The sequence below is a fragment of the Limnovirga soli genome (genome assembly GCF_013106755.1).
In the GTDB taxonomy this organism is placed as follows: Bacteria; Bacteroidota; Bacteroidia; order Chitinophagales; family Chitinophagaceae; genus Limnovirga; species Limnovirga soli.
The window spans coordinates 230,687-346,029 of record NZ_WHPF01000007.1 but is presented as its reverse complement, the minus strand read 5'-3'; the positions used below and the strand labels follow the sequence as shown (position 1 = coordinate 346,029).

The 115,343-nt window shown below is 39.2% G+C and carries 91 protein-coding genes and 1 tRNA gene (2 of these 92 running past the window's edge); 27 read left to right on the top strand and 65 right to left on the bottom strand.

From position 1 onward, the window contains the following. The 5 genes from ricT to GD597_RS12045 form a co-directional block, all read right to left on the bottom strand. Positions 1-1,360: the 5' portion of a PSP1 domain-containing protein gene (ricT, locus tag GD597_RS12065; protein ID WP_171608108.1), read on the bottom strand. It extends 83 nt beyond the left edge of the window; only the first 1,360 of its 1,443 coding nucleotides appear in the window; it begins with the start codon at positions 1,358-1,360; the stop codon falls past the left edge of the window. Between the two features lie 375 nt (positions 1,361-1,735). Then, positions 1,736-2,956 carry a DNA polymerase III subunit gene (locus tag GD597_RS12060; protein ID WP_171608107.1) on the bottom strand — a complete coding sequence of 407 codons (1,221 nt, stop codon included), beginning with the start codon at positions 2,954-2,956 and terminating at the stop codon, positions 1,736-1,738. Positions 2,957-3,064: 108 nt separating this feature from the next. Continuing rightward, entirely contained in the window at positions 3,065-3,631 is a 567-nt protein-coding gene (locus tag GD597_RS12055; RefSeq protein WP_171608106.1) for a glutathione peroxidase, read from the bottom strand. A 70-nt stretch (positions 3,632-3,701) separates the two neighbouring features. Beyond that, a complete protein-coding gene (locus tag GD597_RS12050) occupies positions 3,702-5,090 on the bottom strand; it encodes a choice-of-anchor Q domain-containing protein (protein ID WP_171608105.1) in 1,389 nt (462 codons plus the stop codon). A 4-nt stretch (positions 5,091-5,094) separates the two neighbouring features. Next, positions 5,095-5,376: a hypothetical protein gene (locus GD597_RS12045; RefSeq protein WP_171608104.1), complete on the bottom strand. Its 282-nt coding sequence runs from the start codon at positions 5,374-5,376 to the stop codon at positions 5,095-5,097. Positions 5,377-5,510: 134 nt separating this feature from the next. On the opposite strand from GD597_RS12045, the gene lysS reads away from it, so the two are divergent. The 5 genes from lysS (at position 5,511) to GD597_RS12020 (ending at position 9,986) form a co-directional block, all read left to right on the top strand. Next, the gene (gene lysS / locus GD597_RS12040; RefSeq protein WP_171608103.1) at positions 5,511-7,043 is read left to right on the top strand and encodes a lysine--tRNA ligase; all 1,533 of its coding nucleotides are present in this window, start codon (positions 5,511-5,513) and stop codon (positions 7,041-7,043) included. Between the two features lie 86 nt (positions 7,044-7,129). Beyond that, a complete protein-coding gene (locus tag GD597_RS12035; RefSeq protein ID WP_171608102.1) occupies positions 7,130-8,005 on the top strand; it encodes a glycosyltransferase family protein in 876 nt (291 codons plus the stop codon). Between the two features lie 204 nt (positions 8,006-8,209). Next, the gene (locus GD597_RS12030) at positions 8,210-8,398 is read left to right on the top strand and encodes a hypothetical protein (protein WP_171608101.1); all 189 of its coding nucleotides are present in this window, start codon (positions 8,210-8,212) and stop codon (positions 8,396-8,398) included. Beyond that, positions 8,395-8,778, top strand: a complete 384-nt coding sequence (locus GD597_RS12025; protein ID WP_171608100.1) for a type II toxin-antitoxin system death-on-curing family toxin — start codon at positions 8,395-8,397, stop codon at positions 8,776-8,778. The genes GD597_RS12030 and GD597_RS12025 overlap by 4 nt, the downstream gene beginning before the upstream one ends. 251 nt (positions 8,779-9,029) lie before the next feature. Next, positions 9,030-9,986 (top strand): hypothetical protein, encoded by a 957-nt coding sequence (locus GD597_RS12020; protein ID WP_171608099.1) that lies wholly within the window; start codon positions 9,030-9,032, stop codon positions 9,984-9,986. A gap of 470 nt (positions 9,987-10,456) precedes the next feature. Here GD597_RS12020 and bglX read toward each other — a convergent pair whose 3' ends face one another. The 18 genes from bglX to GD597_RS11930 all read right to left on the bottom strand — a co-directional run bounded on the left by bglX (position 10,457) and on the right by GD597_RS11930 (position 38,249). Continuing rightward, on the bottom strand, positions 10,457-12,727 hold the full coding sequence (bglX, locus tag GD597_RS12015; RefSeq protein WP_171608098.1) for a beta-glucosidase BglX: 2,271 nt from the start codon (positions 12,725-12,727) through the stop codon (positions 10,457-10,459). Between the two features lie 230 nt (positions 12,728-12,957). Further along, positions 12,958-13,629 (bottom strand): SGNH/GDSL hydrolase family protein, encoded by a 672-nt coding sequence (locus GD597_RS12010; RefSeq protein WP_171608097.1) that lies wholly within the window; start codon positions 13,627-13,629, stop codon positions 12,958-12,960. A 13-nt stretch (positions 13,630-13,642) separates the two neighbouring features. Further along, entirely contained in the window at positions 13,643-14,806 is a 1,164-nt protein-coding gene (locus GD597_RS12005; protein ID WP_171608096.1) for a Gfo/Idh/MocA family protein, read from the bottom strand. 111 nt (positions 14,807-14,917) lie between these two features. Beyond that, positions 14,918-16,279, bottom strand: a complete 1,362-nt coding sequence (locus GD597_RS12000; RefSeq protein WP_235954275.1) for a glucoamylase family protein — start codon at positions 16,277-16,279, stop codon at positions 14,918-14,920. A 23-nt stretch (positions 16,280-16,302) separates the two neighbouring features. After that, positions 16,303-17,976, bottom strand: coding sequence for a glucoamylase family protein (locus GD597_RS11995; protein ID WP_171608095.1), 1,674 nt, complete (start codon positions 17,974-17,976; stop codon positions 16,303-16,305). Positions 17,977-18,275: 299 nt separating this feature from the next. After that, the gene (locus GD597_RS11990) at positions 18,276-19,124 is read right to left on the bottom strand and encodes a LamG domain-containing protein (RefSeq protein WP_171608094.1); all 849 of its coding nucleotides are present in this window, start codon (positions 19,122-19,124) and stop codon (positions 18,276-18,278) included. A gap of 25 nt (positions 19,125-19,149) precedes the next feature. Continuing rightward, a complete protein-coding gene (locus GD597_RS11985; protein WP_171608093.1) occupies positions 19,150-20,646 on the bottom strand; it encodes a RagB/SusD family nutrient uptake outer membrane protein in 1,497 nt (498 codons plus the stop codon). A gap of 18 nt (positions 20,647-20,664) precedes the next feature. Further along, positions 20,665-23,988: a TonB-dependent receptor gene (locus GD597_RS11980; RefSeq protein ID WP_171608092.1), complete on the bottom strand. Its 3,324-nt coding sequence runs from the start codon at positions 23,986-23,988 to the stop codon at positions 20,665-20,667. A gap of 374 nt (positions 23,989-24,362) precedes the next feature. Further along, positions 24,363-25,481: a FecR family protein gene (locus GD597_RS11975; RefSeq protein WP_171608091.1), complete on the bottom strand. Its 1,119-nt coding sequence runs from the start codon at positions 25,479-25,481 to the stop codon at positions 24,363-24,365. A gap of 56 nt (positions 25,482-25,537) precedes the next feature. After that, entirely contained in the window at positions 25,538-26,125 is a 588-nt protein-coding gene (locus GD597_RS11970) for an RNA polymerase sigma factor (RefSeq protein ID WP_171608090.1), read from the bottom strand. A 422-nt stretch (positions 26,126-26,547) separates the two neighbouring features. Next, entirely contained in the window at positions 26,548-28,788 is a 2,241-nt protein-coding gene (locus tag GD597_RS11965; protein ID WP_171608089.1) for a TonB-dependent receptor family protein, read from the bottom strand. Between the two features lie 241 nt (positions 28,789-29,029). Next, positions 29,030-29,941, bottom strand: a complete 912-nt coding sequence (locus GD597_RS11960) for an IS3 family transposase (protein ID WP_317170308.1) — start codon at positions 29,939-29,941, stop codon at positions 29,030-29,032. A 2-nt stretch (positions 29,942-29,943) separates the two neighbouring features. Beyond that, positions 29,944-30,384 carry a transposase gene (locus GD597_RS11955; RefSeq protein ID WP_171608087.1) on the bottom strand — a complete coding sequence of 147 codons (441 nt, stop codon included), beginning with the start codon at positions 30,382-30,384 and terminating at the stop codon, positions 29,944-29,946. A gap of 193 nt (positions 30,385-30,577) precedes the next feature. Next, on the bottom strand, positions 30,578-32,572 hold the full coding sequence (locus tag GD597_RS11950; RefSeq protein ID WP_171608086.1) for a hypothetical protein: 1,995 nt from the start codon (positions 32,570-32,572) through the stop codon (positions 30,578-30,580). A 9-nt stretch (positions 32,573-32,581) separates the two neighbouring features. After that, positions 32,582-33,643: a S8 family peptidase gene (locus tag GD597_RS11945; protein ID WP_171608085.1), complete on the bottom strand. Its 1,062-nt coding sequence runs from the start codon at positions 33,641-33,643 to the stop codon at positions 32,582-32,584. 11 nt (positions 33,644-33,654) lie between these two features. Continuing rightward, positions 33,655-34,536, bottom strand: a complete 882-nt coding sequence (locus GD597_RS11940) for a glycoside hydrolase family 25 protein (protein WP_171608084.1) — start codon at positions 34,534-34,536, stop codon at positions 33,655-33,657. Between the two features lie 9 nt (positions 34,537-34,545). Next, positions 34,546-36,099, bottom strand: coding sequence for a hypothetical protein (locus GD597_RS11935; RefSeq protein ID WP_171608083.1), 1,554 nt, complete (start codon positions 36,097-36,099; stop codon positions 34,546-34,548). A 512-nt stretch (positions 36,100-36,611) separates the two neighbouring features. Next, complete coding sequence (locus tag GD597_RS11930; protein WP_171608082.1) at positions 36,612-38,249, bottom strand: amidohydrolase; 1,638 nt, start codon at positions 38,247-38,249, stop codon at positions 36,612-36,614. 356 nt (positions 38,250-38,605) lie between these two features. Here GD597_RS11930 and hemN point away from each other — a divergent pair, with 356 nt between their 5' ends. Then, positions 38,606-39,973: an oxygen-independent coproporphyrinogen III oxidase gene (gene hemN, locus GD597_RS11925; RefSeq protein ID WP_171608081.1), complete on the top strand. Its 1,368-nt coding sequence runs from the start codon at positions 38,606-38,608 to the stop codon at positions 39,971-39,973. Here the strand turns inward: hemN and GD597_RS11920 are convergent. From GD597_RS11920 to dxs, 3 genes are all read right to left on the bottom strand, one after another. Then, positions 39,970-40,530, bottom strand: coding sequence for a CopD family protein (locus GD597_RS11920; RefSeq protein WP_171608080.1), 561 nt, complete (start codon positions 40,528-40,530; stop codon positions 39,970-39,972). The genes hemN and GD597_RS11920 overlap by 4 nt on opposite strands. Before the next feature lie 38 nt (positions 40,531-40,568). Further along, entirely contained in the window at positions 40,569-41,615 is a 1,047-nt protein-coding gene (gene hemH, locus GD597_RS11915; RefSeq protein WP_235954272.1) for a ferrochelatase, read from the bottom strand. Positions 41,616-42,003: 388 nt separating this feature from the next. Further along, entirely contained in the window at positions 42,004-43,938 is a 1,935-nt protein-coding gene (gene dxs, locus GD597_RS11910; protein WP_171608079.1) for a 1-deoxy-D-xylulose-5-phosphate synthase, read from the bottom strand. A gap of 246 nt (positions 43,939-44,184) precedes the next feature. Between dxs and GD597_RS11905 the strand changes: the two genes are divergently transcribed. The 4 genes from GD597_RS11905 (at position 44,185) to GD597_RS11890 (ending at position 49,032) form a co-directional block, all read left to right on the top strand. Next, on the top strand, positions 44,185-45,234 hold the full coding sequence (locus GD597_RS11905; RefSeq protein ID WP_171608078.1) for a sensor histidine kinase: 1,050 nt from the start codon (positions 44,185-44,187) through the stop codon (positions 45,232-45,234). A gap of 23 nt (positions 45,235-45,257) precedes the next feature. Continuing rightward, positions 45,258-45,992 (top strand): LytR/AlgR family response regulator transcription factor, encoded by a 735-nt coding sequence (locus tag GD597_RS11900; RefSeq protein ID WP_216368575.1) that lies wholly within the window; start codon positions 45,258-45,260, stop codon positions 45,990-45,992. 339 nt (positions 45,993-46,331) lie between these two features. Beyond that, positions 46,332-47,522, top strand: a complete 1,191-nt coding sequence (gene fabV / locus GD597_RS11895) for an enoyl-ACP reductase FabV (protein WP_171608077.1) — start codon at positions 46,332-46,334, stop codon at positions 47,520-47,522. Between the two features lie 205 nt (positions 47,523-47,727). Next, entirely contained in the window at positions 47,728-49,032 is a 1,305-nt protein-coding gene (locus GD597_RS11890) for a M28 family metallopeptidase (protein WP_171608076.1), read from the top strand. 72 nt (positions 49,033-49,104) lie between these two features. Here GD597_RS11890 and GD597_RS11885 read toward each other — a convergent pair whose 3' ends face one another. The 5 genes from GD597_RS11885 to GD597_RS11865 form a co-directional block, all read right to left on the bottom strand. Beyond that, on the bottom strand, positions 49,105-49,752 hold the full coding sequence (locus tag GD597_RS11885) for a response regulator transcription factor (protein ID WP_171608075.1): 648 nt from the start codon (positions 49,750-49,752) through the stop codon (positions 49,105-49,107). Positions 49,753-49,756: 4 nt separating this feature from the next. Continuing rightward, positions 49,757-50,542: a sensor histidine kinase gene (locus GD597_RS11880; protein WP_171608074.1), complete on the bottom strand. Its 786-nt coding sequence runs from the start codon at positions 50,540-50,542 to the stop codon at positions 49,757-49,759. A gap of 310 nt (positions 50,543-50,852) precedes the next feature. After that, complete coding sequence (locus GD597_RS11875; RefSeq protein WP_171608073.1) at positions 50,853-51,536, bottom strand: hypothetical protein; 684 nt, start codon at positions 51,534-51,536, stop codon at positions 50,853-50,855. Between the two features lie 43 nt (positions 51,537-51,579). Continuing rightward, a complete protein-coding gene (locus tag GD597_RS11870; RefSeq protein ID WP_171608072.1) occupies positions 51,580-52,269 on the bottom strand; it encodes a hypothetical protein in 690 nt (229 codons plus the stop codon). Between the two features lie 2 nt (positions 52,270-52,271). Further along, a complete protein-coding gene (locus tag GD597_RS11865) occupies positions 52,272-52,637 on the bottom strand; it encodes a hypothetical protein (protein WP_171608071.1) in 366 nt (121 codons plus the stop codon). 189 nt (positions 52,638-52,826) lie between these two features. Between GD597_RS11865 and GD597_RS11860 the strand changes: the two genes are divergently transcribed. Continuing rightward, positions 52,827-54,083, top strand: coding sequence for a pyridoxal phosphate-dependent aminotransferase (locus GD597_RS11860; RefSeq protein WP_171608070.1), 1,257 nt, complete (start codon positions 52,827-52,829; stop codon positions 54,081-54,083). A gap of 230 nt (positions 54,084-54,313) precedes the next feature. On the opposite strand, the gene GD597_RS11855 is transcribed toward GD597_RS11860, so the two are convergent. From GD597_RS11855 to GD597_RS11835, 5 genes are all read right to left on the bottom strand, one after another. Further along, the gene (locus GD597_RS11855) at positions 54,314-54,841 is read right to left on the bottom strand and encodes a hypothetical protein (RefSeq protein ID WP_171608069.1); all 528 of its coding nucleotides are present in this window, start codon (positions 54,839-54,841) and stop codon (positions 54,314-54,316) included. A gap of 115 nt (positions 54,842-54,956) precedes the next feature. Then, positions 54,957-55,688 (bottom strand): intradiol ring-cleavage dioxygenase, encoded by a 732-nt coding sequence (locus tag GD597_RS11850; protein WP_171608068.1) that lies wholly within the window; start codon positions 55,686-55,688, stop codon positions 54,957-54,959. A 26-nt stretch (positions 55,689-55,714) separates the two neighbouring features. After that, the gene (locus tag GD597_RS11845; protein ID WP_171608067.1) at positions 55,715-56,068 is read right to left on the bottom strand and encodes a hypothetical protein; all 354 of its coding nucleotides are present in this window, start codon (positions 56,066-56,068) and stop codon (positions 55,715-55,717) included. A gap of 110 nt (positions 56,069-56,178) precedes the next feature. Next, positions 56,179-56,871 carry a LytR/AlgR family response regulator transcription factor gene (locus GD597_RS11840; RefSeq protein WP_171608066.1) on the bottom strand — a complete coding sequence of 231 codons (693 nt, stop codon included), beginning with the start codon at positions 56,869-56,871 and terminating at the stop codon, positions 56,179-56,181. Then, a complete protein-coding gene (locus GD597_RS11835) occupies positions 56,868-57,974 on the bottom strand; it encodes a sensor histidine kinase (RefSeq protein ID WP_171608065.1) in 1,107 nt (368 codons plus the stop codon). The genes GD597_RS11840 and GD597_RS11835 overlap by 4 nt, the downstream gene beginning before the upstream one ends. 360 nt (positions 57,975-58,334) lie before the next feature. Here GD597_RS11835 and GD597_RS11830 point away from each other — a divergent pair, with 360 nt between their 5' ends. The 4 genes from GD597_RS11830 to GD597_RS11815 all read left to right on the top strand — a co-directional run bounded on the left by GD597_RS11830 (position 58,335) and on the right by GD597_RS11815 (position 61,903). Then, the gene (locus tag GD597_RS11830; RefSeq protein WP_171608064.1) at positions 58,335-59,327 is read left to right on the top strand and encodes a sugar phosphate nucleotidyltransferase; all 993 of its coding nucleotides are present in this window, start codon (positions 58,335-58,337) and stop codon (positions 59,325-59,327) included. Positions 59,328-59,500: 173 nt separating this feature from the next. After that, positions 59,501-60,451: an NAD(P)H-dependent flavin oxidoreductase gene (locus GD597_RS11825; RefSeq protein WP_235954270.1), complete on the top strand. Its 951-nt coding sequence runs from the start codon at positions 59,501-59,503 to the stop codon at positions 60,449-60,451. A gap of 82 nt (positions 60,452-60,533) precedes the next feature. Beyond that, complete coding sequence (locus GD597_RS11820; RefSeq protein ID WP_216368574.1) at positions 60,534-61,310, top strand: NUDIX hydrolase; 777 nt, start codon at positions 60,534-60,536, stop codon at positions 61,308-61,310. Continuing rightward, positions 61,304-61,903 (top strand): methyltransferase family protein, encoded by a 600-nt coding sequence (locus tag GD597_RS11815; RefSeq protein WP_171608063.1) that lies wholly within the window; start codon positions 61,304-61,306, stop codon positions 61,901-61,903. Before GD597_RS11820 ends, GD597_RS11815 begins: the two co-directional genes overlap by 7 nt. 115 nt (positions 61,904-62,018) lie before the next feature. Here the strand turns inward: GD597_RS11815 and GD597_RS11810 are convergent, their stop codons facing one another. Continuing rightward, positions 62,019-62,507 carry a GNAT family N-acetyltransferase gene (locus GD597_RS11810; protein ID WP_171608062.1) on the bottom strand — a complete coding sequence of 163 codons (489 nt, stop codon included), beginning with the start codon at positions 62,505-62,507 and terminating at the stop codon, positions 62,019-62,021. A gap of 110 nt (positions 62,508-62,617) precedes the next feature. After that, positions 62,618-64,645: a glycoside hydrolase family 65 protein gene (locus tag GD597_RS11805; RefSeq protein WP_171608061.1), complete on the bottom strand. Its 2,028-nt coding sequence runs from the start codon at positions 64,643-64,645 to the stop codon at positions 62,618-62,620. 287 nt (positions 64,646-64,932) lie between these two features. On the opposite strand from GD597_RS11805, the gene GD597_RS11800 reads away from it, so the two are divergent. Then, a tRNA-Gln gene (locus GD597_RS11800) sits at positions 64,933-65,003 on the top strand. A gap of 129 nt (positions 65,004-65,132) precedes the next feature. On the opposite strand, the gene GD597_RS11795 is transcribed toward GD597_RS11800, so the two are convergent. The 6 genes from GD597_RS11795 to GD597_RS11770 all read right to left on the bottom strand — a co-directional run bounded on the left by GD597_RS11795 (position 65,133) and on the right by GD597_RS11770 (position 74,527). Beyond that, positions 65,133-67,814 (bottom strand): alpha-L-rhamnosidase, encoded by a 2,682-nt coding sequence (locus GD597_RS11795; protein ID WP_171608060.1) that lies wholly within the window; start codon positions 67,812-67,814, stop codon positions 65,133-65,135. Between the two features lie 144 nt (positions 67,815-67,958). Then, positions 67,959-69,263: a UDP-N-acetylglucosamine 1-carboxyvinyltransferase gene (murA, locus tag GD597_RS11790; protein WP_171608059.1), complete on the bottom strand. Its 1,305-nt coding sequence runs from the start codon at positions 69,261-69,263 to the stop codon at positions 67,959-67,961. Positions 69,264-69,753: 490 nt separating this feature from the next. After that, positions 69,754-71,556, bottom strand: coding sequence for an excinuclease ABC subunit UvrC (uvrC, locus tag GD597_RS11785; RefSeq protein WP_171608058.1), 1,803 nt, complete (start codon positions 71,554-71,556; stop codon positions 69,754-69,756). 14 nt (positions 71,557-71,570) lie between these two features. After that, entirely contained in the window at positions 71,571-72,146 is a 576-nt protein-coding gene (locus GD597_RS11780) for a hypothetical protein (RefSeq protein WP_171608057.1), read from the bottom strand. A 200-nt stretch (positions 72,147-72,346) separates the two neighbouring features. Beyond that, positions 72,347-73,906, bottom strand: a complete 1,560-nt coding sequence (locus tag GD597_RS11775) for an outer membrane beta-barrel protein (RefSeq protein WP_171608056.1) — start codon at positions 73,904-73,906, stop codon at positions 72,347-72,349. A gap of 39 nt (positions 73,907-73,945) precedes the next feature. After that, positions 73,946-74,527, bottom strand: a complete 582-nt coding sequence (locus GD597_RS11770) for an RNA polymerase sigma factor (RefSeq protein WP_171608055.1) — start codon at positions 74,525-74,527, stop codon at positions 73,946-73,948. 114 nt (positions 74,528-74,641) lie between these two features. Here GD597_RS11770 and GD597_RS22080 point away from each other — a divergent pair, with 114 nt between their 5' ends. The 5 genes from GD597_RS22080 (at position 74,642) to GD597_RS11750 (ending at position 79,867) form a co-directional block, all read left to right on the top strand. Next, positions 74,642-74,776: a hypothetical protein gene (locus GD597_RS22080; protein ID WP_262888855.1), complete on the top strand. Its 135-nt coding sequence runs from the start codon at positions 74,642-74,644 to the stop codon at positions 74,774-74,776. A gap of 12 nt (positions 74,777-74,788) precedes the next feature. Further along, entirely contained in the window at positions 74,789-77,227 is a 2,439-nt protein-coding gene (locus GD597_RS11765; RefSeq protein ID WP_171608054.1) for a TonB-dependent receptor, read from the top strand. Positions 77,228-77,416: 189 nt separating this feature from the next. Continuing rightward, positions 77,417-77,860 (top strand): DUF2721 domain-containing protein, encoded by a 444-nt coding sequence (locus GD597_RS11760; protein ID WP_171608053.1) that lies wholly within the window; start codon positions 77,417-77,419, stop codon positions 77,858-77,860. A 248-nt stretch (positions 77,861-78,108) separates the two neighbouring features. After that, positions 78,109-79,074 (top strand): lysylphosphatidylglycerol synthase domain-containing protein, encoded by a 966-nt coding sequence (locus GD597_RS11755; protein WP_171608052.1) that lies wholly within the window; start codon positions 78,109-78,111, stop codon positions 79,072-79,074. Position 79,075: 1 nt separating this feature from the next. Then, complete coding sequence (locus tag GD597_RS11750) at positions 79,076-79,867, top strand: DUF3108 domain-containing protein (RefSeq protein WP_317170307.1); 792 nt, start codon at positions 79,076-79,078, stop codon at positions 79,865-79,867. 202 nt (positions 79,868-80,069) lie between these two features. Here GD597_RS11750 and GD597_RS11745 read toward each other — a convergent pair whose 3' ends face one another. From GD597_RS11745 to GD597_RS11725, 5 genes are all read right to left on the bottom strand, one after another. Then, positions 80,070-80,939: an MBL fold metallo-hydrolase gene (locus tag GD597_RS11745; protein ID WP_171608051.1), complete on the bottom strand. Its 870-nt coding sequence runs from the start codon at positions 80,937-80,939 to the stop codon at positions 80,070-80,072. A gap of 26 nt (positions 80,940-80,965) precedes the next feature. Beyond that, entirely contained in the window at positions 80,966-82,270 is a 1,305-nt protein-coding gene (locus GD597_RS11740) for an MFS transporter (protein WP_171608050.1), read from the bottom strand. A gap of 90 nt (positions 82,271-82,360) precedes the next feature. Then, a complete protein-coding gene (locus GD597_RS11735) occupies positions 82,361-83,158 on the bottom strand; it encodes an undecaprenyl-diphosphate phosphatase (RefSeq protein WP_171608049.1) in 798 nt (265 codons plus the stop codon). 60 nt (positions 83,159-83,218) lie between these two features. Continuing rightward, on the bottom strand, positions 83,219-83,470 hold the full coding sequence (locus GD597_RS11730; protein WP_171608048.1) for a DUF3098 domain-containing protein: 252 nt from the start codon (positions 83,468-83,470) through the stop codon (positions 83,219-83,221). 148 nt (positions 83,471-83,618) lie between these two features. Then, positions 83,619-84,494, bottom strand: a complete 876-nt coding sequence (locus GD597_RS11725) for a cell division protein FtsX (RefSeq protein WP_171608047.1) — start codon at positions 84,492-84,494, stop codon at positions 83,619-83,621. A gap of 297 nt (positions 84,495-84,791) precedes the next feature. On the opposite strand from GD597_RS11725, the gene leuS reads away from it, so the two are divergent. Beyond that, the gene (gene leuS / locus GD597_RS11720; protein WP_171608046.1) at positions 84,792-87,551 is read left to right on the top strand and encodes a leucine--tRNA ligase; all 2,760 of its coding nucleotides are present in this window, start codon (positions 84,792-84,794) and stop codon (positions 87,549-87,551) included. Between the two features lie 179 nt (positions 87,552-87,730). On the opposite strand, the gene GD597_RS11715 is transcribed toward leuS, so the two are convergent. From GD597_RS11715 to GD597_RS11690, 6 genes are all read right to left on the bottom strand, one after another. Then, positions 87,731-88,705 (bottom strand): deoxyhypusine synthase family protein, encoded by a 975-nt coding sequence (locus tag GD597_RS11715; RefSeq protein WP_171608045.1) that lies wholly within the window; start codon positions 88,703-88,705, stop codon positions 87,731-87,733. Positions 88,706-89,051: 346 nt separating this feature from the next. Then, positions 89,052-90,167, bottom strand: a complete 1,116-nt coding sequence (porN, locus tag GD597_RS11710; protein ID WP_171608044.1) for a type IX secretion system ring subunit PorN/GldN — start codon at positions 90,165-90,167, stop codon at positions 89,052-89,054. Between the two features lie 12 nt (positions 90,168-90,179). Then, the gene (gene porM / locus GD597_RS11705) at positions 90,180-91,709 is read right to left on the bottom strand and encodes a type IX secretion system motor protein PorM/GldM (protein WP_235954269.1); all 1,530 of its coding nucleotides are present in this window, start codon (positions 91,707-91,709) and stop codon (positions 90,180-90,182) included. Positions 91,710-91,775: 66 nt separating this feature from the next. Then, positions 91,776-92,540, bottom strand: a complete 765-nt coding sequence (porL, locus tag GD597_RS11700; protein ID WP_171608043.1) for a type IX secretion system motor protein PorL/GldL — start codon at positions 92,538-92,540, stop codon at positions 91,776-91,778. Positions 92,541-92,603: 63 nt separating this feature from the next. Further along, positions 92,604-93,887: a T9SS ring complex lipoprotein PorK/GldK gene (gene porK, locus GD597_RS11695; RefSeq protein WP_171608042.1), complete on the bottom strand. Its 1,284-nt coding sequence runs from the start codon at positions 93,885-93,887 to the stop codon at positions 92,604-92,606. A gap of 147 nt (positions 93,888-94,034) precedes the next feature. Next, positions 94,035-96,095: a thioredoxin domain-containing protein gene (locus GD597_RS11690; protein WP_171608041.1), complete on the bottom strand. Its 2,061-nt coding sequence runs from the start codon at positions 96,093-96,095 to the stop codon at positions 94,035-94,037. A 371-nt stretch (positions 96,096-96,466) separates the two neighbouring features. Here GD597_RS11690 and GD597_RS11685 point away from each other — a divergent pair, with 371 nt between their 5' ends. The 5 genes from GD597_RS11685 to GD597_RS11665 all read left to right on the top strand — a co-directional run bounded on the left by GD597_RS11685 (position 96,467) and on the right by GD597_RS11665 (position 101,525). Then, positions 96,467-97,264 (top strand): FkbM family methyltransferase, encoded by a 798-nt coding sequence (locus GD597_RS11685; protein ID WP_171608040.1) that lies wholly within the window; start codon positions 96,467-96,469, stop codon positions 97,262-97,264. Positions 97,265-97,484: 220 nt separating this feature from the next. Then, positions 97,485-98,264 (top strand): alpha/beta fold hydrolase, encoded by a 780-nt coding sequence (locus tag GD597_RS11680; RefSeq protein WP_171608039.1) that lies wholly within the window; start codon positions 97,485-97,487, stop codon positions 98,262-98,264. A 33-nt stretch (positions 98,265-98,297) separates the two neighbouring features. Further along, positions 98,298-98,957: a CBS domain-containing protein gene (locus tag GD597_RS11675; RefSeq protein WP_171608038.1), complete on the top strand. Its 660-nt coding sequence runs from the start codon at positions 98,298-98,300 to the stop codon at positions 98,955-98,957. A gap of 123 nt (positions 98,958-99,080) precedes the next feature. After that, a complete protein-coding gene (locus GD597_RS11670; protein ID WP_171608037.1) occupies positions 99,081-100,541 on the top strand; it encodes a POTRA domain-containing protein in 1,461 nt (486 codons plus the stop codon). Positions 100,542-100,640: 99 nt separating this feature from the next. Beyond that, positions 100,641-101,525 (top strand): NAD kinase, encoded by an 885-nt coding sequence (locus GD597_RS11665; protein WP_171608036.1) that lies wholly within the window; start codon positions 100,641-100,643, stop codon positions 101,523-101,525. 134 nt (positions 101,526-101,659) lie between these two features. Here GD597_RS11665 and GD597_RS11660 read toward each other — a convergent pair whose 3' ends face one another. The 10 genes from GD597_RS11660 to GD597_RS11615 all read right to left on the bottom strand — a co-directional run. Continuing rightward, positions 101,660-103,924 carry a RelA/SpoT family protein gene (locus GD597_RS11660; RefSeq protein WP_171608035.1) on the bottom strand — a complete coding sequence of 755 codons (2,265 nt, stop codon included), beginning with the start codon at positions 103,922-103,924 and terminating at the stop codon, positions 101,660-101,662. Positions 103,925-104,373: 449 nt separating this feature from the next. After that, complete coding sequence (locus tag GD597_RS11655; protein ID WP_171608034.1) at positions 104,374-105,027, bottom strand: DNA-3-methyladenine glycosylase family protein; 654 nt, start codon at positions 105,025-105,027, stop codon at positions 104,374-104,376. Positions 105,028-105,042: 15 nt separating this feature from the next. Beyond that, on the bottom strand, positions 105,043-105,819 hold the full coding sequence (locus GD597_RS11650) for an enoyl-CoA hydratase/isomerase family protein (RefSeq protein ID WP_171608033.1): 777 nt from the start codon (positions 105,817-105,819) through the stop codon (positions 105,043-105,045). A 110-nt stretch (positions 105,820-105,929) separates the two neighbouring features. Then, positions 105,930-108,335 carry a hypothetical protein gene (locus GD597_RS11645; protein ID WP_171608032.1) on the bottom strand — a complete coding sequence of 802 codons (2,406 nt, stop codon included), beginning with the start codon at positions 108,333-108,335 and terminating at the stop codon, positions 105,930-105,932. Between the two features lie 287 nt (positions 108,336-108,622). Beyond that, the gene (locus GD597_RS11640) at positions 108,623-109,774 is read right to left on the bottom strand and encodes a DUF4249 domain-containing protein (protein WP_171608031.1); all 1,152 of its coding nucleotides are present in this window, start codon (positions 109,772-109,774) and stop codon (positions 108,623-108,625) included. Positions 109,775-109,785: 11 nt separating this feature from the next. Beyond that, positions 109,786-112,563, bottom strand: a complete 2,778-nt coding sequence (locus tag GD597_RS11635; protein ID WP_171608030.1) for a TonB-dependent receptor — start codon at positions 112,561-112,563, stop codon at positions 109,786-109,788. Between the two features lie 31 nt (positions 112,564-112,594). Further along, complete coding sequence (locus GD597_RS11630; protein ID WP_171608029.1) at positions 112,595-113,344, bottom strand: hypothetical protein; 750 nt, start codon at positions 113,342-113,344, stop codon at positions 112,595-112,597. Between the two features lie 474 nt (positions 113,345-113,818). Further along, positions 113,819-114,514, bottom strand: coding sequence for a CPBP family intramembrane glutamic endopeptidase (locus GD597_RS11625; RefSeq protein ID WP_171608028.1), 696 nt, complete (start codon positions 114,512-114,514; stop codon positions 113,819-113,821). 195 nt (positions 114,515-114,709) lie between these two features. Further along, positions 114,710-115,117, bottom strand: a complete 408-nt coding sequence (locus GD597_RS11620) for a DUF1801 domain-containing protein (protein ID WP_171608027.1) — start codon at positions 115,115-115,117, stop codon at positions 114,710-114,712. Positions 115,118-115,277: 160 nt separating this feature from the next. Beyond that, on the bottom strand, positions 115,278-115,343 hold the 3' end of the coding sequence (locus tag GD597_RS11615) for a hypothetical protein (RefSeq protein WP_171608026.1). Its footprint extends 204 nt past the window's final position; the window shows 66 of its 270 coding nt (coding positions 205-270); the start codon falls outside the window, past its right edge; its stop codon occupies positions 115,278-115,280.

Genomic DNA, 115,343 nt, shown 5'->3' with positions numbered 1-115,343 from the left:
TATTCACCGGCGGACGGTTATCTCTTCTATCAGGCGGGCGGTTATTATCCCTGCGCTGTTCCGGTCCTCGGTTATCACGGTTATCTCTTCTTTCCGGTGGACGATTATCACGTCTTTGTTCCGGCCCCTGCTGGTTATTATCTCTTTTTTCCGGAGGGCGGTTGGTATTTGGTTTTCTTTGATCCTGTTGTTGCGGCGCACCTCCTCTATCATTAGCCCTGCGTTCGTTTTGGGGGCGGCCACGGTTTTCTTTTTCACGGCTGCGCTTACTTGTTTTCTCTAACGATTTTAAGCTTATTTGCCCTACAAGCTCCACAAAACCTTTTTCTGATTCGGCCAGTTTTGCACTTGCCAGGTCTACCGGTTGCAGTTCTTCTACCCTTTCTCCGCGGGCATTTAACCTTTGAATTTCTTTTACCCTTTGTATGGTAAGCGGATACTGTTTATTGGTATCGGGCAACACATACCACATCAGGTTTTTAAAAATATCTTTCTTTATCAGGTTGGCAGTACCTTTTAGTGTTTGCAGGTTATCTGCATTATCCGGGAATTGCTGTAAAGCATCCAGGTAAGTATCCAACTCGTAGTTAAGGCAACATTTTAAACGGCCGCACTGCCCGCTTAATTTGGTTTGATTAATAGACAGGTTCTGGTAACGGGCTGCTGTTGTAGTAACACTTTTAAAATCTGTTAACCAGGTACTGCAGCAAAGTTCTCTGCCGCAACTGCCAATACCGCCCACTTTTGCAGCTTCCTGGCGTATACCAATCTGGCGCATTTCTACTTTTACCTTAAACTCACCTGCCAAAATTCGTATCAGCTCTCTAAAATCTACACGGTCTTCGGCGGTGTAAAAGAAAGTAGCTTTTTTACCATCGCTTTGAATTTCTACTTCTATCAGTTTCATTTGCAGGTTAAGCTGTCGCATAATGGCGCGGCTGCGGGCCAAACCTTCTTTTTCGCGGCCTTTATTGTGCAAATGTTGTTCTATATCTTTTTCGGTGCTGCGGCGCAACACTTTTTTCATGTCGGGGTTAAACTCTTCCGCACCTTTTTTCTTCATTTGTATGCGTACCAGTTCTCCGGTAAGGCTTACTTCCCCAACATCAAAACCACCCACCCCTTCTACGGTAATATATTCGCCCTTTTCAAAATATTGCAGGGTATTATTTCTAAAAAATTCTTTGCGGCTACCCTGGTTAAAAGTTACTTCAATTATTTTACAATTGCTTTCGGGGTCGCTAAATGGTAGGTTTAATAGCCAATCGTGTACATTCATTCTATTGCAACCGCCGGTACTACAGCCGCCGTTGCTTTTACAACCGTTTGGCTTTCCGGTTCCACAAGATCCACATCCCATATCTAAACGATTTACGTATGATTAATTTTTGTTTACAACTGTTGATATAAACCCAACAGCTGCCTAATACGGATGAGGAACTGGCAAATTATGTAGCCGGCAGTGGTAGTGGTATGATGCTTTCTTGCGTCGCACTCTTCAACGCTTTGATACTATATGGGGCAATACTAAACCTATTTGTTGGTGTGTACAAGATGCTGCCAAAGCATAACCCATGCCTAACTGCATATATTTTTGATGTACAACTGTATATAAAACCTGCCCTTTTTACGCATGGCGGCTGTTAAAAGCCGGGGAATGCGGTACTGTACAAGTGTGCGACGCAACGATGATACCATGAAAAACCTTAGCCCGGCCCACAAAAAATCAATACCCTCACTCTGTCAAAAATAGGGTTTTCTCCTGAATGATATGGCACAATTTGATGGTAAGGGCATGGAAGAGCATTTTGGCGTTGGCATTACGTTCTATATAATAGATGGCTTTATCCAGCTCTTCTATAATTACCTGCTGCTGACTTACCGAGGCAATTTTGTTTAGGCGCTGCGCAAAATCTCTTTCTTTTTCGGGCATGGCCAGTTGGTTGCCCATTATTTTAAGGCGTATACTTTGCTCGAGCAGGTGATTAAAATACAGCAACATTTGCTTTTGCTTTTCGCGGCCCATGTCGTTTATTTCTGCCACAAATTTTACCTGCTCGGCAAACATATTGCGTATGGTAAATTTTAGCCAGTCGCTTAACAGGCTAATCCAATCTTCCTCGTTATGCTGCAATAATTGCAATGCTTCGTGGTAGTTACCTTCGGCGATGGCCGCAATTTGCATAGCGGCATCGGCAGTTATGCCGGCGCGTTCTACCAGTGCCTGCGTAATATCTTCTGTGAGCGGCAGTGGTATTTTAACCAGCTGGCAGCGACTTAAAATAGTAGGTAGTATTTGTTCTTCGCTTTCGGCTACCAGTATAAACAATGTATCGGGCGGCGGCTCTTCTATTAATTTTAATAATTTATTGCCTTCTTTACCCAGGTATTCGGGCATCCACATTACCAGCGTTTTAAACCCGCTCTCAAAACTTTTAAGGTTAAGCTTATGAATAATATCGCCACATTCTTCTGAAGTAATATTGCCTTGCTTGTTTTCGGCGCCAATAAACTGCAGCCAATCAAATACATTACCATAGGGCGAAAGCTTAATAAACTCCCGCCATTCGGTAATATAATCGGTGCTTTTGGGTTTATCCCCAGATTTGCGAGGTATTACAGGAAAAGAGAAATGAATATCGGGGTGTACAAATGCCGCAGCTTTTGAGTAGGCCGGCTGCTGTTGCATCCAGCTATCTATTTCATCGATGGTGCCCGGCATTGGCAATTGCGGGGCAGGGGTATCTACCTCTCCAAATAAAGATGGGCCAGCAGGAGCTGCATTTTTTTTAGCCGGAATAAGGCTGATATATTGGGCAAAAGCCAATGCGAGTGGCAATGCACCACTCCCCTCTTTACCTAAAAATAAAAGCGCATGGCTAAGCCGGCTTTGCTGCACCATTTCTACCAGGTGCTGCTTAACCTGCTGCTGACCAATGATATTGCTAAACTGCATGTAGCGAAGATAGAATTCTGGTGATATATTTTATGCGTAATCGTCAGCCGTGTATAAAAAAAGGCCGGCAAAATTGCCGGCCTATCATTATGAATGAATACAATAATACTATTTAAGATATTTGGCAATTTCAGGGCTATCAGGCGTTACTTTACTGTCAAAATAAGCCAGTAGTTTACCATTTTCATCAATAAGGAACTTATTAAAATTCCAGGTGATGGTAGCGTCTAAAACCCCGTTTTCGCTTTTATTACAAAGGTATTTGTATATGGCGGTTGCGTTATCGCCCTTTACGTCTACACGGGTGGTTAAAGGGAAGGTTACGCCAAACTTAGCATCACAAAAGGTTTTTATTTCGTCATCTTTCTGGAATTCCTGACCACCAAAATTATCAGAAGGGAAACCAATGATAACCAGTTTATCCTTATTGTCTTCGTATAATTTTTCCAAACCCTTATACTGTGGGGTAAAACCACATTTAGAAGCGGTGTTTACTATCAGAATTTTCTTACCCTTGTATTGAGAGAAATCTATCATACCACCCGTAAGTGACTTTATAGAAAAATCGTAAATAGTTTTAGCGGGTGCTTCGGCTACAGTGGTATCCATATTGTTGGTTAGGGCTACAGTAGCGGATAATGCTACAAAAGCCAGTGATGCGATAAATAGTTTCATAAAGTAATTTTTGTGTTATTAATACAATTCAAATGTAAAATTGTTTATGGTAAGTTTTGGTAATGTTTTGTTATTCCAGTTCATAACAGCCTATATCCGGGTTGGCATCCCGGGCTTTACCGGTAATATCAGTTAAAACTGTGGCAGTAAGTCCGGCGTTAACCGCCGGCGATGTTGGCTGTAACCTAAAGCTGTAGATATTATTTGCATAATCAATAGCCATAAACTGTGGATCGGTATTAAAAATGCAATTGGTAAAACTACCTTGTGCAGGCTGTATGGTTTTACATAACCCATTTTCAAAGATTACAGAAAATGCCAGGTTTCCGTTTTGTGTTATACTAATCTCATCGTTTACAAAGCCATCATCGCCATAAACAATACAATTGATAAAACGGGCATCCAGTGTAAAAGGTTGCGTGTTGCCATCGATATTATCAACCATTAGGGCGGGATTTTCGTGGGCAATATAAGGCGTGTTAAATGCCGCCAATGTACAATGAATAAAATTGTAATTACCCCCCGCATGTATTTGCACAACGCTGCCGCAATTATTAATCAGACAATTAGTAGCATTAATACTGGTATTTACAGCCCTTATGCCCGCTTCAGCTGCATTGCTGATTACGCAGCCCAGCATATCCAGCTTGGTTTGCGCATTATCAGCGGGCAAGTTTATATCTATTGCAGTGGTTGCATTGGTAACCGTGGTATAATTCAACTTGTTATTGGTGCTGCTTTCGGCAAAATATATACCCGGCCAGCTACCCGGAAGGTCTTTATAATAATCGTCTAACCGGTCTCCGGTAAAAACTATTCGGTTAATCTCTTCAGCTTCTCCCAATGCCTGTAAACTACCCTCTACAGTAATACGGGCATCGGAGTGGCAATAAATTTTCGTACCCCTTTCAATAGTTAGCAAACTGTTTTTGTTAATAGTGAGTGTGCCATTAATAACAATGGGTAAATCGTTGGTAAAAATGCTATCCTGGGTAATATGGGCATTGTTTAAAAAACGGGCATTCAACCCCACCGCATCTAATTGAATTAGGGCTTTGTTGGTGTTGTAGTTAACAATAATACTATCCCTTACCAATATAGGTTCTGCAGTATTACCTGTTGTAATATTTGCTTTCGCAAATACATAAATACTGTCTTTGGCTGCAATTTCAATATTAGTAAAGCTGGTGCCAGCTGCACCATTTACATTTATGCTAAAAACAGAGGTGGCGCCCCCGGCCAAATTAATGGAGGCAATTACTAATTTTTGATTATTTGGATTGTAAATTTTAAACAACTGCGTAGCAGAACCTGTACCGTTAAATAAAGTACCAAAATGCAGCGAATCTGCCGAGGTAAATACAATGGCATCTGCACCCGTAATGATAGTATCTTTTGTACAGGCAAAAAAACCAAGAATGGATATACAAAGTACCTCAAAAAAACATCTGCGCTTCATGTGTTCAAATGTAGGTGGATTTATGAAGCATTGATGCTATAGGTATTATTTCTGCATCAAATATTTTTTTTGCCTGGCTATTGATATATAATGCAGCTTTACTTGCGTCGCACTCTTGTGCTGTAGCAATAAATGCGGCATAAAACCATTTGACTGTGTAATTTCCTTCATTGAGCACCATAGATTCTACAATAGGGCCCAAATCACCCTCCACGCTCAATTCACTCCACCTATTGCCCAATAATGTACCTAAACGTTCAAGTGTGCGACGCAAGTAAAGCTTCATAGCAGCTCTCAGGCCGGGCCCAAAAACAGCATTTTTATGGCCTGCATTTATTATACCTTTTGGCGGGCATGTGTTTAAGCTGCTACCATAAATGCGAAAGCGCTTATCTTTGCTGCCATTTTTAAAAATAGTATATGAGTCAACATTTATCAGAACAGGAATTAATAAGACGTGAAAAATTAACCGAGCTGCAGGCATTGGGTATTGACCCTTTTCCGGCTGCCCTTTACCCTGTAACGCATTTTTCTGCTGATATTAAGGAACAGTTTAGCGAGGAAACCAAGGAACAATTTGCCAGTGTTTGCGTGGCCGGCCGTATTATGAGCCTGAATGATAAAGGCAAGGTGTTTTTTATTAAGATTCAGGACAGCAAAGGCATTATACAGCTATATGTACGCAAAGATGATGTTTGCCCCGGCGAGGATAAAACCCTGTTTGAAAAATTAATTAAACACCTGATAGACCTGGGCGATATTATTGGCGTAACCGGCTATGTATTTATTACCAAAACCGGAGAAACATCTGTACATGCTCAAAGTTTTGTGCTGCTGGCAAAATCGCTAAAACCATTACCTGTTGTAAAACGTGATGAGGAAGGCAATGTTTTTGATGCCGTAACCGACCCCGAGTTTCGTTATCGCCAGCGCTATGCCGATTTAATTATTAATCCGGCTGTAAAAGATGCTTTTGTAAAAAGAACCATATTGGTAAATACCATTCGCCAGTTTTTAAACGAACGTGGTGCACTGGAAGTAGATACCCCTGTTTTGCAACCCATACCGGGCGGTGCCGCTGCACGGCCATTTATTACGCACCACAATGCATTGGATATGCCCCTGTACCTGCGTATAGCCAACGAGCTTTATTTAAAAAGACTTATTGTTGGTGGCTTTGATTGGGTATATGAGTTTAGCCGTAATTTCCGTAACGAGGGTATGGATAGAACCCATAACCCCGAATTTACCGTACTGGAATGGTATACTGCCTACAAGGACTATTTCTGGATGATGGAAATTACTGAACAGTTGTTTGAAAAAATTGCACTGGCATTACATGGTACCACCGAATTACAGGTAGGTGATAAAATAATTAGTTTTAAAACACCTTATAAACGCATTTCTATTCACGATGCCATTAAAGAGAATACCGGTATTGATGTAAGTGATATGGACGAAGAAGCCCTGCGTGGCGTTTGTAAGCAATTGCACATTGCGGTGGAGCCCAATATTGGCAAAGGCAAACTGATAGATGAAATTTTTGGTAACACGGCAGAGCATACCTATATACAACCCACTTTTATTATAGATTACCCGGTAGAAATGAGCCCGCTTACCAAAAAACACCGCAGCAAAGCCGGTCTGGTAGAACGTTTTGAACTTATGGTAAATGGCAAGGAACTTGCCAATGCCTATAGCGAATTAAACGATCCTATTGACCAACGGGAACGTTTTGAAGAACAGGTACGCTTAATGGAAAGAGGTGATGATGAAGCCATGTTTATCGATTATGATTTTTTACGTGCTTTGGAATATGGTATGCCTCCTACCAGTGGTATTGGTATTGGCATAGACAGGTTGTGTATGTTAATGACCAATCAGCCTTCTATACAGGATGTATTATTATTCCCGCAAATGAGACCCGAAAAAAGGGAAGAAACCACCGCATAACCACTTTACTTGTTTTATAGCAAACACAAAGCAGGCCCGCAGGCCTGCTTTGTTATGTATACAAATTCTTGCGTAATATTGTCCTTATGAAAGTTACCGGTTTTAGCTTTATACGTAATGCAGTGCAATATCAGTATCCCATAAAAGAAGCACTGCTGTCTATTGCGCCCCTGTGCAATAATATGGTGGTGGCTGTAGGTAATTCTACTGATGAAACCCGCAACGAAGTTATAGCTACCGGCATACCCCAATTACAAATATTAGATACCATTTGGAACGAAGACCTGAAAGAAGGTGGCCGTGTACTGGCAGATGAAACCGACAAAGCATTCCAGGCCATAACAGCCGATGCAGACTGGTGTTTTTATATACAGGGCGATGAAGTATTACACGAAGACGGCTACCAAAATATTCTTAAAGCCATGCAGCAATATCAGCATGATGATGGAGTAGATGGGTTGCTGTTTAAATACCGACATTTTTATGGCTCGTTCGATTATTTAGGTTCTTCCTCCCGCTGGTACCGTAACGAAATAAGGGTGATTAAAAACAACAAAAACATTTATTCTTACCGCGATGCGCAGGGTTTTAGAAAAGGCGATAATCAAAAACTGCGGGTAAAAGCGGTAGATGCTACCATACACCACTATGGCTGGGTACGTGAGCCCAAAGCCATGCAGGCCAAATACAAAAACTCGGGCCGTTACTGGGTAAACGAAGCCTGGAGCCAAACAGCTGCCAAAGAATACGATGGAGCATTCGATTATTCGCAGGTAGATGCGCTGGAACGCTTTACGGGCACCCACCCGCAAATTATGCAAAGCCGAATACAAAACATGAACTGGCAGTTTACACACGATCTTTCATATAACAACCTAAAGCTAAAAGACCGTTTTAAAAATGTGCTGGAAAAGCTAACTGGCAAGCGCCCCTTCGATTATAAGAATTACCAATTGGTGTAATACAAACTATGCACCCGGCAGTGGAAGGTACCTGCCACTTTACTTGCGTCGCACACTTGTACGGTTAGATACTTTGGGCAGCAGAAATTTTTGCGTGTTGCCGAAAGGCAGGTTAGGCATTAATTAAGCATCATTGGTCAGGTTTCAATAAGGAAAATATTGAGTAGTAAAAAAATAGTATTTTTACTACTCAAGTTATTCCAAATGTCTAAAGAAGAAATTAAATACGAAATCAGTAAAGTGCTCGACCATTTTTCAGATAAGGCGTTAACAGAACTTTTGTCATTTTTAAAAGAATTAGATGCCAAAAAGGAAGATGAATTTTCCATAAATACATCATTAAATAGAATACTTACCGAAGACAAGGAATTATTAGCTAAACTGGCCCAATGATCTCTTTAAAAGAAGTTGAAGAAATACATCAAATCCTTATAGCTGAATTTGGCGGGGCAAATGGCATTAGAGACAAAGCACTATTGTTATCAGCCTTAGCAAGACCATTACAAACCTTTGATGGTAAATATCTTTATCCAACCGCAGTAGAAAAAGCCGCTTCACTCATTGAAAGCATTCTAATAAATCACCCATTTGTTGATGGCAATAAAAGAACCGGATATGTTTTAATGCGGCTTGTTTTATTAAGCAATAACTACGATATAAAAGCAAGCCAAGCAGAAAAATACACTTTTGTAATAGATATCGCTTCCGGCAAATTAAAGTTTGATGCAATTGTTAAATGGTTGAATACACAATTAGTTAAAGCTAAAGACTAGGCAATTGTTGCCATCATGGTTGAATAAATTGCATTTTTAATTTAAAGCAAGAATCCTGGCATTTATGCTAGTTAAAAGAATACGCTTTTACTCATGAAGTACTTTTTAAAACATCCATGATACCACTGCAAGTACTATCTATTAAAAAAAGACACTTTGAAAGTCGTTAATAGCAATGCCCTATTTTTTTGGCAAGGCTAATTGGTTCGGCTATTTTTGAGTTGTGTGCATTTTAAAATATCAATATTAAATTGGCAATAGACAATCTAATAACTATAAAAGGTGGCGCCTATAACGACATTAAAAAAGCGTTGCGACAATGGATTGAACTCTATTCAAATGACTTACAGGAAGATTTAACTTTTCAACTTTTTAAGAATGGTCGCGGAAATCATATCATTCAGGCCGACAAAAGACTTGACAACGAAAGATTTTTTTATCTTATAAACTATTTAAATTTTCCTGAAGGAATTGAATACGAAATTGACATTGAAGGTTTCACCATTGGAAAAGACAAAAACCAACTTAAAAACAAAAGTCTATTGGTTTACATCTCCAGAACTGACAAGGATTACGATAATGTTTTTGTAACGACTTCTGAAAATGAAAACTTCAAAGTTGATTTTGGCGGTAATATCACTGAAATAAAAGATCAAAGGTTTTTCAATCATCCAACAGACATAATCCTAGATTACCCGGAAACAATAAAGATTAATCGGATTCCAGTTTTAAAGAAAGAAGAAAAAATAAATGAAAATAGTATTGACAAGAGATTTAAAATTATATCAATAATTACTCTTAGTTTAACACTAATCGGTATAATCATAAATCAATATGATTCTCAAATCTTTCTAAAATTTGTATTTCTCTTTGGAATGGGAATAAGCACTTGGTTTTATGCTGACTATAAAATGCTTCAATCAGACAGACACTTCCTTTACAGTTTCGGGATAGCAACAGGGTATTTGCTTGTCGTTTTACTTAATAAAGGAGAATTGAACAAAAGTGTTTTAGATTATGGGGCATTATATCCAATAACGTTGTTGCTTATACAAAAACCCTTAAGACTAATATTCAAAGCAACTATGAATAGAGAGCCAGTAGTTGACAGACCAGCACCAACATTTTTGGACGGCGTTTATATGATTATTCTTTTTTTGGGTTTCACAATTTTGCCATTTTTCATTTTGGGCAGCTTATCAAAATGAAATGAAAAAGGTCAAATGTAACTGAATTTACTTCATACGGTATGTCAATCAAACTACACTTTTCGCTGCGGTTAGTATTACGCCAATATTAATGGAGAGAGTAACAAAAAAACCGATTATATCTATACCAATCAACACAAGTGCTTGTTCTTTTTTCCTAGTGCAACCAAAAAACACTCGAAAACTAAACTGCCATTTTTCGTGAGGGAATTGGAATTAAGCTGTTGTACTACTATAGTGAAGTACCGCAGGTCAATTTTCTGCAAACAGCCAATTGCATTTAGCTGACAGCTCATAGCTAACAGCTTTCCCCTGTGGATCAAGCTGCATAGCATTACCAACCGTACAAGAGTGCGACGCAAGCGGTGATGATTTTTGTACTTTCGCCGGGTAAATTATGGCTGTTGTATACAAATAAAAAAGCGGCGAACTTTGTATTGTTCGCCGCTTTTACTGATAGAAAGCTGTATTTATTTTTTCCAGTTAATGGAGGCAGATTTTACATCGCTGCTATTGGTACCAATATGTACAATAAACTCGCCTGGCTCCCAAACATAAGCCAGTGCTGTATTGTAGAACTTCAATTCCTCAGGAGTTATGATAAAAGTTACAGCTTTGCTTTCGCCGGGCTGCAAACTTATTTTTTGAAACCCTTTTAATTCTTTTACTGAGCGGGTAACCGTGGCCACAGGATCAGAGATATACAATTGCACTGCTTCTTCGCCGGCATATTTACCGGTATTGGTAACATTTACAGTAGCCTGTAAGGTTTCGTTACCCTGCAGGTTTGTTTTGCTTAAGCTAATATTACTATAGCTAAAACTGGTATAACTTAAACCGTAACCAAAGGGGTATAATGGATCGTTGGGCATATCCAAATAATTGGATTTAAACTTAGCAAACTCCTCATTATGATAAGGGCGGCCGGTATTTTTATAATTGTAGTAAATAGGTATTTGTCCAACAGAACGGGGAAAGGTAGCAGTAATTTTACCTGAAGGGTTATAGGCGCCAAACAATACATCGGCAATTGCATTACCGGCTTCGGTACCACCAAACCATACATCCAGTATGGCGTTAACATGGTCGTTCTCCCAGCCCAACGTCATAGGGCGGCCGTTGAATAAAACCAGCACTACGGGTTTGCCGGTTTTTACCAGGGCTTTTAACAGGTTTTCCTGGCTTTCCTGCAGGGCAATATTGGCCATACTGGATGCTTCACCGGTCATATCTGCTGCTTCGCCGAGTACAGCAACAATTACATCAGCTTTATTGGCAACATCTAATGCCTCGCTTAACAATTGTTCTGATGAACGTGCTTCGGGTTCAATCTCGGGGCCAAAAGCATTTACCCTTTTGGCAAAAGCTGCATCATCGCTTATATTAGCGCCTTTGGCATATAATACATTTACATTGTTACCGGCTACATTTTTCATGCCTTCCAATACACTAACGCTTTTGTATGGGTCGCCACCCACACTCCAGGTACCCAGCATATTTCTTTTGCTTTCGGCCAATGGGCCAATTAATGCAATAGTGCCGTTTTTTTGAAGTGGCAATACCTGGTTTTGATTTTTAAGCAATACAAATGAATGTGCTGCAATTTCCCTGGCTGCTTTTCTGTTACCGGCTGATAGAATTTCTGTAGTTGCCCTTTGCTCGTTGCAATAGCGGTAAGGATCGGCAAATAAACCCAGCTTATATTTTGCTTCCAGAATTCTGCGGCAGGCATCATCAATTTGTTTGGCGGTTACTTTACCTTCCTGCAATGATTTTTTTAGGGTGGTTAAAAAACCTTCACCCACCATATCCATATCAACACTAGCATTTAGAGACATGGCCGATACGGTTTGCAAATCGCCCACACCATGGTTAACCATTTCGTTAATAGCCGTATAATCTGTAACCAACAGACCGTTAAAGCCCCATTGTTTGCGCAATACATCATTCATTAAAAATTTACTACCTGTGGCAGGTACGGCATCCACTTCGTTAAATGAAGTCATTACACTACCCACGCCTGCATCAATAGCTGCTTTATAAGGCGGCAGGTAATACTGGTACATTTTTATGCGGCTCATATCGGTAGTGTTATAATCACGGCCGGCTTCTGCAGCGCCATATAAAGCATAGTGTTTAACGCAGGCTATCAGTGTATTATCTTTTGAAAGATCGCTACCCTGATAACCTTTTACCATGGCTTTGGCAATTTGAGAACCTAGATAGGGATCTTCGCCACCGCCTTCGGCAATGCGGCCCCAGCGTGGGTCACGGGCAATATCTACCATAGGCGAAAAGGCCCAGTTTAACCCATCAGCCGTTGCTTCGGTAGCGGCTATACGGGCACTGCGTTCTATCAGTGGCATATCCCAGCTGCACGATAATGCCAGCGGAATAGGAAAGGTAGTTTGATGACCATGAATTACATCCAATCCAAAAATTAGCGGAATATGCAGCCTGGAATTATTTACTGCAATTTCCTGTATAGAACGAATTTTTGCAGGGCCGGTAATACCAAATAAACCACCCACCGCGCCTTTGCGAATTTTACTGTCTACATCGCTGCTAACTACAGAACCTGTAACTGCACCACCGGGTGTTACCAGGTTTAGCTGACCAATTTTTTCGTCAACCGTCATTTTGGCCATTAACTTGGTTACAAATGCATTCATGGCTGCATCCTGCGCCTGTGTAGCGTTAAAAGCCAGTATTAGTAACAGGCCAAGCACTATCTTTTTCATATGCTAAGTTTTATACGTATTTAAAAAATATAATTCAGGTTATTATTTTAATTGTTATTGGCCCGGCTATGCAGTGCTATTTAGCCCGGTTGCGTCGCACTCTTGTACGTTCGGGTTATTTAGCGGCTTTAAATACATTATCCACTGCTGCCACAAGGCCAGAACGGTGCAGTGTGCGACGCAAGTAAAGCTGCATTTAGCTATGCTGTCAGGCCCATACATCAAACTAATTACTTTAAAAAAGGTTCAATAATTTTTTGCCATATCGCATAGCCTTTGGCATTCATATGCAGGTTATCCTCTATAAACAAATCCGGCATAGGTTTACCATCGGCACCCAGCATGGGGTAAAACACATCTGCGTAGGCGGTTTTGCGCTGTGTTTTTAAAAATGCTTGTATTAATGTATTGGCTTCTACTTCTTTATCAAATAGTTTAATACGGCTGGGACTGGGTTTTATAGACACAAATACTACCGGCACTTTACCCAGCTTACTGCGAATAATATTAAAGAGGGTGGTAAACCTTTGCAATACCATGGCAGCCGTAACGGTATCGCTTTGTGCAAGGTCGTTCTCGCCACAATAAATAACCACTTGTTTGGGGTGATATGGGATAATAATATCGTTGGCATAACGTATTACATCGGGCAAGGTAGAGCCACCAAAGCCACGGTTTATAATGGTATGCGCAGGAAAATCGGCCTGTACTGCTTTCCAAAACCTAAAGGAAGAACTACCCACAAATAAAATGGGATGTTTGGGTGGGGCTTGCAGGCTATCGGCTTTTTTAAAGTCTTGTATTTCGTTATAAAATGGGGGCTGCTGATTTTGTGCTGCCAAAAAATTATTACAGCAGGTGATGAGCAGAATAAAAAAAACAGATTGTAAGTAATATTTCATTGTATGCTATTAACTATACCATGGGCCATTTAAATGTAGATTGCAATGTAACTCTTTTACCATTTGCAGAAGATGATCTGGCAGCTTCAATAATTTCCAATACATGCAAAGCATGCTCGGTGGCAATACGAGGTTCAATACCTTTAATTAATGATTCGCCCACTTTAGTAGCTCCTTCCTGCCATTCGTAGCCTTCAGCATCGGGTAAATATAGTTTGGCAGGCTCTGTCCACGAGGTATCGAGATATACACCCTTGGGCTCCCAATCGTAGCCAATCAGGCGCATATTGCCATAATCGCCATAAATCTGAATGGAGTGTAAGGTTTGCCCCTTTGCATCATGGCCATGGGGATCGAAATAATTAAAGCCACACATTACATGGCTAATCACATTATTGGCATGTTCTAATAAGATTTGTGCATTATCCTCGGCCTGCACTTTTATTTTGCCTTTATCATCAACTGTTCTTTCGGGGTTTACAATGCTTGTCATGGCCATAACACTTTTTGCAGGGCCCAACAAGCCCGTTAAAGTAGCCATATTGTATACGCCAAGATCGGGCATACTTCCACCGCCCTGCTCATAAAAAAAAGCACTCCAGGTGGGGCCAGTATGGCCATATTGACCATGCGCAGCAGCTACCCTGCCCAATTTGCCTTCCTGTATAGCTTTGCTCATAAAAGCAAACTGAGGACTGTTTACCACTGCGGGTGCGCCCCAAATTCTTAATCCTTTGTTTTTAGCAAGTTCAAACAAAGCCTTTCCTTCAGCGTAGGTATTGGCCATGGGTTTTTCGCTCCATACATGTTTGCCGGCCAGCAAAGCTTTTTTGTTTAGCTCACCATGTGCCTGCATATCGGTAATGGTAACCATCATGTCAAATGAAAGTGCTTCCAGCATTTTATCAATATGCGGATAAGTATTGGCAATATTAAAAGCTTTGGCTTGCGCTAAGGCCCTGTCGTACTTAATATCGCAAAGGCCAACTACTTCAATTAAAGCAGAAGAAGTTAATTGTGGCAGGTAGCGGTTGCTTACACTTCCGCATCCAATAATAGCTACCCGCAATTTTTTAGAAGGGGTATTTTTTGCCAGGCTTTCCAGAGAGCTAACCAGCAATGCCGCACTGGCCATCGCTGTTTGTTTTAAAAAACTGCTACGTGAAAAAGTATTCATAGCTGCAATCGTGAACTTATTAAAAAATTAGGTTGTATAAAAACGTTACAAGCAAGTCTTAATTAGGTTCTAAGGTAGTAAAGTATCAGGCAATATTTACTATGATAAAAATCATTTTAACCAGGGACTTGTAAAACCCAATTTATGTAAGCCATTTTGTATTTCAGGAACACTCATAAACAGTTTCCATAACAGTCCGGTACGGTAATTTTCAATCATCACAATCTCCGGACCCTGGTCTATGGCCAAATGAGAAGTGGCATACCAGTTTTTTGATTCATTAAAACCATCTGTAAACCCATATTCACTCCATATTCTATCGCCCAGATCGTAGTAAAAATGTTTTAGTGCTTTCATGGAATATTCAGGTGTATAAGGAAAGGCAGAAAGAGCTGCCGTTGGTGCAATGGTACCGCCATCATTATCGGGCGAATAGGCATTATAACCATCGTATGTATCGCCAGCAGTTAAACCCCAGCAATTATCCCCATAACCCTTAAACTGCTTAGGATTTAACACGCAATAATTATAATTGATAAGGGTATGATTATAATTCTGTTGCCAGTAATTGGCATAATCATCCTGCAGATTATGTGGGTCTAAACCCAAAAATGAATAATGGGAAAAAAACAATGGCCCCCCATAATCAAAACCCAAAGGCAGGGTTACTCCATAAAATTCTTTACCATTTTTAAAATGGCTGCTTTCCGCCCAGCACTTGCGGTAAACCTGGGCGCTTACCGGGTATCTTGGGGCAGAGGCGGCCAGAATATAAGTAATTAAGGTTTCGTTCCAGCCGCGCAGCTCAAAATTCATATCCCAGCTATAATTGGGGCTCCAATGCCAGTATAACAAATCCATATTATCACGTGTGTGCCAGTTCCAGTTGGTTTCTTCCCACATCCAGGTAATTTTCTGGCGCAATTCATTTTCGGTGCGGGTATCGGCCGTAAAATATTGCCTTACACATAATAAACCCTGCATCAGGTAGGCTGTTTCTACCAAATCGGCACCATCATCCCTGCGGCTAAAGGGAATGGTTTTTCCTGTTGCACCATTTAGCCAATGCGGAAAAACGCCATGATATGCATCCGCCTTTAGTAAAAAATTTACCATCTTTAATAAACGGGCTGACACAGAATCCCTTGGCTGCCATTTGCGTTCGGCAGCTACAATCATGGCCATAACACCAAAGCCGGTACCACCGGTAGTTACTACTTCGTTGCCATAATTATAAGCTTCATTACTTCGCTCCCTGGCCATACCCGAAACCGGGTGACCAAAATCCCAGAAATAACGAAAGGTTTGTTTTTGTACCAGTTCCAACAAAGCAGTATCTGATAAATTTTTGGGGCGGTTGGCTGCATTAAACGCAATTGGCGCAACAACAACTTTACTCTTTTGTGCGTAATCCGGCAAAACAACTAAACAAGCGAGTACTAAAAAATAAACAGGGAGCATGAACCGTTTCATAATATATTTTTTCTAAGGCAAGATTAAAAATAAGGACTTTGAAAACCCAATGTAAGCATTCCGGATTTTATTTCGGGGCAGCTCATAAAAAGTTGCCATAATAAACCGGTGCGGTAATTTTCTATCATTACAATTTCGGGGCCCTGATCTATGGCAAGATATGAATTGGCAAACCAGATATTGGTTAAATTATAGGCATCTTTAAACCCAAATTCACCCCATAATTTATCACCCATTGTATAGTAAAAAAACCGAATGGCATTCATTGATTCAACAGGCGTATATGGCAATGAAGCAATGGCAGCAGTAGGTGAAATTACCCCGTTATCATTATCTGGTGCATGGGCACTATATCCGGTAATATTATCATCACTGGCGGTTAAACCCCAGCTGGAAGTACTATACCCATTAAAGCTTTTGGGGTTATTAACGCAATACAAATAGTTAATACGTGCATGCGATGAATCCTGTACCCAGTAATCGGCATAAGTATCTTTTAACCCATGTGGATTTATACCCAGAAAAGAATATTGCGCAAAGAACAAAGGGCCGCCAAAAGCAGGGCCTACAGGCAATGTAACGCCAAAATAGGCGTTGCCATTTTTCATGGCGCCATTTTTAGCCCAGCCATTATCATATACCGTTTTGGGTATGGCCGATGTGGGAGAAGAAGCAGCCAATGCATATACAATCAAGGCTTCATTCCAGCCGGAAACAGCCATATTCATATCCCAATTGTATTTGGGGCTCCAATGCCAGTATAATACCTGTTCATTATTTTTACGAAACCAATTCCATTCTACGCCATTCCATAAGGCATTTATATCATTGCGCAATTGCTGTTCTGTTGCATCGGCACTATTAAAGTATTGACGTGCACATAAAAGGCCCTGCATTAAATAGGATGTTTCTACCAAATCTGCTCCGTCATCTTTTTCGCTAAAGGGAATAGTGGCACCAGTGCTGCCATTTATCCAGTGGGCAAAAGCGCCATGATAGCTGGTGCAATTGTGTTGTAAAAAACTTACAATTTTTTGTATGCGTGTTACTGCATCTGTACGGTTTATAAAATTTCTGTTGGTGGCGGCTATCATGGCCATAATACCAAATCCGGTACCACCGGTGGTAACAATATCGCCTGAGGAATTTCTTTCGCGGGCCATACCAGAAACCGGGTGACCAAAATTCCAGAAATAAGCAAATGTTTGTAGTTGCACCAAATCCAGCAATGCGCTGTCTGATATGACTGGAAATTTATTGGTTGAATCCAGTTGCGTAGTAAGTTGTATACTCACTGCTGTGCGCAATGCACCCTTTACCTGTGATTTAAGGGCAGTAGATACCGTAACCACATATTGTGTAATAAAATCCAACGAATCAGCTGGTATAATTACAATAGTGCTGTCGCTATTCTCGTAGGTAGTATTGTAAGCTACAGTAGCACCAGCGTTATCTTTAAACAACACACTGTTACTTACACTGGCATGATCTATTTTAGTTGAAAAAGAAAATTTTATTACCGGTTTTGTGTTGCTATTATAGTACGTAAAGCCATTATACACGCCATTTACCTTTAACGTATTTAATGCAAAAGAAGGTGGAATATCTGGAGGTGGTGGATTGCTATCGCCGCCTTTGCTACAGGCAAAAAAGGCAAACAAAATTATAGGCAGCGTACATTTTTTTATATGTGTCATAGCTAAAAATTATAGGCTAAGGCAAAAAATAGTTCCCGTTTTAAACTGCCCAATAGCATTACCGTTGCACAAGAGTGCGACGCAAGTAAAGCATCACTCATATGCATAAGCCGGGTTAATAAATGCATTTTTAAAAAACCATTTTTGTGCGCAGGCTGTAATAACTAGTGGCATCGCCGCTTGCCACGCTCGGTTCGGGGTTCCACTTTTATGGGATCAAATATTACAGCAAAAAAAAGGGCTGCCGGGTTATTCATTTGCCGGCAACCCTACACTAACTGCTTATAAAATATTGAATACTATTTGCCGCGGCCTTCCAGTTTTACCAATGCATTTACATCAGCATCAATAAGCGCGGTATTGTAAATACGCACTTCGTCAAGGCCACCTTTTAAATAACTGGCCCAGGGCTCTGCACCATGGCTGCTGGTAAGGCTTGGCTCCGTCATAAACTGCACCGTACCAAAAACAAGCTGACCACTATTGGTAAAATTCAATGTACCAAAGCCATTATCAACTTCAGTTGCCACTACCGAACCATTTATGTAAAATTTAAATGTATGCGTATCTCCATCAAAGCTAACGGCAAAATGTACCCAGTTGCCAAAAATACCAGGTATACCATCTTTGGCCAGCCAATGCTCTGGTGAGCTACCATTATTCACAATGTGCACCCTGAATTTAGCCGCATCAGCAGTACTTCCATTTTCAAAAAACATATCGATATTGCCCCAGAAATTACTGTTATTGGCAAGGTTTACAGTGCCTGCAATACCACTGCCATTTACTGGTGCATTTACCCAATAGGCAATGGTAAAACTCTTCATACTGGTAATGGCTGTACCCGGGTTAAAAAGCACATAGCCTTTGTCGCCGGTAAGCAACGCTTTACCCTTTACGCCGTTTTGAAAAGTAGTACCTGCATTGGTACCGGCAGTATTGGTAACGCTATCCAAAAAATTATCATCAAAAGCCCAATATCCCACCAGGCTGGATGGTGCAATTTCTGCCGAGCTGGTATATCCCCCAATTGATAATGCAGGTGCATAAGTTGCAGGATCGAATTTTTTGTAACATGATGTACAGCAAATACTGATGATAAGCACCACAGTAAGAACTGGCATCATTTTATTGATTATATTTTTCATATTAAATGCGTTTAATCTGTTTAAATTAATAACCCGGGTTTTGTACCAAGGTTCCGGCGCTAATGTCTATCTCGTTTTGAGGAATTGGCCATACTTCGTTTTTACCCGCCACAAATCCTTTTGAAGCAAGTACTGTAGCGGCCTGTCCCTGACGAACCAAATCGAAAAAGCGATCAAACTCCATTCCCATTTCTACCCTTCTTTCGTGCCAGATAGCGGTACGCAGGGCAGACTGATCAGTAGTAGTTACATTGGGTAAAATAGCATTATTGCCACCTCTTGCCCGGGCTCGTACGGCATTTAAAGAGCTTAATGCCTGTGCATTGTTGCCCAATTCGTTTGCTGCTTCGGCATTCATCAACAATACTTCGGCATAGCGTATAACACGTACATTTTGCTCAGATCCTTCATTGCACTCTACATAAGTACTAAATGGCACGTAGGATTTTTGGTTATACATTGGGTTATCACCAACAGCGGGTATTGCATCACCTTCGGGTGTACTTTCACCCCTGAAAATAATGGTAGCATCTCTGCGTGGGTCGCCGGCTTCATAAGCATCTGCCAGGTTTTGTGTAGGCACATTAAAACCCCAGCCACCACCCTGAGAGCCTCTGGTACCCTGTACCTGAGAATACTGCGAATTAGATGCATCGCAATTACCGGGAATATATTTGCACTGTATCTCAAACACCGATTCAGAACAATTTTCATTGGCCACCCGGAATAATTGCTCGTAACTAGGGAATAATGCATAAACTCCTGAGCTCATTACCTGGTTGGTTAAATCAAATACATCCTGCCACTTTTGTTGGTACATGGCCACTTTTGCATGTAAGGCCATCGCTGCACCTTTTGTAGCACGGCCCAAATCTGCTGCGCCATAGGTGGCGGGCAAAACAGCTGCTGCATCGGTAAGGTCTTGTTCAATAGCAGCATATACTTCTGCTTTGGGTGTTCTGGGAATATTATAGCTGCTGGCATCTGCTGGTAAATGCAAACGCAAAGGCACATCACCAAATGCCCTAACCAACCTGAAATAAGCATAGGCACGAACAAATTTTGCTTCGGCCAGATAACGGGCTTTTAGCGTTTCATCCATGGTTATGGCTGGAATATTATCAAGCACCTGATTGCAGAAATTAATTTCCTGGTATTGACCAGTCCAGAAATCCAGAATCTGGCCTTCAGTAGAACTGGCAGAGAAATTATCAAAGTTGTTCATAAAAGTAGCATCACTGGGGCTGCTGCCTTTTTCAGCATCATCAGATGCCACACTTTCAATAGCAATGGGTGCAAATGCTACCTGCTTCCATTCGTGCAGGTTTGCATACATGGCATTCACTGCCTTGGTAGCATCCGCTTCAGATTGCCAGAATTGCTGACCTGGTTGCTGACCCTGTGGTGGTACATCTAAAAATTTTTTATTGCATCCCGCAATAATGAACAGTATAAAAATGGCTGCCAGCACCGTTGCGCCAAGCACTTTTTGTATACTATATGTTTTATTATTAAGTTTCATTGGAATAATATTTTTTTGTTAGAAAGTAACATTCACACCAAAATTGTAGGTAGCATACAGGGGATACACATTGGTATCGATACCTGCATTGGTAGGCGATCCGCCAATTTCTGGTGAAAAACCTTTATAGGTGAAAAAGTTGAAAGCATTTTGTGCATTTACATATACACGCAATTTTTTCATATTCCACTTTTGGGTAATTGCAGGCGATAAGGTATAACCCAACTGCATATTTCTTACCCTGAAATAACTACCACTTTCTACAAAGAAAGAATTGGGTAAATAATTGGTACCCCCACCAATATTGGCAGAAGGATATGTATTGGATGTACCCGCACCATGCCAGCGGTTATCATAAAAATCTTTGGTAAAATTCTCATTACCATAACGGATACCCAGGTTGGCATTATAAATATCCACACCTGCCACCCCTTGGAAATCGAGTGTAAGATCAAATTGTTTGTATGCCCAGTTGGTATTAATACCATAACTGTATTTAGGGTTTGGATTACCTGTTGGTACACGATCCAATCCATCAATTTTACCATCTGGTTTACCTGCCGAACCACTTATGTCCAAATACTTAAAATCTCCAGCTTTGGCATTAGGTTGTGCAGAAGCAGCTGCTTCTTCATTGGTTTGAAATACGCCTACTACCTGATAGCCAAAGAACTGACCAATTGGTTGCCCTACCACAGTACGTGTAGATAATGCACCACCTGTGGCAGCAGCGCCACCTGCATATATAGGATTACTACCTGTTGTTACAGCTAATACCTTATTATCATTGATGCCAATATTCGCACTTACAGAATAACTCAGGCCTTCATTGATATTATCCTTCCAGGTAGCAGAAAATTCAAATCCACGATTTTGAAAATCTGCCTGGTTGGCAATAATAGTTCCCGAACCTGTACCAACAGAAGCCGGAATAGGTACATCAAAAATGGCTTTCTCTGTTTTTTTATCATAATAATCAGCTTCAATGGTTAGTCTGTTATGCATCAAGGTTGCTTCTACACCTATATCCGTTCCCACACCTCTTTCCCAATAGGTAGTAGGTGGCACTACAGAATTAATACTGGCCCCTGTATAAATATTGCCACCAAAAATCGCTGTTAAGTAAGGGTCTTGAGCTACCCTTAACACAGAAATATTTGAAGGCACTGAAGCATTACCAATTTTACCCCAACTGCCACGTAATTTTAGTGAATTGAAGAGTTTTTGGTTTTTCATGAAATTCTCATTCGAAATAACCCAACCTGCACCTATTGAAGGGAAATAACCCCAACGCTGGTCGCCAAAGAATTTAGAAGAACCATCTCCGCGTATGGAAGCAGATAATAAATATTTATTTTGATAGGCATAATTGGCCCGTGCAAAATAGGAGGCAATGGTAGATAAATCACCTGCATCACTTACATTTCTGCCGGCAGTATTACCTAAACGCAAATACAAATCTCCATCACTGGTATTGGGCACGTTGGGTGCTGATGCAGAGAAGGAATAAGCCTGATAACGTTGTGCAGACTGGCCTGCCAATATTTTGATACTATGATCTCCAAATTTGTTATCGTAGGTTAGTGTATTTTCTAAAATCCAGTTACGTGTTTCGGCACGTGACATGGCCAATTGGCTGGTAGTATTTCTTTGCTTTAAGGTAGCTGTATATACAGGTACATATCCCCTTACTTCACTTTGACCAAATTCGCCACCAATACTGGTGTGAAAAGTAAAATGTTGTGCAAATTTTAAATCGGCATACGTATTACCGGTTAAGCGATAGTTTTTAGATTTTTGGTCAAATACATCTATAGTAACCTGTGGATTAAAGTTAGCGCCATCGCCCAAATTATAATCACTGGGGTCTCCATAAGAACCATCAGCATAATATACCGGCACAACAGGAGATGCAGCAAACAGCTGATGAAAAATGCCCCCGTTAATGTCATTAGAATTACTGGCCGAACTGGTTACTGTATATCCAATTTTCAAAGATTTAAACACCTGAAAATCGTTTTGCAAACGGGCTGTAACCCTTGTAAAATCATTGGTCTCTACAATACCATCCTGCTTTAAATAACCTATTGAAAAATTATAAGTTGATTTTTCTGTACCACCACTTAAAGACAGCTGGTGATTGGTTATTAATGCATTTCTTAATACCTGATGGTACCAATCGGTACCCTTGCCATAATCAGATGGATTAAGTATGGGGTTAGCACCATTGGCTGTAGCCAATTCATTTATAAGGGTAGCAAATTCATTTGCATTGGCCATTTCTACCGGGTTGGTAACATGTTGCATACCTACAAACCCATTATAATTAATAACGGCCTGGCCCGATCTTCCCTTTTTTGTGGTAATTAATACAACACCATTGGCAGCACGAATACCATAAATAGCTTCGCTGGAAGCATCTTTTAAAATGCTGATATTTTCAATATCGGCCGGGTTAAGAAAACTAATATCATCAAACCAAACACCATCTACTACATACAGTGGATTTGGATTGCCATATACTGTACCCAAACCCCTGATCCTGATCTCAGGTGAGGCACCAGGCGCACCTGAATTGGTAATTTGAACACCTGCTACTTTACCCTGTAAGGCACTAATTGGATTGATAGAGGATTGCTTGGAAATTTCCTCGCCCTTTACCTGTGCTACAGAGCCGGTTACATCTATTTTTCTTTGCGAGCCATAACCCACTACTATTACCTGGTCTAATTGTTTTGTAGATAATACCAATGCAACATTTATGGTGGTTTTACCGGCTACAGCTACCTCTTGCTGTTCGTAACCAATATACGATACAACCAATACATCATCATTGCCGGCGGTAATGGTAAATACACCTTCACTATTGGTAAAAGTGCCGCGGTTAGAACCCTTTACCTGTACCGATACTCCCGGCAAAGGGGCATTATTTTCACCTGTAATTTTACCTGTAATTACATCGGGTACTTTATAGGCCACTTCGTCTTCAGCAGTTTTAATAACCACCAGGTTATTCTGCTTTAACTCGTACGATAATTCAGTTTTTACAAAAATGGCATCCAGCACTTCTTTTAGTTCTGCATCCTGTACACTTAAGTCTACTTTTTGCTTCATGGCTGCCAGGTCGTTATTATACAAAAAACGGTAGCTGGTTTGCTTTTCAATAGAAGCCAGGATGTTTGCAATCTCAGTTTTTTTAAATTTCAAACTAATTTTTTGCTGGCCAAAACCATCTGCAGCTGCGTGCAGAGAAAAGACCATTACTAATACAACCGTGAGTTTCATAATCAGCAATAGTTTGGTGAGAAACGGTATTTTCTCACCCGTTAGAAAAGATTTCATACTTTAGATATTATGGGTTAAACAATCCAGCCCGCCAAGGCTGGTTTTACACACACGTTAAACCTGTTTTTCTGCGGGGAATGCGCCAACATTCTCCGCTTCTTTTTTTATTTATTTGGGGTGCAGGTAATTCTGGTAGTCAAGCATATATTTCATATTCATCGTTTGTAGTTTAAGCCATTTTTGTAGCCCGTCTTTTGTACTTCATTAGGGCTGCACTTGCGTCGCACTCTTGTGCGACAACAATACTATGCAGCTAAAAAAATACAGTATGTTCTCGTTTGGCTGTTAAAGCCCAATAGCAATACCCAATGTACAAGTGTGCGACGCAAGTATTGCTGCTATTTGAGCCAATTGCCAGGCCCAAAAAAATTCTATTGTCGCTTTATTTTACCGGCATTGCCCACATGAATTTCATGATCGGTAATGCTATAATTAAAATTGCTGGCAGCCTTTAATGCCTCAAAAGCCTGTTGAATGGTTTCTGTTTCGAAAGAGCCATAAAAATTTAGCTTTTGTACAGCCTCATCATCAAATACAATAGTTACATTATACCAACGCTCTAATTTTTTTGACAGCTCGTAAAAACTATCGCCTTTAAATTCAAGGCGGTTGTATACCCAGGCCGTTTCTATTTTTTCTTCTGCTGTTTGCGCCGTATCCAGTTGTTGAATGGTGTAAAGGCCCAAACTATTTGCTGCACTGGCTTTGGCGCCATCCGGCTTCAACGTTGCGGCATTGCCGGCATCCGGTGCTTTATGTACAATTAGTTTTTCATTGGGGTGTAAAAAAATGGGCGTTTGCCCCGGTATACTGCGGCTGGTAACCTGTACCAACCCCCTTAATAAAGTAGTTTCTATGGTAGTATCTGTATGATAGGATTTTACATTAAATGCGGTGCCCAGCACTTTAATATCATACCCGGAAACGTGCACTATAAATGGCCGGTTGGGTTGTTTTACCACATCAAAATAGGCTTCGCCTTCCAGGGTTACCTCGCGGGTGGCACCCGTAAAATTTTTATGAAAACTAATATGAGAACCTGCATTTAACCACACATTCGATCCATCGGGCAAAATAGTTCTTGTTCTGCTGCCATTTTGAGCTTCTAATTGCTCTGTATCAATAACTGCAGCCGTTTGCCGGCTATTGATATACCAGCCCCCTACACACAAAATAATAACGGCAGCAACAGCCGCTACCCGCCATGCATTGCGGTATTTAGATGGCATATAAACTACCGGAGCTGCTGTTTGGGCTTTGGCCTTTTTAAGTATATGCGAAATATCTTCGGTTGATTCTTTATCCGATAAAGCTGTTACCGGCTGTTCTTCTTTATGCCACATGCGTTTTAGCAAATCGTACTGTTGCTGCATTACCGCATCCTGCAATAGCATTTGCTGTAATGTTTCTTCCTCCTCAATGGTAGCTTCTCCACTAAGTGAACGGGACATTAGAAACCAGATTTTATTATTTGCTGAATTTTCCTGCATGCGTGTAACAGTTTAAGACAGCCAATATAAAATGTTCTACTAAGGATTTTAAAAAATTATTTTTTACCAATCAGGGGCCAGGTAAATGTTTTTTGAGGTTTTTGAATATTGAGGGCCGTACATATTTTTTTAATGGCAATGGCCATTTGCACATCGATGGTATTAACGCTGATATTTAAAATTTCAGCCACTTCCTTGTATTTTAAGCCATCTTCTCTTATTAGCTTAAAAACCATTTTACACCTTGGGGGTAATGCTTCAATGGCTTTTTGCATTTTTTGTCTCATTTCCTCAGTAATCATCAGGTCTTCGGGTGTGTTGGCAACATCTTCCAGTTCTATATCCAATTCATCAAAAGACTGGCTGATTAATGCAGCTGCTTTTTGCGAAAGTGCATTCAGCGATTGATTTTTTACTGCTTTATACAGGTACACCGTGATATTCTCAATATCCACAACCTTTTCTCTACGGCTCCAAAGTTTTACAAAAACATCATCTACCACTTCCTCAGATATTTGCTGGGAACGGGTAATTAGTTTTGAAAAATGCAGTAATTTTTTATGGAATTGTTTATATAGCTCCGCCAGCATCAGTTCATCTCCCTTGGAAATGCCAAACTGTATATGCCAGAAGTTGTTGAGCATAGTAACAAGCAGCAACGCTAAATTTTACCTAAGTTGAATGTTTTTCGCAGTTGCTTATAAGCATATGGTTTGTATTGGGGCAATACAAACGGGCATCTCATAAACAAACTTGTACAAAGCTAATCTCTTAAAGTGTAATGGCAGATATTTTGTTATAACCTGTGTATAAAAATTGGTGCTACCCTAGTAAAAAGCCCGGTTATGTGTAACCGGGCTTTGTTGCTATGATGGAATAATAGTTTTAACTGGCTGTTAAATGCTGCCTTATTTGCTGCAGTACAAGTGTGCGACGCAAGTTAAGCTGCCATAAAAATTGGTTGCCGGGCCTATAAAAATTACTGAAATATTTGGGCGTTGCAAATGATTGATGCCATCATAATACCAACAGCTATTTTTTTGCTTTTAAAAATAGCATGGCCTGTTTAAATTTTAATACCCAGCGTTACAAAATAATTTCTGGCATCAGATGGCATTAAACCGGGGCCGGGATAACCGCCTGCCCGGCGGGTAAAATACATTTTATTGGTAAAATTATTAATGCCTGCTTTTATAGTATAATTCTCCCTGAATTTATAGGCGCAGGAAATATCTGCTACCGTATACGCCGGAATTAAACCTACTGTAGCGGCCGCATTTGGGGTTTGGGTATTATTAGCATCGCTAAATGTGCTGCTTACATAACTTAGCTGAGTAGTTAACGAAAAAGTTTTGTAGAAATAGGTTAAGCCGCTACGCAATAAATGTTGGGGTGCATTTTCTACCCGGTTATTTTTTAAATTGGTTTCAACAAGTGTGTTGTTGCTGGCTTTGGTTATTACTTTTACATCATCGTACCGGGCATTGGTATAGGCATAAGAAACAAAAACACTTATTTCGCCATATTTTTTGCCCAGCCAGCCGGCCTGAAAAGGATTTAACTCCACCAATGCCTCTATACCGCGGCTGCTGCTTTTACCAATATTGGTGCGATAATTATAAGTAGAACTATCTAACCTTTGCTGGGTAATAGTGCCTATACGATTATCGTATTTCAGGTAAAAGAAATTTGCATCAAAAAACAGAAAATTGCCCAGCTTGCCACGATAGCCAAGATCGGCGCTTAGTCCTTTGCCGTCTTTTAAATTGGGGTCAACAATTTCGGTGGTGGGGTTAACTGCCAAATCAGCAAATTGAATGGGGCGGTAAGATTGTGTTGTATTGGCATATAATTCTGTATTACCAATATGGTATTCTGCCGCAAGCCCCATAAGCAAAAAGTTACGTGTTTTGCGGGTAGGCGAAAGTTTATTTTCATCCCCGGCGCTGTTATAATTTAAACGCCCCACAACTGTACCGGAAAGGCTTTCCCAACGGGCACCGGGAATGATAATCAGGTTTTTATTTACCCTAAAAATATTTTCTACCGCGAAAGCAATATTTTCTGCATCAAAATTAAGATGGGTTGGAAAGGTGCTATTGAGGTTTTCTTTGTTAAAATCGCTACCAGTATCGCCCAAACCTGCCCTGTAGCGGGTAGTATTACCCTTATAATACCTGGCAGAAGCTGTTAAGGAGTTTATTTGTTTGCCCATTTTGTAATGCAGCAAATGCCTCAATTCTGCCCCCATGTTGCGGTAAGTATCAATATCAATAGTACGGTTGGCATATTGATGCGTAACAGGATTGATAGAGTCTTTTACAGTAATGGGTTGTACATAGCCAATACTGTTTCTATCGCCTTTTAGTCCATATACTTTAAGGTTAAAATGGCTATTGGTATTAGGGCTAAAATCAATATTCGCAGCGGCGGTGGTCCAGTTAATATTCAACCAATTTCGGCTTCTAAAGGATTGTTGTGCATCTGTCTTAAACAAGGCATCGGTTAATCCGCCCGGCTGCTGGCCCAGCATTTCGTAATGTAATAATTCAATACCGGCTTTCCATTTATCGCTAAAACGGTAAGTATAAGTTCCAAATCCGGTATTTGTTTTATACTGGCTGTTATTGCGCCATCCATCGCCATTTCTATGATCAAAAAAAGCATAGAAATGCGATTTTTTGCCCGTGCCGCCAATGGCGTTATAAGTATTTAACATACCAAAACTTCCCACAGTATTCTGTGTTTCGGCCATCAATGGTTTTTTAATATCGCTGCCATCCTGTAAAACATAGTTTACCATGCCGCCCAATTGCGGACCAAACTGTAATGCACCTGCTCCCTTAATAATTTGTATTCTTTGTACTGCCTGCATAGGCGGGTTATAATAGGCTTCTGGGTAACCAAACGGATCTGCTGAAATATCATAGCCATTCTGCCTGATATTAAAATCCCAGCTACGGTTAGGGCTTAGTCCGCGGGTGGCAATGCCAATTTGCACACCACTGCCATCGCTTTCCCAAATATGTATGCCGGGCACTTTAGCCAATATTTGCCGCATGGTATTATTTACCACGTTACCATTTACATTATTAACTACCACCAGCGCATTTTTTTTACCTGCGAAAATATGGGTACCCACTATTTCTGGCATTTGCACCATATCGTGCCGGGTATCTTTACCTACTACGGTTACATCTGGTAAAAATTCTTTAGGGCTTAGTGTATCCTGTTGTGCCAGATTAGTGTCTTGTGCTAAGGTTGCAGTTGCAAAAAAAATAAACGCACCTGTTATCCAATTTCTCATTGCCTGTTTTTTATTTACTGCAAAATTGCCGGCATAAAAACTGTGTTGTTTATACAATCAGGAAATGCACTTACGCAAAGAGGAAATAGATCAATAAATACCCACTATTGACCCGGCAATGGGTTAGATAGCGGCTTTACTTGCGTCGCACACTTGTGCGGTTAGATATGTCTTGTCCTGAAATAGGTTTACAGTAAAAATTTATAATATGTAAATTACTACATTTGGTATAGGGAAAAAATCAAGGGGAAATAATAGTCTCATTTATGAGGTTGTTGTTTCCTTTTGAATTTATTTTTATCTCCTTTTGTTGTTTATTTTTCTTCCACAGGTTCCTGGTTTTTATTGCTGTCTGGTGAACATATTGCGGTGTTAGTAAACCGATGCTCATGTGCAGCCTTTCCGTGTTGTAGTACACAACTGATTTTGCCACTGCCTTTTTTGCTGTCTGATTATCCTGGTATTGCTTTAGCAGGTACTCTCCTTTAAGTATTCCATTGATTCTTTCTGCCAGTGCATTTTCGTAAGGGTCTCCATTTTCTGTCATGCTTATTTTTATGTTTTTATTCTTTAATATTTTGACATAGTCTGCTGAACAATACTGAGCACCCCGGTCTGAATGGTGAATAAGGCCTTCGATATTTTTATTAGCTGCCAGTGCCATTTTTAAAGCAGCAACAGTGCCCTGTGCCGAATAATCCTCTGAAAGGTACCAGCCTACTATTGTATGCGAAAAAGCATCTGTTATTACAGACAGATACATGAACCTCCCATTTACTTCTATGTAGGTCATGTCGCTTACCCAGAGTTGGTTGGGCGCAGATGGCTGCAATTCTTTAATTAGGTTGGGATACTTGTAAAACCTGTGAAAAGAATTGGTGCTGTAATGGTTGCGCCGCAAGGGTTTTACCAGTATTCCAAACTCCCTTAACAGATCAAACAAAGCATCCCTGCCCAGCTTGATCTGATGTTCTTTCACAAATGGCTCCAGCATTTTATGCAGCTTCCTTGTGCCCACCCTGGGATGCCTGCTGCGTATCTTGTGCACTTGCTGCAATATCAGTTCCGCTTCTATAAACAACTGTTGCGTTACGTGGCTTTTTTGATAAAAAGCCTGTCTGCTGTAGCCAAGCAACCGGCAAGTTCTTTCCACCACTACTGGTTTTTTTTGGTCTTGCCCGTATTCATGGATCGCCTGGCTCCATACTTTTTTTCTATTGGTATCCCTAAATCACGCTCTGCGATCTCTATCATTTTCTTGTACAGTCCGGCACGCAAACGTTCATCTTCCAGATCCCGCTTTAAACAACGGATCTCTTCGAGCAGCTGAGCTGTTGTTTGTTCTTTTGACATACCCGTAAACTTACTGATCTTCTTTGACTGAACAACTGTCCTCCCCTTTTTAATTATCCTTACCCAGCGGCTCATCACCCCGGGATGTATTTTGTATTGTTTTGACAGCATCTCAAAACTTACATCTCCCTGAAGATACCTTTCAATAATTCTTGATTTAAGTTTTAAATCATAAGGCTGCGTCTTTTTACGAACCCCTTTAACCTTGCCTTTTACAAATACTGCTTTGATTAATTTGTCCATTGACTTAAGTTTTTGGTTAAAAACTGTCAACTTTTTTTAGGACGAGGCAATTATTTATTGAGCTTTTACCGAGGCAAAGTATAAAAAGCAATCATTGAAAAATAGGGTTTTAAAATTGCAGAGCCCCTGGCATACGGGAAGGTATGGGAGGGGCTCTGCAAGGAATATTGAACAGATTTAAATAATAGAAATATTATTTTGATTTCGTGTAAAAATTAAAAAAAGGTATATCAACAACTAAGTTCATCCCAAAACGCACATAAAGGTTTTTATTTATGTTAATATCTGTCGCAGTTACTTCTCTTAGTTGAGGGCCTAACTGTGCGCCAAAGCCAAGCGAAATTGGGCATTTGCCGAAACCCAAATAATAATATAATCCGGGCGAAATAATGTTACTTAATTTAACTTCTGACAAAACTTTACTACTGTCATCACCGGCTCTAAAAGATACCAAGGAACCGACATCAATTAAGGAAATGAAAATAGTAGAACTTTTGCCTCCTACCTCTTTACCATTACTTCTTACCCCAGTTGGGTGATTTTTATTAAACTTACCACCATTACCCCAACTGAAGGCAAGGCCAACCGGTGCTGTAATTCCATAAGAAAATGCCCATTGATTTTCTTTTAGTGTAGGTAAATATTCGCTACCTGCAAAAGGACCTATAAAAGCGTTTAAAGAAATATTCATGTTAGTTTCTCTTTTTATAGAAGAACTGCCTACTGGTAATACTGCAGCTTCTATAGCGGCTTTTACTTCGTCAGAGTTCTTTGCCTCAACGATACTTGCCATAAACGTTCCATATTTTACATATCCATCTTTTACGTCTGTGGGTATGTTTGGAATTTCAGCAAGTATCAAAGATGTGTGCAATATCAAAGCACCATAGTTTTGAGATTTTATATCGTAGCAAGCATCTGTAGCAGCATCAATAATAGAAACGAACTTTTGGATGTCGGCAGTTATATTTGATAGAGATGGATCAATTTTGTTATTTCGAGGAAGTAACTGTAGAGCAAGCTTTAAAAAATTTGATATAGAGGAAGCATAGTTTGCATATGTAAGAATTGAAGATGGTTCACTGTCTTTTTTAACTGCTATTATGTTTTTTGCATTATCTGAAACCTCACTTGCCGATATAGCCAGATTATTAAATGTCTCTTTAAATTGCGCACCGTTGGTATTCCAGGTGTTGCTTAAATCTGTCAAAATTGTTTTTAGATCAATTGAATTACCGCTAGTAAAAGTAAATGATATATGATGAGGATTTTTTTGATCACTTGCATATAGCAAACCAAGATAAAGTTTTAAAGTTGTTTCATTAGTAACTAAATCTGCCACTTGTTGTTTTGTGATCCAAACTCTCCCCTCATCATTACTTCTTAGAGATTGTGATATCAGATCAACAAATTGAATTGAATTTGAAAAAACATCATCTTGGCTACAAATTCTATCCGTTGCAAGTTTTGCAATAACCTCGGCAGCATTATTTCCTTTGATAATTTCGTTGGTAGTAATAATTGCGCCACTTATTGACCTGCCTGCCAATTTATTATTTAAAAAATCGCATATTGAATCGGCGCGTGCTTTGATTGTAGCATCCGAGCTATAGCCTTCATAATTTATAGCTTCCCTAAGATTTAAAAGGGAGGAGCTAATTATAATTAAATCCTTTTGAAACGATGCCCTTAATGCCGGTAACATGGCTGCATAATTATAAGCTGCTATATTATTTATTATGCTTACTGTACTTGGAAAAAGAATTTTTGTTTCAGGATATTTTTTTAGAAACTCTTGCAATTTTCTGAAAAAAGCAATATTTAATTCTTCTTTACTACGCTCCACTAAGAATTTAGCTAAGCCATCAGCAAAATTTGTAACATTTAAATCGCTTGCTTTTTTTATCAAAGATGTAAGATCAAAAGAGGGGGGAATCGCTTGCGCTCCAGGCCCTCGAAAATAGTCTTTCAAAAAAGGGGTATTTCCTACTGCAGCAGTGATTTGCAAATCAGTTAACTCGCCATAGTATTTTACCAATATTTGTCTAGTTTCTGCAGATAGTTTGAATCTACCACCATTTTGATCAGATATTTCTTTTAGTGCTTTAGCATCATAATATGTAAGCGTTTGAGAATTAGCAGAAACGCAAATTATTAGAAATAAAAAAGGGAAAAATGTTTTTTTCATAATGTGTTCTTAAAAATTATTTAGTAAAAGGTTTCCATTTAAAACGGGTAATTTTTTTCCGTTGAAATCAGTTTCAATAGAAGACTTAATAAGCATTGTTTTTACTTTATCAAAATCATATCTGAAGTTGTTTTTTGAAATGAATAGTGCAACTATACCAGCTATAATTGCATTGGATTGGCTGGAACCGCTTAAAACTAATGGTTGTTGTGTAGAGCTATAAGATTTTATTTCATTTCCAAATGTTATTGTTGTTAGTGAATCATTAATAAAAGAATAAAGGCGGGGAGGAATAGGTATTACCCCTATTGAAATTGTATTTTTAAGTGCGGCTGGGTATACTGGTCCAGGATCGTTAAACTGAGAGGCATCCCCAATAGAACAAATGATTATCTTATTTTTTCTAGCTGCATCATTTATTGCATCTTGTATTCTTTTTAATGTAGCACCATTATTTATAATAGACCCCCAACTAATTGATATAATATGTATAAAATCATGTTCATTACACCATTCGATTGCTTCAGCATATCTTATCGTATCATTTTCTGAGATAAAATCATCTTCAGATATTTTGCAAATTGTCAAATGTGATTCAGGAGCAACTCCAAAAATTTCATTACTATTATGATCTGCACCAATAATTCCTGCACAATGAGTACCGTGTCCAAATGAATCAAGTACAGAAGTTTTATTATAAGAGTAAAAGATGTCAGTATTATATTTTAAATTAGAAATAGAAGGGTTTATTCCAGTATCAATGACGGCTACGCCAACCCCTTTACCTTTTGAATGCATCCATAACTGTGGTATGCATAATTCAAGCATCCAAGATGGATAAAGTATTTGTTTTAAAGATTTTTTTATAATCGTCGGATTCAGTCCTTCTCCCCAAACCCAATGATTATTTGCATCCTGGTACCATGTTCCTAACTTGTTGATCTTTTCATCTACACTTTCAAAAGGTGCATTTTTAAAGAGTTTAGCAATAACATTACCTTTATCAATAAAGTTTTCTACTGGTGCAGTGCGAACATTTAATATTGATGCTTTTACATTAAAAGATGCCATAATAGTTGATTTTAAAACAGGCTTGAATCTTTCATTATATTAAGATCTAGATGTCCGCTAGTTCCTATAATCCCTGTGTCTTTGTATTGCCAGATGCTCCAGTCATCCCAACCTATGGGGCTTGGAACATTATTCGCATCTGGATGTGTTGGATATCTCGATATCCATAACTTAATATTTTTACCAAGTCCATGGCCTGTGGGTAGTCTCCGGTTAAGAAATTCTGTACGGCTGTAAATCATTATTCCTTTTTGATTAAAGGGAGGCTTTATTGCCGCAATAAAGAATTCTACCCAGTCTTTATATTGATTGGATGTAAGCGGCGTGTTATCATCTTCAAGATCTAACACAAGTGGCAAATCCGCAGGTGGCAAATTATTCATCCGGGTCATGTAATCATTTGCTTCCGCTTCAGCATCTTTTTGAATAGTTCCACCGCTTTTCATATCTGCATGACAAAAATGATAATATCCAATCTTAAAGTTATTCCGTAACGCATTTTGTGCATTTATTAAAGCTTTAATGTCAGGTGTGTTAACACCATCTGACGTCTTTATATACACAAATTCGCAACCTGCATTTTTAATGGCCTGCCAATCTAATTTGTCGTTGTGATGAGAAATATCAATACCAAATTTAAAATTGGATGGAAGGTTTACCGGTAGATCTCTAAAATTTGAAATTACTTTTCCTGCAAGTATGATTAAACCGCCTCCCCAATAAAATGAACCAGCGGAATCTTTATACCATTTCCCTAAAGCAGAATTTGTTACGGATACTTCTTCTCCTTCAAATCTAAATCCTTGTTGAACAGTTCCTATAATATTTGTTTTATCAGACAAGTTTGCAGGAACGCCACTACGCCTGTTAAGTTTTTTTACTGATACTTGCAATAACATATCTTATCCTACAGCCTCCTCAGTCTGGTTTGAATTGATTATAATTGGTGCAGGTATATTGGAATTGCCGGAAGAGGTAGACGTACCCCCGGAATTATCATTCGTTGATGAACTTATTTTAGTACCTGCACCACGAAGACTTATTAATTTATTCAGCAGGTCAAACCAAAAAGGAGCTCCGAGACAAAGAGCAAATGCTGTAATTAACCATCCGAAAAATGTCTCACAATTACCATTCTGATTTGGCGCGTAAACAAACCACCTATCACCTATATACGCCTGAATGTAAGCACATCTTTCATTTGTAAAAACTAACCTATTATATTCTTCTTTTAAGGAAGCAGAATTCGTATTCGCGATTCTTATTTTTAATGCACTTATGTTTGCCGTATCATTATCAATTCTTATGGAATCAATAGGTTTTTTCTTTCGCAATAGACCAATTGTGTCTCTTTTATTGTTCGTTAACATTAGAGCCAATTCTGAAGTGATTTTATCAATACTATCGATTGAGCATTTTAAATTTTTAATTTTTAAATTCCGGTTAATTGAATCCTTACACATTTTTAAACTATCGCTCCATGGTCTTCCCAAGCCTAAAATAGTATTGGCAGCGTTTGCATCATTCGACAGTAGCTCGTAAGCTTGTTTGTATGAAGAGTCTGCAGCTTTTAATGCATTTGTCTGAATCGTATCTTTAGTCGTATTTTTTTGATTATCGAAATTCTTAATTATTTCTCCATATTGTTGCTGCTTGCTTATAGCCATTTGAACAAGCTGATCTCTTGCACCATCATCTTTTGAAAGTATCCGATTAATTGCTATCGTGTCAACATTAAAAGCAACTGCAATAACAAATCCAACAATGAACAAAACCAGCCGGGTATATCTTTTATACCAACCGGAACACCGTTCCATAGTATCATTAAACCAATCTTCAAGCTTAGACCTGAATTTTTCAAGATCAGCACCGGATTCAAGCCAAAGCGACCTTAGAAACAAGGCTGTATCTGTATTAATCTGAACTGTATCCAAAGCATTTATTAATCCAGCATTACCTTGTTGGATAATCGCCTTTACCGCCGGGTTACCGATATCGCTTGAAATATTTATAGGAATTTTAAAGATAGTTCCATTGTTAATTGAGTTATTTATCGTTTGTACATCATTTGTATTTACTTGACCAAAACCCTTTAACAAATCAACAACTACCTTAGAGAAATTTTGTGCTGATATGTAAGCCGGCTTGCTATAAAAATTATCTTCCCCCAAATACTTTATTAATGGATGAACATAAAACCATGGAGTAATTGATTTATCCTTTAATAGATTGGGCTTTCCAAAAAGGTTTGCAAAAGATTTAAATCTTCCCCACAAACCCATTTTTGATGTCGACATCCCATCTTCAAGCATTCTAAGAATAGCTTTTTCTAAAATTTTTGATCGGAAAGCCAATTTTGTAGCAATCATTTCCTGAATAATAGTAGCAAGAAGACTATATAACAGGTAAATAAAAACCAAGCCAATAAAAACATCCAAAGCAATATTGCCAGACATGATGATGATTATTTTCGCCTACTCTTTTATCCCCTTTTCGGCATACGGGTTATTGAAATAGATTAAATTTTTAGTGACACTAAATTATACACTCACAAACCGGTATACACCCGTAAAAACCCCCATTTTTAGTACCGTTAAAACACGGTAGTTCCATGTGAATTTTCACTTACAAAAAAATTAAAAGAAAATATTATGTGCTGACGAGAGAAAGATTATTACAAAGGAGTCGGATTAATTACATTACAATAAAACTAAATATTATTATTAATATCTACAAATAAAAGAGCTATATAATTTACCGGATTTTCATTTTTTAATACACAGCAGAAAATAACTTACAATATCTTAATGCAAATGGCATATAGCTATCCTTACCATTGCTGCATTAAAACAACAAAGTATAAACGCATTATTTGTTTTCAGAGAAATGCTGCATTTACTATCAGAACGCTCAAGAGTGCGACGCAAGTACTGCCCAATAGTTTTATTTAGCCTGGCTAATAACGGTATTAATTGCCAAATACTTTTTTACCGCCACTATAGGTTGCCAGCACTTTTGTATCAAGCACTTTAACGGCATTTACTTTCATCAGGTCGGTATCTAACATAATAAAATCGGCTTTTTTGCCGGGCTCCAAACTGCCTACTTCTTTTTCAAGAAACCCTGCTTTGGCTGCCCATATGGTCATACCCCGTATGGTTTGTTCGCGGGTAAGCGCATTCTCCATTTGAAAACCACCTGCAGGATATTGTTTGGCATCCTGCCTGAAAACCGCTGCCAGAAAGGTTTTGAAAGGGCTTATATCTTCTACCGGAAAATCGGTACCCAATGGCAACCAGCCATTTTGTTGTAATAATTGCTGGTAGGCATATCCGCCCTTTAAACGTTGTGCGCCCAATCTGTCGCCGGCCCAATACATATCACTGGTACCATGTGTGGGTTGTACCGATGGAATTACCGAAGCACTGCCAAACAAATTAAAATCGTTTTCATTTACAATTTGTGCATGCTCTATACGCCAGCGTTTATCATTTTTCCCTTTTAGGTATTTATTGTACACGTTTAATATTTCTCGGTTGGCACTATCGCCAATGGCATGCGTACACATTTGAAATGGCGTATTTACCAACAGGGCCGCAACAGAATCGTAATGCGATTTTGGCTCCAGTAAAAAACCAAACCACCCCGGCTTGTCGCTGTAAGGTTGCAGCAGGCAGGCGCCGCGGCTGCCCAATGCACCATCGGCATATACCTTAAATCCGTTTACAAAAAGCCGATCGGTTTTATAGGGCCCTTTGGGTAAATAATGGTCGTAGTTTTCTTTGCTATCGGTTAGCATTACATACAAACGCATTTGTAGTTTATCTTCTTTTTGCAGCGAGTCTATTTTATCTACTGCTTTATAACTAATACCACATTCTGCAATGGTGGTTAAGCCCTGCTCAAAGCATTTGGCCTGTGCAGCCAGCAGCCAACGTTCAAACTGATCTTTTGAGGGATAAGGAATTACACTTTGCACCAGGTTAACTGCATTATCAATTAAAATACCGGTGAGCACGCCGTTTACAGTTTCTATAGCACCTCCGTTTAATTGTTGATTGGGCTGTATGCCTGCCAATGCCAATGCTTTGGCGTTGGCAATAACCGCATGGCCATCTACCCTTTCCAATACTACCGGTGTTTTGGGGAACAATTCATTTAACTGTGCATTGGTGGGGTATTGTTTACCTGGAAATTTATTTTGATCCCAGCCGCGGCCACGTATCCATGGCTCGTTTGGGTGCTTGGCAACAAACTGTTGTACCCTGGCCACCACTTCGGCAAAACTGCCGCTGCCGGTAAGGTCTACCTGAAACAACGATTCGCCATACGAAACAAAATGCGCATGCGCATCAATAAAACCTGGGTAAATTGTTTTACCATCGGCATTTACAATTTCGGGGGCTACATAGGCATTCATAATATTGGCATCGGTGCCCAGTTCCAGTATTTTACCATCCTTAATCGCCATGGCCTGCGCAGTTGAAAAAGCACTATCTACCGTATAAATAACGGCATTACGCACAATCAAATCTGCATCATGCTTTCCTTTACAGGCGGCCATCAAACCTGCTATACATAAGGCCAGTACATATTCTTTTTTCATATTATACATGCTATAGCGCAAATGTATACAATAGAAATATGATAAAACTATGACAGTATTAAAAAGCTTGCTGACCAAAATCATCCAACCATGGTTTTAGGGCAGATAGCTTTGCCAAATTACAAAAGGCAGCAGGTGTTGTACCCGGCTAAAGCATAAGCAGCAACATCCTTGCGTCGCACTCTTGTGCTGATATAACTATATGCAGCAGTAAAGAAAGCAAAACAATAAAAAGGTTACTATTAATGCAGCAGTTAAAACCGCCACCTGCAGCTGCCATAATAACTGGAATTTGAAACGAGCGTGGCAAGTAAAGCTTCATAGAATATAAACTGCCGGCTACATAAAAAATAATTATGCACCCATCTTTGGATTTGTTAGAAAAATACAATGTTCCCGTACCCCGGTATACCAGTTACCCTACTGTTCCTTTTTGGGATGAGCATATAGCTGTTAACGAATGGCAACAGGTTTTGCAACAACAATTTACAGCCTGCAATAGTACCACCGGCATAAGTTTATACCTGCACTTACCCTTTTGCGAAAAGCTTTGCACTTATTGCGGTTGCAATAAAAAAATTACCAATAACCATAGTGTTGAAGAAGAATATATGCAGGCCATTTTAAAAGAATGGCAATTGTACCTGCAGGTTTTTAAACACAAACCTGTAATAAGGGAATTACATATTGGCGGCGGTACCCCTACATTTTTTTCGCCCGAAAACCTGGGCCGTTTATTGGATGGCATTTTTGCACAAGCCACCATACATCCACTACACGAATTCAGCTTTGAAGGTCATCCCAACAACACCACACTTCAACACCTGCAAACCTTATACAACAAGGGTTTTAGAAGGGTAAGCTTTGGCGTGCAGGATCATGATGCCAGGGTGCAACAGGTTATTAACCGCATACAACCTTTTGAAAATGTAGCCAGGGCAACAGCTATGGCAAGAGCAGTGGGCTATACATCAGTAAACTTTGATCTTATTTACGGGCTGCCATTGCAAACCACAGAAAGTATGGCCACCACCATTGCACAAACACTCACCTTACAGCCCGACAGAATTGCTTTTTATAGTTATGCCCATGTACCCTGGACCAGCCGCGGACAAAGGCTATTTGATGAGCATGATCTGCCCAGCACCTCTGTAAAAATGCAACTATACCAAATGGGAAAAACATTGTTTACAGCACATGGCTATAACGATATTGGCATGGACCATTTTGCGCTACCCGGCGATGATCTTTTTATTGCACGCAACCAGGGAAGACTGCATAGAAATTTTATGGGCTATACCACGCAGCATACCGGCTTATTACTTGGCTTAGGTGTATCCAGCATAAGCGATGCAGGTATTGCATTTGCCCAAAACGAAAAAAAATTACAGGATTATTATACAGCAATAGACCATAACCGCCTGCCCGTGGTGAAAGGTTATTTTTTAACCGAAGAAGATGTTGTTTTTAGAAAACAGATATTAGATATTAGCTGTAACAGTACCACAATTTTGCCACATGATTATTTGGGCCTGCTTAGAGATTGGGTTATTCCCGCATTATTGCCCTTAGAAAAAGATGGCCTGATTGTTTTAGCAGATGATGCCCTTACAGTAACAAAAATGGGAGAGAATTTTATACGCAATATTTGCAGTGCTTTTGATTTGCACCTGCAACGCAAAACAGGTGTTACCAATACCAACCAATATAGTAAAGCTATTTAAGCAGATTTTTTTTGACGCAGCATTTTGTATATTCTGATGGCGGCCAGCAGCACAAAAATAAATGCTGCAAAACCAATAATGGCCCATACAAAACTGAGGCTTTCTTTAACCACAACCAATGTTACAATACCTACCAGAAATATGGTGGCTACCTCGTTCCAAATGCGCATTTGCATAGAACTGTATTTAAAAATACCCTTTTGCTGTTGCTTATACAATACGTGCAGCGATAAATGATATGCATATAAACCTATTACAAATAGTAGTTTTATCAACAACCAGGTACCCCCCGGTTCAAACACTATGCGGTACCATTGATAATCGGGACTAAACAATAACGACAATCCAAAAATCAAAGTAATAATTGCGGATGGCCAGGTAATACCCAACCATAAGCGCTTGATCATTATACCAAACTGCAGCCTTAAAACAGCTGTTGCTGCGGGCTCTTTTTCGCCGGCTTCAATATTGTAAATAAATAGCCTGGGCATATAAAATAAGCCGGCAAACCAGGTTACTACAAATATGATATGAAGATCCTTAAGATAGAGATACATGGCCCTTATTAAGTAAGTTAATCTATTTAAACAGCTGTTTACAATAACATGGTGGTGCTACCATTTGCATAATCATTCATCCAGGCAGTAAGTGCATTTACCCATAATGGATTGGTATTTAAACAAGGTATCACGGTATAGCTTTCACCGCCTGCATGTAAAAATTCCTCTTTGCCTTCCATGGCTATTTCTTCCAGAGTTTCCAGGCAATCGCTTACAAAAGCAGGGCATAATATAATTAGCTTTTTAACCCCTTCGCCGGGCAATTCTTCCAGGCGTTTGGCAGTATAAGGTTTTAACCATTCTTCACGGCCCAGGCGAGACTGGAACGAGAAGCCCACTTTCTCTTTTGGTATTTGCAATGCACCCGCAATTAATTGTGTGGTTGTCCAGCATTGATGCCTGTAGCAGGTAGCATGCGCCGGAGAAGCCACTTCGCAACAATTATCTACTTTAAGGCAATGGCAGCCTGTTGGGTCGGCCTTTTTCATATGCCTTTGCGGTAAGCCATGATAGCTGAATAAAATTTGATCGTACTCTTGTTGCAAATGCGGTTGTATACTTTCTGCCAGTGCATGGATATAATTTGGCTCACTATAAAAAGGCTTTACAAAATCTAGTTTAAAAGTATACTTGTTTTTGGCATGCACGGCTTTGGCATGTTCCACTGCTGTTTCGTAACTACTCATGGCATAATGCGGGTAAAGTGGAATTGCAATTACTTCCTCTAAATCCGGCACTTTGGCCAGTAAATTATCATAAGCCTGCTGCATAGAAGGGTTGCCATAACGCATGGCAATTTCAACCGGTGCGGCTACAAAAGGTTGTAAGGCCTGCTGCAGTTGTTTGGTAAGTACTACCAGCGGAGAACCCTCTTTTGTCCAAACTTTTTTATAGGCTTCTGCAGATTTTGGTGCCCGCAAAGGGGCAATAATACCGCCCACCAATAACAAACGGGCCAGGTAAGGATAATCAATTACACGCCCATCCATTAAAAATTCCAGCAAATATTTTCTAACATCCTTCACTTCTGTAGAATCGGGCGAACCCAGGTTCATTAATATAATTCCGCGTGTAGCCATCATCAGTTAATTATTATGTGCAAATGTATAGGAACAAGACAGTTAATAAAAAGATCGGTGGTATTGTGATTTTTTTGTGACAATTCTTTTAACAGCCATTATGATACCGGCTGTACAACATATGGCATCGCCGCTTGCCACGCTCGGTTCAGGGTTCCCGCTTTGTGGCGGCAAAAAACACCCATAAACCACAACAAACAACAACACTATCTACTTAATTAGAAAATAGTAGAACTGTTTTATAGATATTGATTTGGCTGTTTACAGTTGCCAAAAAATACCACAGTACAAGTGTGCGACGCAAGAGCAGCTGCATTTCAATCCCTCAGTTTGGCTCAAAAAAAATACCGGCATTGTGGCACCGGTATTACTGGTAATCATAATATAAATTTTAGCCTGCTATACTTTTAGCTACCATTACTTTTTCTTTTAGCATTTCACGAACAGCATTGGCTATGGCTGGCGCATCGTAACCACATTCTTTATGCAGTTCTTTTAATGTGCCATGTTCTACCAACCTATCGGGAATGCCCAGCATTTTTATTTCGGCAGTATAGTTATGCTGGTTCATAAATTCTAAAATAGCAGTACCACATCCGCCAACAATGGTACCATCTTCTACGGTTACTATTTTATTGAATTTACCAAATACTTCGTGCAGCATTGCTTCATCCAAAGGTTTTACAAAGCGCATATCATAATGGGCTGGATTAATACCTTCTGTTCTTAATTCACGTATGGCTGTGGTGGCAAAATTGCCGGGATGGCCAAGACTAAGAATGGCAATATCTACTCCGTCTTTTATTTTACGGCCTTTGCCAATGGTAATGGCTTCCATTGGCTTTTTCCAATCGGGCATTACGCCTTCGCCTCTTGGGTAACGTATTACAAAAGGCAATTCATTAGCATCCAGTTGGGCCGTGTACATCAAATTACGCAACTCCTGTTCATTCATTGGAGCACTGATAATCATATTTGGAATACAGCGGAAATAAGCAATATCGTATGCACCATGGTGCGTTGGACCATCTTCTCCTACCAAACCTGCCCTATCCAGGCAGAATATTACCGGTAGTTTTTGAATAGCCACATCATGCACTACCTGATCAAAAGCCCTTTGCATAAAGGAGGAGTAAATATTGCAAAACACTTTCATGCCCTGTGTGGCCAGTCCGGCACTTAGCGTTACGGCATGTTGCTCACAAATACCCACATCTAAGGCCCGGGCAGGCATTTTCTCCATCATTGGCTTCAGCGATGAGCCACTTGGCATTGCGGGGGTAATGCCCATTATTTTCTCATTCTTTTCGGCAAGTTCCACAATTGTATGCCCAAAAACATCCTGATATTTAGGAGGTTGGGGCATATCGTAATGCTTTTTAAATATTTCGCCGGTTACCTTATCAAATAAACCAGGAGCATGCCATTTGGTTTGGTCTTTCTCGGCTAATTCAAATCCTTTACCCTTAACAGTAACTATATGCAGGATTTTAGGACCAGGCATTGTGCGCAGGTCTTTCAAAGTATCAACCAGTTTGGTAATATTATGCCCGTCTATTGGGCCAAAGTAACGGATGTTTAAGGATTCAAATAAATTACTGCTTTTACTTACCATGCCTTTTACACCGGCTTCCAGTTTACTGGCCATATCCCTGGTAAAGTGTTTGCCAACGGGTAATTTGCCCAGCATTTTCCAAACATCATCTCTAAGTTTGTTGTAGGTATGTGAGGTGGTAATATCGGTAAGGTATTCTTTTAAAGCGCCCACATTGGGGTCGATGCTCATGCAATTGTCATTTAATACAATCAGCATATCCGCATCGGCAACTCCGGCATGGTTCATAGCCTCAAATGCCATACCGGCCGTCATGGCGCCATCTCCAATTACGGCTACAGATTTTCTATCTTCTCCTTTTAATTTTGCAGCAATGGCCATTCCCAAAGCAGCAGAAATAGAGGTAGATGAATGCCCCACACCAAAAGTATCATATTCACTTTCGCTACGTTTGGGGAAGCCGCTAAGGCCCTGGTATTTACGGTTGGTGCTAAAATTATCCCTGCGGCCGGTTAGAATTTTATGGCCATACGCCTGGTGACCAACATCCCAAACCAATTGATCGTAAGGGGTATTGTACACATAATGCAAGGCTACGCTTAACTCTACAACGCCTAAACTGGCGGCAAAATGGCCACCATGTACACTTACCACATCAATTATGTATTGGCGCAATTCATCACAAACCTGGTGCAGTTGTTCCCGACTTAACAGTTTAAGATCGTCTGGTTTATTAATGCCTTGCAAAAGGGTACCCGGTGTAATTTCCATTCAGGAGTTAATTTAAGTTGTAAAAGTACTATTTTACTCGAATTGTGTAAATGCTAAACTGTTAAACGGGAATGTGCAGGTTGTGGTTCGCTATTTTTAAAATAATTTATTACCTAATACCCACCCTATTTGCCTTTAATATAAACAAGCACTTAATAAGTAGCTTGTGTTATTATCTTTGAGAATTGCTCAAAAAACTTACAATTGCATAATAAAAAAGTGTCATATAATAAATACTAATCAAATATGATGAGAAGAATTTCAGCATATTGGTTGTGTCAGTTAGGCGGATGGAGTGGATACATTCTGGTAAATACTTTTTTCTATTTAACTATACGCACTAAACCCAGCCCCTATTTTTTCCAGTCACTTTTTCTTGATGTGCTGGTAGGGCTCACCCTTACGCACCTGATGCGCAATTTCATCATCAAAACCAAATTGATGGATTATGATATCAGGCGCCAAATTGTTTTCATGTTTCTTACCACCATTATGTTTGCCCTTGTGTATGCATCGGTAATTACACTGGCCGACCAGACAGTAGGTTGGGAATCGGAAATGATGAAAGAATATACCTACTGGAATAAACTACTAAGAACTTCATTTGGTTTCTCGCTTTTCTTACTTATTTGGAACTTTATTTATTTTACCTATCACTATGTGGAAAAAGCCCGCCGTGAACAGCTGGATAAAATAAGACTGGAAAGCCTGGTAAAAGAACTGGAATTAAAAACCATAAAATCGCATATTAACCCGCATTTTATATTTAACGCATTAAACAGCATAAGGGCATTGGTGGATGAAAACCCCGAAAGAGCCCGTACCGCCATTACAGAGCTTAGTAATATTCTGCGCAGTAGTATGCAGGCGGAAAAACTGGAAACCACCACACTGGAGAAAGAATTGAATATTGTTAAGGATTATCTGGGACTGGAGCATATCCGTTTTGAGGACCGACTTACCATTGAATTTGATATTGATGAGGATACCCTTGACCAACAGGTACCACCCATGATGCTGCAAACGCTGGTAGAAAATGCTATAAAACATGGCATTAGCAAACAGGTAAATGGCGGATTGGTAAAAATCATTTCCGATTTTAGGGGCGATCATCACGAACTGATAGTACAAAATACCGGCAGTTTGGGAAATACGCAAAGCAGTGAAGGATTTGGTATTGTAAGTACGCAAAACAGATTATCACTGTTATATGGAGGCAAAGCCAATTTTGCAATTATTAATGTAAATGGCAATATGGTAGAAGCAAAAGTTACCCTGCCCGTTTTATATATGTAAATTAACCATTCAAACTATAGATTATGCCAATTAAAGCAATAATTATTGATGATGAACGACTTGCCAGAACAGAATTAAAAAAATTGCTGCAGGAGTTTGCCGATGTGCTTGTAATTGAAGAAGCCGCCAATGTAAATGAGGGTATTGAAAAAATAGATTTACTTAATCCAGATCTTATTTTCCTGGATATACAAATGCCTGGAAAAACAGGTTTTGATTTATTGGCAGAACTGGATAAAACCCCACATGTTATATTTACAACTGCATATGATGAATATGCCTTAAAAGCATTTGAGGTTAATGCGCTGGATTATTTGTTAAAGCCCATTGAGCCCAAACGATTAAGCGATGCCATTCATAAAGTACAATACGAAATGAGTAAGGAAAGTGGTGAAGAACATGGTATTGTAAACCGTGGACCACTTACCGAAAACGACCAGGTATTTGTGAAAGATGGTGAACGTTGCTGGTTTGTAAAACTAAACGAAATACGCTTGTTTGAAAGTGTGGGCAACTACGCCAAAGTGTTTTTTGCCAGCAATAAACCATTAATATTAAAATCGTTAAATGCACTGGAAGAAAGGCTTGATGAAAAAGTATTTTTTAGGGCCAACCGTAAACATATTATTAACCTGCGCTGGATAGAAAAAATAGAGCCCTATTTTAATGGTGGCTTATTGGTAGAATTAAAAGGTGGTGAAAAAATTGAAGTAAGCCGCAGACAAACAGTTAAGTTCAAAGAAATGATGAGCTTCTAAATAGAAAATGTAATGATGTTACCGGCGGTTTATTCAACAGGCAGCTGCTCTTGCCACGCTCGGTTCAGGGTTCCACTTTCATGGCATCAATAAAAGGGAGAGCAATGATGCACTTGTACTTAAAATAGAATACTGTATTTATAAAAGCCTAATAAATTACCAACTGCTTTTTTAAAAAACAAACCCCGGTATAAAAATGCCGGGGTTTGTTGTAATACAACTATAAACTGCGAAATTTGCAAAAAAACAGATTAATAGCCGGCAAAACCTTTACAAGCAAAAGAGTTTTGTATATTTAGCGCTAACAGCACAAATAAACAAAGAACAACAAAACCGCATATGATAATAGAACCAAAAATGAGAGGATTTATCTGTTTAACAGCGCATCCAAAAGGCTGTGAACAAAACGTAATAAATCAAATTAGCTATGTGCAATCCAAAGGAACTATTGAAGGCCCTAAAAAAGTATTGGTAATAGGTGCATCAACTGGTTTTGGTTTGGCCTCAAGAATTACCAGTGCATTTAGTTCAGGTGCTGCCACTATTGGTGTTTTTTTTGAAAAACCACCTCAGGAAGGCAAACCCGCTTCGCCAGGCTGGTACAATACGGTTGCCTTTCAGCAACAGGCTGCCAATGCTGGTATATATGCAAAAAGTATTAATGGAGATGCTTTTTCAAACGAAGTAAAACAAAAAACCATCGATCTTATTAAAGCCGATTTGGGTAAAATTGATTTGATAATCTATAGCCTTGCCTCACCTGTTAGAACCAATCCGGCAACTGGCATTACGCACCGTTCGGTGCTTAAACCAATTGGTAATACCTACAGCAATAAAACGGTAGACTTTCATACAGGTATTGTTTCTAATATTTCTATTGAACCTTGTACTGATGAAGAAATAAATAATACCGTTGCCGTTATGGGCGGTGAGGATTGGGAAATGTGGATGGATGCACTAACAGCTGCAGATGCCTTAGAAGAAAACGCCACCACTATTGCCTACTCGTACATTGGCCCATCACTTACTGAGGCGGTTTATCGTAAAGGCACAATAGGTAAAGCCAAAGATCATTTGGAAGCTACTGCATTCACCATTACAGATAAGTTGAAACCTATAAACGGTAAAGCTTACGTATCGGTAAATAAAGCATTGGTTACACAAGCAAGCTCGGCTATACCGGTTATACCTTTATACATTTCCTTATTATACAAAACAATGAAGGAAAAAGGTATACATGAAGGTTGTATTGAACAAATACAACGCTTGTTTCAAGACAGGTTATTTACTGGAAATGCAATACCTACAGATGAGCAGGGCAGAATAAGAATTGATGACTGGGAAATGCGTGAAGATGTACAAAATGATATTACTGCTTTATGGCCAAAAGCCAGTACTGAAACACTTGGAGAAATTGGGGATTTAAATGGCTATAAATCAGATTTCTTAAACTTATTTGGTTTTGCTGTTGAAGGTGTTGATTATGCAGCCGATGTAAATGAAAACATCACCATCCCTCAATTACAATAATATCTTATTGCTAAAAGCATGGGTATAGCTAATTATGCCCATGCTTTTTTGTATTATTCTATGGATACAAATTTTGGTATTAAAGATTTGTATTTTAAAAAGCTCATCACTGTTAAGAACGTACAAGTGAGTGACACAACAACCGCTGGTAAATGAACCGGCAGCCTGCTTAAAAAATTCTTTTATCTTTCAAAAAATTGTATATATGAAAAAATGCTTTTTGCTGTTGTTGGTATGCAGCACTACTGTGGGTTTTGCCCAAAAAATTGATAAGATTATAAATGCCGGTCAGGTAGCCGAAATAGAAAAAATATTAAGTGCAGATGATATGGCCGGCCGCAGAACATTTACACCGGGTATTGAAAAAGCATCAGGCTTTATTGAAACGCAGTTTAAAAAAGCCGGACTTAAAACATTTAATGGCGCATCTAATTACCGCCAGGAATTTTTTATGTACCAATGCGCTGCCGCAGAAAAGAAAATAATGATTGATGGCGAAGTAATTAGCAACGACCGAATTGCCTGCTTACCGGCATTTGCGCCAACTATTTCTTTAACCCAAAAGGATGATATTAGTGTAGTAAAAATTAATGCAGGTGATAAATTTGGGCAGAAATTTTATGAATATTTTCAAAGCAAAAAAAACCTGCTGGTATTGGTAGATAGCTCTTTCAGCAAAAGATTTGCAAACATACAGCAGTTTGAAAATACTACTGCAGAGCAGCCCAGCAACACAGTAATATTTGTATTGGGTTCAACCAGCGCCAATAATTTTTCCATTAATTTAACCAATACATTATCTAAAAAAGCATTGAATAATGTGGTGGGCGTTTTACCAGGCAAAAGCAAACCCGATGAGTTTGTAATTTTTAGTGCCCATTACGATCATTTAGGCGTTGGCAGCCCCGGTGAGGGTGCACCACATAGCGGTACGGATAGTATTTATAATGGCGCCAATGATGACGCAGCAGGTACTACAGCGGTGATTATGCTGGCTAATTATTTTAAAGCCATGAACAATAATGAACGCACTATTATTTTTACCACTTTTACCGGTGAAGAGCTGGGCGGATTTGGATCGCAATATTTTTCTAAACAACTAGACCCCGCCAAAGTGGTAGCCATGTTTAATATTGAAATGATTGGCACCGATTCTAAATGGGGTAATAACAGTGCCTATATAACTGGTTTTGAAAAAACAGATATGGGCGCTATTCTGCAACGTAACCTGGAAGGAACGGATTTTCATTTTTATGCGGACCCTTACCCTGATCAACAATTATTTTACCGATCAGACAATGCCACGTTGGCCCGGTTGGGTGTACCAGCACATACCATTTCTACGTCAAAAATGGATAATGAGCCAAATTATCATACAGCAGGAGATGAAATGAGCACCCTGAATATGGAAAACATGGCAGCTATTATAAAAGCTATCGCTGTTAGCTCTACCAGTATTATTAGTGGAAAAGATACCCCTTCAAGGGTGGATGCCACACAGTTAAAATAATAGCACGTCATATATTTACACCATAAAAAAAGCCCGTTTTGCTAAACGGGCTTTTTTATGCTGATAGTAGTTTTATACCTGAATAATTCCATTACGGATAGCATACATTACAATGCCAATACGGGATTGGGTTTCCAGTTTTTCGAACATATTTACCCGCATGGTTTCTGCGGTGCGGGCACTTACCCCCATTGAAGCACCAATTTCTTTATAGGATTTCTCGGTACAGCAAAGTTTAAGGAACATAATTTCCTGATTAGAGAATTGAATTTCCTGCTTTGGTTTTTTATCCTTGTTAGGATTTGAAACAATAGAGAGCATTTTATCGCTAATGGTTTCATTAAAATAAAAACCCCTTTCTGCTATTTCATGTAATGCATTTTTAAGTCCTTCGGGTTTGGTATCTTTTAAAATATAGCCCTTGGCGCCTAATTGCATCATTTGAATAATCGACATATCATCATCCATCATAGTTAGAACAAGCACTTTTATTTCAGGCTCGTTTTCCTTTAACCATTTGGCAGTATTAAACCCGTTCATTTCGGGCATATTTACATCCAATAAAATAATATCAGGTTTATGTCCGGCCATAAGCATATCTATACATTCCCTTCCATTATCTGCCTCAAATAATACAGTATAGTTGCCAAAGCTTTTTATAACGTTGGCCAATCCGTTTCTTAGTAATGCATGATCATCTACCAATGCTACTTTAATCATATGGTTATGTATTAAGAATAGTTAATTGAATATTGGTTCCTTCGCCAAAAACAGAATTTATATGAAAACTGGCGTTAATTAATTTGCATCGTTGCTGTATACTTTTAAGGCCAATTCCACTTTCCAGGTTATTAAGCTTTTCAATGTCAAATCCAACTCCATCATCCTTTATAGTAATCAGCGTTTTATCGGCAGTTTTGGCAATAATAACTTCTATGAATTTCGCTTTTGCATGTTTTACAATATTGTTCAGGCTTTCCTGTATCATTCTAAAAACAATAATACATTTCTCATTTGTAAGTAATATATCATCATCATCGCAATCCAGTACAGTTTGTATTTTAGCAACCCGCTGTACCAAATTCAGTTCCTGCTGTATGGCATTAACCAAACCAATATCCGCAATTTTTTCAGGGTGCATGCTTTTACTAAGGTCGCGTAAATCGGTGATGGCTTTACCCAACAATTCTTCTGATAATGCTACCTGTTCGCTAACATGTGCGGGTATCGTATTCAGGTTTAGTTTGGCAAGGCTTAATACCTGGCCAATATTATCGTGAATTTCCTGACTTATATTTCTAAACATCTGCTCCTGTATTTCAATTTGCGATGTTAAAATGGCCTGCTCGTATTGCACTTTAAGTTCGGCCATTTCTTTTTCGTATAAGGCGCGGCGGCGGCGTATTTGCATTACCAGCAGGTAAAAGAACATGATAAAAAAGAATATTACTATTGTTGCCACAATAACAATATACCATGTAGATGATGTAACAATATTGTTGAATATCATACCTGCAATGTAACAATTTTATTGGTAGTCATTTTTTAGGGGTTTTACTTGCTGCTATTTTGTTGGCGTACAAGTGTGCGACGCAAGAATGTTTAATAGCATTACCAGGTACGGCCCCGCATGATGGCTGTTTGCTTTACATTTTACTGCAATGTACAATTTCTCATTTTAACTGCAGAACCAAAATAAAAGGGATGTATTAATTGCAATTGATAATACCGGCATTGGTAACTATGGCATCATCGTTGCGTCGCAATCCTTTCATCGGCATCAACTATATGCGGCTGGAGGCTTGGTATAAAGTACCTGGCTAATTTTCGTATAAGCTAATAACAATAGGGTTTTCTCTTCTGTAAAACAAAAGGCCAATGGAGATAAGAAGACATTTTAAAAATGTGGCAATGCCAGAAAAAAACAATAGTTTAATGCCATCGGAAAAATGGTTTTCCAATACATAATACTTCACCATAAAATAAACCATCAGGTTTATTGCAAAAGCAATTAACAAACCGCTCACAATCCAAAACGAAGGGGAACGCTGAAAATTAAGTATTTCATCTTTCGTGGTAAGGGTATAAATATAATACATGCTAAGTACCATTAAAATAAGGTACGATAAGTTAATAGAATTACTATTAAAATGTGTAAGTGGCTCAAAGAAAATAATATTAAAAAGCCAGAAAATAGTAAAGCTGGCATTGGTAACCAAGTATAATTTCCTTGGAAAAACAATAGCAGTTTTACTTAAAATATAATAGGATACATACCATTGTTCGAACAATGTAAAAAAATGGTACATAGGGGCATTGTTTTTGTAAAAATTCGCCACGAAATTGGTGCTTACATAAAACAAAATACTTATCAGGCAATAAAAAAACAGGAGTAACTCCTTTTTTGCCAGTTGTTTCCAAAACAACAAAAAACATAACAAGGGCATTAATAGCGGAATAGCATCTCCATTTCTATTATAAAATTGAAAAATAGCTTCCAGCATATGCATTTTTTCTGTGGGCTGCTACAACTAAAGTGCAACTAGCCTAATTTGCCCTGCTTATCAGGGTAGTTATTTTTTCTGATCTATAAAATAGCAGGCCGATAGTTACAAGTATGCATTTGATAAAAATAAACACATCAGCAGAAATAATGATGGCCCGCCCCTGATTATTCATATTCTGCAAAACATAATATTTCAGAATTCCCTGTATGATAATACTTAAGGCAAAATAGACCAGAAAACCACTGGTTATCCAAAAAACCGGTAAATACTGTATATGCATAACTTCTTCATCCTTACCAATCAACTTGTATATGCAATAAAGACAAATGATCATTAAAATTAAACTGGATATTGCCCTTGTATTACTGTTAAAAAGCGTAAGGGGTTCCATGGTAGCAATATTAATAGCCCAAAAAATGGTAAAGGAAATATTTATAATAAAGTACCATTTTCTTGGGAAAACCTGCAAGGTTTTATACAATAGATAAAAAGAAATATACCACTGTTCAAACAGGGTAAAAAAATGGTACATAGGTACATTATTCATCTTATACCATGCACCCAGCACATCCGAAATGGCGTTGAATACAAAAGTTATAAGAAAATAAATAAACAGCATCAGTTCTGGCTTTCGCAGTTTATTCCAGAAAATCAAAAAGCAAATAAGTGGTATTACATATGGTAATACATCAGTATAATTGATAATTGAATCCCATGTAACCGTAGGCATAATTACGAATTTAGAATATTTGTTTTACCACAAGCAGGTGGGCAAGGGTGTACATCTGCCACCAATGGGGCTGGGTCTGGGGGCAAGGTATTACCAATGCGGTAGTCATTATAATCTCCGGCGGCATCTTTTTGCACAGCCACAACAGTTACATTTGGCACCAGCTGGTTTTCTACAATATCAGCGCCTAAATATATGCGTAAGCCATCTAATTCTGCCTGTCCGCCAGCCTGAGCCAACATGGCTTTAATATCGTCTTTGGTAATTAAAAATGAATACTTGGCAGCAGTTTTACCAGCCGGCGTTAAGCCCTGTACGTAGTTTCTAAAATTGGTAATCTTCGTTTTAATGTCCTGCCAGTTAGCCATAGTGTACTTGTTTGTTTGGTTATTTTACAAATAACGTAAAAGTCCGGCTAATTATCCGATTGAATTATATCAGAAAAAGGTTTTATTTGATATATAGCACCTTATGCTACATCCGAACATGAAGTTTTCCCGTATTTTTGAAATAACAAAAACTATCATCCACCCTATTGTTAACCGCAAGCAAACACTATGAGAAAACTTAGCCAACTTTCATCCACATTAAAAGGTTCAGAAATTGTACGCCTGGGCAATGAAATTAATGAACGCAAAAGCAGGGGTGAGCATATCTATAATTTTACTATCGGAGATTTTGATCCCGCTGTTTTCCCTATACCACAAGAGTTGGAAGAACTTATTACCAATGCCTATAAAAATCATTATACCAATTATCCCCCCGCTGATGGTTTGCAAGAGCTAAGGGCAGCAGTAAAATCTTTTATTTTGGAGCGGGAGCAAATAGACTATAACCTGAACGAAATATTAATTGCCTCTGGTGGCAGGCCTCTTATTTACACACTCTTTAAAGCCATAGTAGACCCCGGGGATAAAGTAATTTATGCCGTACCCTCCTGGAACAATAATCACTACTGCACAATGAATGGCGCAGAACATTGTGTTATTGCTACTACGCCACAAAACAATTTTATGCCATCGGCAGCAGATATTGCTGCCAATATTCATAATGCGGTATTGGTTTGCCTTTGTACACCACAAAACCCAACAGGCACTACTTTACCTAAAAATGAGCTCGAAAAAATTTGCCAGATAATACTGGATGAAAATAATAAACGCGGTTCGGATGAGAAGAAAGTATATCTCATGTTCGATCAAATGTATTTTACACTTACACACGGTATTACCCAGCATCATAACCCCATTGCATTAAAGCCTGCCATGAAAGAGTATACCATTTTTATTGATGGTATTTCAAAAGCTTTTGCAGCAACCGGTGTGCGGGTGGGTTGGTCGCTAGGGCCGGCAGACATCATTGGTAAAATGAAAGCATTGCTTAGCCATATTGGGGCATGGGCGCCCATGGCCGAGCAAAAAGCCGTAGCACAATACCTTGGCCAAACCGCCCTGGTAAACCACTTCATAAATCAGTTTAAAGCGGCTCTGGAACAAAGGCTGGTAAGTATTTACAATGGCTTTACAGCGCTAAAACAAAAAGGCTTTGCCGTAGATGCCATAATACCACAGGCTGCCATTTATTTAACCATAAAACTAGACCTTACCGGAAAAAGCTTTAATGGCACACCCCTGCAAACGCAGGCTGATGTAACCTCCTATATTTTAGATCAGGCCAAATTGGCTGTTGTGCCGTTTTATGCTTTTGGAGATGATGATCAATCACCCTGGTACCGTTTAAGCGTAGGCACCTGCCAATTACAACATATAGCCCCCATGTTCGATCAGTTGGAAGCTGCATTGGCACAATTGGAATAAGTACATTTTCATTTTTTGGCTGCCGTTTTTTAAAAGGCAATATTTATTTACCCGGCTATACAAAAGCCATCAGCACCGCTTGCGTCGCACTCTTGTGCTGTACTAATGCTATTGGGCAATTGGGTGTTTATTTATTTACCTATTTTTTATATAAAATAACTGGTGTTTTTGTTTATAAAACAAAGAAAGGCCACCCTTAAAAAGGTAGCCTTTTAGCAAAAAAACCATATTTACCTTAATGAAAAACTATTTACTTCCAGCAATTGAACACTGCTGATATTAACACCCGGTTGTAAGGGCACCATAAATGTTTCTACCGGACCATTATCACCAACATGGCTACCATAGGCCAACAATAAATGATTGGCAATTACTGCAAAGCAGGTGCAATTTCCGGTGATAAAATAAATGGCTACTTTGTGTTTTTGTATATCGTTAATATCAGATTCAATTAGCTCAAACCTGTATTTTTCAAAAACGATGGGCACACCATGTACATCCTGTAAATAGGGCATCTGGTTTTTAAAACCCGCAATAAAAAAATCGGCAGCAAACCCGGTTTTATAATGTAGCGAATTGGCCCTTCCATCTGCTTTTTTCAGCGCTGTAAAACTGGTATACTCGCCTGTAGTATTGTAGGCCTGTGATTTTAACAGATACTCCTTATAAGTAGCTTCCAGTATATTACGTTCTATACCTGTGGCAGTTGTATAGTCTATAGTATGCCTGTATGTTACCTGTATGATTGACTTTTGCATAAGATTTTTTTAGTGTATTAAACATTTATTGTTGCCTTAAAACCGGGTGTACAAGTGTGCGACGCAAGTAAAGATGCCATACTATATCTGGCGCCGGGTAAAAAAAACATTTAGTTTACAGTGCAATACCCAGTGTAAAAGTGCCGGCATAGCCATTGGTAATATCGCCTGTTAAAGTCACTGTTTCATTTGCCAAATCTGTAGCGGAATTGCCAAAAATATTATCACTTGCATTGCGCATTGTATTTACACCGTGCGCCGCATACAGAGATGAAACATGCACCGCATCTGAGATTGTTTCCGGAAAAGTAATTTGCGTGGTTTTTTTAAGCACACTATTTACAAATATTTCTATGTGAATATGTGTAGCACGGCCCTGGTACCAACCCGGATAAATGGTATTAAATATTACCTGGCCATTAGCATCCGCAATTTGATAGCCACGCAGCCAGGTTTCGCCAACATAACTTTTGGTACCCAATACACCTCCGGTTTGGTTGCCATAACCTGAGTAGTAACCATCTTTATTGCAATGCCAGATATCTACCCTTGCACCTGCAACAACTGCACAACTACTATTGGTGTTTACTACATTAAAGGTTAAGCTAAGGGGTAAGCCTGTTTGTCCGGCAGTAACATCGCTTCTTAATAAAGGATTATTAATTTCCCCGTCTACATAGGGGTATGGGCCTTCCACCTCGGTAGGTGCCAAAGTACAGCCATCAGTTGTGGTGGTATCTGTAGTAGATGTAGTAGCATCTGTTACCTCTTTTTTACAGGATTGTGCTAAAGCAGCACCAATACCAATAATACCAAAACTGTTTCTTAAAAAATCTTTTCTTTCCATTGTATTGTGTTTAATTGGTGATTGAATTAATTGTTGGAGGCGCCGTTATCTATCCAGCAAATGATGGCATTTTTTTGTTCAGCGGTAAGAGTGGTTCCCTCTGGCATGCCACCACTGTATATTTCTGAGCGAATGCTGTTTCTATCGTTATATACCTGGGTATAAGTGGTTAACGCGCCGGGGCCTTCTGTACTGCCTGCAGCATGGCAATTGGAATTGGTTGCGCAATAGGTTTGTATTAAAGGTGCTACATCAGTTGCGTAGGATTTTGCAGTACCGCTGCAATCTACAGTATACACGGTTGTTGTGCTGGTAACAGTTTTATTACAGCCTACAAATGCTGCTACTGTTGCAAGGCCCAGAAAGAGTGATTTTCTCATGTTTGTATTTTACCAGGTGATAAATGGAATAACTACATTACAAATGTTCCATCTAAAATTTAGCTGATAAAATACTTGCGATTAAGAAGGTATTTTTTGAGGTTGTTAACTTATTTGTTAAAGAAATCCAAGAATGCTTCTTCATAACTGGCACCTATTGGTATTTCATCTCCTGCAATGGTTATTGTACGGTTTTTAACCTGTTGCACATGCTTTATGGCTATAATATAGGAGCGGTGTATACGAAAAAAATCTTTGGGAGACAGTTTTAGTTGCATGGCTTTCATCGTCATTCTTGCTACCAGTGGCTTCTGGTTAAGCAGGTGAATTTTTAGGTAATCGTCAAGCCCCTCAATAAACAAAATGTCGGCAGTATTAATTTTAATAAGGCTATAATCGGCTCTTACAAGCAGGTAGGTTTGTTCTTTGCTTTCTATTGCATGTTGTATACTATAATTATCTGCCGCTTTTTGCATGGCCTGTGTAAAACGTTCATATGTAAAGGGCTTCAGCAAATAATCCAATGCATTCAAATTAAAACCTTCTACGGCATACTCGCTGTAGGCGGTGGTAAAAATCACCATTGTTTTTTGCTCTATGGCTTTATACAATTCAATACCTGTAATGGACGGCATATTAATATCAAGAAACAACAAATCAACGGGAAATTTACGCAAGTGCTTTAATGCTTCAACAGGTTTATTAAACACTTTGTCCAATTGAATATGTTCAGTTCTGGCGCAAAAATTTTCCAGCACTTTTAATGCTGGTATTTCGTCGTCTATAGCAATTGCTTTTATCATTGTAACTGTATAGTTAAATGAACAATAAATTCAGCAGAATTATTCTCTATTGTTAATACATGTGCTCCCGGGTAAAGCAAAGCCAGGCGGTCACGGGTATTTTGTATACCAAGCCCGGTGCGTTCCTGCCCGGATTTTTGAATAATTACTTTTTTGTTTAACACCATTAAATGCAAAGCCTGTTGCTGTTGCTGTATAACTATATCAATAACGGCATCATCTTCTGCATTTACCCCATATTTAAAAGCATTCTCTATAAACGGTATTATTACCAAGGGTGCAATCTTTTTCCCCTGCAAACTTCCCTCGACCCTAAAATTAATCTTTACAGCATCTTCAAACCGTATCTTTTGTAATGCGATATAATTGGATATGTATGCCAACTCTTTTTCCAATGGTACAAAATCTGTTTCTGCTTCATTTAATACATACCGCATCATTTCAGAAAGCTTTACAATCGCAATCGGGGTATTATCCGATTTTTCTATGGCCAAAGAGTAAATGCTATTCAGTGTATTAAACAAAAAATGTGGATTAATTTGCGATTTCAGGTACATTAATTCTGCCTGAAATTTCTTTGCTTCAGTGTCTTTTAAACGGTTATTTATATTTAGCACTCCCGAAAAAAAAGCTACCGCTAAAAAAATAAACAAATATTGGGTTATCATTAAACCCAAATCATCATTATATGGCGGTGGCATTCTTTGCGGATTGGGAGCTGTTGGAGGGTTTTCCAACCAATCCGGTGGCAGATCTTTTTTTCCCTGCTCTCCCATTAATGGCATATTAGCTGGTGCAGTACCTTTCAGATAACTATGAGATATTATAGCGGCAGGTACTACAGATACCAGAACAAAGCACAAAACAGTTAACAATCCAAATAACCTAAACCGCCTTATATTGTATAGTTTTGGGATTAAAACAAAATAATTCAAATAAAAATAGCCTATCAATAACAGGTAAGCCAGCATTCGTTCCTGAGTAGGAATGCTATGCAATATGTCTGCCGATCTTGGAAAATCAGGTGCCACTAAAATGGGCAAACATAAAAAAGTAATGCAGCTGGTAACATGAATCAATATCGGCAGTTTCCCCTTTTTCATCAATGCAAAAATATAAGCTAAACAAAGCCATTCGCTAAATACGAGCATATTTGAGGCAGAAACCAATAATTTCAAGGTATAAACTAAACCTAACAAACAATAAACAGGCCTTACTAACAATATATTAAATCAACAAACTATTTGTTAGCATAAATACAGTAGCCAAAATAATATCAAAACAATTTCTCAGCCTTTTATTAAAAAATAAACAGTATAACCATATGCTAACCTCATTTTTAACCCAGCCTTAATCCATATCGCGGTAACTAATACGTGGCGTAAAATAGTTTTTACTACTTTCACGTCCCGATAATGTGTAGAATTGACACTGTGCGATTTGTGTATTAAACAACTTTCCAGATGAAAGCAATTATTCCTGTTGCAGGTGCAGGGGCCAAACTAAGGCCACACACCTACACACAACCAAAAGCTTTAATTCCAATTGCTGGTAAAACCATTCTTAGTTTTATTGTAGACCAGTTACATGCGGCCGATATAACAGAATTTATTTTTATTGTTGGATACTTAGGCGAAAAAATTCAGGATTACGTTAAACAAACCTATCCCCATCTTACCTGCCATTTTGTATTTCAAACCGAAAGGCATGGCACCGGTCACGCCATAGAACTTACCAAAAACATTGTAAACAACGATGAAGTTTTTGTGGTGCTGGGAGATACCATTTGCGAGTACGATATTAAAGAAGTAATGGCCAGCCCCTACAGCATGCTGGGCGTAAAAAAAGTTGACGATCCCCGCACTTTTGGCGTTGCAGAAATAGACGATGAAGGTTTTGTAACCCATGTGGTAGAAAAACCTTCCATTCCTAAAAGCAATATGGCCCTGGTTGGCTTATACAAAATAAAAGAAACCCATTTCTTATTCGAATGCCTGCTGCACCTGTTTAAACAGGATATAAAAACCTATGGCGAATACAGCCTTACAGATGCGCTGGACTGCATGATTAAACGTGGCGCCATGTTTAAATCGTTCAAGGTTAAAAACTGGTTCGATTGCGGTAAAAAAGATTCCCTGCTCGAAAGCAATGCCACCCTCCTCAAAAAATTTGGCGGCACCATACACGAGTCGGTAGTTGCCGAAAACTCCATCATCGTTTCCCCGGTAAGCATCGGCCCTGGCTGTGTATTAAAAAACGCCATCATCGGCCCCCACGTAGCCATAGGTGCCAATACCACCGTACAACATAGCATTGTTCGCGATAGTATCATCGGCTCATACACCAACCTCTACGAAGTAGTGTTAGACAATTCACTCATTGGCAGCGATGCCAGCGTAAAAGGCCTCAGCCGTAGCCTAAACATTGGCGATAATACCGAAATTGATTTTGGATAATCCTAAAGCCATTATGGGCCCGGCAGCAATCTAAGCATAAGGCATTCGTTGCGTCGCACTCTTGTGCAGCATCACAACATGCAGCAGAAAAGTCATTTCGGAATCACTATAATTACAAGGATAGCAAACACCTAAATCAACCCTACATAATTTACAATCCTTACTTTTATAGTATGATGTTTGCAAACAGAATTACCCATTTATTCAACATAGAAAAACCCATCATACAGGCAGGTATGGTCTGGGCAAGCGGCTGGCAATTGGCCAGCGCAGTAAGCAATGCAGGTGGCCTCGGACTAATAGGCAGCGGCAGCATGTATCCGGATGTGTTAAGGCAACATATTCAACAATGTAAAGCCAGTACCACCAAACCCTTTGGTGTAAATATTCCCTTACTATATCCCAATATACAGCAGCATATAGATATCATTATTGAAGAAAAAGTGCCCATCGTTTTTACATCCGCAGGCAACCCAAATACCTGGACCTCCCTGTTAAAGCAACATGGCATTACCGTGGTGCATGTGGTAAGCAGCAGCAAATTTGCCATAAAAGCCCAGCAGGCAGGTTGCGATGCTGTAGTGGCAGAGGGCTTTGAAGCCGGCGGCCATAATGGAAGGGAAGAAACCACTACGTTGGTATTAATTCCGGCAGTAAGGGCAGCTGTAAACATACCCGTTATAGCAGCAGGCGGTATTGCTACAGGCAGGCAAATGCTGGCCACCATGGTACTAGGCGCCGAAGCAGTACAGATAGGCAGCCGCTTTGTTTGCAGCAACGAAGCATCCTCACATATTCATTTTAAAGAAGCAGTTTTGGCTGCACAGGAAGGAGATACCATGCTAAGCATGAAAAAAACAGTACCCGTTCGCCTGTTAAAAAACAATTTCTATGCAGCTATTAAACAGGCAGAATTAAACGGGGCAAGTGCCGAAGAATTAAATGCATTACTGGGCCGCGGCCGTGCCAAAAAAGGTATGTTCGAAGGCGATATGGATGAGGGCGAACTGGAAATAGGCCAGGTAAGTGCACTGATAAATACCATCCAACCTGCCTCAGAAATTGTGCAGGAAATATGGCAGGAATTTTTACTGGCACAACAACAGCCTTTTTATAATGTTTAACACACCTAAAACATTATAATGCCATACACACAATTCAGTTGGAAATATCACTTAAGCTCCTTATTTTTCAAGATATTTAACGATGATGCCCGAATTTAAATCTGTAAATGAATTTCGCCTCAATGGCGGAAAATATTTTGTACCCTCTGTTTCTATTGATTGCGTAATTTTTGGCTTTCATGATAACCAGCTTAAAGTGTTATTACTAAAAGTAGTAAACTACCATGGCTGGGGACTGCCTGCAGGCTTTATTTATAAAGAAGAAGATATAGACGCCGCTGCTCAAAGAATATTACAGGAACGTACCGGTCTGCACGACATATTTCTACAGCAATTTTACATTTTTGGCAATGCCAACCGCTGCGATAACAATATTACCAAAATAGCTTTTGATAACTTACAAATAAAAGCCAAACCCAATAACTGGCTGCTGCAGCGTTTTCTTACAGTGGGTTACTATGCACTGGTAGATTTTAAAACAGTAAACGCCTCACACGATATTTTCTCAGAGGAGTTTGAATGGCACGATATTGACTGCCTGCCAACCATGGCAATGGATCATGGACAAATAGTACAGCAGGCCCTATTAACCCTACGTACCCATTTGCGCTACGAACCCGTAGGATACAATTTGTTACCCGAAAAATTTACCATGCCCGAATTGCAAAAATTATACGAAACCATACTGGGCAAAAAGTTGGACAGAAGAAATTTTCAACGCAAAATGCTTTCTTATGATATTTTGAAACGATTAAAGCAACGCAGAGAAGGCGTAGCACATAAAGCCCCTTACCTTTATTCCTTCGATTTAAAAAAGTATAGCACTGCACTTAAAGATGGCTTCCAAAGCGCATGGTAAATGTATTACCCTATATCTGGCTGGTATTGCTTTGGCTGTTATTTGGCATTGTACACAGCCTGTTTGCTACCACCAAATGCAAGTTGGTTATTTTACCTTTATTAAAAAGCCATGCACATTTTTACCGCTTATTGTATTCTCTAATAAATACAGTTTTATTAATAGTAATTCTGGCCTATCATTTTAGCATTCAAAGCAAAAATTTATGGCAACCACCATTACTGCAAATTATTATGGCAGCAATATTATTTTTGGTTGGTGGCATTATAATGGTGGTTACTGCAAAAAATTATTTTCTGGATTTAAGTGGTATTAATGCAGCACTAAAAAAAGATATTTTTTACCCTTTACAGGTTACCGGTTTGCACCGTTTTGTGCGCCACCCCCTCTATACAGGCACACTGATATTTCTGTGGAGTTTTTTCTGCTGGCAACCCAATACCGCCAATCTTATTACTTGTATTTGTATTCATGTTTACACTTATACAGGCACTTTCTTTGAGGAGCAAAAACTGATAGCAGTTTATGGTAAGGAATATCTGCAATACAAAGCCCATGTACCCAGATTATTCCCTTTTCTAGGGAAAAATTAAACAGCAGATATAATTGTTTAACCAACTTTCAAACACTAATTAAGCATCCTTGCGTCGCACTCTTGTACGGCAACAAATAGGGCAGCAAAAAAACAGGATGCAGCTATTGCAAATACTAATTTTCGTCTTTTATCCAGGCCATAAAAATTTCGTCCAGATAAATATTTTCACTTTTCAAATAACTAAATTTCTTAAATAAACCTTCCTGCACAAATCCCAATTTCTGATACAAACTAATTGCTCTTTTGTTACTAATGGCAACACTAAGTTCTATGCGCAAAAAGCCCATTGTTACTGCATAATCTATTACTTTTTGTAACATGATAGCCCCATAACCCTTACCACCTGCTGCAGGATCTATAGCTACCCCACCCAAATAAACTATATGGCTATTGCGATGTTGCATGGGCACCAGTTTACTCATGCCAACCGGTTTACCATCCACCTCAAAAACATATAATACACCTTGTTGTGTCAATGCTTCAAATATGGGTCTAAATGTTGGTTCATCCATCATTTCGTATAACAGGTATGGGTTTACCTGCGGATGCATATACAAGCCATAAAAAAAATCAAAATCGCTGAGGGTGCCTTTGCGTATCACTTTTATAAATTTTTGCTTTGGTGCATATTGGTTTGAACGTACAAGTGAGTGACACAACAGCAGCTGCATAGCATTACCATAGCCTGCTAAACAATTGCTGTTTGTGTTTTTTATTTTACAGTATAAGTTTTCTTTTCTACACCAATACCGGTAAGCGTTACAGATTTCCAGCCGGCAGGCAAAGTAGCTTTTATTTGGGTTAAGCCTTTGGGTGTAATTTCCAGTCCGCCAAAACCCATCAGCACTGCCTGCAAAATACCGCCGGCACCAGTAGCAAAATATGGGTTGGTACCACCCTTGGTTTCTGCAATAACCCTAAATGGCGGGTTAAGATTGGGTATATAGGCATCTTTAAAAAAATGGGCTGCCTTGTCTGCATCGCCCAGTCGGGAATAAAGCAAAGCAAAAATAGCCTGGGTCATGGCGGGAGTACCCTCGTTGGGCACTCGTACAGCATAATAATCCAGGTCTTTTTTTATTTGTGCTGCATCTGTTATTTCTTTTAGTGGATAAGCCAGCAGGTTTACATCGCCCTGTTTAATGCCCTCGCCATTATAGCTGGCATGTTCACGGGTTACACCGTTGTCCATTTTAAGTATGGGAATATTATTGGCTACATATTGCCAATCGGCATTTGGTGTAATGCCTAAAATAGTGGCAGCCGCAGTGGCAGCCATTAAATTGGCTTTGGCAGCCGCATTAGTAAAGGCATTATTGTCAACGTTTTCGGCCCATTCATCGGCGGCTACTACGTTCTTAATATCAAATTTACCGGGGCCATTTCTTTCTACGCGGCTGGCCCAAAAATCGGCAGTGGCAGATATTAGGGGCCATCCTTTTTCTTTCAGCCAGTTTTTATCCTGGGTTACACAATAGTAATTCCATGCGGCCAAAGCTACATCGGCGGTAATATGGTGTTCAAATGGTCCGCTAAGTGCCCAAACGGGGGTTTCTTCCACACCTGTTTCAGCACTCTCCCATGGGAACATCGCACCCTTGAAGCCATGAGAAAAAGCATTGCGCCGGGCAGCTTCCAGACGCTGATAACGATATTCTACCAGGCTTTTGGCCAACTCGGGGTGCAAAACCAGTAAGGCAGGGAACATCCATAGATCAGTATCCCAAAAAACATGGCCATTATACCCCAGACCGCTTAAACCCATGGGTGATAAAGAATAGGCCGTTCCTTCGCGTGTAAAAGAATATAAATGGTACATCATACTATGCACATCCTGCTGAGCCTGTGCATCGCCATCGATGGTAATATCGCTTTTCCAAAGGGCATCCCAGGCCTGGTTGTGAAATTGTATCAACCTGTTGCGGCCTTCCAGTTTGGCAAAAATGGTCATACGTTCTGCTTCATTCAAAGGGTCATCATGCTGGGCAGATGTAATAGATGAGCCTGTAATAGAAAAACGATAGGTTTCGCCGGCCTTAATGCTGCGGCTAAATTTCATCAGGTGGCGGTTATTATCCCACATTTCATGTATTACCCTTGGCTCGCTACCATGTGGTTCACTAAACAAAAAGGTATTGGAAGCACACATCAGCAATTTGCCCGTTGGACTTTTGGCACTGGATGTAAGCAGGCTTATAACCACATGCGGCCTGTCAATTTCATTATAATAATTCTGTACATCCCGCAATGCATCAGGTGCTTCCATTACACTGGCTGTATTAATGGCAATATCTTTTTTGGCGGTAATTTCCACATCCATTAATACAGTAAAAGGCAATTGTCTTAGAGAGTAATAAGTATATTTTACAGTGGCTTTATCCAAATAATCAAAACTGCTGGTAAAGGAAGCATGTTGCATATCCAGCTGCTGGCTAAAACCGTTAACTGTTGCGGCATTCATATTATGGCCGTCAATATCCAATGTCATATTTAGCAGGTTAAAACTGCGTAAAAAATTACTCACACGGCCGCGACCATACTGGTCGTAGGCGCCGGCCAAAACCACATCTTTTACTTTAAATGGTTCGGGAGAAGATACAATACCAATCATACCATTGGCTACCGTAATTCCATAATAATTAGATGGATCAATTTTATCGGCTTTTATTATCCATGGGCTTTGTGCTATAGTTGGTATAATACCCGCACAAACCAAAACAACAAGCAGTATTTTTTTCATAGTGCAAAATTTAGCATCGTGAACTGCTAATTTAGTGGATATAGTGCAACAGCCGGTTGTTCTATCATTTTATCTTTGGTTAAAATGGGGTACCAAAACCAAATGCATTTTGTACCGGGCTGTGGTGGGTATTATTAAACACCGCTTGCGTCGCACTCTTGTACTGCAGTATATTAAGCATCAGGCGTTTAGGCATATACAGCACCTGTAAATTAAAAACAAATAGTTTGCGCTTTGGTGCTTGTAGCTATATTTGCACCCCGTAAAAGCAATTGGCGTTTACATTTTGCCCGATAGTATAATGGTAGTACCGCAGATTCTGGTTCTGCTTGTCTTGGTTCGAATCCAGGTCGGGTAACAAAAAGGCTGTTCATTTGAGCAGCCTTTTTTATTGCCAGTTATAGTATTCTCTATTGCCCCCATTTGTTATGCAGTACAAGTGAGTGACACAAGGAACGATGCCATTATTTCTTCTGCCGGCTAAATATTATTTTATTTGAAATTGATAGGTACCCGCATTTACCAACTGAGTAAACGAATTACCTGTAATTGTTTGCTGTACGCCATTTTTAAAAAGAGATTGCCCTGCGGGTACAACCAATTTTACGGTGGCATTACTATTGGGTGGAATGGTAATAGTATAATCAATGCCACTACCCTTACGTTGCCATGCCGAGGTGATATTACCAAATGGCCCCTGGTGGCTGGCACTAAACTGGTTTAGCCCTTTTGCAAAATATGGTTGCAACAAAATATGCTTAAAGCCGGGTGCAGCGGCATCGGGTTTTATACCACCTAGTGCCTTATACATCCAGGCGCCAATTTCTCCAAACATAATATGGTTCATAGAAATATCGCTTTTGGCATCAATGGGCCAGTTTTCGTATAGGGTGGTAGCGCCGTTTTTTATCCACCAACCCCAGGAAGGGTAGGTTTCATTGGCTGCCAGCTGATAAGCAAGATCGGCGTATCCATTTTCGCTAAGGGCATTTAATATGGCTTTGGTGCCCAGCAAACCAACATCCAGCTTTACACTATCGGCTATTATACGGCTGGCCAGGTTGGCGGCAACTTTGGACTTCATTTCCTCAGGCACAAGCCCCCAGAAAAGTGGTACGCATAATTCCGTTTGCAAACCTGTACCATAAATGCCGGTGTTTTTATTTAAATATTTTTCATTGAAAGCCGTTTTAATATTAACTGCCAGAGCGGAATATTTTAGGTAATCGTTTGTTTTATTAAACAGCTTTGCGGCATTTGCCAAAATGGTAGCATCAGCATAATAATAAGCTGTAGAAGTAAGCTCTACAGGCGCCTGAGATTTAACAGGTATCCAATCGCCCAGGCCCCATGTGGTAAGGCCAGTAGGGTAATGGTAATTAATGTAATCTACATAGTGTTTTATATTATCATAGCAATCTAATAATGCCTTACTATCGCCATAAAACATATAAAGGTTCCATGGAATAATGGCAATGGTGCTTGTCCAATCGGGCCCATTTGCCCACTCATATCCCCAGCCACCAGTTGGAACAATTGAGGGTAAAACGCCATTGGGTTGTTGTTCATCGCGATGGTCGGCCATCCATTTTTCATAAATGGTAATACCATCAAAATTGTAAAGCCCTGTTTCCACTGCTATTTGCCCATCGCCGGTCCAGCCATTTTTTTCGCGTTGGGGACAATCCGTTGGATAGCCAAATAAATTGGATAAATAAGAATAATTAGTAGCGCTCCAGATTTTATTAATGGTATTATTGTCTGAATGTATATTACCAACAGGCTCCACATCGCTATGCATAAAATAGCCGGTAAGATTTTCTTTTGTAATTGCAATAGGCTTGCTACTGCTCAACTCTACATACTGAAAACCTTTATAGTTAAAATGCGGCATAAAAGTTTCTTTTCCACCCCCTTTTAAAATATATATATCTGTTTGAAAGGGATCAGTATCATCTGTAGGGCGATAATGCGCATCTATATTGGAAATATCTACGAGTCCGTTTGTATACAGGCGTTCCCCATGTTTTAGGCGCAATATAGTTCCGGCTTCGCCACTTACCGTAATACTACTAACGCCGGCAATGTTTCTGCCCAGGTTAAACACATACAATGAATCATTTACTTTTTGCATACCAGCGGCAGCTAAGGCTTCTACATTTCGAATAGGTTGCAATACCTGTGCAACAATCTGTGGCGATGGTATAGCACAATAATCTACTTCCTGCCAGGCAGTATCTGTAAAATCAGGTTCGTTCCAATGCGGTATTTCTTTACGGGCATCATAATGCTCGGCAGTATAAATACTATTAAAAATTACGGGGCTTAGTGTGGTTTTCCAGTCTTTACCGGAAGCAATGGTTTCCTGGGTACCATCACTATAGGTAATACGAAGATCCATGCAAAAAGAGGGCCTTGCCCGCCATGGTGCTTCATGAAAATACCATACGGCGGTGGATTGATGATTATACCAGCCATTCCCCAGCAATACACCGATGGCATTTTTGCCTGTCTGCAATTGTGCAGTAACATCATAGGTAACATATAAAGTTCGTCTGTCGAAACGGGTATACATGGGATCGAGGCGGTGATCGCCAATGCGCTCTCCATTGATGTATAATTCGTACAAACCTGCTACTGCAATATAGGCCCTTGCCGCTACTATTTTCTTTTGTACCTCAAATGCTTTCCTGAAATAAGGGGCGGGTTGAAGGTGAATATCCCTTGTATCATGTATCCATGCGCCCTTCCAGTTTTGCATTTGCATCATACCCGTTTCAAAATGAGCAATGGGCGATAAGGAAGGAAGGCCATTTTTATCCCACACCCGCACTGCCCAGAAATATTTTGTAAAAGGCAATAGTGGTTTGCCTTTATAATAAGCCAGCTGCGCATCACCATTAATTTTAGCAGTTTGCCAAAAATTAGCTTTTGCAAGGCTTATGGCCAAAGAATCAGTGCCTACCAATATTTGATACGCCGATTGAAAAGCGCCTTGCCTGCTATCGCTTAATTGCCATGCCAACCGGGGCTGTGTAGCATCTATACCCAATGGCGATATCATATGTTCGCATTGTAAGTGGGTTGGTATACATATATTTTGCGCAGTAAGATTACCGGCAAAAAGCAAACAAATAAAAACAGGAAATACATTGTTACGAATACGCATTGGATATGGCTTTAAATAACAAGATAGATAAAAAAGAAAACACCCTTAATCTAAAATAACCAGTTGATTACAGGATGATAATTTCGGATGATAAATGCAAATAAAAAAGCTCCTTTGCAGGAGCTTATACAAGTTTTATTTTACTTAAACCCGCTTAATATCGGCACCCAATTGTCTAAGTCTTTCATCAATATATTGGTAACCGCGGTCAATCTGTTCTATGTTTTGAATGGTGCTTTTACCTTCGGCGCTTAACGCAGCAATTAACAATGCCTGCCCTGCACGTATATCCGGGCTACTCATAGTAATTCCACGTAGTTGATTACGGCGGCCAAGACCAATTACGGTAGCACGGTGGGGATCGCAAAGAATAATTTGAGCGCCCATATCAATTAGCTTATCAGTAAAAAACAAGCGGCTTTCAAACATTTTCTGGTGTACCAATACACTACCCACCGCCTGTGTGGCTACTACTATTACAATGCTCAGCAAATCTGGTGTTAAACCTGGCCAGGGATGATCGGCAATGGTTAAAATACCGCCATCCAGATAAGTGTTTATTTCATAATGATCCTGTTCCGGTATAAAAATATCATCCCCCCTAAATTCCATTTTAATGCCCAGCTGTTGAAATTTATCCGGTATCATACCTAAATGGGCAATACCCGCATTCTTAATGGTAATTTCACTTTGTGTCATTGCCGCCATGCCTATAAAACTACCCACTTCAATCATATCGGGTAGCATACGGTGTTCGGTGCCTCCCAAATAGTCAACACCTTCAATAATAAGCAGGTTACTGCCCACGCCACTTATTTTTGCCCCCATTCGGTTAAGCATTTTACATAATTGCTGCAGGTATGGTTCGCAGGCAGCATTATAAATAGTAGTTGTACCCTTTGCCATTACCGCTGCCATTACAATATTGGCAGTACCGGTTACAGATGGTTCATCCAGCAACATATAGGTGCCTGTAAGTTGAGGTGCTACCAGCTGAAAGAAATGGTGCTGGTCGTCAAACTCAAAGCGGGCACCTAATTTCTCAAAGCCTATTATATGTGTATCTAACCGGCGGCGGCCAATTTTATCTCCACCTGGTTTTGGAATATAGGCCTTTCTAAAACGGGATAACATGGGCCCTGCAATCATAACCGAACCACGCAGCCGACCACTTTTCTTTCTAAAATCTTCTGAGGATAGAAAATCTACATCCACATCATCTGCCTGAAAAATACAGGTATCGCGGCTGGGGCGCTGTACTTTAACGCCCAGTTCCATTAATAATTCAATTAACAGGTTTACGTCAAGTATATCGGGGATATTGCTTACCGTTACTGGTTCTGGCGTAAGCAATACGGCCGAAATAATTTGCAGTGCTTCGTTTTTAGCGCCTTGAGGCACAATTTCGCCGCGTAATTTTTTGCCGCCCCTAACTTCGAATGAAGACATATATGTAAGTTAAACAGGTTATTATAAACAGTTAATGTAACGAAAATAACGAAGCCTTATCTATTTACCTTGCCGGCATGCATTTTTAGTAATAATATTTTGGGACAGTCATTTTGTTGCTTATGCAGCTTTACTTGCGTCGCACACTTGTACGGCATCAAAACAGGCAACCAATCGGGTCAAGACCTGTTCAAAAAAGCCGAATTAAGAATCGGAACGTACAAGAGTGCGACGCAAATGGGCCCAATTTATGGGTAAAAAGCGGGGCTAATAGCCAAAAAAACAATTTACCTGTACTTTAAATAGTTCAATTGTCATAATTGTGTAAAAGGAAATGGTTAAAATGGCTTAAGTATGGGTTAAATCGAAGAATATTTTCAACTAATTTCTAAAAAGTATTGCATAAGTTAATTAAAGCATTAATTTTACCATGGTTTTTCATAGGATATTGGATTTTAAAACGGGGTTGGATGTTCATCCGGGCCCCTTTTTATTTTTGGAAGTGTTTAAACACCAATACAGCTTTTGATTTGCCAATGATGGCAGCTATTTCATCCTCGCTTTTGGTAGCAATTGTTTTTACCGATTTAAATGTTTTTAGTAACTGCGTGGCGGTATTTTTTCCTATTCCTTTAATTTGTTCCAGTTCATTGGTAAAAGTGCCTTTAGAGCGTTTGTTACGATGGAAAGTAATACCAAACCGGTGTACTTCATCACGCACATAACGGATTAGTTTTAAACTATCGCCATTCATATCCAGCTTTATAGATTGTGAATCGCCGGGAAAAAATAATTCTTCCTCGTTTTTAGCCAGGCCTGCTACGGTAAGTTTACCTACCAGACCCAGTTCGATAATACTTTCCATAGCTGCACCTAATTGGCCTTTACCACCGTCAATAATTACCAGTTGTGGCAGAGGCTCATTTTCGGCTAAAAGTCTTTTATAACGCCTGTAAACCACTTCTTTCATGGTAGCAAAATCGTTAATGCCTTCCACTGTTTTTACATTATAGTGCCGGTAATCTTTTTTGCTGGGTATGCCATCCCTAAAACACACCATGGCCGATACTGGATAGCTTCCCTGAAAATTAGAGTTGTCAAAACACTCAATATGTACAGGTAGTTCCTGCAACTGTAATTCCTGCTGTAAATGATACAGTACCTGCTTTTTTTGCATATCGGATTTACCTTCCAATTGCAATGTTTTCTTCTTTTTAATCTCGGCTTTAAAGTAGTCTACATTTTTTTGCGATAGTTCGAGCAATTTAATTTTTTCACCCCCCTTGGGTATAGTTACAGTAACACTTTCATCGGGGTACTCAATGGTAAAAGGCACAATTATTTCGTTGGCAAGGCTGTTAAATGTTTCGCGTAAATTGGCTATCACAAAGCTTAATACTTCTTCTTCGGTTTCATCAAGCTTGGTTTCTACTTCGGTGGTATGTGTTTGTACAATGGTGCCGTTTTGTACCATCAGGTAGTTTACAAAAGCAACGTCATCATCTTTTAATATAGAGAATACATCAATATTAGACAGGTGCTTATTTACTATAACCGATTTTGCCTGATATGTTTCCAGGTACTCCAATTTTGCTTTGATGCTGGCGGCTTTTTCAAACTGCAGATTCATGGCAAAAGCGGCCATTTCTTTTTTATAATGTTGTATTACCGGCACCAGGTTGCCTTTAAGCATTTGCTTTATTTGCTGTATTCCATCAGCATAATCGTCGGCTGTTTGCAGGGCTTCGCAAGGGCCCTTACAATTACCCAAATGGTATTCCAGACAAACTTTGAATTTATGTTTATCAATATTTTGTTTGCTTAAGGGTAGTTTGCAGGTGCGTAATGGAATAAACTGTTTTATAAAACTTATCAGCTCCCTTACCTTGCCGCTGGATGTAAATGGCCCCAGGTATTCTGAGCCATCGTTTATTTTCCTTCTCGTTAAAAAAATGCGGGGAAATGGTTCTTTTTTTATAACAATATAGGGATAACTTTTATCGTCTTTTAAATTAATATTGAATCTGGGCTGATATTCTTTTATTAATGCATTCTCCAATAAGAAAGCATCCTGCTCAGAGTTAACTATGGTAAATTCTATGCGGTTAATACGTTGTACCAGTTCGTGCGTTTTATAGCTGGTAAATGTTTTAGAAAAATAAGAAGCTGTTCTTTTACGCAGATTTTTTGCCTTGCCAACATACAATAATTCATTGTATACATCAAAGTATTTATAAATGCCCGGCTGCACGGGAATAGTATGTGCCAATTGCTGGTATTGTGCTGCTGTCATAATTAAAGGCGAAATTAATTATTAGGTTTCCATTCAACAGCTAATTGTTCTGTTTGCTCTTTGCCGGCTTTTGGTTGTTTAACTGCATTTATAAAAAAACTGTTCCCCGTTTTCCAGCCAGATTGCCGAATAATTGTTTCACTGTCTGAGGTAGTATAAGTAGAAATAAATACCCTTTTTACCTGTTGCGAAAGCGTATCAAGCAATACATCTACTCTTTGAACAGGCAACTCTTTATTTGAAGTGGTATAGCTAAAAGTGTAACTGTTGGTGGTTTCATCGTAAAAACTACTTTCGGTATAGTATTTTTTTACGGTCACATCACTAATATTGGCCTGCAAAAAAGGTTGTGCCATTAATTGCAGGCTTGTTTTACTAATATTGGCAGTATCTTTTTTACCCTGCTCATTGGTATGCACAACAGTAATGGCATAACTACTGTCTATCCCCTTTAATTCATTATTAAAATATTGCTGTATAGGATAAAAAACCGTTGTATCTTTTTCAGAATTGACTGTTGAGGAAGAATTACATCCATACCATAATAAGGCATTACATATTAGGGCACCACATATTTTTTTGTTCACCATACTACTGCATTTTGCAGCGTAAAGATATGCTGCACAAGAGTGCGACGCAAGTAAAGCCTGATACAGGTTTTATTGCCTGGCTAATATTTTTTTCTCTAACATTTATTTTGATTTTGTTGAACCGGGCAATAAATTAAATAGCATCGCCGCTTGCGTCGCACTCTTCAGGTTTCAGAAATTAAATGAGCCAGGAAAACAAACTATCTAAGCGATTTGATAAGGCTTAGTTTAATACCATAATCTATCAGGTATTCTTTGATGGGATAGGAAGAAGACATAGTGGGTAATGCCTGGTAACGCACCTGTGGACCCAATTGCCATCTGTATTTGCCGGCATTATAACCTATATAGGTTTCTACGTTGGCATTTACATTCCAGTTGCGCATAAGCACTGAACCATCAGCATAATTTTTATAATTAGAAGTAATAATAAATGGCTCTTTATCAAAAGAATAAGTAGGCTGAATGGCTGCAGCAATGCCCCATGAAATTTTATTATTAACAGGGCGCCAGTCTACTCCAATTGGCATACTAATTTCATAATACCTATTCTTTAAAACAACTGGATCGCTACCGGGATTGTTTCTAAATGCAGATACAGTATTGATGATATTATTGGCGTCTCTGTTAACCAAAGCAATACTGGCAGGTTCTGTACTATGTACATAAGCATTAATATTGTATTGCCTCATATTAAACTGTAAACCGCTTCGTATAGCAAATTTATTATTGATATTATACCCCAGGGTAAAGCCAACTTCGTATCCGGTGGCGGGCCTGTGTTGAATTACATTATTTACATCCACCACATAATTGGCCTCTAATGGTAATGCTGTTACATAGGATTTGGTTAACTCACCATTTGCATTATCCACCAATCTTCTGTAACTAATAGAAGGCGTTATGAAAAACTGAAAATCCAATTTTGATGAACGACCCCTGATTTTGGATAAAGGAGACCTTTCTTTGGCATCACGTTCGCTTTTATCCATCTTAATAATATTAAGTGTTGGATCGATTTGCGCCCCACCAGATTTTGCTGAATAAGTAGCTAACAATGAAGAAAAATTAGCAGGCAAATGTGTGCTGCCATAAAATTTATGATTGCTTTTTTGTTCAATTACCCTGTTTACAAAATCGCGGTTAAACGCATAAGCGGTAGTAACAAAATTGTTTAATTTATTATTATTGGCCTTTTCTGTGTTTAAAGATGCAATAAGGGTTGGCTGCGCAGCATCGTTTACATTGGTAAGGGATGCAGCCGTATTATTTTGTAAAGCAATAAGCTGTTCCTGTGTTTGATCAACAATTGGTGTGGCTGAAGTAATGGTATTACTTGTAATTTGGCCAAATGAAGTTAATATTTCAACAGTTGTTGCCGGTGACTGTTCTTCTTTGTAAGTTTCTACTAAAGGGGTAGCTACCGCCCTATTGGTAAACCTGGCCAACATAGCACTGCCTGAAATTTTTGTATTGGATTTAGGCTTTTTATGGTCGGTTAAAAGAGTAGCAACAGCAGTAGTATTATTTGATTTTGGAGTATTAAAACCAATTTCGGTATGCGGTTTTAATAAAACTGTTCCAACTACCAGGGCAGAAATAATGAAAATAGAAATAACAGTTAATGCAGGCCATTTTTGATGACCGTGTATTTCCTGTTGAATATTCCCCCATAACTGTTCAGACGGATACATACGAAAGTCGTCTGCTTCGTCTTTGAGGTATTTTTCAAAATCATTATGGTACAACCTGTTACCCATACATTACTGCAGGTAGTTAGTTTTTGATTGCTATTTTTGTTACTTATGCTTAAAAGCAGGTATCCAACCCCGTTCTTCTCCGGGTTTTTCGAGTATCCGCTTTTTAATTAAAATGTTCTCTAACATTACCTTAGCCCTTGTATATTGGCTTCTGCTGGTACTTTCTTCAATTTCCAGCATTTCAGCAATTTCTTTATGATTATAGCCTTCAATGGCATACAGGTTCAACACTGTTTTATAACCAACCGGCAAAAGCCTAATACATTCTACTACCTGTTTTGCCTGCATTAAAGAAGGTAATGTTTCTTCTTTAACCGGAATATATCCTGCATAGGCTATATCCAGACTTTCAGTAAATTTTTTATATTTCTTTAAAAAATTTATACAGGTATGTACAATAATCCTCCTTATCCAACCTTCAAAAGAACCTTTGTTTTGAAAAGTATGTATTTGGGTGAATACTTTGATGAAGCCTTCCTGCAACATGTCCTCCGCATCTTCACGGCTTTGGGCAAACCGGTAACATACAGCCAGCATTTTTGGGCTATATCTGTTATACAGTTCTCTTTGCGAAGAAGGCTCATTTTGCAAGCATCCTACCAATAAAGCTTGTTCAGTCATGCAGGTAAATAATATTACCCATAAATGTAGACAAAAAAAATATTACAATGCTGCTTTGTATAGCAACTATTCCATTTTTTAAAAAACAATTTCCTTTTCAGTAAATCAGTTTATATGAAGAAAAATCCAGGTGGTGTACAATCATCCCCATCAATTGCTAATAAGGATTTTGCAATTGCCACAAATTTGTTAAAATCTCGATTTCTGCCTGAATTAAATCATGGTCATGCTATTTTTGCAACGTTGTAACAAAAATACATTATGAAAAAGCTGACTTTCCTTGTATGCATTGGCATTTGCCTTTCACTTAGTGAGTTAATGGCACAAAATAAAATGGAAGATAATAAAGTCCAGGTATGGCCAAACGTTTTAAATTCAAGCCTGGAAGGTATTGTTACAGATGCCAAAGACAAAACACCATTAGCTGGTGCAACCATTTTTCTGCCAGATGTAAAGAAGGGAGCTATTGCAGATAAAGCAGGATATTTTAAAATACAGGGAATTAATTCAGGACATTATCTCGTAGAAATTTCATTCCAGGGCTATGCTACCATAATAGAAAACATTGATATTGAGGGAATATCAAAGCATGATTATGTATTAACTGCTTCCATTGTGGAACAGGAGGCCGTTACTGTTACAGGTGTATCTTTTGCTACACGTATTAAACAAAACCCACAACCAGTAAGCGTAGTAAAGCATGATGACCTTCTGCATATTACCTCCTCAAATATCATGGATGCTTTATCTAAATCTGTACCTGGTTTATCTGTGTTAACAACAGGTCCCGCCATTTCAAAACCGTTTATACGGGGTTTAGGATATAACCGCGTAGTGATTGTAAATGACGGTGTTAGACAGGAAGGGCAGCAATGGGGCGATGAACATGGTATTGAAATTGACGATTATTCTGTACAACGTGCCGAGGTTTTAAAAGGCCCCGCTTCCTTAATGTATGGAAGTGATGCTATTGCAGGTGTAGTAAATATCCAATCTCAACTACCGGCTCCCGAAGGCAACCTAAAAATTAATGTGCAAAGTGAATTCCAAAGCAATAGTGGTTTAAGAGGTTTTTTTGCCAATATAGCCGGTACCAAAAATGGTTTTAGCTGGAATGCATATGGGGATTATAAAGGCGCACACGACTATAAAAACAAGTACGATGGCTATGTGTTTAACTCCAAATTCTTTAATAAAAATTTTGGTGGCATGCTAGGCTATACTGGCAGTTGGGGAAGCAGCAGGTTATTATTCAGCAGTTTTAACCAACATTTGGGCATAGTAGAGGGTGAAAGAGACGAAGTATCCGGCGCATTTATTAAACCAATTGCAGGTGGAGATAATGCACTGGCAACCGATGCTGATTTTAAATCCATTACACCATTAGTTCCCTTTCAACAAATTAACCATATAAAAATTACTTCGGATAACACATTCAATATTGGTAAACAAAGAATGGACCTGGTACTGGGTTTGCAAAGAAATCAACGCCGGGAATTTGGCAACCCTGATAATACTTCTATCCCCGTTGCATATTTCGATCTAAAAACCATGAGCTATGCACTCAGATACCATATTATCTCCAATAAAAACTTAAAAACTTCCATCGGAGTTTCAGGCATGTATCAAACAAACACCAATCGTGCAGAAGAATCAATTATTCCCGATTACGATCTTTTTGATATAGGCGCATATGCATTTACCCAATACACAAAAGATAAATGGTCATTAAGCGGTGGACTAAGGTTCGATAACCGTCATGTTCAGGGCAAAGAAATGTTTAGCGATGGCTTGCAAAAATTTGATGCATTTGCTACCAATTTTGGCAATATTTCAGCCAGCGCAGGCCTTGCTTATCAGGCAACAAAAGCACTCACTGTTAAAGCCAATATTGCACGCGGTTTCAGGGCGCCCAATTTTGCAGAATTAGCCAGCAATGGCGCTCACGAAGGTACCAACCGGTACGAAGTAGGTAGTAACCTGCTAAAAAGTGAAATTAGTACCCAGGCCGATGCAGGCATAGAACTGGCTACAAAGCATATTTCATTTACCGCCAGTGCATTCTATAATAATATTACCAATTTTATTTTCTACGAAAAAGTAGCCGCTGCAAATGGTGGTGACTCAATATTAGTTGACGAAGAAAGCGGAAACGATTTATATGTATTTCGCTTTGACCAAAAAAATGCGTATTTATACGGATTGGAGTTACATGTAGATATTCACCCACATCCTTTTGATTGGCTGCATTTCGAAAACACATTTTCCTTTACAAGAGCACAGTTTAACCAGCCAGTTGATGGAACCAAAAACATACCTAATATACCTGCTGCCAGACTGGTATCAGAATTAAAAGGCAATTTTTTAGCCAAGGGCAATACCCTAAAAAACCTATATTTTGGTATCACCGGCGATGCTTCTTTTAAACAGGAAAATGCATTTACAGCCTTCAATACCGAAACCCCAACAGATGGATATTATTTAATAAATATTGGCGTAGGTACTGACATTGCGAAAAAAGGTAAAAGCCTGTTTAGCATCCATCTCGATGCCAATAATATTACCGATGTGGCCTATCAAAGCCATCTTAGCCGGTTAAAATATACTGCCATTAATAATGCAACGGGGCGCCAGGGCGTTTTTGGCATGGGCCGTAATTTCAGTATTAAAATAAATGTACCCATTACCTATAAATTGTAAAGAAGAGCCTGAAAATTTAGATAACCAAAAACATTATATAATACCAGCTAATATTTTCATGGCATCGCCTCTTGCGTCGCAATCACTTCATTGTTCCGGTTATATGGCAGCAATAAAACCCAGTATCAGTAATGGTAATAAGGGATTGGGCTACCAAAAATAACAACAAATTTTGTGTAGGTTTGAGGTATGGAAATATCTATCAATACACCGGCATTATTATTTCCGGCCATCAGCTTAATAATGCTGGCTTATACCAACCGCTTTTTGGCACTGGCCAGCAGGGTTAGAAACCTGCACGAAAAGTATAACCGCGAAACCAATAATATTATCATTCATGGTCAAATAAAAAGCCTTAAGTACCGCCTTAAATTAATAAAGAACATGCAGTTTCTTGGCGTAGCCAGTTTTTTACTGGCTATTATAAGCATGTATACTATTTATATAAATCAAATGCAATGGGCACATTTATTTTTTGCATTATCAATTATTTCTTTTGTGCTATCATTAATTATTTCATTGTTGGAAATTATACAAAGTACCAAGGCTCTTGAACTGGAACTAAGCGATATTGAAGGGCTGGAAGATCCTACTATTGTAGAATATCTTAAAAAGAAATTTGACAGGGATTAATGAAGAATGCTATCGCATATTTACTATACGCTGCCGCTGTTGCGAAGTTCTTATTGCTGCATAACATATCAAAAGTACAGGTGTGCGACGCAAGAATGCCCAATAGCATTGATCTGCCGGTTACACAATAACTTAAAACACTTTTAATATGCTTTATTTCAATCAACATTCAGGTAATTACCGGTAAATGCCTGTTTTGGCGTAGGTTTGAAAAAATATTATATCTGAAAAAGCGCTACAAAATATGGTTGAATTATGTAATTGGACCCTTACTGTTTATAGTGCTGGCTTTCTCTATTTATTATAAAGTACAAAACCAAACCAGCTTACAGCAAACCAAAGACATGCTACACGGTGCAGTACAAGGCACTAATGGCTGGCTTATTATAGCCTCATTATTATTAATGTTTTTAAACTGGGGGCTGGAAGCAAAAAAATGGCAGATACTTGTACGCAGGATACAACCGGTAAATTTTTATATGGCCTACAGAGCCATTTTATCTGGTCTTTCACTATCCTTGTTTTTACCAAATGGCCTGGGTGATTATGCAGGCAGGCTGGTATATATGGAAGAAGGCAAACGTTTAAAATCTGTTACCCTAACTTTAGTAGGCAGTATGGCGCAACTGGCTATTACACTTGCTGCAGGTTTGGCCGGTTTACTGTTTTTAAAAGCAAATGCCTGGCAGCATCTTGCGGTATTAGAGGGCCTTTCTTTTTTTTTAATAAATGGCCTTGTATTTATAATTGCCGTAGGCACCTTGCTTTTGCTGTTTTTATACTTTAAGTTAAGCTGGCTAACACTTTTGGTAGAAAAAATACCGTTTGTGTATAGGTATAAATTCATGATAGAAAACCTGGAAAGCATTAGCAGCAAAGATTTAACAAGAATTTTGTTGCTATCCGCAACACGGTTTTGTGTATTTGTCGTTCAGTACCTGGTAATGTTTCATATTTTTAATGTGCAATTACCCTTAGCAGATGCAGCAGCAACAGTTTGTGTGCTTTTTTTGGTATTGGCAATTTTACCCACCATTCCCGTTGCCGATCTTGGAATGAGGGGCGAAGCCGGTTTGCAACTTTTTGGCATATTAACTGTAAATAAGCTGGGTATTGTTGCAACAACGGCAGGAATTTGGATGCTAAACCTTATTTTACCAGCTGTGGCAGGAAGTTTGTTTATGGTAGGTATTAAATTATTCAGAAACAGATAACGTGAAGAAATTTATATTCATTTTTATAGCTACACTAAGTTGGATGCACCTTACAGCAGGGGATGATTTTTGCGGCATTAAAAACAAAACATTTGTTTCCGGCGAAGTTCTTACATATAATGTATTCTATTCTGTTGCCGGATTATATGTAAATGCGGGTAGTGCCAGTTTTACAGTAGGCATGGATAATATAAATAATAAATCATGTTATCATGTAGTGGGCGAAGGCAGGTCCAACTCAAGCTATGACTGGATATTTAAAGTTCGAGACCGATACGAAACGTATTTTGATACCCTTAACATGCAGCCACTAAAATTTATTCGCAATGTAGATGAAGGTGGGTATAAAAAGGTGGAGAATGTTACTTTTAATCAGCAAACCAATACAGCCATTACATCTGCCGGCGTATTTAAAGTACCCAATTGTGTACAGGATGTTTTAAGTTCTATTTATTACGCCCGTAATATAGATTTTAATACCTATAAACCCGAAGACAAGATTCCCTTTAGCATGTTTTTGGATAATGAAGTGTACAACCTCTATATCCGCTACCTGGGTAAGGAAACCATTAAAACCAAATACGGAAAATTTAGAGCCATAAAATTTAAACCGCTACTTGTTAAGGGAACAATATTTGATGGTGGCGAAAAAATGACTGTTTGGGTTTCGGATGATGCCAACCATATACCACTGCGTATTGAAAGCCCAATTGTAGTAGGCACTATAAAAATCGATATGATGCAGTATAAAAATCTGCGTTACCCATTATCTTCTCTTGTAAGTTTCAGGTAATTCTTATTTTGAATTAGTGGCAATTTACTTTGATTTGCTTGATATAAACTGGCTATAGCTATGTATGATTATTAATACAGCTTCGAAAGTTACCCAGGTATATTGTTGATATTCGCCTTGATAATTTTTTGCTGCCTTTGGTTACACAGCACAAGTGTGCGACGCAAGTAAAGCCACAATTGTTTGCAACTGCCGGCTACAATTATAACAATGCCAAATCAAATACCTCTTTATACTTTATGCCTTTTTCGGTTTGTTGCAAGGTGCAACACTCATGCACAGCATCGTGCTCAAAAAACAGGGTATAATTATTTGTTGTTGCCTCGGTTAGGAAGGTATTTTTTTCCTGTAAGGTAGTAAGAGGGAACATATCGTATGCCATTACATAAGGCAAGGGCAGGTGAGCTACCGAGGGTAGCAGATCGGCCATAAAGACAATGGTATTATTGCGATATTGTATTTGAGGCAACATCATCATTCCGGTATGTCCGTTTACAAACCTAAGATTGATATTGCTGTTAAATGCAACGCTGTGCAATTGCCCATCGTTAGTAAATTGGGTAGCAGGGTGTGTTATAAATTGCAGTTGACCACTTTCCTGTATTGGCAAAATATTGTCTTTAAGAAAAGAGGCTTTTTCCCTATTATTAGGTTGGGTAGCCCAGTTCCAGTGGTAAGCATTGCTCCAATAAATGGCATTGCTAAAAGCGGGCACCAGCTTATCGCCTTGGCGGTTAATGCTGCCACCGCAATGATCGAAATGCAGATGGGTAAGTATTACATCGGTTATATCGCTGCGGTTAAAGCCAAGCGCATTAAGCGAGCTATCTAAACTGCTGTTACCAGAAAGATAGTAATGGCTAAAGAATTTTGCATCCTGCTTGGTACCAATACCGTTATCAATTAGTATTAGCCGATTACCATCTTCAATTAGCAGGCAACGCATAGCCCAATTACATAAATTATTCTCATCGGCAGGTACAAGTTTATTCCACATAGATTTTGGTACCACACCAAACATGGCACCACCATCCAATTTAAAAAAGCCCGTATTTATTGTATGTAGCTGCATAAATTAGCATTGACATTGTATACTTGTTATTTGGCTGTTCTTTGTTTATGTAAGGCGCCCAGCAGCCAGATAAAACCAATTATGAAAAACACGATGAGTATTAAAACAGAGTTTTTCATACTACCTGTAATTTCTTCAATATATCCAAAGCTAAAAATACCAATAACGATGGCCAGCTTTTCGGTAAGATCGTAATAACTAAAATAAGAGGCAGTATCTTTTGTATCGGGCATTAGTTTGGCATAGGTAGACCGGCTTAAAGCCTGTATACCTCCCATAACCAAACCAACTGCCATTGCAAGCACATAAAAATACATTTCAGGATCCTCGCCCTGCTCTTTTAAAACGGCAGTATAATAAGCAGCCAGGCAAACAAAAATCCAGAAAATCACTACGCCCATTAATACTTTAAGGTTACCGAATTTTGCAGATAAACGGCTCATTAGAATAGCACCCAAAATAGCAACCAATTGTATAATAACTACTGTTATAATTAGTTTTGTATCATCCAGCCCCAATAACTTACTACCAAATAAAGTAGCAGCTAGCATTACGGTTTGCACCCCCATACTATAGAAAAAAAAGCCCCGCAAAAAACGTTTTAATACAGGCAGGGTTTTTACTTCGTTAAATACTTTTTTTACTTCTTTAAAGCCATCCGTTAGTACATTTATTTTCTTTTTGGCAGTATCAGCAACCTTAGGCAGCCTGGCAAAAGTTATTTGCGCAAAACCCAGCCACCAAATACCTACCAGCAAAAAGGTAATTCTAGGCCCAATCAATGGATTTGATTTTAGCATCAGCACCAGGGCAAAACCTATCATTTGCATAATAACACTGCCTATATAGCCAAAAGAAAAGCCTTTAGCACTAACACGGTCCCTATCTTCCGGCGCCGCAATTTCGGGCAGATAAGCATTGTAAAAAACAAGGCTACCGGCATAGCCGATTGACGCCATCATAAAAGCCATTACACCCAGCCAAAGCAGCGAAACATCATTAAAAAAGAATAATAAAGAACACCCAAATGCCCCAAGTGTGCTGAAGAACTTCATAAAGTTTTTCTTATTCCCTTTGGTGTCTGCAATAGAAGTTAGAATGGGGTAAGATATGGCTACCAATAAATAAGCTGCAGCCAGCGTATAGTCGTAAAGCGAAGAATTTACAAATTTTCTGCCCATAAACGATACTACATCACTGCCATCCGGATTTTTGGTGATAGCAGTGAAATATATAGGGAAAAAAGTAGTGGTTATAACAAGATTATACACGCTGTTGGCCCAATCGTACATGGCCCAACCGTTAATCACCTTCTTCGAAGCAGTTTGCATAATAGCTTTTTTACAAAATAAAATGCCTGCCAAAAATGGCAGGCATGAAAATTAAGCTTTTAATTTATTATCAGCAAGCTGTATAAAATATTATCTAATCTGGTTCATTTTAATCATTAGTAAAAACACAATACCAATGCAAATCCTGTACCAGCCAAATGCCTTAAAACCGTGTTTCTTTACAAAATCAACCAGCATACGCATAGTAAAAAACGCTACTACAAATGCTACCACGTTTCCAATTAATAAGGCACTCATATTATTACCTTCCTTAAAAATAGTAGGGTTTTCCTGTAAAGTAGTCATCAATTTATATAGGGTAGCAGCTGCCATAGTAGGTACAGCCAGAAAGAATGAAAATTCTGCGGCAACCCCACGGCTTAATTTCTGTTGCATACCTCCAATAATGGTTGCAGCACTTCTACTTACACCAGGAATTAAGGCAGCACATTGAAAAATACCGATCATAATACTGTTTAGGAAAGTGATATCTTTCTCATCCTTTATTTTACCGTTACGGAAAATATTGTCGATAAACAATAATACAAAACCACCACCCATAATAGCCAATGCAGTATACAATGGGTTTATTAAAAGTGAATCAATTACCGGGCCCAGTTTATAACCAAATACCAATGCTGGTATAACGGCCACAATAAGTTTTGCATAAAATTTCCAGTCCCTAAAGGTGAAAAATTTCTTCCAATATAAAACAACTACAGCCAGAATAGCACCTAACTGAATAGCAATCTCAAAAAATTGAGTAAACTCATTCTTACCAATGCCCATCAGCGAACTCACCATAATAAGGTGACCGGTTGATGAAACGGGGATAAATTCAGTTAAACCTTCTACAACGGCTAATACTACTGATTGAATTGAAGTCATATTACTTTGATTGGTGTTTGGAAAAGATGATATTGAAGATTTATTAAGATTAAAATAATCTTAAGCAGTTTGCTTGGGTTTTTTAAAGATAGCATACACTTCTACCAGTAAACCAACTACTATTAAAATAGGGGCTATGGTTACACGGGTGGTGCTATATACAACATTGGTATCAAAAACAGCAGGATTTTCATTCTTTCCGCCAGACATTAAAACCATGCCCAACGCTATTACCAGCGCACCTATTATCATCCAGATATAATTCTCTTTTGTAAAAAGAGTATTCATGGGTTTTTGTTTTGTTTCGGTCATTGTGCTGTTTTAAGGCCTGCAAGATAATGTATAATACATTAAAAAGTCAAAACCCTAATTATACAAATATTAAAAAACTACAGTTATGTAAGCTATTCCTTAAAGCCATTTTCTTTGTCTAATACACTTACCAGTAGTAGCCTAAACATTAGTATAAATCATCAAGTTTCATCTTCAAATATTTTATCACACTTCGGTGGGTACTAAACAAAGAAATAGCCACCCCCAATAATATCATGCCACCAAATAAAATAAGGTTTAGTTCAATATCTCTTATGGCTTTTAACTGGGGTATCAGGCTTTCCAGCCAGGTAATCAGGCCAAACAACAACAATACAGAAATTGACGCACTAATCAATCCATTTATAATAGCCCTTATATCCATTGGCTTGGCAATAAATCCCCTGGTAGCACCAACCATTTGCATGGTTTTAATCAAAAACCGGTTACTAAACATGGCCAGTCTTATGGTATTGTCAATACTAAAAATAACAATAATACAAAGCAACACAGATACCACTATAAAAGCTATACCAAATACCCTTGTTTTCTCCGTTAGGCTGCTTACTAATACCTGTGGGTATTGCAAATCGGTAATCTGATTGCCATATACAGCCATTAGCGATGCAGATATTTTATTAAGGCTATCTGTATTCACATATTCGGCACGGGCATAAAAATCAATACTCTCGGGCAATGGGTTATAATCCAGTATTTTGCCCCACTCCTCATTATTGTCCTTATTCCATAACAATTTAGCCTGCTCCTTATCAATATATTTTACATCTTTGGCGTAAGGTTGGGCTGCTATATACTGTTGTATTTTTCCAATGGTGTCCTTGTTTTGCGTACGCAAATACGCGCTTATACGTATATCTTCTTTAAAAGAATTACCTACGCGGCTAAAGTTCAGCAATACCCAACCCATTACCCCCATAATCAATAACACCAGCGATACACCCACTATGCTGTAAATATAATTGGGCTTACTGCGTCTTAACGAAGCTTTTCCTGTTTCCGCCATAAAATCTGTTTATATGTTTAAGCTTTAATGCTGGAAGCGCAAATTTAGTGGATTCGTGTACATTTGCACTCACTCATAACGACAGATTATTAAGCTTAGTATTAGCTAACCTTATTTAACTGTATGTTTAATGGTAATAACTATGGGCCCAACGCCGGTAACAATAGGCATCGCCACTTGCGTCGCACACTTGTACGTTCCGGGCCATACGCAGCAAATACAATAACAGCCTGTTACCTGGATGCAACAGTCAAAAAACAGCATCTTTGCAAAGGCATCCTAGAATGTAATTAAATTATGGAATACGATTTTAGAAAACTGGAAACTTACTGGCAGCAAAAATGGATAGAAACCAACGCATATGCCGTTAGTAATAATAGTACCAAACCAAAGTACTATGTGCTTGATATGTTCCCTTATCCCAGTGGTGCAGGTCTGCATGTGGGCCACCCATTAGGCTATATTGCCAGCGATATTTATTCCCGCTACAAAAGGCTAAAAGGCTTTAATGTTCTGCACCCTATGGGCTACGATGCTTTTGGACTGCCCGCAGAACAATATGCTATTGAACATGGCATTCATCCTGCCATTAGTACAGCTAACAATATCAATAATTTCCGTAGTCAGCTGAACAATATTGGCTTTTGTTTCGATTGGGACCGTGAAGTACGTACCTGCGAACCCAACTATTATAAATGGACACAGTGGATATTCCTGCAGCTATTCAACAGCTTTTATAACAGGCAACAAAAAAAAGCAGCAAGTATAAACAGCCTGGTAGCCATTTTTGAGCAGGAAGGCAATAAACACCATCCCATACCTAATAGCCAATACAGTCCGGCTGTATTTACTGCTAATGACTGGAAAGCATTTAACCACGCAAAACAGCAGGACATACTTATGCAGTACAGGCTGGCTTTTTGCGGCTATGGCGAAGTTAACTGGTGCGAAGCCTTAGGTACGGTGCTGGCAAACGATGAAGTTGTAAACGGGGTTAGCGAACGTGGCGGACATCCTGTGGTGAAAAAGAAGCTACGCCAATGGTATTTAAGAATTACAGAATATGCTGATAGGTTATTAGAAGGCCTGGAAAAAGTGGAATTTAGCGAAGCCATGAAAGAAATGCAACGCAACTGGATTGGCAAAAGTTATGGTGCAGAAATGGATTTTGCTATACTTGACAGTAACGAAGTATTAAAAGTGTATACCACCCGGCCCGATACCATTTTTGGTGTAGACTTTATGGTAGTGGCACCCGAACACGAGATAATAGAAAAAATTACTACTCCAAAACATAAACAGGAAGTGGAAGATTATCTTACTTATGTTAAAAGCCGTAGCGAAAGAGAGCGTATTGCCGAGAAAAAAATCAGTGGATGTTTTACCGGCGCCTATGCCATTAATCCACTTAGTTTGCGCGAAGTACCTGTTTATATCAGTGAATATGTATTGGCTGGCTATGGTACCGGTGCCATTATGGCCGTGCCTTGCGGCGATGAACGAGATCTTCGTTTTGCCAAACACTTTAATATTCATGTAACCAATATTTTGGGCGATTTGTTTAATGGCGAAGATGCGAATGCTACCAAAGATGCTGAGTTATTAAACAGCGATTTTCTCACCGGTATGCTAATGCGTGATGCATCAGAAATTGTAATAACCGATTTGGAGGGCTGGGGCAAGGGCAAACATAAAGTAAATTATAAAATGCGTGATGCCGCATTTAGCCGCCAACGCTACTGGGGCGAACCATTCCCTATTAAATGGATTGATGGCATTGCCTACCCATTAGAAGAAACAGAACTGCCTTTGCAATTACCTCAGGTAGATGAATACAAACCAGGCCCCGAAGGCGAAGGCCCACTGGCCAATATTCCTGAGTGGACAGCCCAGCAGCTGGAAACCAATACCATGCCCGGCTATGCAGGTTCTTCCTGGTATTTTTTACGGTATATGGATCCGCATAATAATGCCGCATTCTGCGATAAAAATGTTAGTGATTACTGGAATCAGGTAGATATTTATATTGGCGGCACCGAACATGCGGTGGGTCATTTATTGTATAGCCGTTTATGGACAAAAGTGCTTTTTGATCTGGGCTTTATCAGCTTTGAGGAACCTTTTAAAAAACTGGTTAACCAGGGCATGATACAGGGCAGTTCCAGATTTGCTTACCGTATAAGGGGTACACAACAATTTGTTTCTGCCGGAGTAAAAGAGCAATACGAAACCGATGCCATACATGTGGATGTAAACATGGTGGATGGTTTTGAACTGGATACAGCAGCTTTTAAAAAATGGCGCAATGGCGAATATGCCAATGCTACTTTTATTTTAGAAGATGGCAAATACATCTGTGGTGCCGAGGTGGAGAAAATGTCCAAAACAAAATACAATACTGTTAACCCGGATGAATTGGTACAAAAATATGGTGCCGATACATTTCGCATGTACGAGATGTTTCTTGGCCCCGTAGAACAAAGCAAACCCTGGGATACCAAGGGCATAGAAGGGGTACACCGTTTTCTTAGAAAATTATGGCGCCTGTTTTTTGATGAAGTAAAGGGTAAGGTTTGGAATGAAGCCGCCCCAACAGATGCCGAATTAAAAGTGCTGCATAAAGCCATTCGTAAAATTGAGGAAGACACAGAGCGCTTTAGCTTTAATACCGCCGTTAGTGCTTTTATGGTGTGCGTAAACGAGCTTAGCGATCTTAAATGTAATAAACGTGCCGTGCTGGAACCTTTGCTGGTAATGCTGGTGCCTTATGCACCGCATATTGCTGAGGAACTATGGAGTGCTTTGGGTAATACCTCTTTAATTCTGGATGCCAGCTACCCTGTGTACGAAGCTAAATACACGGTAGAAAGCGCCAAAGAATACCCTGTTAGCATTAATGGTAAACTACGCACCACTATTAGCATTGCATTGGATGCTACCGAGGAAGAAGTAAAAACAATTGCCTTGAACAACGATACCGTTAAAAAATGGATTGAAAACGCCAACGTTAAAAAGTTCATTTTTGTAAAAGGCAAAATGATTAATATAGTTATTTAGCCGCTGGCTGGCCCTTATGGTATTGGCTGTTTTAAAGCTGCCAAAACTATCCGCAGTACAAGTGTGCGACGCAAGTAAAGCTGCCAACTGCAACCAGCCGGGCCCAAAAGATACAAGTGGCATAAAAAAAGCCTTTACAATGTGTAAAGGCTTTTTTATTAAATACATATAAAGTAAAATTACCAACCCAAAATCCATGCAAACATAAGCGGGGCAACAATGGTAGCATCGCTTTCTACAATAAATTTGGGGGTATGAATGTCTAATTTGCCCCAGGTAATTTTTTCGTTTGGTACGGCACCTGAGTAAGAACCATAGCTGGTAGTAGAATCTGATATTTGGCAGAAATAACTCCAGAAAGGTACATCGTGCCATTCCAGGTCCTGGTACATCATGGGCACTACGCAAATGGGGAAATCGCCGGCAATACCGCCACCAATTTGAAAAAAGCCTACACCCTTACCGCTACTGTTTTTGCGGTACCAATCGCTAAGTTCTACCATATACTCAATACCACTCTTCATGGTACTGGCTTTCAATTCGCCCTTAATACAATAAGATGCAAAAATATTGCCCATGGTACTATCTTCCCAACCCGGCACCACAATAGGAATATTTTTTTCGGCAGCGGCCAGCATCCAGCTGTTTTTGGGGTCTATTTCGTAATACTGTTCCAATACTCCGCTTAACAACATTTTATACATATACTCATGCGGAAAATATCTTTCTCCCGCCGCTTCTGCATCTTTCCAAATCTTTACTATATGCTGTTGCAGCCTTCTAAAAGCTTCTTCTTCGGGTATGCAGGTATCGGTTACGCGGTTATAATGGTTTTCCAGTAAATCCCATTCTTCCTGCGGACTTAAATCCCTGTAATTAGGTACCCTTTTATAATGGCTATGGGCCACCAGGTTCATAATATCTTCTTCCAGATTGGCGCCGGTGCAGCTAATAATTTGCACTTTATCCTGGCGAATCATTTCGGCAAAAGAAATACCCAGCTCGGCCGTACTCATGGCGCCGGCAAGGGTAACCATCATTTTACCACCTTCCAGTAAATGGGTTTCATAGCCTTTGGCAGCATCCATTAAAGCGGCTGCGTTAAAATGGCGGTAATGGTGTTCTATAAATGTAGAAACGGGTCCTTTAGTCATCACAAAAAAATTTAGAACGGCAAAAGTAATAAAGCAAATGCAGATTTTGCATTAAGTATTAGCCAATACAATTGTTGTAGCCATAGTGCGGTAACAGAAATTGGGCTTTACTTGCGTCGCACTCTTGTGCGGTTGGGTACTTTGGGCGGCAGGAAATTGGGAAAAAACCAAGCAAAAAGTCTTTAATGGTTTTGGTAAAAGACTAGGTTTTGGCTGTTGAAAGCTGCCACCCATTTCTGCAGTACAAGTGTGCGACGCAAGTAAAGTTGCATTATGGTTTACTGCCTGGCTAACAAAAAAAATCCCGGATAAACCGGGACTTTTAATTTTTTATATGCTGCTGGTTTTAGTAAGACCAGAGTGATTGTTCGTAGTTAAATATTTTCTCTTTGATTTTTTCGCCTTCCAGCAAACGATACAATGAGTTGTTGGGATATACGGTAGACAATGGCATATTGGCTGGATTATCAAATGTAGATTGTAAGATGTAGCTGCTAAACATGCGTGCATCAAATACATCGTCCCAGCTCATTTTGGCACCAAAGTTTTTTGGATTGTATACTTCGCTTCTGGCAAAAACACCTCTTGCTTCGGGGTAATAAATCCACCATAAGGGGCGTTCGCTGTTGTCCATTTTTAACCCGTTAGACAGGTAGTAAGGAATAACAGGTGCAATACCCAAAATACGGCAGAATAAGCGGCTGCTTTCTTTATCAAATACCCATTCTTCCTTGATCCTGAATTTGTATACTGAATCGGGGTCGAAGGCACGGGCTCTCACCTGATAGCCAATGATATTTTGGTCTTTATCGTATCTGGCCACTGTATCGCTACCTCCAGAGAAGGCAGCTAATGCGGCTTCCGGAGTAATTGGTGTGGTAAACCTGTCATCATCGCCACTAAAGGCAGTTATTTCGCCACTCATGATACCACGTAACAAAATAGAAATAAAGCGTTGGTTACCATTATCTTCATCGGCACTATATCTGAAAGCGAGGTTTTGTTTTTCCCTTGCATCAATTTCTCTCCAAACCCTAACTCGGTAAACGGCATCATCTTCGCGAATGTTTTCGTAAGGTAATGGCACTTTTTCCTTAATAAGGTTTTGATCTACAATGGCATTATTTCGTAAAGAAACTTTTACGCTATCCAACATTCCACCACCACTTGATTTAATTACTTCAATAGGTAAAGAAGGATTGATATTGGTAACAGGCTTATTGTTATTGTTATAGCCGGAAGTGTTGTTACCCTTACCTGTTGTATCTGGCGTGGCAGGTGCTCCATAGGCTGAATTAACAGCTGTATTATTCTCCTGAGCAGGAGCGCCATAGGCGCTTTGCTGTGTAGGGGCAGGTTTTACAACCTTTTTCTTTACAGGGCGTGTTTGCGCTAAAGAAGATCCTGCAACAGCACAAAACAATGCTGCACAAAAGACCCATTTAAAAGATTGAGTTGTCATATTATAAAAAGTTTAGTATAAATTAAATACAATCGGCTTTAATGTTCTGGTTCCACCAGGGCCAGAAGCTTTAATTTCATCAATTACGATGGTGGTACCGCCTTTTGATTTTTCAATTAAGTCACGCACCGGACCAAAAGAATCACCCGATACAGGCTTAGCCTGTAATACCGGGAAGCCGGCACCATTCAATACGATGGTATAGCTTTGCACAGTGAATTTTACGCCTTCGAATATAAAGTTTTCCAATACGGCAGATACGCCTTCCTGGGCTTTAAATTCATTTACTTTAATTCTACCGCCACCGCTGATACCTACTTTAGCTACAGGATCTGGAACAGTTTTTACCCTGAATGGAAAAGCTTGCGCACCCTGACCATCTATATTTAAGGTAATAGTACCTGTACCAGGTTTTGAAGGCCTTACAATATATTTACCGGGTTTATCACCTTTAACTATTTCGCCGTTATCGATAGAAGGGTGTACTTTTTCATCACCTACATTTCCACCATTTACAGATAATGGGTTATCCAGTCCGATATAAAGTACTTTCACCGCATCTGCACTTACACTGGCACCAGTAGGTGAACCAACTGTATAATTAATCACTTTTGTAACTGTTTGTGGTTTACCATCCTGATCGGTATAACTGATAACCACATTTACCGATTTAGAGCCAACCCCTTTTGCTATAAACTTCTGTGTAGCCAATCCATCCGGGCCTACTGAAGCACCTGCGCCATTGATGGTTATATTAGGCACTTTCTTACTATTAAACGCACCGAGACCGGCAGTTATTTCAATTTCCTGTCCATCCATTACATAAGTAGCGCTGGCACCAACCAAGGGTTTATAGGTATCAAAAATTATTTCTACCTGACCAACCTGTTTGTGACAATACTCTACCACTTTATTTTCAGATGATTTTACATCATTCTGAAATTTACTAAGCATGGTTAGGGTAGCCACCGTTGGAGTCATTAAAAAATATGCCGCTTCCAATGTTTTGTTTGAACGGTTTTGCAATTTGGGCATGCTAAGATCAATTGGAAGATCATTAGCCAATTCAGCACCCAATTCTTTGTCGATGCTTAATAAGTTTTTCTTATAATCTGCTAATTTTTGAAACATTTGCTTACCCAAATTACCATCTACCAATAAACGGGTAGATACTTCCAGATTGTCTTCTTTATATAGAGAGTCGCCATTTTTAACCGGATCAAAACCTGCTTCTTTCAACACAGAATCTTTAACCGATTGAATAAAATTATACATCTCCGTAGAATACTGCTGGGCTTTTTGCGCTTTTGGTAACCAAATAGCTACATTGGCCTGAGAAGCAGGTTCTTTAGCTTTAACTTGAAAAGAATTAAAATATTGAGCAGTAGAAACATTTGCAGCAGCACTACTTCTTTGCAGGCTATTGTCAACTGTTTTAAATGCATTTAGAATTTCTGATGATACATTCAGCGCCAGTAGTGCAGTAAGAACCAAATACATAATATTGATCATCTTCTGCCTGGGCTCTTTGGGTAATGCCATTCTATCCTATTTTTAAAATTGTTTTATGCAAAAAATACTTTGAATTAAAAAATACGGGTTAATAGATTATTTGCCTTGCATAGCAATAATCATATTACCGTATATCTGGTTTAATTTATTCAAGTTAGTTGCAAGAATAGAAATCTGTTCTTTGGCTTTAGTGGCATCATCTGCTGTGCTAAGCATCGCTTTTGATGTTTCGGCCAATTTACCATAGAACTGATTTAAAGCTTTCAGGTGGTTATTACTTTCCTGTAATTCCAGTTCATAAATGGTATTTAAAGAAGATAAGTTCTTTGTAAGAATCTGAACCTGATCATGGTATACTTTAGCAGATTCAGATGCATTTGTAAAAGAGGTAGCAGAAGAAGCAGCTTTTGAAAAAGCATCTCCTACGGCACCAAGTGCAACTGCGGCATCTTTTGATTTCTTTGTATATTCATTAGTGGCTGCTATGGCATCAGTAATATCACCTACTTTTTCAACTGTTGCATTTAATTTTTGGAATCCCTGACTAATTTTAGCTAAGCTGGCAGGTGTTATGTCTGCTTCGGCCATCATTTTTTCCATTGCCTTTAATGGACTAGGTGCACTAGGTTCTGGTGCATTGGCCAGATTTACCTGATGATCGTCAATAGCCGGATAAATAAGGTACAAAATACCATAACCCAAAAAGATAACGGCTTCTGTAGTTAAACCAACATACAACCATACATCTGCTGTTGGGGCATGGGTAATTTTCATTAAAGCACCATAAATAACCACTGATGCCGCAATAGAAACCAATACATCGAACGTCTTACTTACTTTAGGAGGGATAGCAGCTGCCATAGAAAATTGTTTGCTTAATTATTAATTTGATCGTTAGTTGAAATTATCAGAAAAGAATAAAATTTATTTTTTGCGCAATTGTGCAGGTAAATCAATCACACAACGAAATCCGATATAGGATTTAGCAGTGTCCTGGTATTCGTACTGGCGAGTGCTGGTTTGTAAAAAATAACCAACATCTTTCCAGCTACCACCACGGATTACTTTACGCTTCATACGGGGAGGATCAGAATCCAATGCATTCCATTGAATATCCGGATTCATATCATGCACCAGATTATAAGCACTTTCATAATACAATGAAGATGTCCACTCAGATACATTACCAGACATGTTATACAGGTTAAAATCGTTTGGCCAGTAGGCATCAGCTTTCACTGTGTAAAAACCACCATCTTCTACATAATTACCGCGGCCAGGTTTGAAATTAGCCAGCAAGCAACCCTTTTTGTTTCTGAGATAGTAGTTACCCCAAGGGAACATTGATTGGCTTCTGCCACCTCTTGCAGCATATTCCCATTCAGCTTCTGTTGGTAACCTGAAATCACTTTCAGTAGCTTTTTTGTTTTTAAGTAACCATGTATTCAGATAACGTGTTCTCCAATGGCAGAAGGCTACAGCCTGTTTCCAGCTTACACCGACTACAGGATAGTTACCATAGGAAGGATGCGAAAAATAGCGTTTTGCCATTGGTTCATTATAGGAATAGGAGAAATCCCTCATCCAAACCAATGTATCCGGATAAACCTGTTGATTGTACCTGTAAATAAAGTCTTTACGTGGCTTACCCTTATTTACAAACTGGGCAGCTTTTTTCATATCAAAACCCTGAATATTATAAACAATTTTCTCAGGATCAATTTCCATTTTACCGTAAAGCCTGTTATCGGGGGTTAACATTAATGGACTTAGTTTTTCCATTACACCCTTATCACCCCATTTAATGGTGGCTACTTTTTTCCAGTCAATAGCAGTATCTCCTTCCGGGCTTTGTTTAAAGAAACCCAACTGAACAGCGGCCAAAGAGTCTCTGGTCCATTTTACAAACTGGCGATATTGGTTATTGGTAATTTCTGTGGCATCCATCCAGAAGCCACTGATAGAAATCTCCTTATTGCGGGCGGTGTAATTGTAGTTTACATCCTCATCACTGGGTCCCATATGAAATGTTCCTGGTGGAATATATACCATCCCAACAGGCTTTCCCATTCCTTCACGGGTACCCGGAGCTACACCATGCAACTGTCCATCATCTGGTAATCCTTTGGTTTTACCCCCTTTGGAGCAACTTACAGAACCCAGAACCAAGAGCGCAAATGCCGATAATGATAAAAGCCGGATTTTCATTTATACTTTAATTATTTGGAGTTGAGCAAATGTAATCATTAAATTAAATCAGCCAATTTTTCAACATGTTATCTGATTTTGGTATTTAAACCGCTGCCAGCTAACAGTTATTAATAACGCAACACAAATTTTGTTATTGTATGTATTTTAATTTTTTAATAACAAATTGAGCTCTTTTGCACTAAAAACAGGTTTTTTACAGGAATATTGCTCACATAAATAGATTTCTACCCTTCCGTCACTGATATTTTTCCCAGCCAACAATGGAAAATCATCCATAACACGATCCATACTCTGCAATACCTTCGCCGGTATATACAACGCATTAACCTGCTGCAGGGTTGGCTCAATATCCACCCCGCATACAACTATTTCTTTTAAGCCAGCAACTATTTGCTGCATTTGCATGGCCCAAATACCAAAGGAGTTGGGATGACGCACGATAGCAGTGCCTAATGATTCTATCATATCCTCCGTTCTTTTGCGCCATTGGGCATTATTAAATACCACAGAAAGATAGTATAGGTTTTGGGCCATCACGGCATTACCCGAAGGCACTGCGCCATCATATATTTCTTTTTTTCTTACTACCACATCCTCCTGATCAGACTTTGTAAACCAAAAAAACGGACTTTCTGTATCTCCAAATAAGTGCAAGGCCCTTTCTGTTTCCAATTTTGCCTTAATCAGATAATCAGCATTTCCCGTAACCTCCTGCAGGTGTATGTAAGCTTGTATCAAATAGGCATAATCATCCAAAAAAGCGGGGTATTTTGCCAGCCCCCCTTTCCAGGTATGATACCATTTGCCCTCCTTATCATTAAAATATTTTTCCAGAAAAACCATATTTTGCTTTGCCATCTCCAAATAGCTATGGTTGCCGGTGGCTGCATAAGCCTTACACAGTCCTGTTATACTAAGGGCATTCCAACCAAGTAATATCTTGTCATCCAGCAATGGTTTTATTCTTTTTTTTCTTATTGCCAACAGCCTTGCTTTACATAACTGCAGTAATTGCTGCATGGTGTTGACTTCCATATTCAAAGCCTTTGCCTTTTGTGCAATGGTGGCTGGGAGCCACAAAATATTTACGTGTTCCCAATTACCTTTATCACTAATATTATAAACAGCACAAAATACAGCTGCATCCTCACCCAGTATTGCTTCAATTTCTGCTTTATTCCACACATAAAATTTTCCCTCCACTCCTTCGCTGTCTGCATCAAGGGCACTGCATATGCCACCCTCAGCAATTACCAGTTCTTCTTTTATAAAACCAACCGTTTCTTCAATAATGGTTGCATAATTATCATTTCTGGTTAATTGAAAAGCTTCTGCATACACATTTAACAACAAGGCATTATCGTAAAGCATCTTCTCGAAATGCGGTGCAAGCCATTGATCATCAGTACTATACCTGGCAAATCCACCACCCAAATGATCGTAAATACCTCCCTGTGCCATTTTATCCAGACTTAGCAATGCCTGTTGTAGCGCTGCTGCATTTCCGGTAAAATGATGCTGTCTCAACAAAAATTGAATAGAGAAGGTTTGTGGAAATTTGGGGGCTTTTCCAAACCCACCCCAATCAGTATTGGCTATAAGCAATAGGTTTTTGGTAATTAACTCCAGGTTTTCATGCGTAAACACAGTGGTTTCCTGCTTTTCCCAGGAGCGTTGCATGCCAAATGAATTGGCGTTTTCAATATGCGCAATCAGGTTATCTGCCTGGGCTTCAATCTCATTTTTCTTTTCAGTATAGGTTTTATGTACGGCCAGCAATGTATCCTTCCAGCTCATACGGTTATAAGCCTGAACAGGTGGAAAATAAGTGCCGCCATAAAAAGGCCGGGCATCGGTAGTAAGAAAAACATTTAATGGCCATCCACCACTGCCCGTCATTACCTGCACCGCATCCATATATATATGGTCAAGGTCGGGCCTTTCTTCCCGGTCTATTTTTATATTAATAAAATGCGCATTCATTATGGCGGCTGTGGCTTCATCTTCAAAGCTTTCCTTTTCCATAACATGACACCAATGGCAGGCCGAGTAGCCAATACTTACCAATATTGGTTTGTTCTCCTGTTTTGCCTTTTGCAAAGCCTCATCGCTCCATGGATACCAGTTAACCGGGTTATGGGCATGCTGTAATAAGTAAGGGCTGGTTTCGTGTATTAACCTGTTGGTAAAAGCAGTTTCACTCATATATATACATTGAGGTAATTAATTAATAATTATGGTTACAGGCTGAGGTGCAAATAGCATCGCCTGTTGCGTCGCATTACGTTCATCGTTCCGCTTGTATGGCAACAGACAATCATGGCAGATTCCTGTAATATGTTTAACACTTTTCCCAGTTTATATGACTTACTAAAATAACTGCCATTTACTTAAAGCTGCCACTGTTTCTACCGTACAAGTGTGCGACGCAAGTAAAGCTTAATTTCTTACCGGCAGCCCGGCCACCCAATAAAAACCAACTATTTACAGACTAACCTAAACAAACAACCAAAATTCTTAGGTATTGTTAGCAGCTTTGTTACATCTTTGGGAAATTTTTTACTAAAGAGTGTGGTATGGTAGATTCAATAAAAGCCTGGTTATATAAAATACTTGGGTTAAATAATTATTTACGCCTGTTACAACAGGTATTTTTTATTGGTTACAAAACGGGGGCTTTGCAAAATGATGAAAAATATAAATGGCATTATTTTGTAAAAAACCTGGTACAACCTACTGATACAGTGATTGATATTGGCGCCAACCTGGGTTATTTTAGTATTATTTTTAGTAAGATTATTGGCACAAGCGGCAAATTATATAGCGTAGAACCGGTAAAACCATACCGAGAATTATTAATAAAAGCCCTGCCGGCCTCCAAGAATATTACTGTTTACCCTTTTGCATTGGGCGATACCAATGGAGGGCCTGTAAAACTGGGCATGCCACCCTTATTGCAGCATTTGCAGTATTTAAGGCATGGTACAGTAACCATTTTAAACAATGATTCCATTAGCAGCAATCAGCTTATTTTTGAATGTGATATTAAAAAAGGCAGTGAAGTGTTTGCTGGTTTAGAACAGGTGGATTATATAAAATGCGATATCGAAGGGTATGAAACGGTTGTTTTCCCGGAAATTAAGGCGGTTTTAGAAAAACACAAACCATTGGTACAGCTGGAAACCTGGGGTGAGCAGTTGCCGGTAATGCTGGATTATTTTAGCAGTCTTGGCTATAAAGCCTACCAGTTAAACAAGCTAAACTTATATGATTGCAGTACGCTAAGCCTGGAAGCCATTGCCAGCTCGGATGTGCTTTTTGTGCCACAGGAACGAATGGAAAGGATAAAGCCCTTTATTAATACAGTTGCATAAATGGGTACCTGTTTTTAAAAATAAGTAATTGATTAAACCAATTATATTTAGAAACAGATCATTTTCAAGGCATTAAATAATAGGGAATTAGGTTAAAAATGGGTATTTTAGCAGATAAAGTACAAGAACAATTAAATTGGAGATAATCAGGTTATTTCAATTCAATTCATAATATTTGTACAGATTGATACATTTTCTTTATTGCAGGAAAAAATAACGGATGAATTACGAGGTTAAACAAATAGACAAATTTAAGTTTATTGAAGAGGGCGAAGGTGAACCTTTGGTATTGCTGCACGGCCTTTTTGGTGCATTAAGCAACTTTAAGGACCTTATTGAATTTTTCAGGCATAAGTATAAGGTAATAGTTCCTCTCTTGCCCTTATTTGATTTGGATTTATTCCACACATCGGTAGGTGGATTGGAAAAACATGTTCAAAAATTTATTGAGTTAAGGGATTATAAGGATATACACCTGATGGGAAATTCCCTTGGGGGGCATGTATCGCTGGTGCATGTGTTAAAACATCCTGAGCGGATAAAATCGCTTATTTTAACGGGTAGTTCAGGGCTTTTTGAAAATGGCATGGGCGATAGTTACCCAAAGCGTGGTGACTATGAATATATAAGACGCAAAACTGAGCTTACTTTTTACAACCCGGCAACCGCCACCAAAGAGCTGGTAGATGAAGTATATGATATTTGTAATAACCGCATTAAGGTAATTAAAATTATTGCGTTGGCTAAGAGCGCTATCCGCAATAACCTGGGCGAAGAATTAAACCAGATAAAAGTGCCCACCTTACTTATATGGGGTAATAATGATACCATTACTCCACCTTTTGTTGCCAAAGAATTTAATACACTCATCCCTCATAGTGAATTATTTTTTATTGATAATTGCGGGCATGCTCCCATGATGGAAGTACCTGATGAGTTTAATAAAATTTTAGAGCAATTCCTTACCAAACTTAAACACCCTGCTGCAACAGTTGTTTAGTGTTTATATTGGAATAATAATATCCTATCGTACATGCTGGTAGCTCAAATTATAGAAGCTGGTTATCCCCTGTTGTCTGTTACAGATAAGGTTTCTTTTGCCCTACAGCTAATGGAAGACTATGATATTCAACACTTGCCTGTTACAGCCCAGGATAAATTTGTGGGCATTGTTTCCAAAGACGATTTAATGGATGTAGACGATCATCTAACATTGGGCACCTTGCAGGACCAGTTTATTGTAGCTGCTGTTTTGCCCGAAGAACATTTTACTACTGCCTTAAAAATTGCCCGTCGTTTTGATGTTTCTGTAGTGCCCAGCGTTAATAAGGAAGGGGAAGTTACGGGATTAATTACCCAGAAAATCCTGATTAGAACATTGGCCAATTATTTTAATGTGGAAGAACCCGGTGGTATAATTGTATTAGAAATAGACCGCAGGAACTTTTCATTTGGCGAACTAAGCAGGCTTATTGAAACCAATAATGCCATCATTACCCAAATGAATACCTGTACCGAAAGTGATACAGGCCTGCTTATTGTAACCATTAAAATAAATAAAGTCACTATCTCTGATGTGATTGCTACCCTGCAACGGTATGAATATATTATACGCTATTATTTTGGCGAAGAAGACTATGAAAATGAATTGAGATCGAACTACGATTTACTGATGACATACCTGAATATTTAACAACTATATGTAGGAATTTAAGCCAGAAAAAAGACTGTTACTGTTAAAACAGCAATATAATACCGTGAAAACAACACAATAAACTACTTTTACCGCTCACCAATTATTGAAGAAAATTTTATAATGACCTATTGCAAAAGGCTGATATTGGTTTGTGTGGTGTGTTTGTTTAGTTTGTTGGTAAATGCACAAACCCAGTCGGGGTTATCAAAAGATTCTGTTAGTATTATCAATACCCTACTCGATGCCATTTTACAAGGTTCAACAGATTCCTCACTTTTATTAATTGCAGATATAAGTATTCACGGCAATAAAAAAACGCAACCTTTTATTATTGAAAGGGAACTACCCTTTAAACAAGGCCAGTATATAGCAAAGAGTGATTTGGAAAAAAAATTGGAATTAGCCAAACAGCAAGTTACCAATACATCCCTTTTTACAGAAGTATTTATCTACGTGCACAGCCAGCAAGGTGGCCTGGTTTTTATAAATGTTGATGTAAAAGAAAGGTGGTACCTGTTTCCATTGCCCTATTTTAAACTGGTTGACCGCAATTTTAACCAATGGTGGGTAGAACAAAAAGCCAGCTTGAACAGGGTAAATTATGGGATTAAGTTTCAGCAGTTTAATTTTTCGGGGCGTAACGATAAACTTGCAGTAAACCTAATTGCTGGCTATAGCCGCCAGGTTCAATTAAAATACGAACAGCCATATGCCTTTAACTCCCTTAAAAGTGGCTATAGTGTGGCCTTTTTGTTTTCCAGCCAGAGAGAATTAAATTATGCCAGCAGTTTAAGCAAACAGGCTTTTTTTAAACAGGATAAATTTGTATTACAAACCCTTAAAGCCGAAGTAGCCTACTTATACCGGCCGGCCATTAAAACCAGGCATAATTTCAGGTTTAGCTATGTAAAAAACCAGGTGGGCGATACTGTTGTAAAACTTAATCCCAACTATTTGCCGGGTGCAGTAAAATCAATTAATTATCCTGAATTATCCTATTCTATTCAATATGCATTTACCGATTATAATGCCTACCCCATAAAAGGCTTTATTGGTGAAGCGAGTATTACCCGCAGGGGTATTACTAAAGCAATGGATCTTACTCAATTACAATATCAGGCCAATTGGGCTTTACCCTTAACCAAAAAAACTAGCCTGTTATTACAAAGTGCAGGGGTACTAAAGTTTCCGTTCGATCAGCCTTTTATCAACCAACAGCTGTTTAGCTATGGGGGGCCATTTTTAAGAGGCCTTGAATATTATGTTTTTGATGGTGTTGCAGGTATTATGGGCAGAACAACTATCCGAAAAGAAGTTTTTGCCATGCAATTGCGTACACCACCTGGCTATAAAAAAGAAATTACCATCCCATTCCGCTTCTTTGTAAAAGCGGGTGCTGATGTGGGCTACACCTACAACAAATTACCAGGCGATAATTTATTAAGCAATAAATTTTTGTATACCGAGTGCCTGGGCCTGGATATGGTTATTCCCTCATACGATATTGTGTTTAAATTTGAATATAGTTTTAACCAGTTGGGCGAACATGGTGTATTTTTTCATGTGCGAACCGATTTTTAAAACCACCTAATAGCAAGCGCTGTTTTAAAAATGCATTATTCTCTATAAAAAACATAAGTTGTGCTATAGCTTAACATTTATACATTTTAATTATAAAACATGAAAGTTGCTATTTATAGCCGGGGGTTAGAGCCAGACCTGCAAACCCAACTCCTGATTCTTATAAAAGAACTGCGTAAATACCATATAGAAATTCTATTGCTGCAAACTCTTGCAGCTTATAATCTGGATGTAGATAGCGAAGGCATTTCTATCTTCTCTAATTCATTTGAACTGGATGATAGTGTAGACTGCCTGATAAGTTTGGGTGGCGATGGCACAATACTGGATTGTGTAACCCTGGTACGCGATAAAAATATTCCCATACTTGGTATAAATTTTGGCCGACTGGGCTTTCTGGCCGGCATTGGTAAAGACGAGCTTACTGTGGCCGTAGATGCATTGGTGAATGGCACTTATGTTGTAGACAAAAGAACCCTTATTCACCTGGATTCGAGTATACCCCTTTTTGGCGAAACACCATTTGCATTAAATGAATTTGCCATACATAAAAGGGATATTTCGCCCATGATTAAAATTCACACGTATTTAAATGGCGAGTTTCTAAATACTTATTGGTGCGATGGCGTAATTGTAGCCACACCAACAGGTTCTACCGGTTATAATATGAGTTGTAACGGCCCGATTGTTTTCCCCGATTCTTCCAGCTTTGTAATTACTCCGGTGGCCCCCCACAACTTAAGTATGCGGCCTATTGTGGTGCCCGACAGCAATATTATTTCGTTTGAAATTGAAGGACGTACTGATCAGTTTATATGTGCCATGGATGCACGCCGCGAAATTGTAGATAAAGACATTCAGCTGGCCATAAAAAAAGAAAAATTTACCATTAGTTTATTACGTCTTAACGAGAATAATTTTCTCTCAACACTGCGTACCAAATTACGCTGGGGTATGGATAAACGTAACAGTCTTTCTGTATAATAATTAATGGATATTGGCTGTAGATTTAAATCGCATCAACTCCTGTTGCTTGTTTGCTGCTATGGTTGTTGCCGCACAAGAGTGCGACGCAAGTAAAGCTGCATTTATTGTTTAGCCAGGCCCATACAATTGCTTTATGCTAATTCTTCTGTATCCAGCCGGTTTACGCTTTGTATGCCGTTGAGTTGTTTTAGACGTATAATTAATTCTTCGAGCTCTTCTTTATCGTGTACAAATACTTTTACGGTACCATCAAAAATACCTTCGCCACTTTCTATGGTTAGGGCGGAAATATTTACCCGCATTTCGCCACTGATTACATTGGTTATTTTGTTGATGACGCCAACATCATCCATACCTATAATTTTCAATCCTGTAAGGAAGGATATTTCGTTGTTTTTGGCCCATTTGGTTTTTACAATACGATGCCCGTAATTGGCCATCATTTGGGTGGCATTGGGACAATTTGTACGATGTATGGTTAATCCTTTACCCGTGGTTACAAAACCAAAAACAGCATCTCCGGGTATGGGGTTGCAGCATTTGGCCAGGTTGTACATAATCTTATCGCTGCTTTCTCCAAAAATAATTAACTCAGAATCTTTTTTGGGTATATGCGCCAGCTTGGGATCGTATTCGGGTTTGTGTTCCTGTGCAGGTTTTATAGGTTTGGGTGCCTCCAGTTTATCGCCCAGCACATGAAACTCTTTCAGCTCTTTTAGGTCTATTAGTTTGGTGGCAATATTATAAAATAAATCCAGCTGCGATAATACTTTATAATAAGTTACCAGTTCATCTATATTATGCTGGTTATAGGCAGCGCCCATACCTTCCAGCTTTTTCTGCACGGTATATTTACCATCATCTGCAATGCGGCGTTTCTCCTCTTTTAGAGCATCTTTTATTTTGCTTTTGGCTTTGGCGGTAACTACATAATTCAGCCAGTCCTCAGTAGGCTTCTGTTTGTTGCTACTGATAATTTCTATCTGGTCTCCACTACGTAGTTTATGGCTAATAGGTACCAGCTTATGGTTTACTTTGGCACCAATACATTTACTACCAATGGCGGAGTGAATAGAGAAGGCAAAGTCAAGTGCAGTAGAACCTACAGGCAGCATTTTTACATCTCCCTTGGGAGTGTAAACATATATCTCCTCGGCCAGAAAACTGGTTTTAAAATCCTGCAGAAAATCTACGCTATCGGTATCCTGACTACTGATGACTTCCCTTATTTGCCCAAACCATTTATCAAAGCGGTCCTCATCGTTACTACCCTCTTTGTATTTATAATGTGCGGCCAGCCCTTTTTCGGCAATTTCGTTCATACGCTTGGTGCGTATTTGCACTTCTACCCAACGCCCCTGCGGGCCCATTACAGTGGTATGCAAGGCTTCGTAACCATTGCTCTTGGGGTTACTTAGCCAATCTCTTAATCTTTCCGGTGATGGGGTATATTCATCTGTAATCATGGAATATACTTTCCAGCATTCTTCCTTTTCTTTTTCGGGTGGTGAATTTAGAATTACCCTGATGGCAAATAAATCATATACTTCATCAAAAGCCACACCCTTCTTTTTTATTTTATTCCAGATAGAATGTATGCTTTTGGGACGGCCATAAATTTCAAAATTAAAACCGGTAGCTTCCAGCTTTTCCTTTAATGGCTTTATAAATTCGTTTATATAACGGCTGCGCTCTCTTTTGGTTTCGGATAGTTTGCGGGCAATATCTTTATAGGCTTCGGGCTCCATGTATTTCATGGAGAGGTCTTCCAATTCGGTTTTGATATTATACAAACCCATACGATGCGCCAGTGGTGCATATACCCACACCGTTTCGCTACTAATTTTTAACTGCTTTTCGCGTTTCATGTAATCCATGGTACGCATATTATGCAGCCTGTCGGCCAGTTTTATTAGTATTACCCTTGGGTCATCGGTTAGGGTTAATAATATCTTTTTAAAATTCTCGGCCTGCTGACTGGTATTGGTATCTATTACGGTAGATATTTTGGTAAGTCCGTCTACAATTCTGGCAATCTCGCTACCAAATTCCCTTTCAATGTCTTCCAGGGTAATATCGGTATCTTCAACAGTATCGTGCAATAAGGCGCAAATAGTAGAACGTACACCAAGGCCAATTTCTTCTACACAAATGCTGGCTACTGCTAATGGGTGCAGGATATAAGGCTCGCCGCTTTTCCGGCGCATGGTTTTATGCGCATCAACAGCCATTTCAAAAGCGGTACGCACCAGTTCTTTATCGCCGCGTTTTAACTTAACACGCAGGCTACGCAGCAGGGCACGATACTGGCGCAGAATTTCCTTACGTTCCTGCTCTTCGTTAAGCGTATATTTTGGAAGAATATTATCTGATATAACTGCCTGCTCCTGATCCATATAAACGAATTTACGCAAAAGCAAATATATTTTACCTGCCTTAACAATTAGTATAACACATTAATGCAGCATTTGATTATTTTTTACAATAGTTATTTGTTGCTTATTTGGCTAAAGCTGGCAGGTTTAATTCGAATAATTATAGAATGATATTGAAGTTGATTGTACGGTTATAATAATATTGATGAGCACCCAAATTGTACTTTAGCATTTTTTGGGACTGGCAAAATACTTGATGGCATCTTTTCTTGCGTCGCACACTTGTGCGGCAGCAAATACATCAGCTTTAAACAGCCAAATCAAGTAATTACAAGATTTGGGTTAAAAAGGGAATATTGCATGAGTAGTATTTCATTTTGCAAACCAAAAATTTGCCCCGCAATGAACAGAAAGTACAAGAGTGCGACGCAAGTATACCTGCTGCTTTGCTATTGCCCGGCCAATCATCATCACGGTTGTTGATAAACAATATTTCGCTTTTGCAGGTAGGCATGCCACAACATAAAAGCGGCAATGGTTCTATAGGGTTTCCATTTTTGGGCAAGCAGTTCTATTTGTTCTTTTGAGGTGGTGGCGGGTAAATCCTTTACTTCTTTTACACTTTTAATTAATGCAATATCGCCCAGTGGAAAACAATCGCAACGATGCAGGCACATCATCATAAAAACGTCTGCAGTCCAAAGGCCGATGCCTTTAATTTTTAATAAAACTTCCTGCACTTTTTGATTGGGTAAATGTTCCAGTTGTTCTATTACCAGTTGGCCTTCTATTACCGCCTGTGAAAGATGGCGTGCATACACTATTTTCTGCCTGCTAAAATAACAGGCTTTTAATTCCTCATCGCTTAATAACAACAGTTGCTGCGGGGTAATGGTGCCCAATGTATTGCGCAATTGTACAAAAGCAGCTTTGGCCGAGGCGAGTGAAACCTGTTGCTCTAAAATAATATGTATAAGGGTAGCAAAATTGGGCTGTCTGCTCCATAATGGCGGATAGCCATACGCATCCAATACCGCCTGCAATGTTGCATCCTTCTTTGCAAGTGCATTGCAAAGCATATGAAAATTACTGGTATCAAATGTATTGATAACATGATGTTTCATGTTAAAGACTGCGGATTAAGATTGCTGTTCTTTAAACTTTTTGATAAAGGCTTTGGTATAGCTGCTTAACACCAGTCTGCCGCTGATGGCAGCCCGCTCCGGCAGCAAGGTATCCCAATCTTCTGTTCCTTTCCAAAACACTTTTTTTAGCTCCTGCATGGCTTGCGGATTAGAGGCAGCAAGCGAAGTGGCAAGGCGGGTAATACTATCATCCATACCGGCCATATCGTTATGCAATTCGGCGTACAGGCCTTTACGTCGCGCCCAATCGGCGGGGCGCCACATAGCAGCATCAATAGCCAGTTGTGTAAATGCAGAAGTGCCCATTTTTCTTTCAACCGCAGGACCTACTACAAATGGACCAATGCCAACAGCGAGTTCACTTAATTTTACCTGTGCCCCTTCTACAGCAATGGCATAATCTGCGGCGGCTGCAAGGCCTACACCGCCGCCTACACATTTACCTTGTATACGGGCAATAATAAGTTTAGGGCATGTACGCATGGCATTAATAACACGGGCAAAACCACTAAAAAATGCTACACCCTGTTCCTCGGTTTCAATGGCCAGCAGTTCGGTAAATGAAGCACCGGCACAAAAAACTTTTTCGCCTGCTGAGCGCAGGATAATAACATGACTATCTATATTTTCTCCTTCTTCTTCTATAGAAAAAGCCAGCTGCTGCAATAAGGCAGCGGGTAAAGAATTGCTTTGCGGATGAAAAAAACTGATGGTGGCAATATGATGCGCTCTTTCTATATGAACATATCCATCTTTAGATTCGGGTGCCATATGGTTTGGTTATTTACCTGTAAAACTACAGCAATTATACCGGCGACAGCCAGCATTTGCGTTGGTGGTTTGTAAAAAACGGAAAGTAAAATCGCTTGTATTGAGGGTACTTATTTTTTTACATCAAAATATATCACTTTACTGCCGCATAAACCATTGGTAGAAATACCCTGTATTACCGCAGCATATTTACCTGGCAAATCTGATGTATAAAAACCAAGGGCTTGCTTGCCATTAACAGGGATATTGATAGCAGGCATCCACTGCAACACATTTCTAAAATCAGGCAAATGACCGGATTGTTCGGCTTCGGTAGTATAGGCGGGTGCATAAAATTCTCTTTCCAGTTGCAGCCCATCATAGTCTACTACCACGGCATGTGGATCTAGGGGAAAGCCACCCAGATCGCCACCATAGGTTTGCCAGTTGAGTATGCCACTAAAACTGGAGCCGCCCAAGATGTATCTTTTATTTATTACTTCCAGCTTTTTTAATTTCAGCGGGTCGAATTTTAAAAATTTATCCATATCAAAAACAGGCATCCCATCCACCAGTAAAAGCGGATCGTTATTAAACAACAGCTTGGTGGAAGAGTTGTATACCGGCAAATGGTTTTTGCCCTCTCTTTTGGCAACATTTACCAGGGTTACATATTCTCGTAACACTTCTTCCAGTGTGGTAAATCGGGTATAATCATCCAACAAATAACTGGCATCGGGGTGTAAGTAAAAAGCAGTGGTATCAATTGCAGGAAAGGTAAACTGCTTTAATTTTTTGGCCGCAAAAATATTTTGCACCTGCATACTTATGCTGTTTTCCAGCAAGGTATTGGCAGTACTTACAGGTAATTGAAATGCAGGAACAGGAGTGCCGGAGAAACCTGCAAAAAAAGGATTATTAATATCTACCCTATACATGCTATCCAGCTGTGTATCAGGTTGTACAATAATATCTGCCGAGCCATACATATTTTTCAATTCAAATTGTACATTGCCGGCAGCATCACTTCTTGCCGGCACAAACTGCGTTCTTATGCCGGGTACCGAAAGAAATACCTCTGCATCTTTTTGTACATTACCCGTATTGGTATTGATTACTTTACCGGTTATAATATGGCCATTATATTCGGGCACATAAGCAAATAATGGTTTTGTAGGCTGCAATATATTTTCCCACTTAAATCTGCGCCATCCATTGGTAAGCATCAGGTTATCTAAAGCGGCGGTTGCAGTAGCATCGCTGCTGGCAAAATAATATTGCGGATCTTCTATATAACCTTTTATTTCGGCGCCCAATAAAAGGTAATTATCTATTGTTGCACCATTCGTTGATTGTAAAGAATCTACCCGATATACTGCCATAGATAAACTGGCAGTATCATCCTTTGCGGCACTGGCATTCATAGCTTCCAGATTCATGTTTACTTTAGTCCGTAGCGAATAGGAAGTTTTATCCGTATTTAACCCGAGTTGTAATTGCTGGGCCGGTTTCTTAAAGTATAAGCGTTCGCATACCGGCTGTCTTTTGCTGTTAAATACGGTTATATGCGAAATGCCATTACCCAATGCAGTTTTGTCTATAAGAAAATTTACTGCGCCATTAAGTAATATACCACCTGTTGCCGTTTTTATTGCCCCATTGGTATGTACCAGTAAAAATATATTGGTGGCAGTTGCTATATTGGTTTGTACTGTTATGCTAAGCTTGCCGGCCCCTGAGTCTTTTACACTTAATACATAACCCGATGTATATACTTCTGGTAAGGACTTGCTTATTTTTTGGCCATCGGCAAAACTAAATATGGCTTTATAACTATGGTTGCTTCGGGGTATAATGGTAATGCTACCCATACCATTATGCGATGGTGCAAACTGGGTAATGGTATCAGTATTATCTATTAATGTTGCTGTAAATGCAAGTCCTTTACCATGGGCATCTACGGCTTTGTATGCCAGTTTACTTTCTATGCCATCTACCAGGTTGCCGCCTTCGGGGAAGAATTGAATATCTTTTTTATTATCACTTACAGCCGTTGAAGGTACTGCATTTTTTTGGGTATTAACAATGGTAACAGCTTTTTGAAAAAAATATTCGGCACCAAAATTTTTCATCCAGTTGGTATAGGCACGTAAGGTAAAATTGCCCGAATTGGCAGTAAAAGGTATATAAAGAGAGCCGCTTCCCAGCCCGTTTTGAAGGGCAATTTTGGCTTGTAATAAAGGCTTATTGGCTGCATCCAGTATTTCTACATAAGCAACTTTACTTATGTTAATGGGCTTATTAAAAACAGCATCTACCGCATATATTTTAAACCAGATTATTTCACCGGCTACGTAAAAACTTTTGTCGGTATGTACAAATATTTTCTCCTGAATATTGTTTTGCTGATACTGGTTAAACAGTACTGGTATATCGGCTGTATTTTCCTGTGCTGCAACATTGTTTGTTGTAAAAACTAATGCTGAAAGCACTAATAGTATGCAGGTATGTGTTTGCCGTTTGATTAATGTAAACATTCTTTTAAAAATTATTGCCATGAATAGTATCAGGTATTTGTTAACCGTTTTAATACCAGCTATAGTTATTATGTCATCTTTCCTTGCGTCGCAATCCTTTCATCTGTATAACGCCTGGCAGCTTCTGCTTTTTGTTGTAGTTGCCTTATTAATAGCTAAGCTGCTTTGGTGTTACACTCTATATTTTCTATCAAAATTTTGTTGCTATTGGTTATGGTGTACAAGCTGTGCGACGCAACCTGGATGCCATATTTCCCTTTAGCCGGGCCCATACTTTCCTTTTATTACTACGGCCAGAATGCGGGACGTTTATTGCTACCCCGCAAAGTACAATCCACACATATTCTTGGTGCCGCATGAAAAGTAACGATGGAATTGAATGGCCCTATTTTGATAGGCATAGTGGGCATCAGATCCTCGCCATATTTATGAATACTGTCTTTATTATTATCTAATGCAATTTCTACACAGCCGGTAGCATAACCCCAATCGGGCACCTGGTCTCTTGAAATAAAAATGCGCTTATCCTGTTCCTGAGATACTTCTACAAAACCCACAACTATTTCAGATGGGTTGCTGATGCAGTGTACATTGCCCTGCAGATCGGATGGTTGCGCATCGAATATAGAACCTAGCCCTTCGGTGTTCTTTTTTATTTTATCAAAAAACAGATAGGCCTGGCGGCTTAGTGCATATTGCCTTACATGAATACTGTACAATACACTTATCTGTTCTGTACCAGGGTCGATATGCAAAAGTGGCAGAAATATTTTATCCTCAGCCAGCTTCTCTGATGAGCCGAGTGTAATGCTGGTGGAGTTGATGTTTTGATAGCATTTATAAATTAAGGTATCTGTTCCTTGTGTTGGCAACCGGTATTCCACCGCATACGGATGCTGGGTTTCATCAAGGCTATATTTTAATGAACTGGGGAATGCAGCATGAAACTCCCAGGTTTCTTCGTATTTCCATTGATAATAGCGGGTATTGTTTAGCGGATCGTGTGTGTTGATATAAATGCCTACACCGTTTTCCCTTTTCCAACTGATGCTATCAATGGGAGGGGTAGATTTTACGGCAGCAAAATCTGACTGGTATTCTTTACCATCCTGGGTTCTGATATGAATGCGGTATTTCTCATTACTATTTAAGGATAGCTGCTCGGAAGTATAGGTGCCGTTTCCTGTTTCGGAAAGTGCAAAGGTTTCGCTGTTTTCTCCCTCGATACTTACCTGAGCACGGTACTCGTAAACAATATCTACCGAATCGTACAATTTGGTTGTACGAGATAAGGTAATAACTGTTGGGCCATCACCGCTATTAATAAAACCTTCAACCACCAAATACCCGGTTGGCGGCGATGGTGATGGAACATTATAGGCTTCTTTACAACTAATTGCAAAAGCCAGTGGAATAAGAAAGCAAAGTATTTTTTTCATATTATATGCTGTTAGAACCTGATATTAAAATTGATATAAGGAATAGGGCTGCCAAATATGGACAGCTTGTACCCGTTTACTACTCCATTCTCGGAAACATAGTATACCGAGTAAGGGTTTTTTCTACCCAGTAAATTGTATACACCTATAGAAAAGGAGTTATGTGTTTTTTGATGAATTTTATGGTTGCCCTCTATGTTCATGGAAAAATCAGTGCGGAAATAATCGGGAATACGGTACGCGTTTCTATCTGCATACAGGGTTCTTTCGGCACCGGCATAATAGAATCTGCCAATTGGCAATGTAATAGGCCTGCCCGTACTATAATTGGTATTTAATGAAACGCTGAACCTGTGTGAAAACTTGTAGTTACCAATAAATGTAAAATCGTTTGGCTTATCGTAATTGGCAGGATAATATTTGCCCTGATTAATAAAATCGCCTGCGGTAGGATCGTCCATTTTTAGCTGGGTACGGGAATAGGTATAACTTATCCAGCCATTGAATTTGCCGGTTAGCTTTTTAATAAGCAGCTCTACCCCATAAGCTTTACCCTGAGTATTTACTACATCTGTTTCAATATGCTGGTTTAGAATTAATACCGCCCCGCTTTTATAATCCAGATAGTCCTTTATTCGTTTATAGTATACCTCCACCGATGTTTCAATGGTATTTGATTTAAAGTTTTTGTAAAAGCCCAGCGAAATCTGATCGCCATATTGCGGTTTTATATTGGGGTCGCTTAGTTTCCAGATATCTGTAGGCGCCATGGCTGCGGTATTTGACAACAAATGGATGTACTGCCGCTGTGTGTTATATCCGGCTTTTATAGATGCTGTAGTAGATAAAGCAAACCTGCCCGATAACCTTATTTCGGGCCCCGAATAGGTATTGAGGATTTTGCCCTTTTCATATGGTGTGGTACCCAATAAATTATCCTCGGTTTTTGGTAAACCAGGCGCATAATTATTCAGGTTATAAGGACCAAAGAAATTATACATGGAATACCGCAAACCACCTTCAAAAGAAAGATCGGGTGTAACAGTATATTTATCGCTGATATAAAGTGCAGTTTCCAAAGCCTGTTCTGCCTGCATGGTTTCCTTTACCACTATTGATTCTTTGCCGGTTGGCCCATAACTGCCGGGGTGCAGTTTATAAAAAATACTGTTTACCCCAAACTCCATGGTATGTTTGGAATTGATATTATAATTGAAATGGGTTTTAAAATAGGCCTGGTTAATATCAAAACCAAGTTTATAGGCATTTACCGGATTTTTCTCACTGCTAATACTATACTGGTAATGATCATACCCAACAGTTGCCAAAGCATACATCCTGTTATTAAAAATATGTTTCCACTTTACCGATATATTTTTATTGCCATAATTATAGGCTGTATCACTATTCAGGTTAAAACGGTCATTGCTTAAATAGCCGGTTAGGTATAAGGTGTTTTTCTTATTGATCTGGTGGTTAATATTCAAATTAATATCATAAAAACCTGCTTTGCTGTTTTTGTATTGGTCGGGCAACAGGTTTAATAGCCAATTGGCATAAGTGGTTCTTGCCCCAATAATAAATGAGGACCTGTCTTTTATCAATGGTCCTTCTACATTAATACGGCTGGTTAATAAACCCACACCTGCAGAGCCGCTGATATTTTTTTTATTTCCCTCACGGCTATTGATGTCCAGTACAGAGGATAAGCGGCCACCGTATTTGGCAGGTATACTACTTTTATATAACTCAACATCTTTTACTACTTCGGGGTTAAACGCCGAGAACATACCAAAGAAATGCGATGGATTATAAATGGTAGCATCATTAAAAAGTATCAGGTTTTGGTCGGCAGAACCACCCCTTACATTTAGCCCCGTACTGGCTTCCCCAACTGATTTTACACCAGGCATGGTAAGTACCACTTTTAACACATCCGCCTCACCAAATGCAACAGGCACCTGTTTAATGGTTTTAATATCTATGCGCTGCACCCCCATTTGCAGGCTTTTAATATTACTTGCTTTTTCGGCAGAAACTATTACCCGCTTTAAAGCCAGCACTTCGGATTGGGTTTCAATATTTAGTTTTCCATCGCCTTGTACCAGTAATAGCCTTTTGGTATCCCGCATGCCAATACTTTGCACCAGCAGTGTATGTCGGCCCTTTGGCAAATTGATGGAATAATAACCATACTGATCGGTAAAAACTCCAATACGGGGATTTTCTATATATACAGATGCGCCAATAACCGGTTCACCTGTTTTGGCATCCCGTACATATCCGGCTACAGTAATGCCGCCGGTATTGGCCGAATTTACTTCGCCAATAGTAAACAGTTTATTTTCCAGTAACGCAATATTTGGGTTTACAGTTTCATCCTTTCTGTCCTCAACTTCTGTGTTAACTATCAGGGTGTCTTTGCGTTTTTCGCCGGTATTGCCAAAATAACCACCCGGTAATGCGGTTTGCACAACTACGCCTTTGCTTATAAAAACATTTTTTTGCTGGTCAATAGCGTAATTAATGCCGGTATTTTTAAAAACCTTTTCCAACACGGCTTGCAGTGTTTGGTCTTTTACTTCCAAATCAATTTTCAACGAGTCAAACTGAAGGGTATCATAATAAAAACGGTACCCGCTTTGCTTTTCAAGTTGCTCCAGTAACTGCGCCAGTTTTACCTGCGTAAAGTGGCCACTTATTAAAGGGGCATTACTGGTTTGCGCCTGCCCTGTTAAAGAAAACAGTAATAATGCAAAGGCAAAATATAAAAACCGACATAGTTTCATTAGGCTAATTATTGTACAATGATGTAATGTATTACCTGTTTATAGAATCATAATAGGCCGCAATACGGGTATAGGCATTGTCCCTGTCTTTGCGCAAATCCAGTTTGTTTTTCCTAATAAATTGCTGCACATCCTTCTTTTTATTTTGAAACAGCGACAATAAAGCAGATTTATTATTTATCTCATAAAAGTTATTATCCTTTCTCAAATAGAAATAGGCAGCACCTACCACATTTCTTTTAATCCCTTCAGAAATGCTAATGGTTTCCTCAATCTTTCTTTTCTCACTTTTATACAGTTGAACATTTCCATCGTATAAAACATCATAAAACCCGGTAGTAATTACCGATTTGCCCGAGGTAGGTTCCACCAATCGTACAAACTGGTGCCCCATCAGCGAAAAAGCACTTACCCGTTCGTTTATCAAAGCAAATTTATAAATGCCGTAGGGGTCTTTCACTACCAGTTTACCCTCTACCATATCATATTGCATGGGCACTTTATCGTATACTACACCATCGTACAATACGGTACCCGGAGTAAATGCATCCAACATAAAAAAGGGGCTTCCCTTTTCAATAGTAAAGCTATAATCTATGTATTCATTGCCGTTATATAAGCCTGCAGAGGGCTCTACAAATTGCTGGTACAATGCTACCGCCTGCTGTATGCCTTTTGTGTAATTCAAGCTATCAATGGCTGGCGTTTGTGCCACCAACCGGGAGGTAAACAAAACAATACAACTTAATATTAGCATCCGGGTTAATAAACTATATCTCATCGGCAATTTGTTATAATCTTTATTTGAAAATGCAATATCTGTTTGTGCTGGCCAAAGCCAGATAATAAACGCAAAAATGTTCAGGCAATTGCGCTGTGCATATAAGGTGTAATCTAAACACTTAAAATAATACCAACTAAAATTTATCCCAAAAAATGATGAGTGGAGATTTTTGACCCAGCAAAACACCATTAAGCAGCTTTACTTGCGTCGCACTCTTGTACGTTTGGGAACAGTATGCAGCTTTTATCTTAGCTCAGATGTAAGCAAATTACTATTTCGTAATGTGACAAAGCACAACATCAAATCGTTGTTTGATGTATTTTTTTATTTGATTTTATTCAACCTTTTCCGGAGCGAAACTTTCTACAAATAAATTCATGAAAATAAAACCGGCTATTGTAGTTGGGCTACAAAATGGTGTAAAAGGGTATTATCGGTAACATTTACCAATCTGGCATTTCTCAATACCAGCTATGGCATTTCAACTTGTTTGTGTTGTTTTACAATTATAAAATTGATTACCAACACAGCCATCTTGGGAAGTAATAACATGGTAAAAAAAGCCAGATAAGAAATGGTAACTGTAGGTGGCGGGGCCGCCAATATAAAAATATGATTACCTGATGCAGTATCAGGGAAAATATAGTTTTGTACCAGGTTCCAGCCAAAATGAATGGCAAAAGGTATCAGCAAAGAAAATGTTCTGGCATACGCAAAAGCCAGTAAAAGCCCCATGGCAAATGTAAAACCAAACACAATCATCATTTGTGTTATATTGCCCCAAACCCCTGCATTTATCCAATGCAAAACAGCAAATACCACAGATGAAATTATAACCGCTTTTGTTTGCCCTGCTTTTTTAATTAGCATATATAATAATACACCCCGGCAAAGCAATTCTTCGGTGAGTACTGTTCTACACTGATACCAAATTTCAAGTAAAATAGCATTGGTTGTTAATGCGTTGGCAAAAGTGTAGGTTTCTTTGGCAAAATACATTCTTAACAGAAAAGCTGAAGCAGCAGCCAGGGCAGACACAATAAAAAACACAGCAAAATATTTCATCCTGCTTTTGGTAGGTATTAAGCCCAACACCGATAAATTACCCTTTTGAAAAAACCATATAAGCAACCAGGAAATGGCTAGCAGCACAATTAGTTGTAACATGTTATCATTTTAAAACTTTGGGTAAATACAGCCATGTTTTGTACAAACCAAACTTGGAGACAATATCCACCTATTTTTTAAAAAAATCCCGCTGCAGTAGGTAAAATATGCGAAAGCTATTTTATGCTGTATCAATCAAATCAATTGAAACATAAAAACACATCCATGCTGGTTGGTGTGCAACTGCCAATCAAATCAGGCTTTTTTGGCTTTACCCGCAAGATATTTTTCTCTTATAGCCAGCAAGTCAATTGCAGCACATTCGGTAATCAAATCCTTTACAATGGCTAATGGCATTTCCTGTTGGTTTTTGAAATTTATACAGCCTTTTTGAAAACTGGCATCTTTTAGTAAAGCTTTATATTTTTCATAAATAACCGGTGAACCATACATGGGTAATACGTGCAGGGACATATGTTTTTTTACACTCGAAAGCGCATATTTAAAAATCCCCGGTGCATTATAAATTATCATTTCCTTCCCCATCATTGGTGCAATAACCGGGGTTACCGTTTTGTCATATTGAATAATAATATCATGCAGCTGTGTTAATACCGCTTGCCTTTCTGCCGGCTGGGCCGCTATAAATGCTGGAATGGACATGTTGTAATATTTTTGAAATTTTAAGTGATTGATATTAACGGGTCAAAGGTTTTGAAATTGCTGATTTGAAACTCGTCCACTGAATATACAACTTGGATTGCCCTTTTTGCCAATTCTTTCATATTATTCCCTAATTACCCGAGCCTTATTTTGGCTGACGTTAATTCTCCTCCTTATCTAAGTTATCCAGTTCTGGTGATGCGGTAACACTCGAAATGAAATCAAC

Bases quoted from the DNA above. Each gene is read 5' to 3' on its own strand.
- GD597_RS11845 (WP_171608067.1), bottom strand. From the start codon at position 56,068: ATGAGAAAATCACTCTTTCTGGGCCTTGCAACAGTAGCAGCATTTGTA.
- GD597_RS11630 (WP_171608029.1), bottom strand. From the start codon at position 113,344: ATGAGATATAGTTTATTAACCCGGATGCTAATATTAAGTTGTATTGTT.
- lysS (WP_171608103.1), top strand. From the start codon at position 5,511: ATGAGTCAACATTTATCAGAACAGGAATTAATAAGACGTGAAAAATTA.
- GD597_RS11975 (WP_171608091.1), bottom strand. From the start codon at position 25,481: ATGCAGGAAAATTCAGCAAATAATAAAATCTGGTTTCTAATGTCCCGT.
- porK (WP_171608042.1), bottom strand. From the start codon at position 93,887: ATGAAAATCCGGCTTTTATCATTATCGGCATTTGCGCTCTTGGTTCTG.
- GD597_RS11815 (WP_171608063.1), top strand. From the start codon at position 61,304: ATGGTAAATGTATTACCCTATATCTGGCTGGTATTGCTTTGGCTGTTA.
- uvrC (WP_171608058.1), bottom strand. From the start codon at position 71,556: ATGACAGCAGCACAATACCAGCAATTGGCACATACTATTCCCGTGCAG.
- GD597_RS11765 (WP_171608054.1), top strand. From the start codon at position 74,789: ATGAAAAAGCTGACTTTCCTTGTATGCATTGGCATTTGCCTTTCACTT.
- GD597_RS11665 (WP_171608036.1), top strand. From the start codon at position 100,641: ATGAAAGTTGCTATTTATAGCCGGGGGTTAGAGCCAGACCTGCAAACC.
- GD597_RS11865 (WP_171608071.1), bottom strand. From the start codon at position 52,637: ATGGCTAACTGGCAGGACATTAAAACGAAGATTACCAATTTTAGAAAC.
- GD597_RS11670 (WP_171608037.1), top strand. From the start codon at position 99,081: ATGACCTATTGCAAAAGGCTGATATTGGTTTGTGTGGTGTGTTTGTTT.
- GD597_RS12005 (WP_171608096.1), bottom strand. From the start codon at position 14,806: ATGAATACTTTTTCACGTAGCAGTTTTTTAAAACAAACAGCGATGGCC.
- GD597_RS11740 (WP_171608050.1), bottom strand. From the start codon at position 82,270: ATGCAAACTGCTTCGAAGAAGGTGATTAACGGTTGGGCCATGTACGAT.
- GD597_RS11905 (WP_171608078.1), top strand. From the start codon at position 44,185: ATGATGAGAAGAATTTCAGCATATTGGTTGTGTCAGTTAGGCGGATGG.
- GD597_RS11930 (WP_171608082.1), bottom strand. From the start codon at position 38,249: ATGAAAAAAGAATATGTACTGGCCTTATGTATAGCAGGTTTGATGGCC.
- GD597_RS11860 (WP_171608070.1), top strand. From the start codon at position 52,827: ATGAGAAAACTTAGCCAACTTTCATCCACATTAAAAGGTTCAGAAATT.
- GD597_RS11875 (WP_171608073.1), bottom strand. From the start codon at position 51,536: ATGCTGGAAGCTATTTTTCAATTTTATAATAGAAATGGAGATGCTATT.
- GD597_RS11935 (WP_171608083.1), bottom strand. From the start codon at position 36,099: ATGTCTGGCAATATTGCTTTGGATGTTTTTATTGGCTTGGTTTTTATT.
- GD597_RS12060 (WP_171608107.1), bottom strand. From the start codon at position 2,956: ATGCAGTTTAGCAATATCATTGGTCAGCAGCAGGTTAAGCAGCACCTG.
- GD597_RS11980 (WP_171608092.1), bottom strand. From the start codon at position 23,988: ATGAAATCTTTTCTAACGGGTGAGAAAATACCGTTTCTCACCAAACTA.
- GD597_RS11620 (WP_171608027.1), bottom strand. From the start codon at position 115,117: ATGTCCATTCCAGCATTTATAGCGGCCCAGCCGGCAGAAAGGCAAGCG.
- GD597_RS11870 (WP_171608072.1), bottom strand. From the start codon at position 52,269: ATGCCTACGGTTACATGGGATTCAATTATCAATTATACTGATGTATTA.
- GD597_RS11685 (WP_171608040.1), top strand. From the start codon at position 96,467: ATGGTAGATTCAATAAAAGCCTGGTTATATAAAATACTTGGGTTAAAT.
- GD597_RS11890 (WP_171608076.1), top strand. From the start codon at position 47,728: ATGAAAAAATGCTTTTTGCTGTTGTTGGTATGCAGCACTACTGTGGGT.
- GD597_RS22080 (WP_262888855.1), top strand. From the start codon at position 74,642: ATGAAGAAAAATCCAGGTGGTGTACAATCATCCCCATCAATTGCTAAT.
- GD597_RS11645 (WP_171608032.1), bottom strand. From the start codon at position 108,335: ATGTTTACATTAATCAAACGGCAAACACATACCTGCATACTATTAGTG.
- GD597_RS11745 (WP_171608051.1), bottom strand. From the start codon at position 80,939: ATGCAGCTACATACAATAAATACGGGCTTTTTTAAATTGGATGGTGGT.
- murA (WP_171608059.1), bottom strand. From the start codon at position 69,263: ATGTCTTCATTCGAAGTTAGGGGCGGCAAAAAATTACGCGGCGAAATT.
- GD597_RS11885 (WP_171608075.1), bottom strand. From the start codon at position 49,752: ATGATTAAAGTAGCATTGGTAGATGATCATGCATTACTAAGAAACGGA.
- GD597_RS11625 (WP_171608028.1), bottom strand. From the start codon at position 114,514: ATGTTACAACTAATTGTGCTGCTAGCCATTTCCTGGTTGCTTATATGG.
- GD597_RS11945 (WP_171608085.1), bottom strand. From the start codon at position 33,643: ATGGCATCTTTTAATGTAAAAGCATCAATATTAAATGTTCGCACTGCA.
- GD597_RS11820 (WP_216368574.1), top strand. From the start codon at position 60,534: ATGATGCCCGAATTTAAATCTGTAAATGAATTTCGCCTCAATGGCGGA.
- GD597_RS11795 (WP_171608060.1), bottom strand. From the start codon at position 67,814: ATGCGTATTCGTAACAATGTATTTCCTGTTTTTATTTGTTTGCTTTTT.
- GD597_RS11780 (WP_171608057.1), bottom strand. From the start codon at position 72,146: ATGGTGAACAAAAAAATATGTGGTGCCCTAATATGTAATGCCTTATTA.
- porM (WP_235954269.1), bottom strand. From the start codon at position 91,709: ATGGCATTACCCAAAGAGCCCAGGCAGAAGATGATCAATATTATGTAT.
- GD597_RS11985 (WP_171608093.1), bottom strand. From the start codon at position 20,646: ATGAAACTTAATAATAAAACATATAGTATACAAAAAGTGCTTGGCGCA.
- GD597_RS11900 (WP_216368575.1), top strand. From the start codon at position 45,258: ATGCCAATTAAAGCAATAATTATTGATGATGAACGACTTGCCAGAACA.
- GD597_RS11675 (WP_171608038.1), top strand. From the start codon at position 98,298: ATGCTGGTAGCTCAAATTATAGAAGCTGGTTATCCCCTGTTGTCTGTT.
- GD597_RS11715 (WP_171608045.1), bottom strand. From the start codon at position 88,705: ATGACTAAAGGACCCGTTTCTACATTTATAGAACACCATTACCGCCAT.
- GD597_RS12000 (WP_235954275.1), bottom strand. From the start codon at position 16,279: ATGAAACGGTTCATGCTCCCTGTTTATTTTTTAGTACTCGCTTGTTTA.
- GD597_RS11990 (WP_171608094.1), bottom strand. From the start codon at position 19,124: ATGAAAAATATAATCAATAAAATGATGCCAGTTCTTACTGTGGTGCTT.
- fabV (WP_171608077.1), top strand. From the start codon at position 46,332: ATGATAATAGAACCAAAAATGAGAGGATTTATCTGTTTAACAGCGCAT.
- hemH (WP_235954272.1), bottom strand. From the start codon at position 41,615: ATGATGGCTACACGCGGAATTATATTAATGAACCTGGGTTCGCCCGAT.
- GD597_RS11770 (WP_171608055.1), bottom strand. From the start codon at position 74,527: ATGACTGAACAAGCTTTATTGGTAGGATGCTTGCAAAATGAGCCTTCT.
- GD597_RS11650 (WP_171608033.1), bottom strand. From the start codon at position 105,819: ATGGCACCCGAATCTAAAGATGGATATGTTCATATAGAAAGAGCGCAT.
- GD597_RS11635 (WP_171608030.1), bottom strand. From the start codon at position 112,563: ATGAAACTATGTCGGTTTTTATATTTTGCCTTTGCATTATTACTGTTT.
- GD597_RS11680 (WP_171608039.1), top strand. From the start codon at position 97,485: ATGAATTACGAGGTTAAACAAATAGACAAATTTAAGTTTATTGAAGAG.
- GD597_RS11950 (WP_171608086.1), bottom strand. From the start codon at position 32,572: ATGAAAAAAACATTTTTCCCTTTTTTATTTCTAATAATTTGCGTTTCT.
- leuS (WP_171608046.1), top strand. From the start codon at position 84,792: ATGGAATACGATTTTAGAAAACTGGAAACTTACTGGCAGCAAAAATGG.
- GD597_RS11835 (WP_171608065.1), bottom strand. From the start codon at position 57,974: ATGAAAAAGGGGAAACTGCCGATATTGATTCATGTTACCAGCTGCATT.
- GD597_RS12010 (WP_171608097.1), bottom strand. From the start codon at position 13,629: ATGAAATATTACTTACAATCTGTTTTTTTTATTCTGCTCATCACCTGC.
- GD597_RS11735 (WP_171608049.1), bottom strand. From the start codon at position 83,158: ATGACTTCAATTCAATCAGTAGTATTAGCCGTTGTAGAAGGTTTAACT.
- bglX (WP_171608098.1), bottom strand. From the start codon at position 12,727: ATGAAAAAGATAGTGCTTGGCCTGTTACTAATACTGGCTTTTAACGCT.
- GD597_RS11850 (WP_171608068.1), bottom strand. From the start codon at position 55,688: ATGGAAAGAAAAGATTTTTTAAGAAACAGTTTTGGTATTATTGGTATT.
- GD597_RS11855 (WP_171608069.1), bottom strand. From the start codon at position 54,841: ATGCAAAAGTCAATCATACAGGTAACATACAGGCATACTATAGACTAT.
- GD597_RS12055 (WP_171608106.1), bottom strand. From the start codon at position 3,631: ATGAAACTATTTATCGCATCACTGGCTTTTGTAGCATTATCCGCTACT.
- GD597_RS11640 (WP_171608031.1), bottom strand. From the start codon at position 109,774: ATGAAAAAAATACTTTGCTTTCTTATTCCACTGGCTTTTGCAATTAGT.
- GD597_RS11970 (WP_171608090.1), bottom strand. From the start codon at position 26,125: ATGCTCAACAACTTCTGGCATATACAGTTTGGCATTTCCAAGGGAGAT.
- GD597_RS11760 (WP_171608053.1), top strand. From the start codon at position 77,417: ATGGAAATATCTATCAATACACCGGCATTATTATTTCCGGCCATCAGC.
- hemN (WP_171608081.1), top strand. From the start codon at position 38,606: ATGCACCCATCTTTGGATTTGTTAGAAAAATACAATGTTCCCGTACCC.
- GD597_RS11660 (WP_171608035.1), bottom strand. From the start codon at position 103,924: ATGGATCAGGAGCAGGCAGTTATATCAGATAATATTCTTCCAAAATAT.
- GD597_RS12025 (WP_171608100.1), top strand. From the start codon at position 8,395: ATGATCTCTTTAAAAGAAGTTGAAGAAATACATCAAATCCTTATAGCT.
- GD597_RS11805 (WP_171608061.1), bottom strand. From the start codon at position 64,645: ATGAAAAAAATACTGCTTGTTGTTTTGGTTTGTGCGGGTATTATACCA.
- GD597_RS11920 (WP_171608080.1), bottom strand. From the start codon at position 40,530: ATGTATCTCTATCTTAAGGATCTTCATATCATATTTGTAGTAACCTGG.
- GD597_RS11725 (WP_171608047.1), bottom strand. From the start codon at position 84,494: ATGGCGGAAACAGGAAAAGCTTCGTTAAGACGCAGTAAGCCCAATTAT.
- GD597_RS11655 (WP_171608034.1), bottom strand. From the start codon at position 105,027: ATGAAACATCATGTTATCAATACATTTGATACCAGTAATTTTCATATG.
- GD597_RS11995 (WP_171608095.1), bottom strand. From the start codon at position 17,976: ATGACACATATAAAAAAATGTACGCTGCCTATAATTTTGTTTGCCTTT.
- GD597_RS11955 (WP_171608087.1), bottom strand. From the start codon at position 30,384: ATGGACAAATTAATCAAAGCAGTATTTGTAAAAGGCAAGGTTAAAGGG.
- porN (WP_171608044.1), bottom strand. From the start codon at position 90,167: ATGACAACTCAATCTTTTAAATGGGTCTTTTGTGCAGCATTGTTTTGT.
- GD597_RS11775 (WP_171608056.1), bottom strand. From the start codon at position 73,906: ATGGGTAACAGGTTGTACCATAATGATTTTGAAAAATACCTCAAAGAC.
- GD597_RS12030 (WP_171608101.1), top strand. From the start codon at position 8,210: ATGTCTAAAGAAGAAATTAAATACGAAATCAGTAAAGTGCTCGACCAT.
- porL (WP_171608043.1), bottom strand. From the start codon at position 92,540: ATGGCAGCTGCTATCCCTCCTAAAGTAAGTAAGACGTTCGATGTATTG.
- GD597_RS11880 (WP_171608074.1), bottom strand. From the start codon at position 50,542: ATGATATTCAACAATATTGTTACATCATCTACATGGTATATTGTTATT.
- GD597_RS11690 (WP_171608041.1), bottom strand. From the start codon at position 96,095: ATGAGTGAAACTGCTTTTACCAACAGGTTAATACACGAAACCAGCCCT.
- GD597_RS12035 (WP_171608102.1), top strand. From the start codon at position 7,130: ATGAAAGTTACCGGTTTTAGCTTTATACGTAATGCAGTGCAATATCAG.
- GD597_RS11840 (WP_171608066.1), bottom strand. From the start codon at position 56,871: ATGATAAAAGCAATTGCTATAGACGACGAAATACCAGCATTAAAAGTG.
- GD597_RS11830 (WP_171608064.1), top strand. From the start codon at position 58,335: ATGAAAGCAATTATTCCTGTTGCAGGTGCAGGGGCCAAACTAAGGCCA.
- GD597_RS12045 (WP_171608104.1), bottom strand. From the start codon at position 5,376: ATGAAGCTTTACTTGCGTCGCACACTTGAACGTTTAGGTACATTATTG.
- GD597_RS11825 (WP_235954270.1), top strand. From the start codon at position 59,501: ATGATGTTTGCAAACAGAATTACCCATTTATTCAACATAGAAAAACCC.
- dxs (WP_171608079.1), bottom strand. From the start codon at position 43,938: ATGGAAATTACACCGGGTACCCTTTTGCAAGGCATTAATAAACCAGAC.
- GD597_RS11965 (WP_171608089.1), bottom strand. From the start codon at position 28,788: ATGAGAAATTGGATAACAGGTGCGTTTATTTTTTTTGCAACTGCAACC.
- GD597_RS11730 (WP_171608048.1), bottom strand. From the start codon at position 83,470: ATGACCGAAACAAAACAAAAACCCATGAATACTCTTTTTACAAAAGAG.
- GD597_RS12050 (WP_171608105.1), bottom strand. From the start codon at position 5,090: ATGAAGCGCAGATGTTTTTTTGAGGTACTTTGTATATCCATTCTTGGT.